At 59.7% G+C, this 111,423-nt stretch carries 111 protein-coding genes, 1 other RNA gene and 1 other annotated feature (1 of these 113 cut by a window edge); of the genes, 20 read left to right on the forward strand and 92 right to left on the reverse strand.

The annotated features are described in order from the left end of the window. The first annotated feature begins 196 nt into the window (after nt 1-196). Nucleotides 197-1,603 (forward strand): sodium-dependent transporter, encoded by a 1,407-nt coding sequence (locus H8Z83_RS02505; RefSeq protein WP_187013601.1) that lies wholly within the window; start codon nt 197-199, stop codon nt 1,601-1,603. 262 nt (nt 1,604-1,865) lie between these two features. Here the strand turns inward: H8Z83_RS02505 and H8Z83_RS02510 are convergent, their stop codons facing one another. The 25 genes from H8Z83_RS02510 to H8Z83_RS02630 all read right to left on the reverse strand — a co-directional run bounded on the left by H8Z83_RS02510 (nt 1,866) and on the right by H8Z83_RS02630 (nt 28,851). Next, nucleotides 1,866-3,209: a butyryl-CoA:acetate CoA-transferase gene (locus H8Z83_RS02510; protein ID WP_187013602.1), complete on the reverse strand. Its 1,344-nt coding sequence runs from the start codon at nt 3,207-3,209 to the stop codon at nt 1,866-1,868. A gap of 292 nt (nt 3,210-3,501) precedes the next feature. After that, a complete protein-coding gene (locus tag H8Z83_RS02515; protein WP_187013603.1) occupies nt 3,502-5,457 on the reverse strand; it encodes a bifunctional 4-hydroxy-3-methylbut-2-enyl diphosphate reductase/30S ribosomal protein S1 in 1,956 nt (651 codons plus the stop codon). Next, on the reverse strand, nt 5,448-6,107 hold the full coding sequence (locus tag H8Z83_RS02520; protein WP_187013604.1) for a lysophospholipid acyltransferase family protein: 660 nt from the start codon (nt 6,105-6,107) through the stop codon (nt 5,448-5,450). Before H8Z83_RS02520 ends, H8Z83_RS02515 begins: the two co-directional genes overlap by 10 nt. Next, entirely contained in the window at nt 6,104-6,781 is a 678-nt protein-coding gene (cmk, locus tag H8Z83_RS02525) for a (d)CMP kinase (RefSeq protein ID WP_243184701.1), read from the reverse strand. The genes H8Z83_RS02520 and cmk overlap by 4 nt, the downstream gene beginning before the upstream one ends. Before the next feature lie 16 nt (nt 6,782-6,797). Then, nucleotides 6,798-8,042: a BaiN/RdsA family NAD(P)/FAD-dependent oxidoreductase gene (locus tag H8Z83_RS02530; protein WP_243184702.1), complete on the reverse strand. Its 1,245-nt coding sequence runs from the start codon at nt 8,040-8,042 to the stop codon at nt 6,798-6,800. Next, on the reverse strand, nt 8,035-8,898 hold the full coding sequence (locus tag H8Z83_RS02535; RefSeq protein ID WP_187013607.1) for a MurR/RpiR family transcriptional regulator: 864 nt from the start codon (nt 8,896-8,898) through the stop codon (nt 8,035-8,037). The genes H8Z83_RS02530 and H8Z83_RS02535 overlap by 8 nt, the downstream gene beginning before the upstream one ends. A gap of 178 nt (nt 8,899-9,076) precedes the next feature. Further along, entirely contained in the window at nt 9,077-9,784 is a 708-nt protein-coding gene (locus H8Z83_RS02540) for a pseudouridine synthase (RefSeq protein WP_187013608.1), read from the reverse strand. Between the two features lie 29 nt (nt 9,785-9,813). Further along, nucleotides 9,814-10,908, reverse strand: coding sequence for a D-alanyl-D-alanine carboxypeptidase family protein (locus H8Z83_RS02545; RefSeq protein WP_187013609.1), 1,095 nt, complete (start codon nt 10,906-10,908; stop codon nt 9,814-9,816). 44 nt (nt 10,909-10,952) lie between these two features. Beyond that, the gene (gene ytfJ / locus H8Z83_RS02550) at nt 10,953-11,345 is read right to left on the reverse strand and encodes a GerW family sporulation protein (RefSeq protein ID WP_187013610.1); all 393 of its coding nucleotides are present in this window, start codon (nt 11,343-11,345) and stop codon (nt 10,953-10,955) included. Continuing rightward, nucleotides 11,314-11,988, reverse strand: a complete 675-nt coding sequence (locus tag H8Z83_RS02555; protein ID WP_187013611.1) for a hypothetical protein — start codon at nt 11,986-11,988, stop codon at nt 11,314-11,316. Before H8Z83_RS02555 ends, ytfJ begins: the two co-directional genes overlap by 32 nt. Before the next feature lie 24 nt (nt 11,989-12,012). After that, nucleotides 12,013-12,633 carry an SMC-Scp complex subunit ScpB gene (gene scpB / locus H8Z83_RS02560; protein ID WP_187013612.1) on the reverse strand — a complete coding sequence of 207 codons (621 nt, stop codon included), beginning with the start codon at nt 12,631-12,633 and terminating at the stop codon, nt 12,013-12,015. 17 nt (nt 12,634-12,650) lie between these two features. After that, entirely contained in the window at nt 12,651-13,436 is a 786-nt protein-coding gene (locus tag H8Z83_RS02565) for a segregation and condensation protein A (protein ID WP_187013613.1), read from the reverse strand. Between the two features lie 12 nt (nt 13,437-13,448). Next, a complete protein-coding gene (locus H8Z83_RS02570; protein ID WP_187013614.1) occupies nt 13,449-14,111 on the reverse strand; it encodes a site-2 protease family protein in 663 nt (220 codons plus the stop codon). Nucleotides 14,112-14,671: 560 nt separating this feature from the next. Next, nucleotides 14,672-15,043, reverse strand: a complete 372-nt coding sequence (locus tag H8Z83_RS02575; protein ID WP_187013615.1) for a helix-turn-helix transcriptional regulator — start codon at nt 15,041-15,043, stop codon at nt 14,672-14,674. A 140-nt stretch (nt 15,044-15,183) separates the two neighbouring features. After that, nucleotides 15,184-15,549 (reverse strand): ribosome silencing factor, encoded by a 366-nt coding sequence (gene rsfS / locus H8Z83_RS02580; RefSeq protein WP_337416808.1) that lies wholly within the window; start codon nt 15,547-15,549, stop codon nt 15,184-15,186. A gap of 25 nt (nt 15,550-15,574) precedes the next feature. Then, nucleotides 15,575-17,143: an LCP family protein gene (locus H8Z83_RS02585; RefSeq protein ID WP_187013616.1), complete on the reverse strand. Its 1,569-nt coding sequence runs from the start codon at nt 17,141-17,143 to the stop codon at nt 15,575-15,577. Between the two features lie 4 nt (nt 17,144-17,147). Next, a complete protein-coding gene (gene nadD / locus H8Z83_RS02590; RefSeq protein ID WP_187013617.1) occupies nt 17,148-18,344 on the reverse strand; it encodes a nicotinate (nicotinamide) nucleotide adenylyltransferase in 1,197 nt (398 codons plus the stop codon). 34 nt (nt 18,345-18,378) lie between these two features. Continuing rightward, nucleotides 18,379-18,708, reverse strand: a complete 330-nt coding sequence (yhbY, locus tag H8Z83_RS02595) for a ribosome assembly RNA-binding protein YhbY (RefSeq protein ID WP_187013618.1) — start codon at nt 18,706-18,708, stop codon at nt 18,379-18,381. 10 nt (nt 18,709-18,718) lie between these two features. Then, nucleotides 18,719-18,943 (reverse strand): hypothetical protein, encoded by a 225-nt coding sequence (locus H8Z83_RS02600; protein ID WP_187013619.1) that lies wholly within the window; start codon nt 18,941-18,943, stop codon nt 18,719-18,721. Between the two features lie 43 nt (nt 18,944-18,986). Then, entirely contained in the window at nt 18,987-19,577 is a 591-nt protein-coding gene (locus tag H8Z83_RS02605; RefSeq protein WP_187013620.1) for an XTP/dITP diphosphatase, read from the reverse strand. Next, entirely contained in the window at nt 19,577-20,299 is a 723-nt protein-coding gene (gene rph, locus H8Z83_RS02610; protein ID WP_187013621.1) for a ribonuclease PH, read from the reverse strand. Before rph ends, H8Z83_RS02605 begins: the two co-directional genes overlap by 1 nt. A gap of 56 nt (nt 20,300-20,355) precedes the next feature. Further along, nucleotides 20,356-21,228: a signal recognition particle-docking protein FtsY gene (gene ftsY, locus H8Z83_RS02615; protein ID WP_187013622.1), complete on the reverse strand. Its 873-nt coding sequence runs from the start codon at nt 21,226-21,228 to the stop codon at nt 20,356-20,358. A gap of 752 nt (nt 21,229-21,980) precedes the next feature. Then, complete coding sequence (smc, locus tag H8Z83_RS02620) at nt 21,981-25,547, reverse strand: chromosome segregation protein SMC (RefSeq protein WP_187013623.1); 3,567 nt, start codon at nt 25,545-25,547, stop codon at nt 21,981-21,983. Nucleotides 25,548-25,647: 100 nt separating this feature from the next. Then, nucleotides 25,648-26,346 carry a ClpP family protease gene (locus tag H8Z83_RS02625; protein ID WP_187013624.1) on the reverse strand — a complete coding sequence of 233 codons (699 nt, stop codon included), beginning with the start codon at nt 26,344-26,346 and terminating at the stop codon, nt 25,648-25,650. Between the two features lie 324 nt (nt 26,347-26,670). Further along, a complete protein-coding gene (locus tag H8Z83_RS02630) occupies nt 26,671-28,851 on the reverse strand; it encodes a 5'-nucleotidase C-terminal domain-containing protein (RefSeq protein ID WP_187013625.1) in 2,181 nt (726 codons plus the stop codon). Nucleotides 28,852-29,072: 221 nt separating this feature from the next. Between H8Z83_RS02630 and hydA the strand changes: the two genes are divergently transcribed. The 3 genes from hydA (at nt 29,073) to H8Z83_RS02645 (ending at nt 31,699) form a co-directional block, all read left to right on the forward strand. Continuing rightward, on the forward strand, nt 29,073-30,449 hold the full coding sequence (gene hydA / locus H8Z83_RS02635; protein ID WP_187013626.1) for a dihydropyrimidinase: 1,377 nt from the start codon (nt 29,073-29,075) through the stop codon (nt 30,447-30,449). Nucleotides 30,450-30,686: 237 nt separating this feature from the next. Beyond that, entirely contained in the window at nt 30,687-31,232 is a 546-nt protein-coding gene (gene nrdG / locus H8Z83_RS02640) for an anaerobic ribonucleoside-triphosphate reductase activating protein (protein ID WP_187013627.1), read from the forward strand. 17 nt (nt 31,233-31,249) lie between these two features. Then, nucleotides 31,250-31,699: a helix-turn-helix domain-containing protein gene (locus H8Z83_RS02645; RefSeq protein ID WP_187013628.1), complete on the forward strand. Its 450-nt coding sequence runs from the start codon at nt 31,250-31,252 to the stop codon at nt 31,697-31,699. Nucleotides 31,700-31,743: 44 nt separating this feature from the next. Here the strand turns inward: H8Z83_RS02645 and pyk are convergent, their stop codons facing one another. Continuing rightward, nucleotides 31,744-32,760: a pyruvate kinase gene (pyk, locus tag H8Z83_RS02650; RefSeq protein WP_243184705.1), complete on the reverse strand. Its 1,017-nt coding sequence runs from the start codon at nt 32,758-32,760 to the stop codon at nt 31,744-31,746. A 296-nt stretch (nt 32,761-33,056) separates the two neighbouring features. On the opposite strand from pyk, the gene H8Z83_RS02655 reads away from it, so the two are divergent. Then, complete coding sequence (locus H8Z83_RS02655; protein ID WP_187013629.1) at nt 33,057-34,091, forward strand: endonuclease/exonuclease/phosphatase family protein; 1,035 nt, start codon at nt 33,057-33,059, stop codon at nt 34,089-34,091. A 105-nt stretch (nt 34,092-34,196) separates the two neighbouring features. Here H8Z83_RS02655 and rplL read toward each other — a convergent pair whose 3' ends face one another. The 7 genes from rplL to rpmG all read right to left on the reverse strand — a co-directional run bounded on the left by rplL (nt 34,197) and on the right by rpmG (nt 37,982). After that, complete coding sequence (rplL, locus tag H8Z83_RS02660) at nt 34,197-34,568, reverse strand: 50S ribosomal protein L7/L12 (protein WP_187013630.1); 372 nt, start codon at nt 34,566-34,568, stop codon at nt 34,197-34,199. 50 nt (nt 34,569-34,618) lie between these two features. After that, a complete protein-coding gene (gene rplJ, locus H8Z83_RS02665; RefSeq protein WP_187013631.1) occupies nt 34,619-35,155 on the reverse strand; it encodes a 50S ribosomal protein L10 in 537 nt (178 codons plus the stop codon). Between the two features lie 58 nt (nt 35,156-35,213). Further along, nucleotides 35,214-35,345 (reverse strand) — a sequence feature (ribosomal protein L10 leader region). Between the two features lie 127 nt (nt 35,346-35,472). Then, nucleotides 35,473-36,165: a 50S ribosomal protein L1 gene (rplA, locus tag H8Z83_RS02670; protein WP_187013632.1), complete on the reverse strand. Its 693-nt coding sequence runs from the start codon at nt 36,163-36,165 to the stop codon at nt 35,473-35,475. Between the two features lie 358 nt (nt 36,166-36,523). Further along, nucleotides 36,524-36,949, reverse strand: a complete 426-nt coding sequence (gene rplK / locus H8Z83_RS02675; RefSeq protein WP_187013633.1) for a 50S ribosomal protein L11 — start codon at nt 36,947-36,949, stop codon at nt 36,524-36,526. 103 nt (nt 36,950-37,052) lie between these two features. Beyond that, entirely contained in the window at nt 37,053-37,577 is a 525-nt protein-coding gene (gene nusG / locus H8Z83_RS02680; RefSeq protein ID WP_187013634.1) for a transcription termination/antitermination protein NusG, read from the reverse strand. An 11-nt stretch (nt 37,578-37,588) separates the two neighbouring features. Next, on the reverse strand, nt 37,589-37,798 hold the full coding sequence (secE, locus tag H8Z83_RS02685; protein ID WP_187013635.1) for a preprotein translocase subunit SecE: 210 nt from the start codon (nt 37,796-37,798) through the stop codon (nt 37,589-37,591). A gap of 34 nt (nt 37,799-37,832) precedes the next feature. After that, a complete protein-coding gene (rpmG, locus tag H8Z83_RS02690; protein WP_187013636.1) occupies nt 37,833-37,982 on the reverse strand; it encodes a 50S ribosomal protein L33 in 150 nt (49 codons plus the stop codon). Between the two features lie 335 nt (nt 37,983-38,317). Between rpmG and serC the strand changes: the two genes are divergently transcribed. Then, nucleotides 38,318-39,406: a 3-phosphoserine/phosphohydroxythreonine transaminase gene (gene serC, locus H8Z83_RS02695; protein WP_187013637.1), complete on the forward strand. Its 1,089-nt coding sequence runs from the start codon at nt 38,318-38,320 to the stop codon at nt 39,404-39,406. Nucleotides 39,407-39,458: 52 nt separating this feature from the next. Here the strand turns inward: serC and H8Z83_RS02700 are convergent, their stop codons facing one another. From H8Z83_RS02700 to alaS, 8 genes are all read right to left on the reverse strand, one after another. Beyond that, complete coding sequence (locus H8Z83_RS02700) at nt 39,459-39,674, reverse strand: hypothetical protein (RefSeq protein ID WP_187013638.1); 216 nt, start codon at nt 39,672-39,674, stop codon at nt 39,459-39,461. Further along, on the reverse strand, nt 39,671-40,264 hold the full coding sequence (locus tag H8Z83_RS02705; RefSeq protein WP_187013639.1) for a ribonuclease M5: 594 nt from the start codon (nt 40,262-40,264) through the stop codon (nt 39,671-39,673). The genes H8Z83_RS02700 and H8Z83_RS02705 overlap by 4 nt, the downstream gene beginning before the upstream one ends. Then, the gene (gene holA / locus H8Z83_RS02710) at nt 40,261-41,316 is read right to left on the reverse strand and encodes a DNA polymerase III subunit delta (protein WP_187013640.1); all 1,056 of its coding nucleotides are present in this window, start codon (nt 41,314-41,316) and stop codon (nt 40,261-40,263) included. Before holA ends, H8Z83_RS02705 begins: the two co-directional genes overlap by 4 nt. A gap of 9 nt (nt 41,317-41,325) precedes the next feature. Continuing rightward, nucleotides 41,326-43,563, reverse strand: a complete 2,238-nt coding sequence (locus tag H8Z83_RS02715) for a DNA internalization-related competence protein ComEC/Rec2 (protein WP_187013641.1) — start codon at nt 43,561-43,563, stop codon at nt 41,326-41,328. After that, nucleotides 43,560-43,781, reverse strand: a complete 222-nt coding sequence (locus H8Z83_RS02720; RefSeq protein WP_187013642.1) for a helix-turn-helix domain-containing protein — start codon at nt 43,779-43,781, stop codon at nt 43,560-43,562. The genes H8Z83_RS02715 and H8Z83_RS02720 overlap by 4 nt, the downstream gene beginning before the upstream one ends. A gap of 227 nt (nt 43,782-44,008) precedes the next feature. After that, nucleotides 44,009-44,353 (reverse strand): histidine triad nucleotide-binding protein, encoded by a 345-nt coding sequence (locus H8Z83_RS02725; RefSeq protein ID WP_187013643.1) that lies wholly within the window; start codon nt 44,351-44,353, stop codon nt 44,009-44,011. 25 nt (nt 44,354-44,378) lie between these two features. Then, a complete protein-coding gene (locus H8Z83_RS02730) occupies nt 44,379-44,717 on the reverse strand; it encodes a cupin domain-containing protein (protein ID WP_187013644.1) in 339 nt (112 codons plus the stop codon). Between the two features lie 15 nt (nt 44,718-44,732). Next, entirely contained in the window at nt 44,733-47,399 is a 2,667-nt protein-coding gene (alaS, locus tag H8Z83_RS02735; RefSeq protein ID WP_187013645.1) for an alanine--tRNA ligase, read from the reverse strand. A 531-nt stretch (nt 47,400-47,930) separates the two neighbouring features. Here alaS and H8Z83_RS02740 point away from each other — a divergent pair. Beyond that, nucleotides 47,931-48,218, forward strand: coding sequence for a hypothetical protein (locus H8Z83_RS02740; RefSeq protein ID WP_187013646.1), 288 nt, complete (start codon nt 47,931-47,933; stop codon nt 48,216-48,218). Between the two features lie 12 nt (nt 48,219-48,230). Here the strand turns inward: H8Z83_RS02740 and H8Z83_RS02745 are convergent, their stop codons facing one another. After that, a complete protein-coding gene (locus H8Z83_RS02745; RefSeq protein WP_187013647.1) occupies nt 48,231-48,659 on the reverse strand; it encodes a hypothetical protein in 429 nt (142 codons plus the stop codon). 109 nt (nt 48,660-48,768) lie between these two features. Here H8Z83_RS02745 and H8Z83_RS02750 point away from each other — a divergent pair, with 109 nt between their 5' ends. Further along, complete coding sequence (locus H8Z83_RS02750) at nt 48,769-49,302, forward strand: DUF5662 family protein (RefSeq protein WP_187013648.1); 534 nt, start codon at nt 48,769-48,771, stop codon at nt 49,300-49,302. 247 nt (nt 49,303-49,549) lie between these two features. Here H8Z83_RS02750 and H8Z83_RS02755 read toward each other — a convergent pair whose 3' ends face one another. The 6 genes from H8Z83_RS02755 to H8Z83_RS02780 form a co-directional block, all read right to left on the reverse strand. Then, nucleotides 49,550-50,287 (reverse strand): YebC/PmpR family DNA-binding transcriptional regulator, encoded by a 738-nt coding sequence (locus H8Z83_RS02755; protein ID WP_187013649.1) that lies wholly within the window; start codon nt 50,285-50,287, stop codon nt 49,550-49,552. 5 nt (nt 50,288-50,292) lie between these two features. After that, complete coding sequence (locus H8Z83_RS02760; RefSeq protein ID WP_187013650.1) at nt 50,293-51,090, reverse strand: Nif3-like dinuclear metal center hexameric protein; 798 nt, start codon at nt 51,088-51,090, stop codon at nt 50,293-50,295. Further along, nucleotides 51,068-51,856 carry a tRNA (adenine(22)-N(1))-methyltransferase gene (locus tag H8Z83_RS02765; RefSeq protein WP_243184706.1) on the reverse strand — a complete coding sequence of 263 codons (789 nt, stop codon included), beginning with the start codon at nt 51,854-51,856 and terminating at the stop codon, nt 51,068-51,070. The genes H8Z83_RS02760 and H8Z83_RS02765 overlap by 23 nt, the downstream gene beginning before the upstream one ends. 182 nt (nt 51,857-52,038) lie before the next feature. Further along, a complete protein-coding gene (locus H8Z83_RS02770; protein ID WP_187013651.1) occupies nt 52,039-52,245 on the reverse strand; it encodes a DUF1858 domain-containing protein in 207 nt (68 codons plus the stop codon). A gap of 131 nt (nt 52,246-52,376) precedes the next feature. Continuing rightward, on the reverse strand, nt 52,377-53,402 hold the full coding sequence (gene queA, locus H8Z83_RS02775) for a tRNA preQ1(34) S-adenosylmethionine ribosyltransferase-isomerase QueA (protein ID WP_187013652.1): 1,026 nt from the start codon (nt 53,400-53,402) through the stop codon (nt 52,377-52,379). 8 nt (nt 53,403-53,410) lie between these two features. Beyond that, entirely contained in the window at nt 53,411-54,787 is a 1,377-nt protein-coding gene (locus H8Z83_RS02780; RefSeq protein ID WP_187013653.1) for a SpoIID/LytB domain-containing protein, read from the reverse strand. A 178-nt stretch (nt 54,788-54,965) separates the two neighbouring features. On the opposite strand from H8Z83_RS02780, the gene asd reads away from it, so the two are divergent. Continuing rightward, entirely contained in the window at nt 54,966-56,057 is a 1,092-nt protein-coding gene (gene asd / locus H8Z83_RS02785; protein WP_187013654.1) for an aspartate-semialdehyde dehydrogenase, read from the forward strand. Nucleotides 56,058-56,137: 80 nt separating this feature from the next. Continuing rightward, on the forward strand, nt 56,138-57,037 hold the full coding sequence (gene dapA / locus H8Z83_RS02790) for a 4-hydroxy-tetrahydrodipicolinate synthase (RefSeq protein WP_187013655.1): 900 nt from the start codon (nt 56,138-56,140) through the stop codon (nt 57,035-57,037). A gap of 487 nt (nt 57,038-57,524) precedes the next feature. Here the strand turns inward: dapA and tyrS are convergent, their stop codons facing one another. From tyrS to H8Z83_RS02825, 7 genes are all read right to left on the reverse strand, one after another. Beyond that, entirely contained in the window at nt 57,525-58,751 is a 1,227-nt protein-coding gene (gene tyrS / locus H8Z83_RS02795; protein ID WP_187013656.1) for a tyrosine--tRNA ligase, read from the reverse strand. A gap of 349 nt (nt 58,752-59,100) precedes the next feature. Then, nucleotides 59,101-59,601 (reverse strand): amidase domain-containing protein, encoded by a 501-nt coding sequence (locus H8Z83_RS02800; protein ID WP_187013657.1) that lies wholly within the window; start codon nt 59,599-59,601, stop codon nt 59,101-59,103. A 278-nt stretch (nt 59,602-59,879) separates the two neighbouring features. Further along, nucleotides 59,880-61,328, reverse strand: a complete 1,449-nt coding sequence (locus H8Z83_RS02805) for a DUF4179 domain-containing protein (protein WP_187013658.1) — start codon at nt 61,326-61,328, stop codon at nt 59,880-59,882. Next, nucleotides 61,325-61,804 carry a sigma-70 family RNA polymerase sigma factor gene (locus H8Z83_RS02810; RefSeq protein WP_187013659.1) on the reverse strand — a complete coding sequence of 160 codons (480 nt, stop codon included), beginning with the start codon at nt 61,802-61,804 and terminating at the stop codon, nt 61,325-61,327. The genes H8Z83_RS02805 and H8Z83_RS02810 overlap by 4 nt, the downstream gene beginning before the upstream one ends. A gap of 128 nt (nt 61,805-61,932) precedes the next feature. Further along, the gene (gene xerD, locus H8Z83_RS02815) at nt 61,933-62,814 is read right to left on the reverse strand and encodes a site-specific tyrosine recombinase XerD (protein ID WP_187013660.1); all 882 of its coding nucleotides are present in this window, start codon (nt 62,812-62,814) and stop codon (nt 61,933-61,935) included. Nucleotides 62,815-62,831: 17 nt separating this feature from the next. Further along, entirely contained in the window at nt 62,832-63,452 is a 621-nt protein-coding gene (locus tag H8Z83_RS02820) for a stage II sporulation protein M (protein ID WP_187013661.1), read from the reverse strand. Nucleotides 63,453-63,758: 306 nt separating this feature from the next. After that, on the reverse strand, nt 63,759-64,178 hold the full coding sequence (locus H8Z83_RS02825) for a hypothetical protein (protein ID WP_187013662.1): 420 nt from the start codon (nt 64,176-64,178) through the stop codon (nt 63,759-63,761). A gap of 283 nt (nt 64,179-64,461) precedes the next feature. On the opposite strand from H8Z83_RS02825, the gene H8Z83_RS02830 reads away from it, so the two are divergent. Further along, nucleotides 64,462-64,614 carry a hypothetical protein gene (locus tag H8Z83_RS02830; protein WP_187013931.1) on the forward strand — a complete coding sequence of 51 codons (153 nt, stop codon included), beginning with the start codon at nt 64,462-64,464 and terminating at the stop codon, nt 64,612-64,614. A gap of 149 nt (nt 64,615-64,763) precedes the next feature. Further along, nucleotides 64,764-66,287 carry a DUF3794 domain-containing protein gene (locus tag H8Z83_RS02835; protein ID WP_187013663.1) on the forward strand — a complete coding sequence of 508 codons (1,524 nt, stop codon included), beginning with the start codon at nt 64,764-64,766 and terminating at the stop codon, nt 66,285-66,287. Between the two features lie 191 nt (nt 66,288-66,478). On the opposite strand, the gene H8Z83_RS02840 is transcribed toward H8Z83_RS02835, so the two are convergent. The 27 genes from H8Z83_RS02840 to murD form a co-directional block, all read right to left on the reverse strand. Continuing rightward, nucleotides 66,479-67,516 carry an alcohol dehydrogenase gene (locus H8Z83_RS02840; protein ID WP_187013664.1) on the reverse strand — a complete coding sequence of 346 codons (1,038 nt, stop codon included), beginning with the start codon at nt 67,514-67,516 and terminating at the stop codon, nt 66,479-66,481. A 213-nt stretch (nt 67,517-67,729) separates the two neighbouring features. Then, entirely contained in the window at nt 67,730-68,641 is a 912-nt protein-coding gene (gene rsgA / locus H8Z83_RS02845) for a ribosome small subunit-dependent GTPase A (protein ID WP_243184707.1), read from the reverse strand. Then, nucleotides 68,622-70,601: a Stk1 family PASTA domain-containing Ser/Thr kinase gene (pknB, locus tag H8Z83_RS02850; protein WP_187013665.1), complete on the reverse strand. Its 1,980-nt coding sequence runs from the start codon at nt 70,599-70,601 to the stop codon at nt 68,622-68,624. Before pknB ends, rsgA begins: the two co-directional genes overlap by 20 nt. 15 nt (nt 70,602-70,616) lie before the next feature. Continuing rightward, nucleotides 70,617-71,345, reverse strand: a complete 729-nt coding sequence (locus tag H8Z83_RS02855) for a Stp1/IreP family PP2C-type Ser/Thr phosphatase (RefSeq protein ID WP_187013666.1) — start codon at nt 71,343-71,345, stop codon at nt 70,617-70,619. Continuing rightward, a complete protein-coding gene (gene rlmN, locus H8Z83_RS02860; protein WP_187013667.1) occupies nt 71,342-72,385 on the reverse strand; it encodes a dual-specificity RNA methyltransferase RlmN in 1,044 nt (347 codons plus the stop codon). Before rlmN ends, H8Z83_RS02855 begins: the two co-directional genes overlap by 4 nt. Before the next feature lie 10 nt (nt 72,386-72,395). Continuing rightward, complete coding sequence (gene rsmB / locus H8Z83_RS02865) at nt 72,396-73,715, reverse strand: 16S rRNA (cytosine(967)-C(5))-methyltransferase RsmB (RefSeq protein WP_187013668.1); 1,320 nt, start codon at nt 73,713-73,715, stop codon at nt 72,396-72,398. Next, nucleotides 73,715-74,452 (reverse strand): zinc metallopeptidase, encoded by a 738-nt coding sequence (locus H8Z83_RS02870; protein ID WP_187013669.1) that lies wholly within the window; start codon nt 74,450-74,452, stop codon nt 73,715-73,717. Before H8Z83_RS02870 ends, rsmB begins: the two co-directional genes overlap by 1 nt. Nucleotides 74,453-74,465: 13 nt before the next feature. After that, nucleotides 74,466-75,377, reverse strand: a complete 912-nt coding sequence (gene fmt / locus H8Z83_RS02875) for a methionyl-tRNA formyltransferase (protein WP_187013670.1) — start codon at nt 75,375-75,377, stop codon at nt 74,466-74,468. After that, the gene (def, locus tag H8Z83_RS02880) at nt 75,377-75,868 is read right to left on the reverse strand and encodes a peptide deformylase (protein WP_187013671.1); all 492 of its coding nucleotides are present in this window, start codon (nt 75,866-75,868) and stop codon (nt 75,377-75,379) included. The genes fmt and def overlap by 1 nt, the downstream gene beginning before the upstream one ends. Before the next feature lie 31 nt (nt 75,869-75,899). Beyond that, on the reverse strand, nt 75,900-78,359 hold the full coding sequence (gene priA / locus H8Z83_RS02885) for a replication restart helicase PriA (RefSeq protein ID WP_187013672.1): 2,460 nt from the start codon (nt 78,357-78,359) through the stop codon (nt 75,900-75,902). Nucleotides 78,360-78,388: 29 nt separating this feature from the next. Continuing rightward, a complete protein-coding gene (gene rpoZ / locus H8Z83_RS02890) occupies nt 78,389-78,607 on the reverse strand; it encodes a DNA-directed RNA polymerase subunit omega (RefSeq protein WP_187013673.1) in 219 nt (72 codons plus the stop codon). 67 nt (nt 78,608-78,674) lie between these two features. Next, complete coding sequence (gene gmk, locus H8Z83_RS02895; RefSeq protein ID WP_207731972.1) at nt 78,675-79,265, reverse strand: guanylate kinase; 591 nt, start codon at nt 79,263-79,265, stop codon at nt 78,675-78,677. Next, on the reverse strand, nt 79,262-79,507 hold the full coding sequence (locus H8Z83_RS02900) for a DUF370 domain-containing protein (protein WP_187013674.1): 246 nt from the start codon (nt 79,505-79,507) through the stop codon (nt 79,262-79,264). Before H8Z83_RS02900 ends, gmk begins: the two co-directional genes overlap by 4 nt. Before the next feature lie 3 nt (nt 79,508-79,510). Further along, the gene (locus tag H8Z83_RS02905; protein ID WP_187013675.1) at nt 79,511-80,389 is read right to left on the reverse strand and encodes a YicC/YloC family endoribonuclease; all 879 of its coding nucleotides are present in this window, start codon (nt 80,387-80,389) and stop codon (nt 79,511-79,513) included. Nucleotides 80,390-80,481: 92 nt separating this feature from the next. Beyond that, on the reverse strand, nt 80,482-81,108 hold the full coding sequence (locus tag H8Z83_RS02910; RefSeq protein ID WP_187013676.1) for a J domain-containing protein: 627 nt from the start codon (nt 81,106-81,108) through the stop codon (nt 80,482-80,484). Continuing rightward, on the reverse strand, nt 81,105-81,998 hold the full coding sequence (locus tag H8Z83_RS02915) for a DUF5685 family protein (protein ID WP_187013677.1): 894 nt from the start codon (nt 81,996-81,998) through the stop codon (nt 81,105-81,107). The genes H8Z83_RS02910 and H8Z83_RS02915 overlap by 4 nt, the downstream gene beginning before the upstream one ends. Continuing rightward, on the reverse strand, nt 81,998-82,408 hold the full coding sequence (locus H8Z83_RS02920; RefSeq protein WP_187013678.1) for a SoxR reducing system RseC family protein: 411 nt from the start codon (nt 82,406-82,408) through the stop codon (nt 81,998-82,000). Before H8Z83_RS02920 ends, H8Z83_RS02915 begins: the two co-directional genes overlap by 1 nt. Nucleotides 82,409-82,453: 45 nt before the next feature. Continuing rightward, on the reverse strand, nt 82,454-83,710 hold the full coding sequence (locus H8Z83_RS02925; protein WP_187013679.1) for a CdaR family protein: 1,257 nt from the start codon (nt 83,708-83,710) through the stop codon (nt 82,454-82,456). Beyond that, the gene (cdaA, locus tag H8Z83_RS02930) at nt 83,703-84,584 is read right to left on the reverse strand and encodes a diadenylate cyclase CdaA (RefSeq protein ID WP_187013680.1); all 882 of its coding nucleotides are present in this window, start codon (nt 84,582-84,584) and stop codon (nt 83,703-83,705) included. The genes H8Z83_RS02925 and cdaA overlap by 8 nt, the downstream gene beginning before the upstream one ends. Before the next feature lie 502 nt (nt 84,585-85,086). After that, on the reverse strand, nt 85,087-86,214 hold the full coding sequence (locus H8Z83_RS02935) for an aminotransferase class V-fold PLP-dependent enzyme (protein ID WP_187013681.1): 1,128 nt from the start codon (nt 86,212-86,214) through the stop codon (nt 85,087-85,089). After that, nucleotides 86,211-86,462, reverse strand: coding sequence for a putative Se/S carrier protein (locus H8Z83_RS02940; RefSeq protein ID WP_187013682.1), 252 nt, complete (start codon nt 86,460-86,462; stop codon nt 86,211-86,213). Before H8Z83_RS02940 ends, H8Z83_RS02935 begins: the two co-directional genes overlap by 4 nt. Before the next feature lie 126 nt (nt 86,463-86,588). Next, nucleotides 86,589-87,074, reverse strand: coding sequence for a 2-C-methyl-D-erythritol 2,4-cyclodiphosphate synthase (ispF, locus tag H8Z83_RS02945; protein WP_187013683.1), 486 nt, complete (start codon nt 87,072-87,074; stop codon nt 86,589-86,591). After that, entirely contained in the window at nt 87,074-87,802 is a 729-nt protein-coding gene (gene ispD, locus H8Z83_RS02950) for a 2-C-methyl-D-erythritol 4-phosphate cytidylyltransferase (protein ID WP_187013684.1), read from the reverse strand. The genes ispF and ispD overlap by 1 nt, the downstream gene beginning before the upstream one ends. Before the next feature lie 7 nt (nt 87,803-87,809). Continuing rightward, a complete protein-coding gene (locus H8Z83_RS02955; protein ID WP_187013685.1) occupies nt 87,810-88,043 on the reverse strand; it encodes a hypothetical protein in 234 nt (77 codons plus the stop codon). Next, entirely contained in the window at nt 88,040-90,037 is a 1,998-nt protein-coding gene (gene ligA, locus H8Z83_RS02960; RefSeq protein ID WP_187013686.1) for an NAD-dependent DNA ligase LigA, read from the reverse strand. The genes H8Z83_RS02955 and ligA overlap by 4 nt, the downstream gene beginning before the upstream one ends. A 12-nt stretch (nt 90,038-90,049) precedes the next feature. Next, entirely contained in the window at nt 90,050-90,754 is a 705-nt protein-coding gene (gene yunB / locus H8Z83_RS02965; protein WP_187013687.1) for a sporulation protein YunB, read from the reverse strand. A gap of 55 nt (nt 90,755-90,809) precedes the next feature. Then, the gene (gene murD, locus H8Z83_RS02970) at nt 90,810-92,180 is read right to left on the reverse strand and encodes a UDP-N-acetylmuramoyl-L-alanine--D-glutamate ligase (RefSeq protein ID WP_187013688.1); all 1,371 of its coding nucleotides are present in this window, start codon (nt 92,178-92,180) and stop codon (nt 90,810-90,812) included. Between the two features lie 253 nt (nt 92,181-92,433). Between murD and H8Z83_RS02975 the strand changes: the two genes are divergently transcribed. From H8Z83_RS02975 to glyA, 5 genes are all read left to right on the forward strand, one after another. Then, nucleotides 92,434-93,264, forward strand: coding sequence for a DegV family protein (locus H8Z83_RS02975; RefSeq protein WP_207731973.1), 831 nt, complete (start codon nt 92,434-92,436; stop codon nt 93,262-93,264). A 47-nt stretch (nt 93,265-93,311) separates the two neighbouring features. Further along, an RNA gene (gene rnpB, locus H8Z83_RS02980) (RNase P RNA component class A) lies at nt 93,312-93,833 on the forward strand. A gap of 127 nt (nt 93,834-93,960) precedes the next feature. Next, nucleotides 93,961-95,175: a DNA polymerase IV gene (dinB, locus tag H8Z83_RS02985; RefSeq protein ID WP_187013689.1), complete on the forward strand. Its 1,215-nt coding sequence runs from the start codon at nt 93,961-93,963 to the stop codon at nt 95,173-95,175. Then, nucleotides 95,172-95,759, forward strand: a complete 588-nt coding sequence (locus tag H8Z83_RS02990) for a 5-formyltetrahydrofolate cyclo-ligase (RefSeq protein ID WP_187013690.1) — start codon at nt 95,172-95,174, stop codon at nt 95,757-95,759. The genes dinB and H8Z83_RS02990 overlap by 4 nt, the downstream gene beginning before the upstream one ends. A 67-nt stretch (nt 95,760-95,826) precedes the next feature. Then, nucleotides 95,827-97,074 (forward strand): serine hydroxymethyltransferase, encoded by a 1,248-nt coding sequence (gene glyA / locus H8Z83_RS02995; RefSeq protein ID WP_301332342.1) that lies wholly within the window; start codon nt 95,827-95,829, stop codon nt 97,072-97,074. Between the two features lie 169 nt (nt 97,075-97,243). Here glyA and H8Z83_RS03000 read toward each other — a convergent pair whose 3' ends face one another. From H8Z83_RS03000 to trpS, 4 genes are read right to left on the reverse strand one after another with little or no spacing between them, the layout of a single operon-like run. Then, complete coding sequence (locus H8Z83_RS03000; RefSeq protein ID WP_187013691.1) at nt 97,244-97,987, reverse strand: hypothetical protein; 744 nt, start codon at nt 97,985-97,987, stop codon at nt 97,244-97,246. Nucleotides 97,988-98,009: 22 nt separating this feature from the next. Beyond that, nucleotides 98,010-99,155 carry a non-hydrolyzing UDP-N-acetylglucosamine 2-epimerase gene (gene wecB / locus H8Z83_RS03005; protein ID WP_187013692.1) on the reverse strand — a complete coding sequence of 382 codons (1,146 nt, stop codon included), beginning with the start codon at nt 99,153-99,155 and terminating at the stop codon, nt 98,010-98,012. Continuing rightward, on the reverse strand, nt 99,148-100,287 hold the full coding sequence (locus H8Z83_RS03010) for an MraY family glycosyltransferase (RefSeq protein WP_187013693.1): 1,140 nt from the start codon (nt 100,285-100,287) through the stop codon (nt 99,148-99,150). Before H8Z83_RS03010 ends, wecB begins: the two co-directional genes overlap by 8 nt. 13 nt (nt 100,288-100,300) lie before the next feature. Next, the gene (gene trpS, locus H8Z83_RS03015; protein WP_187013694.1) at nt 100,301-101,308 is read right to left on the reverse strand and encodes a tryptophan--tRNA ligase; all 1,008 of its coding nucleotides are present in this window, start codon (nt 101,306-101,308) and stop codon (nt 100,301-100,303) included. Between the two features lie 186 nt (nt 101,309-101,494). On the opposite strand from trpS, the gene gltX reads away from it, so the two are divergent. Together gltX and asnA are read left to right on the forward strand one after the other, a co-directional pair. After that, nucleotides 101,495-102,982: a glutamate--tRNA ligase gene (gltX, locus tag H8Z83_RS03020; protein ID WP_187013695.1), complete on the forward strand. Its 1,488-nt coding sequence runs from the start codon at nt 101,495-101,497 to the stop codon at nt 102,980-102,982. A 22-nt stretch (nt 102,983-103,004) separates the two neighbouring features. Continuing rightward, nucleotides 103,005-104,018 carry an aspartate--ammonia ligase gene (gene asnA, locus H8Z83_RS03025; protein ID WP_187013696.1) on the forward strand — a complete coding sequence of 338 codons (1,014 nt, stop codon included), beginning with the start codon at nt 103,005-103,007 and terminating at the stop codon, nt 104,016-104,018. 104 nt (nt 104,019-104,122) lie between these two features. Here asnA and H8Z83_RS03030 read toward each other — a convergent pair whose 3' ends face one another. Together H8Z83_RS03030 and H8Z83_RS03035 are read right to left on the reverse strand one after the other, a co-directional pair. Continuing rightward, on the reverse strand, nt 104,123-105,334 hold the full coding sequence (locus H8Z83_RS03030; RefSeq protein WP_187013697.1) for an FprA family A-type flavoprotein: 1,212 nt from the start codon (nt 105,332-105,334) through the stop codon (nt 104,123-104,125). 100 nt (nt 105,335-105,434) lie between these two features. Beyond that, the gene (locus tag H8Z83_RS03035; protein WP_187013698.1) at nt 105,435-105,926 is read right to left on the reverse strand and encodes a DUF4330 domain-containing protein; all 492 of its coding nucleotides are present in this window, start codon (nt 105,924-105,926) and stop codon (nt 105,435-105,437) included. Between the two features lie 109 nt (nt 105,927-106,035). Here H8Z83_RS03035 and csaB point away from each other — a divergent pair, with 109 nt between their 5' ends. Further along, nucleotides 106,036-108,261 (forward strand): polysaccharide pyruvyl transferase CsaB, encoded by a 2,226-nt coding sequence (csaB, locus tag H8Z83_RS03040; protein WP_187013699.1) that lies wholly within the window; start codon nt 106,036-106,038, stop codon nt 108,259-108,261. Nucleotides 108,262-108,319: 58 nt separating this feature from the next. Here csaB and H8Z83_RS03045 read toward each other — a convergent pair whose 3' ends face one another. From H8Z83_RS03045 to H8Z83_RS03060, 4 genes are all read right to left on the reverse strand, one after another. Then, nucleotides 108,320-108,514 carry a hypothetical protein gene (locus H8Z83_RS03045; protein WP_187013700.1) on the reverse strand — a complete coding sequence of 65 codons (195 nt, stop codon included), beginning with the start codon at nt 108,512-108,514 and terminating at the stop codon, nt 108,320-108,322. Nucleotides 108,515-108,654: 140 nt separating this feature from the next. Further along, nucleotides 108,655-109,935, reverse strand: coding sequence for a chloride channel protein (locus H8Z83_RS03050; RefSeq protein ID WP_366463693.1), 1,281 nt, complete (start codon nt 109,933-109,935; stop codon nt 108,655-108,657). A 13-nt stretch (nt 109,936-109,948) separates the two neighbouring features. Beyond that, complete coding sequence (locus tag H8Z83_RS03055; protein WP_243184708.1) at nt 109,949-110,803, reverse strand: hypothetical protein; 855 nt, start codon at nt 110,801-110,803, stop codon at nt 109,949-109,951. A gap of 124 nt (nt 110,804-110,927) precedes the next feature. Next, nucleotides 110,928-111,423: the 3' portion of a zinc metalloprotease gene (locus H8Z83_RS03060; RefSeq protein ID WP_187013701.1), read on the reverse strand. Its footprint extends 77 nt past the window's final position; 496 of the gene's 573 nt are visible here — the last part of the coding sequence; the start codon falls outside the window, past its right edge; the stop codon is at nt 110,928-110,930.

Here is a 111,423-nt window from a genome sequence, read left to right on the forward strand (position 1 = left end):
ACAACTTGTTTCCTTAAAATATCCATTGCCTTCTTCTTGATCGGACACACAGTTTATAGAGGTTGTTTTCTATCAGTATATATCATTTCAAGAAATTTTCCAAAAGAATATTTCCTGAAATGAAACTTCTGCTGTTTGCTTTTTTTCCGCAGCCTGATAGAATGTTCTCTTGTTGAAGACAAAAAGATAGAAATGAGTGTGCAAAACGAAAAACAAACACAGTGGTTTCAGCGGCTCTCTGGGCTTCGTTCTGGCGGCCGCAGGCAGTGCCGTAGGCGTCGGCAATATCTGGCGCTTCCCCTATCTCTGCGCCAAGGACGGCGGCGGCCTGTTCCTGTTGGTGTATCTGGTGCTGGTGCTGACCTTCGGCTTCACACTGCTGACCACGGACGTGGCCATCGGCCGCCGGACCAAGCAGAACGCACTGAACGCCTTCGGAACCCTGCATAAGAAGTGGCGTTTTCTGGGATATCTGACCTTCCTGGTTCCGACCCTCATCATGACCTACTACTCCGTCATCGGCGGTTGGATCGCCAAGTATTTCGCGGTCTATCTGGTCTCTGACGGAACCCAGGCGGCTCAGGATGGCTTCTTTACCTCCTTCATCACCTCTCAGGTCTCCCCGATCGTCTTTATGCTGCTGTTCCTGGCACTGACGGCGTGGGTGGTCTATTGCGGCGTGGAGAAGGGCATTGAGAAATATTCCCGGTATATCATGCCGGTCCTGCTGCTTCTCGTCATCGGGATCGCCGTGTTCTCTCTGACGCTGAGCCGCACGGATGACAGCGGCGTGACCCGCACCGGTCTTCAGGGCCTTGTGAAGCCTGACTTCACCGGCATGACACTTCGGAGCTTTTTGAACGCGGTGCTGGACGCCATGAGCCAGCTCTTCTTCTCCCTCAGCGTCAGCATGGGCATCATGATCACCTACGGCAGCTACGTGAAGGACGATGTGGATCTGAACAAGGCCAACGGCCAGATCGAGATCTTCGACACCGGCGTGGCTTTTCTGGCCGGCATCATGATCATTCCCTCCGTGTATGTGTTCCTGGGCGTGGACGGCATGGCCAGCAGACCCAGCCTGACCTTCATCAGCCTGCCCCGGGTGTTTGCCTCCATGGGCGGCGTGGGGCGCATCGTCGGCATCGTGTTCTTCCTGGCACTTGGCTTCGCGGCACTGACCAGCTGTGTATCCGTCATGGAAACGCTGGTGGCCAACTGCATGGAGATCTTCCACAAGAGCCGCAAGGAAATGTGCGCCATGGTGGGCGTCTATTCTCTGGTGACCGCCGTGACCATCTGCCTTGGCTACAACGTGTTCTACTTCGAGCTGACCCTGCCCAACGGCAGCGCCGCTCAGCTTCTGGACGTGATGGACTACATCAGCAACAGCTTCCTGATGCCCTTTATCAGTCTCCTCACCAGCATCCTGATCGGCTGGGTCATCGGCCCCAAGTGGGTCATCGACGAGGTGGAGAAAAACGGTGAGCATTTCGGCCGGGCCAAGCTGTATAGCGTGATGATGCGCTATGTGGTGCCCGTGGTCATGCTGATCCTGTTCCTGACCTCCACCGGCTTCTGGAACCTCCTGTTCCGGCATTGATCTAACTTCCATCAAACCAAAAAGCGGGAGCCGAAAGGCTCCCGCTTCAGCGTGTCGAAAAATTCTTTTCTCCCCGCTGAGCAAGTTTTCAGAACTTCATAAAAGTTCTGAAAACTTAGGATTTTAATGGCGCGGGACACCCTTCTTGGGTTTCCCGCGCACACCCTTCCTTACCGTCGCGGAAAATTTATCACTTTATCGACAGCCTCAAGCGGGAGCCGAAAGGCTCCCGCTTTTCTTATGATTCGGTTGATCCGGTAACTTACCGCTTGTTGGACTTTCTCCAGATGTGCATTGCCTCGGCAGACTTGATCAGCTCATCCCGGAAATCGGGGTGTGCAATGCCGATCAGGGCCTCGGAACGCTCCCAAGTGGACATGCCCTTCAGGTTCACCATGCCGTACTCAGTGACGATATAGTGTGCGCAGGACCGGGGATCGGTAACAATGGAGCCGTTGGTCAGGGTGGGAACGATCCGGCTCTTCACGGTACCGTCCTTGGCAGTCATGGTAGAGGACATGCAGATGAAGCTCTTGCCGCCCTTGGAGAGGTAAGCGCCCATCACGAAGTCCAGCTGGCCGCCGGTACCGGAAATGTGCTTGATGCCGGCAGACTCGGCGTTGACCTGACCGAAGAGGTCCATATCCACAGCGTTGTTGATGGAGATGAAGTTATCCAGCTTGGCGATGACCTGAACATCGTTGGTGTAATCCACAGGTGCGGCCATCACATCGGGGTTCTCCTTGATGTAGTCATACAGCTTCTGGGTGCCGGCAGCAAAGGCATAGACCTGACGGCCTCTGTCCACGTTCTTGTTGCGGCCGGTGATCTTGCCAGCCTTGGCAATATCCACGAAAGCGTCCACATACATCTCGGTGTGCACGCCCAGATCCTTCAGGTCGGACTCTGCGATCAGGGAGCCAACGGTATTGGGCATACCGCCGATGCCCAACTGCAGGCAGGCGCCGTTGGGGATCTCCTTCACGATCATCTCGGCAACCTTGCGGTCCACATCGGTGGGAGGAGCGCCGGCGCCCATAGCGGCCACGGCGGGGTTCTCGCCTTCCACGACCATGTCAACATCGCGGATGTTGATCTCGGTGCCGGTCAGGCCGTAGACCCAAGGCATATTCTGGTTGACTTCCACGATGATCTTCTTGGCATGCTCCAGCATATCGCCAATGTGGGAAGCAGAAACAGCGAAGCTGAAGTTGCCGTGGGCGTCCATGGGAGTCACCTGGATCATAGCCACATCCGTGGTGGCGTTGCCATCCCGATAGAAACGGGGCAGTTCAGAATAGCGCATGGGGCCGAAATAGCCCATGCCCTTGCCGATGATCTTGCGGTCCATGCCGCTGCAGTGCCAGGAGTTCCAGGTGAAGTGGTCACCGGCGTCATCCGCCTTGCACACCTCGGGCATCCACATGGTCACGCCGCCGTGGATCTTCACGTCAAACAGCTCGTCCTTCCGGGCAGCCAGAGCCTTGTCCAGAGCGACAGGCTGATTGCAGCACCAACCGTAATCCACCCAGTCACCGGACTTGACAATCTTCACCGCTTCCTCAGCGGTAGTCAGCTTCTGCTGATACAGTTCCTGAACATTCATCGTCTTTTACCTCCATATTTATTCTGCATATCCGCAAAGTTTTCCTTGTATCGTTAAAATCTTATCATATTCGGCCCGGCAATGCAAGCAAAACGTGAAAAAAATCACAATAATTCAAATCACGCGCCAATTAGCACGTTCACTCATAACAAAATACGCCCGCTCTCTCCTGTTCTCGCCGCACCTCAACCCCTTGCAGCCACAGGCTTTGAAGCAGCTGAGAACGCAAGAACGATGCGGAACGGCAAAAAAAGAAGCAGACCGGTCGGTCTGCTCCTTTTTTCAGTCGAAATTACTCCTCAACAGGAGCGTCCTCCTCGTCAGCGGCAGGAGCCAGCAGAGCGCGGATGGACAGGGAGATCTTCTGCTTCTCCTCGTCGATCGCAGTGATCTTAGCCTCAACGGTCTGGCCCTCGGAGAGAACGTCCTCGGGCTTCTCGATGCGGCGGTCAGCGATCTGAGAAATGTGGATCAGGCCGTCCACGCCGGGAACCACCTCAGCGAAAGCGCCGAAGGGCATCAGCTTAACGATACGAACCTCAGCGGTGTCGCCCACGCCGTACTTGTTCATGAACACCTGCCAGGGATCCACGCTGTGGTCCTTGGCGCCCAGGGAGATCTTGTGCTTCTCGGGGTCGAAGGAGATGACGTACACATCCATGGTGTCGCCAACCTTGCAGATCTCGGCGGGGTTCTTGATGCGGCTCCAGGACAGCTCGGAGATGTGGACCATGCCGTCCACGCCGCCGATGTCCACGAACACGCCGTAGCTGGTCATGGACTTCACGGTGCCGGTGTAGTGCTTGCCCACCTCGATGGTGCTCCACACGGCCTCCTGAGCGGCCTTGCGGGCCTCGTCAGTGACGCTGCGGATGGAGCCCACCACGCGGCGGCGGGCACGGTTGACCTCGGTAATGCGGAGCTGAACCTTCTGACCCTTCATGGCAGACAGATCAGCGCCGCGGGGCTGGCCGCTCTGAGAAGCGGGAACGAACACGCGGATGCCCTTGACGGAAACCACGATGCCGCCCTTGTTCTCCTCGGTGACAGTGCCTTCCAGCACGGTCTTCTCCTCAACGGCAGTCTCGATGTTCTCCCAGATCTTCACAGCGTCCAGACGCTTCTTGGACAGCTCGGCATAGCCTTCCACATCGTTGACGCGGACAACATAGGTCTCGACCTCGTCGCCCACCTTCACGATATCCTCGGGCTTCGCGCTGGGATCGTCGCTCAGCTCGCTGAGCTTGATGTAAGCATACTGCTTAGCGCCAACATCCACCTGAACCTCGGTGGGGGTGATGGCGGTGACAATGCCGGTTACCTTCTCTCCTGTATTTAAAGTTTTGAAAGACTGATTCAGCAGTTCCTCAAAGGACTCTTCCATGGTCTCGGTGCTCTTGATTTCTTCGCTCATCGTTGTTTTTACCTCCTTAATGATGCCCGCGGGTGTGGATGCGCCGGCCGTCAGCCCGGCAACACGGCAGCCTGCAAAATCTGTAGCGGAAAGCTCGTCCGCCCCTTCGATGGAAAGGACATGAGAACAGTTCTGCCGGCAGATCTCTGCCAGATGCTTCGTATTGGCGCTCTTACGGTCACCAACCACCACCATCACGTCTACCTGCGCAGCGATCTCCGCCGCTTCGTTCTGACGTTTACGCGTAGCATAACATATTGTATCAAAGATTTTTACGTTTGTACATTCTTTTTTTAGGATTTTGCAGGAACTTTCAAAAAGTTCACGAATACAGGTGGTCTGCGCCACGATGCTCACGGGCATTTCCGGCTGAAAATCGCCGTTTTTGACCCATTCCGCCACAGCCTCCGGCCCTTGGAACACCAGCGGATGAACGCACCAGCTGGCAAGTCCCATGACCTCCGGATGGTGCGGCTCTCCGATGATGACCACCTGCCGTCCCTCCTGCTCCGCCTGGGACACCAGCTCCTGAATGTGGACCACGTTGGGACAGGTGGCGTTCATGCAGCGGACGCCCCGGGCCGCCAATCCGTCCAGTACGCTTTTCAGTTCTCCGTGGGACCGGATCACCACCGTGTCCCCTGCCCCCAGTGCTTCAGGCCGGTCCGTTTTCCGGACGCCCCGGGCCGCTAAGTCATTGACCACATGGGTGTTGTGAATGAGATCTCCCAGCATCCAGCAGCCCTGCGTCTCCTCCGCTGTTTTCTGAGCCAGCTCCACAGCCCGCTTCACGCCGTAGCAAAAGCCGGCACTTTCCGCTAAGATCACTTGCACAGCGGCGCACCTCCCACCTGCTGTCCGCCCAGAGCGTAAATCTCCCGGAGAAGATCATCCGCGATCTTCTGCATTTCCTCGGCGGTCCCCCGGCGGCCGGTGTATACCGGCGTATAGGGCTGGCCGATGATGATGCGTGTCCGGCGGAAGGTCCGCTTTTCTCCGTCCACAAACACCGGCACTAAAATCGCGCCGGTACGGACACCGATCACCGCCGCGCCGCTGTGGGCGTGGGCCGGCAGGCCGTCCGCCTTGCCGATGCCGTTTCGGATGGTGGTGCCCTCCGGGAAGATCAGCAGATTTTGACCGCTCTGAATGGTCTGGATGGCGGTTTTCACCGCTTGAATGTCCGCACCGCCCCGGTTCACGGGGAATGCGCCCCCCACCCGGATGACCCATGCCAGAATGGGATTCCGGAACAGTTCCTCCTTGCCCATGACGCGAAGCCGGTAATCCATGGGCAGCGCCGTGGCCAGCACCAGAGGGTCCCAGTTGCTGGCGTGATTTGCCACCAGCAGTGCGCCGTGGCGAGGCAGGTTTTCCAAGCCCTGAACCGTGACCGGATGCAGCAGACGGCAGATCCACTTGGCAACCGTGAAGATCAGAGGAAAAAACGGTCCAAAGGGCTGCGTTGTACGGGTCTCGTTCATCGGCTCGTCCTCTCGCGGATGATCCGGAGGATCGCTTCCTCACTCTGCCGGAAGTCCAGCTCCGTGGTATCCAGCAAAACGGCATCCTCCGCCTGCTTCAAGGGTGCCGCTGCCCGGTGGGAATCGTTATAGTCCCGCTGGCGCATTTCCTCCAGCACCTTTTCGTAGCTTTCCGGCGTTCCCCGCTGCTCCAGTTCCCGGAAGCGGCGCATGGCCCGTTCCTCAACGGAGGCCGTCAGGAAGATCTTCACCGTGGCGTCCGGCAGGACCACGGTCCCGATATCCCGGCCATCCATTACCACGTTATTTTCACGAGCCAGCTTCCGCTGCATTTCCAGCAGGTGCGCCCGCACCGCCGGATGGGCGGAGACCGCAGAGGCGTACAGGGAGATCTCCGGCAGACGGATCTGATCCGTCACATCCGCACCGTTCAGTGTCATGTGCTGCAGGCCGTCCTCTCCGTAATGCAGACCGATCTCCAGCTCCGGCAGCAGCGCGGCAGCGGCCTCACCATCCTTGGGGTCCACGCCCTTGGAAAAGGCGGCGTAGCCGATGGTGCGGTAAATGGCGCCGGTATCTACATATAAATAGCCCAGAGTTTTGGAAACGCTTTTCGCCAGCGTGCTCTTTCCGGCACCGGAGGGGCCGTCAATGGCAATACTGATGGTTTTCAATGCTGTTCTCTCCTTCTTATTCCTTCTCATTCGCGGCAGACTGTCCCGCCAGACGACCGGTGGCCCAGGCGATCTGTAAATTGAAGCCGCCGGTATAGGCATCCGTGTCCAGCAGTTCTCCCGCGAAATACAGATTTTTTACAAGCTTGGACTCCATAGTTTTGGGGTCTACCTCCCCCACCTTCACCCCGCCGGAGGTGACGATGGCATCCTCCACAGGACACGGCCCGGAGACCTCCACAGGAAAATGCTTCAAAACCCGCAGCAGGCTTTGCCGCTGCTCCCGGGTCAGATCATGGACCTTCTGTCGTCCGGGAATACCGGACAGTTCAACGACCACCGGGATCAGCTTCTGGGGCAGCAGATCGTCTAAGCTGTTCTGGAAATCGTGGTTGGCATATTTGGCGAAATCCGCCAGCAGCCGCTTGTCCAGCTGCTGTTCATCCAGCGCGGGTTTCAGGTCGATCTCCAGCCGGTAGCGCTTTTTGGTAAAATGCCGCATATGGGCAGAGGCCGACAGCACCAGCGGACCGCTGACGCCGAAGTGCGTAAACAGCAGCTCGCCGAAATCCGTATAGATCTTCTTATCGTTTTCAAAGACCGTCAGGCTCACGTTCCGCAGACTCAAGCCCTGCAAGCGGACGCAGGGGATCCCCGCCGCGATGATCCCCTGCAAGGGCACCAGAGACCCTTGCAGCGGCGTGACGGTGTGCCCCGCCTCAGCCGCCATCCGGTGACCGTCTCCGGTGGAGCCGGTGGCCGGATAGCTGACGCCGCCGGTGGCCAGCACCACCGCCTGAGCGGAATAGCGTCCCCGCTCCCCAACAACGCCGCAGACCGCGCCGTCCTCGATTTTCAGGGCCGACGCCCGGTCCCGGAGGACCTGCACCTTCAGGGCCTTCAGCCGCCGTTCCAGTGCGGCACTGATGTCGAACGCGCTGTCGCTGACGGGAAACACCCGATTCCCCCGCTCAGTTTTCAGTTGGACGCCCAGCTTCTCAAAAAAGTTCATCGTATCAGCGCTATTGAAGCGGTTAAAAGCGCTGTAAAGGAATTTTCCATTACATGGAATATTGGCCAACAGCCCCTCAATATCGGTATTGTTGGTCACGTTGCACCGGCCCTTTCCGGTGATATTCAGTTTTTTTCCCAACCGTTCGTTGGGTTCCAGCAGAGTGACCTGCGCCCCCTGCTCCGCTGCCGAAAGGGCAGCCATCATTCCGGCGGCGCCGCCGCCGATGACCACGATCTTTTTATTCATCGTCCGCACCGCCGAATACATCGTACTGATCCCACAGCCGTTCCAGCGTGGTAAAGGTCTTCGTCACATCCGTGCCCATCTTGGTGGCGATCCCCACCAGCAGGGCATTGATGAGTGACATAGGCGCCGTCATGGAATCGATAAAGGACAGCATCTCGCTGGGAGCCAGCAGCGCCGCGCTGGACATCTGCGCCACCGGAGACTGCTTCTGATCCGTGATGGCGATGATCTCCGCTCCCCGGGACCGGGCAAAGCGGGCTGCGTTGATGGTATCCTTGGAGTACCGGGGGAAGCTGAACGCGATCATCACGTCCCCCTCTCCGCTGCGGAACAGCTGCTCAAAGATCTCACCGGCGGCGCTGGCCTGCACCAGCGTCACGTTTTCAAAGATCATCTGCATGTAAAAATACAGGTAGCCCGCCAGATGGGTAGAGGACCGCGCGCCTAAAATATAGATATGCCGGGCGTGGACGATCTTCTCCACAGCCGTCTGAAAGGTGTCCCGGTCCTCGTCCATGGAGATCTGCCGTAGATTTTCAATATCCGCCTGCAATACGCTGCTGAGCACGTCCCGGTCATAGATATTCTCCGCCGCCTGGATCCGTTGTGTCGAGGTCAGACGGTTCCGGGCCATCTCCTGTAATGCCTTCTGCATGGCGGGATAGCCGTCAAAGCCCAGCTCCGCGGCAAAGCGGACCACCGTGGATTCGCTGACCTCCGTCAGCTTTCCCAGCTTGCTGGCCGTCATGAACGCCGCCTGGTCATAATGGTCCAGGATATAGCGTCCAATTCGTTTTTGCCCCTTTGAAAAGGTGGAAAGGTTGTCCTCGATCGTATGTAACACACTTTTTGCCATGATTTTCTTCCTCCGGCGGCACACAACGCCGCGTTTGATTCCGGGGCCTATTCTACCATACTTTCCGCCGGATTGAAACTGATTTCTTCCCTTTTTCCCCTGCGTTTTTCATAAAAAATAGCCGCAATGCGGCTATTTCAAGGATGCGGCAAAACCTGATGCTTTCTTCGGAAAGCGGTCATTCCTCTTTCAGTCCGGCGATCTCCTCCGCCGTTAAGTACCGCCACTGCCCCAGCGGCAGCGCCCCAAGCTCCAGACAATGCTCCCGCACCCGCTGGAGCCGCAGGACCTCCAGCTCGCACTGTGCGCACATCCGCCGGATCTGGCGGTTCCGCCCCTCGTGGATGATCACGCTCAGCTCTGCCCGGTTTCCCTTCCGGCTCAGTTCACGCACTTCCGCGGGGCGGATAGGCAGCCCTACCACGTCCCGGACGCGGCTCAGCCGTTCTGCCGCGTGCTCCACAGGCCCGGACACCGTCACCCGGTACTCCTTGGACACCTCATGGCTGGGGTGCAGCAGCCGGTGGGTCAGGGCTCCGTCATTGGTCAGCAGAAGCAGCCCCTCCGAATCCCGATCCAGCCGGCCCACGGGATAGACCCTTGTGGAAACGCCGGTCAGCAGGTCCATCACCGTTTTCCGGCCCTGCTCGTCAGACACGGTGGTCACATAACCTCTGGGCTTATTCAGCATCAAGTACACTGCCTCCGGTTCCCGTCCCAGAGGAACGCCGTCCACCCGGATGTCATCCGTCTCCGGGTCGGCCTGCTGGCCCAACAGGGCGGTCTCTCCGTTGACGGTGACCCGCCCAGCGGTGATATACCCCTCTGCTGCCCGGCGGGAACAGACCCCGGCGGCAGACAGCAATTTTTGCAATCGTTCTTTCATTCTGATCCCTGATCCCGTCTTACGGCGGGTCATTCATCCTTCAATTCCAATTTCAGTCCGGCCAAAGCGGAGGACACCTTGGGCATCACTGTCCGTCCTGCCACCAGCGGCACCCGGCCAATCTCTGTTCCGTTCAGGCAGAACACCGCCGCCCCCACGGTTTTTCCGGCGGAGACCGGCGCCCGCAGCGGCTCGTCCAAGCAGATCCGCGTGGTCAGCCGTTCCGTTTCCGCCGCAGGGTAGCAAAAGCCCGCTCCCGCAATCAGCGGCACTGTGGGGCTGACGCCGCCGCTGACGGACGCCTGCGTCAAAGCCTGTCCCCGGACGGCACAGGTCCGGGCGGGGTAGGCGGAAAAGCCGTATTCATACAGCGCTTGATGGTCCGCCCAGTCATTTCCGTCCTGCAAGGTCACAGCAATGAGCCGCTGGCCATTTTTCTCCGCACAGCTCACCAGCGTCCGGCCCGCCGCCTTCGTATATCCCGTTTTCAGGCCCAGACAGCCATCTACATAATGCAGCAGCTTGTTGTGGTTCGTCATGGTCCGTCCCCCGATGGTGACAGACCGGGTGGAGGCGATCCGCATCAAGGTCTCGTTTTCCAGCGCAGCCCGGGCCAGCTTTGCCATGTCCCGTGCAGTGGAATAGTGCTGCTCGTCATCCAGACCGTTGGGGTTGGCGAAGGAGGAATGCTCCATCCCCAGTTCCCGGGCCTTTTCGTTCATCAGGGCTACAAAGCCCTTGACGCTGCCGCCCACATGCTGGGCCACCGCCACCGCCGCATCGTTTCCGGAGCACAGCAGCACCCCGTATAACAGCGTTTCCAGCGTCAGGGTCTCCCCCTCCGTAAGGTACATGGCGGAGCCTTCCGTATACGCCGCCTCCCGGCTGACCTTCACGCTGTCGTGGAGATCTCCCTCCTCGATGGCCACCAGTGCCGTCAGGATCTTGGTGGTGCTGGCGATGAGCATTTTCCGGTCCGCGTTCCGCTCATAGAGCACCCGGCCGCTGTCCGCGTCCATTAAAATTGCAGAGGCAGCAGAGGTCTCCACCGCCAAAATCCGACAAGGGAATATACTATACAGACACAGCGCCGCAAGGGTGCAGCAAAGAAACCGCCGGGTCAAAAGGCATCACGCTCCAAAGCTGAGATGTCTTTAGTATACCCAGATCAAACCGTTTCGTCCCCGTCTTTTTTATCGAAAAATTTTCCGATCTTGTCTACAATATCCGGTGCCATATCCACAATGCGGTCCACGGTGGACACCGGCGGCACCGCTACGGGCATCACGCGGGTGGTTCCGTCCTTGATAACCAGAAAGGCCACCGGGTCGATCTTCACACCGGCGCCGCCGCCACCGCCGAAATTGTTCTGGCCCGGCTTGCCGTAATCCCCGCCGCCGCTGCCGAAGCCGAAGCTGACTCTGGAAATGGGGATCAAGGTCACACCGTCCGGCGTGGTGATGGGCGCGCCTACAATATTGTTGGCGTCCACCATCTCCCGAACCTTCTCCATCGTGGAATTCATCACATCACGCAGCGGGCTTTTCTTTTCCATGTCCATTCGATTCATCCTTTCCGACTGGTGCTTGTTTTTTCTTCTTCATATAGGCCAGAAGCCACCGCAATCCGGGAATCGCCACGGTCATGCCGATCCGCAGCAACGTACCGATCCGGGCGGAAACCCCGATGCTTCCCAGGATTTTTGTCTCCTCCGCGGTAAAATCCACATCCAGGTGGATATGCGGCCGGGGGATCACCAGCAGCTGTTCCAGCACCGGCATCCCGGTCCAGACGGCCCCGTGCAGCTCGCCGTATAACTGCGCGGCGTCCGCAGGTTCCGCCTGTCCCCCTAAAATAACGGACACATCCAGCGGATCGATCCGCACGCCCCGGCGGGTACGGCGCAGCGCCTTTTTCAGCGGCGGCCACAGGGCCTTCCATGCGTCCCGGATGTCGCTGAGCGTGGGCTTCGGGAATGCCTTCTTCGGCTTCTCCTTCCTTTGCGTCTGCTTTTTCTGCGCTTCTTCCGGCTTTTTTTCATTTTTCGGCGGTTTTTTCTTTTCCGGAAGCACCTGAAATTTCAAAAAACCAAATCGGGCGCTGACCGTCAGCTCCTCGCCGAACCGGATCAACACGCCCACTCGCGTCAGACACAGCAGCAGGACCACAAACAACAGGATCCCCAAGATCCACCATCCGATCACAGCCGCTGCCCCCTCTCCAAGCTTTTACACGTCCTCAGGTTCCCCGGCGTCGGTCTGTGCCGGCGCTTCCGTGTCCCCCATGGGATCTACCACCTCACCGGCTTCGTTCAGCCGCATCTGCCCATCCTCGCCGATATCGTCCGGCAGCTCCGGCAGATCCTTCAGGCTGGACAGATGGAACGCCCGCAGGAACTGCTTGGTGGTGCGGTACTGACGAGGCCGCCCCGGTACCTGTAACCGGCCACATTCCTCGATCAGTCCCCGGTCCAGCAGCAGCCCCACGGTATAGGAGCTGTCCACGCCCCGGATCTGATCCACATAGGCCCGTGTGGTAGGCTGGTAGTAGGCGATGATGGTCAAAACCTCCAGTGCGGGCTGGCTGAGCTTGGCCGGCTTGCGGATCTCAAATGCCTTACGGATGGTCTCCGCGTAGTCCGGTGCGGAACAAAGCTGCCAGCTGTCATCGATTTTCAAAAGCCGGATGCCCCGGCGCTCGTAAGCGTAGTAGTCCATCAGTTTTTGAAGCAGCTGTTCCACCGTAGGCCGGTCAATATCCAGTGCCACGCAGATCCGATCCACCTGCACCGGTTCCCCGGAGGCGAACAGGATCGCCTCCAGCGCGGATTCAAGTTCCTTTCTATCCATGTCAGCCACGGTTCTCCTTAAAACGTCAGATTCTCAGGCACGTCATCGCGCTCCTGCCGGACGATACAGTCTGTCTCAGAGCCTGCCAGATGCAGTACACGCGCCTTGCACAGCTCCAGCACCGCCAAAAAGGTGGCAACCACCTCGCTGCGGCTCCGGCTGCCCCGGAACAACAGCAAAAAGCGGGTGATGCCGCCCTCCTTCAGCTTTTGCAGAATATCTCTCGCCTTGCTCTCCACGGGATACGGCTCATGCTGCACGATCTCCCGGAAGGCGGCTCGCGGGGGCGGCAGCTTCCGTTCCGCCCGGTTCTGGATCTCCGCCATGGCCAGCACCAGATCCGCCGGCTGATGGCTGTATTCAAACACCTTGCCCCGCTTCACCGGCTCCGGGTTCCGGGTCACGATGTTCCGGCCGAATTCTCCCATAGGCGCCAACCGCTGGGCCAGTGCCTTCACCCGGACGTAATTTTCGCTGCGCCGCCGTTCCTCCAAGGATTGAAGCAGCGCGTCCATCTCGCTTTTGGCCTCGTCGTCCTCAATGGACAGCAGCATCCGGGTCTTGAGATACACCAGATGGGACGCCATGATGACGAATTCGCTGGCCACCTCCAGATCCATCCGCTGCCGATCCTCCAGCCACGCGATATACTGGCCGCAGATCAACGAGATGGAAATATCCTGGATCTCCAACTTATTCTTCCCCAAAAGAAACAGGATCAGATCCAGCGGACCCTCAAAATCCTGCATCTCCTCAGACCGGGAGTGGACTACCTTTTCCAGTTTGAATACAGGACTTTCCAAAATCAGGACACCTCAAGCAAAAAAGATATGAAACAGCGCCTCGTACACGCCGTAGATCGCGTCTCCAAGAAAATTTCCGCCAAGGCCCAGCCAACTCAGCGCCAGCAGAACCAGAATACCGTACCGCTCGTAGCGCATCAGCTGACCGTAGGCGCTGTTGGGCAAAAACATCGCCAGTACCTTAGACCCGTCCAGCGGCGGAATGGGGATCAGGTTGAAAAGCCCCATACCAACGGACATGGGGGCCACCGTAAACAGGCACCACTCAAAGAAAACATTCATGCCCTCGCTGTACGGTGCGTACAGGTAGATCACCTTGCCGATTCCCAGAAAAAGGACCGCCAAAAGCAGATTGGACACCGGCCCCGCCAGCGCCGTGACCGCCATGCCCTGCTTGGGCTTGCGGAAATAATTGGGATTCACCGGCACGGGCTTGGCCCAGCCGAAGCCCACCGTAAACATCAGAGCCAGACCCAGCCAGTCGATGTGGTGCAGCGGATTCAGGGACAGCCGGTGCATGGACTTCGCCGTGGGGTCTCCCAGCGCCAGCGCCGCCAGCCCGTGACAGGTCTCGTGGACCGTCAGGCAGAGGAACACCGCCGCTACACGGAGCACCGCGTCAGTCAGCGAGGAAACATCCAGCGCCTGAAACAGATTTTGCAGATAATGCAGCATAAAACGCTCCAATGAAGTCAGATTCTCACCGTCTGGGCAGAATGCTCCAGATTCAAGTTATTATAGCAGTTTTTCCATAAAAATACAAGGGTCAAACCCCGGCAGCCCGGCGGATGCAAAAGAACGGCGGCCCTTGCGGGCCGCCGAGATTGTCAATAAAGTGGTAAATTCTCCGCGACGGAAAGGTAGGGCAGCCGTTAGCGGCTCTGCCGCTTTACGGATGCTGCATACCCCTTGCGGGTAAAGAGTGTGCGCGGGACTGCGCCCGCAGGCGCGTTTCGGAGCGCAACCGCCGAAGGCGGCTCTTGGCGCGTAGATAACCCAAGAGGGGGAAACGGGCGACGCGCCGCCAGTGACGGAGAAAGCGAGCCCGTTTCAAGGAAGGCTCCCGGTTTTCGGGCGCAACGCGCACGGAAACCGGTCAAACCGATACCGTATTCCCCCGCACCATTGTAATCAATTGTTTTAAGAGCTTTTATAAAGCTCTTAAAACTTGCTCAGCATATCAAAAAGATTTTGATATGCTGAGCGGCGGCCCTTGCGGGCCGCCGCTGTTCGATTCAGTTTTCTTCCGCGTCCGTCCGGTCCACCTGCCGCAGCAGCTCCTCCGCGGATACGCCGAACAGCTTCGCCAGCGCCAGCAGATTGGAGGTGCTGGGGTCCGCCGTTCCGGTCTCCCACTTGCTCACCGCCTGACGGCTGACACCCAAGGACTCCGCCACGAACTCCTGAGTCATCTTGCACCGGACCCGGTGCTCCTTCAAGACCTCCCCCAGCGAGCGGCGGGTCTCCGCCTTCTCCTTTCGGACCTCCCCGGAGCGGTTGTACTTCCGCAGGGCCTTGACGCCCTGCACGGCGGCGTAGATCACAAACGCGAAGATCGCCAGCCGCACCAGTGTGACCACCAGCAGTAAAATAAGTGATATTGACATATTGATATCCTCCTTTGCTCTCCGGTACCGCTTTCAGCACCATGGATCTGATGCCGTCATGCTACCAGACAAAGGCGGTTGCGGCCACCAAATATGGCGCAACTTTCCGTTGCGCGGCCTGTTTTCGCGCCTGAACAGGCTCAGTCCTGGGTCAGAACGCCGGTGAGGTCCAAGGGCTTGCCGTCGGCCCACAGGCGCTCCAGATCATAGAAGCTCCGGGCCTCGGCGCTGAACACATGGACGCAGATGCAGCCGTAATCCAACAGCACCCAGGTACCGTCCCGGTAGCCCTCCCGACGCAGGGGCTTCTCCCCCGCCTGCTCCTCCAGCAGCTTCTCCACAGAGCCGCACAGGGCGTTGATCTGGGTGTTGGAGCTGCCGGTGGCAATGACGAAATAATCCGCCAGGGTCGTAATGTCGGTGATCTCAATGGCGGAGATCTCCTTGCCCTTCTTCTCATCCAGGGCCTTGGCGGCCAGAATGGCCAGTTCCTTCGGTGTCATCATACTTTTAAAATCCTTTCTGAATGTCTTAGCCGCCCATCGGCAGCGGTTCTCCGGTCACAGGGTCCAATCCCTGATTCGCATCGGGCGTTGCAGGTTCCTCCGGCGGCACCACGATGATGCCGGGATCTTCCGGCTGGTCCGGTGTCTCCGGACTGCCGGTGCCCGTCTCTCCCCCGGTGGAGCCGGAGGGGTCTGTGGTCTCCGTCCCCGTCCCCGGCGTTTCCGGTGTGGCCGGGGTCTCCGGCGTGGGTTCAGACGGGGTCTCCGTTCCCGGCTTTGTCTCCTCCGGCGGTGACACGATCTCCCCGGTGTCCGGGTCGATCAGGTTGCCGTTTTCGTCGGTGATATAGTCCTTTTCCGGCTCATCCTTCTTGCCGCTGCCCATCAGAGTCGGCGGCACGGCGGCCTTGCTGTCCTCCACATGGCCGGTGGTGGAGCTGACGGAGCCGTCCTTATTGACGGACATGATGTCCAGATCCGACAGGGTGAATATCTCCTTGAAGGGGCTGAGCTGGTTATTCACAATGTCCAGCAGCTTGCCGGGAATAGGCACCACATATTCCAGATAGAAGTCCTTGCCAAGCTGCTTGCTGTATACCCGGCTGTATGCCGCAGCGCCCTTGTACGGCATAGTCATGAAGTTCACATCGTCCATGCTCAGGCCGCCGGAGAAGGCCCGCTTGCCGAACCAGAGGATATTCTGGAAGCTCAAGTCCGTCTCCACGGATTCCTCGAATACCTTGGCGATCTTGCCGATATTCAGCACGTTTTTCGGCTGCATCATCTCCTTGATGACCGCCTTCAGGAAGTTCTGCTGCAATTCCATACGGCCCGCATCACCGACGCCGCCCTTGTTATAGCCGTAGGGACTGTCCTTATCGTTCTTCCGCCAGCGGATGACCTGCATGGCGTCGTCGCCGCTCAAGTGCCGCAGGCCCGGTGCCTGCTCGATGACCAGATCCTGCGCCGAGTCGTGGTAGTCCATGGGATAGGGCACGTCGAAATCCACGCCGCCGATGGCGTCCACGATCTTGCCCACGGCCTCCCACTCCAAGATCACCTGATAATCCGGCTCAAAGCCAACCAGCTGGGAGATTTCTTTATAAAGAGCCTTGATGCCCTTCTCCCCGCCGCCGTTCATGTTGTAAACGGAGTTGATCTTCTTCACGTCCCAGTTGACATTTACCATGGTGTCCCGGGGAATGGACATGACGTTGGCCTTCTGGTTGGTCACATCGTAGCTCGCCAGCAGCATGGTGTCCGTGTTGCCGCCGCCCCCGGTGTCCCGGCCCAAGATCAGCACGGTGTAGTAATCCTTGCTCTTCCGTTCGCCGCTGACGCGGGGCTGTACGCCGTCGCCGTAGTCGATGCCGTCCCCCGCCTGGGTGCCGTCTGCGTTGGAGCCGTTTCCCTTTCCGGGCAGTTCCGGCTTGACGAACAAGCCGTCCAGTGCCACCACGGCTACCAGCACCACCGCCAATACGATGGCCACCGCCAGCAGCCACTTCTGTCCCTTTGTCAGTCGGCTGGGCTTCTTTGTTTTCTTCTGTTTGGATTCCTTCTGTTCTAAACGCTTTCCAACATTTTCTGCCATAGGTTTATCTCTTTCCTTTCAGCCAGTCGCGCGCCTCCATTGTAGCGTGGTGGACGGGATTTCCCATTTCCGTCATCTCGTCGATGGTCATTTCCAGTCCCATCAACATTCCTCGATCCAGATCCTCATACACACATGCCCGTAAATCGTTTACACCGGGGAAATCCCGGGAGGGCTCAATATAATCCGCCAGATAGATGATCTTTTCCAGCAGCGTCATGTCCGCGTGGCCGGTGGTGTGCCACCAGATCGCCCGGTAGATCTCATCGTCCACACCGAACACCTCCCGCGCGATGGCCGCGCCGGTCTTAGCGTGAAGCAGCTTCAGCGCCTTCTGCTCCAGCTCGTCCAGCTCGATGCCGTACTGACGGCACAGGGCCAGCTGCTCCGGCATATCCAGCTTCTTCGTGCAGTCGTGGAGCAGCGCCGCTACACGGGCCTTCTCCACATCCGCGCCGTAGCGGATCGCTAACCGGATGGCCTCCTGCTCCGTCCCCAGCACATGGGGGATGCGCTTGTACTTCAGATAGCTGAGGGCCACCGGACGCAGCTGAGAAAGCGTCAAGCTTTTCAGGTTTACATCCGCTCCGTACAAATGGTTTCGCAGAATATAGCCGTACACCGCCGGGGGCAGCAGGTTCTCCCCCGTCCCGGATGCCAGCCGCTCCCGCAGCTCCGTGGAGGAAATGTCGATGACGCCAGGGACCGTCAGGGTAAAGATCCGGGCCTCCGGGTAGAGACGGTACAGCTTGTCCCGCTGGGCGGAAAACTGCGGTTCCATGTCCGCCTTTGTCCGGCCGAAGGCGGCGATCCCCGCAAGGGATGCGATCTTCTCCGGCTCATGCCACGTTTCAAAGCTGAGGAACATATCTGTCCCCATCAGCAGCCACAATTCATCCTCCGGGAATTGCGCTTTCAGCTCCGCCAGCGTGTCGGAGGTAAAGCTCTTTCCCGCCCGGCGCACCTCCATATCCAGCGTTTCCACCTTGCTCCCAAGGCCCAGCTGCTCCCCCGCCATGCGGGTCATTTCCAGCCGCTGCTCCGCCGTGGCGCTGCCTGCGGGCAGATCCTTGTGGGGCGGGATGCTGGCGGGGATCAGCAGCAGCTTGTCCAGTTTCAGCGTGGCGATCACGGCCGCCGCCGCCGTCAGATGCCCCAGATGGGGCGGGTTGAAGGTTCCTCCGTAAATACCGATTTTCAAGAAAATTCCATCTCCTGTTTCAACGCAATTTTCCTTACGCCTGCCGCTTTTTTGACGGCTTCACCAGCTGGATACGCTTCTCTCTGGGCTTGCTGTGGCTCTCCCGGTACAGCACGAACTTGGTGCCGATCACCTGCACCACCTCGCTGCGGGTGGCCTTCGCCAGTTCCTGGGCCGCCAGGCGGGCGTCATACTCCATATTGTTCTCCAAAACCCGGCCCTTGATGAGCTCCCGGGCCTCCAGCGCGTCGTCGGTCTGCTTGACGAGGTTCTCCCCGATGCCATCCTTGCCAATGTGGATGATGGTGTCGATGGTGTTGGCCAGCCCTCGCAGCTGGGCTCTCTGTTTGCTTGTCAGTTCCATAAAATTCCTTTCATTGGGCCGCTCCCGCCCAGTATTTTTTTGCTTTTTCCAAATCTTCCTCCCGCAGCCATTCCTCGGAAAAGCCGCAGGCACAGCAGATATACCGGTCCACCGGAGCACTTTGAAATCCCCGTATCACAAAATTCTGCGTATTGTCCATGGTGCTCCTGACTCCGCCGGGGACCCGCACAACATCCGCTCCTCCGCACTTGGGGCACACACCTGTCTCTTTCATAAGGCAGTTCCTCCTTTTTGGAATGGTTCTGCTGTTTAGACGGTTATTTCTTCAAATAAGTTTCCAATTTCGCGGTAAATTCCCGGAGGGCTTTGCCCCGGTGGGAGATCTCCGCCTTTTCCTCTTGGGTCAGCTGTGCAAAGGTCTTTGCCTTGTCAGGCACGAAGAATACGGGGTCATAGCCGAAACCGCCCTCCCCCATGGGGGCAAAAGCGATGGTGCCGGGAGCCTGCCCCTCGGCGGTGATGGTGTCCCCATTGGGGAAGGCACAGGCAATGGCGCAGGTAAAATGAGCCGCCCGGGTGGTCTGCCCCCGCATAGTTTGCAGCAGCAGCATATACCGTCCCCTGTCATCCAGCCCCTCGCCGCCGTACCGGGCGGAGTACACACCGGGGCCGCCGTTGAGGGCGTCCACGCACAGGCCGGAATCGTCAGCGATGGCGGGCAGCTTCGCCAGCTCGCAAATGGCCTTGGCCTTCAGCATGGCATTCTCCGCGAAGGTGCTCCCGGTCTCCTCCACGTCCACAGTGATCCCCAGTTCCTTGGGACTTACTACCTCCACACCGAACTGGCCCAGAATGGCCCTCATTTCCCGGATCTTATTGGGATTATGGGTCGCTAATACAAATTTCATCACAGTGCTCCTCCCAGCGCTTCCTTCTGAATTTTCAGCAGTTCCCGGTTGCCCTTGGCGCACAGCCGTACCAGCTCCTGCTGCTCCGTCAGGGTGAAGGCACGGCCCTCGCCGGTGCCCTGCAATTCAATGATCTCGCCCAGTTCATTCATCACGCAGTTCAGGTCCACCTGAGCCCGGCTGTCCTCGCTGTACTGGAGGTCCAGCAGCACCTGCTCGTCCACGATGCCGGCAGACACGCCAGTGACAAAGTGGCGGATGGGCGTGGAGCCCAGATAGCCCTCCTCCACCAGCTTTCGGCAGGCAAGCGCCAGCGCCACAAAGCCGCCGGTGACAGAAGCGGTGCGGGTACCGCCGTCGCCCTGAAGCACGTCGCAGTCGATGTTGATGGTCCGCTCGCCCAGTGCCTTCATATCCACCGCTGCCCGCAGGCTGCGGCCCACCAGCCGCTGGATCTCAGCGCTGCGGGGGCTGAGCTTCAGCTTGGAGATGTCCCGCTTGCTGCGCTCCCGGTTGGCCCTGGGCAGCATGGAATACTCCGCCGTGACCCAGCCCTCGCCCTCTGCCACATGGGGCGGGGTCTTGTCCTCGATGCTGGCGCAGCAGAGCACCTTGGTGTCGCCGCACTCAATAAGGCAGCTCCCCTCCGGGAACTTCACAAAATCCGTGGTGATTTTAATGGGGCGCAGCTCATCATACGCCCGTCCATCCTGTCTGGTCATAGTCATTCCTCATTTCAAAATTTCTGCAAAGCCGGCTGGATCGCCGCTTTGCTTTGTCAGATGATGGCCTTCACATAGTCTTCGGCATCGAAAGGTTTCAGATCGTCGATGCCCTCGCCCACTCCCGCAAACTTCACAGGTACGCCCAGCTCCCGGGCGATGGCGATGACGATGCCGCCCTTGGCAGTACCGTCCAGCTTGGTCAGGACGATGCCCGTCAGTCCCGCCGTCTCTTTGAAGGTCCGGGCCTGGATCAGGCCGTTCTGGCCGGTGGTGGCGTCCAGCACCAGCAGCGTCTCCCGGTCGCATCCGGGACACTCCCGGTCGATGATCTTGGACAGCTTTGCCAGCTCCGCCATCAGATTTGCCTTGTTGTGGAGCCGTCCGGCGGTGTCGCACAGCACCACATCCACGTTCCGGGCCTTAGCAGCCTGAAGTGCGTCGAACAGTACGGCGCCGGGGTCCGCGCCCTCGTACTGCCGGACGATCTCGCATCCGGCCCGCTCTGCCCAGATCTCCAACTGGTCGGCGGCGGCGGCGCGGAAGGTATCGGCGGCGCACAGCATCACCCGTTTGCCCTGCTTTTTCAGGCTGGCGGCGATCTTTCCGATGGAGGTGGTCTTGCCCACACCGTTGACGCCGATGAAGATGCAGACGCTGGGCTTCGTGTCCAGCTTCATTGCGGTGTCTCCCACCTCCATCTCTGCCATCAGGATCTCCCGCAGGCCCTCCCGGACGGCCTCCTGGCTTTGCAGATGTTCTTTACGAACCTTGGTGCGCAGCTTCTCCACGGCGTCCGTGGCAGCGTCCACGCCAAGATCTGCCATGATGAGGGTCTCCTCCAGCTCCTCGAAGAAGGCCTCGTCCGCCTCGGTGAAGCCGGAGAATAAATTGCTGGTGATTTTTTTCAGCTTGTCAAAAAAGCCCATCGTAAACTCCTTTTTTCATGCGGTTTCCCGCATTTTTTGAACCTTCATTTCCTGCTCCTACGGAGGGATGTGGCGAACCGCCGCAGGGATGCAGCAAGGTGCCGCTTTGCGGCTCTGGAAGGCATGGTGATACCATGCAAGATTGAATCCCCATTTTCTTTTCCTCTTGCGGAAAAGAAAACGGCCATTCATGGTCAAAAGAAAAGACGCTGAGGGATGATTTGACACCTCTGTGTCAAATCACCCGAAACGGGGGCTGCCCGTCACGCACTGCCGACCAAATTTGGAAATCTCCTACCGGCTGCGCTATACTCAAATCTCAAATCAGTACGTCCCCGCACCAGAAAGTCCGCCGCATACCGGTGTTCCAAACAGGACACTCTCTGCCCCTCTTTCCGCTGCCGCTCGCATGTAGCACCAGGTAGTGCGTAGCGAAGCGGAACGCACGGGACTGTTGCAGAAAGCCTTTCAGGTTTGCAGCCCGGTAAATACCCTGCTTCCAAATGTGGGGAAGCACTCGGCTCTTTGCGGACTTTCAGCGCAGCCGGCAGAAGGTTTCCGGATTTTGGCGGCAGTCCGTACCGACTGCTCCTTCGTATGGGTGAGTTGGCCGCTTCGATGGTCAACTCATCCCTGACATTTTTTCTTTTCCACCATGCACGGCGCATTTTCTTTTTGATGTCTCAAAAAGAAAATGGGGGGTGCATCCTCTGTGGACCACAGTCTCTGCGGGAGCAGAAAAATTCCCGTACTTACTGAATCTTCAATTCCTTCGCCATATCGTTCAGATTGATGGTCAAGATCTTACTGACCCCCTGCTCCTGCATGGTGACGCCATACAGCACGTCGGCGGCCTCCATGGTGCCCCGGCGGTGGGTGATGACGATGAACTGGGTCTTATCCGCCAGCGTCCGCATATAACGGGCCGTGCGAACCACGTTGGCCTCGTCCAGCGCCGCCTCGATCTCGTCCATAATGCAGAACGGGGTGGGGTGCACCTTCAAAATGGCAAAATATAACGCAATGGCCACGAACGCCTTCTCGCCGCCGGAGAGCAGCGAAATGGTTTTCAGGGCCTTACCGGGGGGCTGGGCCTTGATCTCGATGCCGCAGTCCAGAATGTGCTCCGGGTCCTCCAGTTCCAGCTTGGCCTGACCGCCGCCGAACAGCTCCACGAAGGTCTGTTCAAAGCTTTCGCTGAGCAATTTGAACTGCTGGCCGAAAATGTCAGTCATCTGGGAGGTGATCTCCCCGATGATGCCGGTCAGCTCGCCCTTGGCCTTTTCCACATCGTTCCGCTGATCCGTCAAGTAAGTGTACCGGCCATTGACCCGCTCAAACTCGTCGATGGCGCCTACATTGATGGTGCCGAGGCCGTTGATCTCCCGTTTCAGCTCCGCTACCCGGCGGGACGCCTTGGGTACGCTTTCCAGCTCGATCCGCTGGGCCTGAGCGTCAGAATGGTTCAGCTCGTAGGTCTCCCACAGCTTGTCCAAGATCTGCTTTTCCTCCATGGCGGAGGTGGTTAGCTTCGTTTCCAGTCTGCTGGCGGCCCGTTCCAGATTCAGGAGCGTTTCGTTCATCTCCTGACCGGCGCGGCTCTTGGCGGTGCGTTCCGCCTCCAGTGCGATCTTTTCCTGACTGATCCCCGCCAGCCGCTCCGAGATCACGGCGCTCTGTGCCTTCAGCTGTGCCTGTTCCGCTCTCCGCTGGCCGATCTCGGTCTGAGCCGCCTCAATCTGCCGCTGATACTGGGCCAAGGCCGCTTCCTTCTGGCTTCGGTCACCGGACAGCTCCGCTGCCAGCGCTCGCAGATCGGCGGCACGGCGCAGCGCCCCCTCCCGGTTGGCGTCGATGGCGGCCAGCTCCGCCTTGTGGGCGGCGATAGCCTCAGACAGTTGCCCGGACTGGGCCAGCAGCTCGCTCTGCCCGGATAGGATGGCCTCCGCCTGTACGCGGCAGCTGGCTGCCTCACCTTCCCGGTCCGCCACGGTCTGCTCTGCCGCCGCGTTTCTGACCTCGTTTTCCTGAATACGGCCGTCGATGGCCTCGATTTCGCCGGTGAGATTTTCCACGCTCTCCCGCAAATTGGAAAGCAGCATATCAAACTGATTCTTCACGCCCTGCAGCCGCAGGACCTCGTCCTCGGCGGCGCGGCGCTGGGTCTCGGCGGTGGTCAGCTCGTACTGAGCTGCGTCCAGCTCCCGGCGGGAGGCTTCCTCCGCAGCCTTGGCCTCCTCCAATTTCCGGTGCATCTCCGATGCCCGGCCATTCAGCCGTTCCAGCTCCGCCGCGCGGCTCAGCACACCGGCGCTGCGGCTGGTAGAGCCGCCGGTCATGGAGCCGCCCCGGTTGATGACCTGTCCGTCCAGCGTCACGATGCGAAAGGCGTTGCGGTACTTCCGGGCCATGGCAATGCCGCAGTCCAGATCCTCCGCAATCACCGTTTTTCCCAGAAGGCTGTTAAAAATTTGCGTATACTTAGGGTCGAAGCGCACCAACCGGGACGCCACGCCCACAAAACCGAACTCGTTCTCCACGCCCCGCTCCCGAAGTTCCTCTCCCCGGATGGCGGTGAGGGGCAGGAAGGTGGCACGGCCGCCCTCCCGCTGCTTCAGGAAGGCGATGGCGCTCTTGGCGTCCTCCTCCCGGTCCACTACGATGTTCTGCAAACCGGCACCCAAAGCGATCTCTATGGCAAGGGAATACTTGCCGTCGGTCTTCATCAGACCCGCCACCGGGCCGTGGATGCCCCGGAGGTTGTTCTGGGCCTGACAGACCAGCTTGACAGCCTTGTTGAAGCCCTCGTAGTCCTTTTCCATTTCCGTCAGCAGACGGATGCGGTTATCCAGCGCGCCCACATCCATGGTGAGCTTCACTCTGGCTTCGGCAGCGGCGTCGGCCTTCTTCTTCCGCTCCTCCATCCGCAGGGTATGTCCGCTGATGATGTTGGCGGCAGCCTCCGCGTCCTCTTGTGCGTCCTCCAAGGCCCGGCGGTTAGCTTTTGCCTCCCGCCCCTGTTCCTCTAACTGACGCTCCGCGGTCTCCTTATCCGCCAGCGCCGCCATGCGGCGGGATCTGATCTGCTCCGTCTCCGCCCGGATGGCGGCGGCCTCCGCACGGGCGTCTGCGGCAGCGGCAATGGCGATGGCCTCTTTACCTCGGAAAGCCTCTGCCTCCGCGGCGGCGCCTCCCGCCTGCTCCGACGCAGCCTGAGCCTGAGCCAGCAGCTTGTCCAGTTCCGCATTCAGCGCGGCGGCCTGCTGCTCCAACTCTGTCGCTTGGGCGTCCTGTTCCGCTGCCTGGACCTCATAGCCCCCGGTGCGGCTCTCTGATTCCTCCAGTTCGCTTTTTGCTCGTTCAATATTCTCCGTCAGATGGCTGATGGTGCTTTCCAGCACCGCCACGGCGGAATCCTGCTCCGCTGTCCGGGCGTCCAGCTGGGCGGCTTCAGTCCGCAGACCCTCCGCCTCCATGTCCTTTTCCTGCATCCGCTGGCCAAACTGCTCGTTTTCCGCGAACAGTGCGTCCATGCGGGACCGGGCCTCGTCCCGTTCCTGTTCCGCGTTCCGCAGGTCGATCTCAATCTTCCGGGCGTTGGCCTTCAACGCGTCCAGATTTTCCAGCCACAGGGAGATCTCCAACAGGCGCATCTCGTCCCGGAGGACCAGATATTTTTTCGCTGTCTCCGCCTGCATCCGCAGCGGCTCTACCTGAAGCTCCAGCTCCGCGATCTTATCGTTGATCCGCACCAGATTTTCCTCTGTGCGTTCCAGCTTCCGCTCCGCTTCTTCCTTCCGGTGGCGGTACTTGGAAATACCTGCCGCCTCCTCGAAGATCTCCCGGCGGTCCGTGCTCTTGGTGGAGAGGATCTCATCCACCCGGCCCTGACCTACGATGGAATAGCCCTCCCGGCCCATGCCGGTGTCCATAAACAGCTCCGTCATGTCCTTCAGTCGGACGGACTGGCGGTTGATGTAATACTCGCTCTCTCCGCTGCGGTAATACCGCCGGGTGACGGCCACCTCAGACTCGTCCATAGATGGGAACAGATGACCGGTGTTGTCCAGCACCAGCGTCACCTGAGCAAAGCCCACCGGGGCGCGTTTTTCCGTGCCGCCGAAGATCACGTCCTCCATTTTGCCGCCCCGGAGGGCCTTGCTGGACTGCTCGCCCATGACCCAGCGGATGGCGTCAGAAATGTTGGACTTGCCGGAGCCGTTAGGCCCCACGATGGCCGTAATATCCTCACCGAAGTTCAGGACCGTCTTATCAGGGAAGGATTTGAAGCCCTGCACCTCCAGTGCTTTTAAGTACATCTATGTCTCACCTCGATCTACACCCATATACTTTGAACATACTTTAACTAAGATACTATACCAGAAAAGCGCACTTATTTCAATAGGAAAACGAGGGGTGTCACCCCCTCGTTTCGTTCATTTTCCGATAGAGCCAGTCCAATCCTTCCCGCAATCCGCCCAGCTGGTCGATGATCCCCAGATGCACCGCCTCCTCACCGTAGATCACGCTGCCCACATCCGCCGCCATGTCATCCTTTGCCAGCATGAGGGCCTGAAACTTCTCCGCCGAGATCCGGCTGTGTCCCGCCACAAAGGCCACGATCCGCTCCTGAAGCCGCTGAAAATAGTTGTAGGTCTGGGGCGCAGCGATGACCGTTCCGCTCATCCGCACGGGATGGATGGTCATGGCGGCGGAGGGCACCGCAAAGCTCCGCTGGGCCGCCACCGCCAATGGGACGCCAATGGAATGGCTGCCCCCTAAAACGATGGCCGCCGTGGGCTTGGTCAGTCCGGCGATCAGCTCCGCGATGGCCAGTCCCGCCTCCACATCACCGCCCACGGTGTTCAGCAGAAATAAAATACCGTCTACCTCCCGGCTCTCCTCCAGCTTCGCCAGCAGAGGCAGCATGTGCTCATACTGGGTGGTTTTCGTGCCGTTGGGCGCCGCCGTGTGCCCCTCGATCTGTCCGATGATGGCCAGCGTATAAACGGTTCCGTGGGCGGTTTTTGTCATGGCGGAGCCGAAATCTACTACGTTCTGGTTCACCTGACTCCCTTCCCGCTCCTCCGTCGCCTTTGTCTCCTTGTCCTTCTCCATTGCGATCCCTCACTTTCCCCGTTAGTCTCCGCAGGAAAGCGCCGGCCTATGCGCCGGAACGAAAAAGAGAGCCGCAGAGATAAAATCTCTGCGGCTCTGAGACTGTCGATAAAGTAGTAAGTTCTCCGCGACGGTAAGGAAGGGTGTGCGCGGGAAACCCAAGAGGGGTGTCCCGCGCCATTAAAATCCTAAGTTTTCAGAACTTTTATGAAGTTCTGAAAACTTGCTCAGCGGGGAGAAAAGAATTTTTCGACACGCTGAGAGCCGCAGAGATAAAATCTCTGCGGCTCTTTTGGAAATCAATGTGTGTTTTACGTCTGAAAATCAGGCAGCCTTGGGCATCATCTCGGCAGCAGGGATCACCTTCATGCAGAAGTTGGCCAGGAATTCTGCCACGTTGTAGCGAGGCGCCGCGGCGCGGGGCGTCAGGGTCTTTTCAGCCGCCAGAACGCCGGAGCCGACAGCCCACTGCATCGCGGGGATGGCATACTCGCCAACCTCACCCACGTCCTCGAAGGAGAGGATATTGGTATCCTCGCCCACAGACACATCATAACCCATGAACTGTGCGTAGCGATACAGGATGGTCAGGAACTGCTGACGGGAAATGGCCTGTGCCGGGGCAAAGGTCGTCTCGGTGATGCCGTTGGTCAGCTTGTTCTCGGCTGCCCAGGCGATGGCCTTGACGAAGGGAGAGGTAGCGGCCACATCGCCGAAGGGATTGGCGTTCTTGGGCTCGGGAGAGCCGTTCATCCGCCACAGCACCGTGACCATCTGGCCCCGGGTGATGGTGTTGTTGGGCATGAACATCGTATCCGTGACGCCCTTGAAGATATTGTTCTCATAGCAGTACTTCACCGCGCTGTAATAGGCGGCGGAAGGATCCACATCCGTAAAGGGCAGGCCCTTGATGATGGTGATGCGGTCACCGGCCTCGCCGTAATTCTCAGCGGACACAACGCCCTTCAGCTCGGTCTTAACATAATCCATCACGACCTCGTCCATGGGGATACCCAGATCGTAGTTGACGGAAGCGGTCTTGAAGGCGTAATAGGTATCGCCGCCGGCAGCCAGGAAGTCATTGGTAGCGATGGTGTAGACCGTTCTGAGGTTGAAGGCCTTGCCGCCAACGGACTGGATCGTAACACGGCGGATGGTCTTGGGTGCGTGGTAGGTGGAGCCTTCATACACATCGCCCGCGTCATAGGTCTTGGTGCCGTCAATGGTGTAGACGATGCCGCTGACCTGGGGGAAGCCGCCGATGGAATCCGGCGTGCAGTAGGTCGAAGCCTCCAGAGCCTCCAGCAGCTCCGCGCCGGTGACCTTCACGATGCTCAGTGTGTTGCCGAAGGGCAGCACGGTGTTGATGTCCTTCTTGGTAATATCGCCCTTCTTGATGGTGGCCCGGATGCCGCCGCCGTTGGTGACAGCCGCGTCCACCTTGGTGCCGTTCTTGCCTGCGCCCCAAACCAGCGCATCGGTGATGAGGTCACCCAGATTGGTCTCGTGGGTCCGGACATTGGCCTTCACGCCGTCCAGCTCCACCTTGGTCTTGGCGAACACGGTGCCGTAGTCGTCGTCAATTTCCTTCTGGATAGCGGCGGCTCTGGCAGCCACGTCCTTATCCTCGGCAGTCATGCCCTCGGTAGGAGCGCTCATAGCCGTGACCTTGCCCTTGGGGCTGATGGTCACAACGCCAACGCTGGCCAGCTTGGTGCCGGTGGACGTGAGGAGGGTGCCGTTGACCTTGCCGTCCTTGTCGGTCACTTCGGCAATGTCCTTCATGGTGGAGTGGGAGTGTCCGTCAATGAATACGTCGATACCGTCCACAACATTCAGCAGGTCCGTGGAGCGGTTGCCAATGGATTCCTTATCGATGCCCAGATGGCCCAGGCAGATGATGTAATCGCAGCCGTCCGCCTTCAGGGAGTCCACCTGCGCCTGTGCGCAGTCAAACATGGACTTGTCGCCCAGAATGGTCACGCCCTTGATCTTAGCGGGGTGTGCCTTGGTTGGGGTCTCAGGGGTCTCCAGACCGAACACGCCGATCTTGACGCCGGACGGCGTAGTGAAGATCTGGTTGGCGTTGAATGCCACCTTCCCCTGATAGAGCACGTTGGCTGCCACAATTGGGAACTTGGCTTCCTTGGAGAGATTCACCAGATTGTCATAGCCGTAGTCGAACTCGTGGTTGCCAAGGGTCGTGACGTCATACCCGGCCATGTTCATCAGTTCAACAGCCGTTTTACCCTGAGAAACGCTGACCGTGGGATCGCCCTGGCAGAAGTCGCCGGCGTCCATCAGCAGGACATAGGCGCCCTCAGCCTCATAGGCTTTCTTCAAGGCCGCCACCTTGGCATAGCCGGAAATAGCGCCGTGCACATCGTTGGTGTGCAGCACCACTACATAGCCGTCCATCTCGCCCTTGGTCTCGTCCGCAGAGACTGTGACCGTCAGGGAGAAGATCATAGCCAATGCCAGCAGCACAGACAGGAACTTCTTCATTCGCAAAGACCTCCTTTTTATTTAGGGCGGTACAATTTGCAAGCGAGTCCCGCCCTGCTATGTCCAAATTATACCATATCGACCTTTGGTTGCAACTACTATTTGTAAATTTTTGTGTTTTATCCGGTCAATTCTCCGTCAGCTCTCCCCCATTGTCCCTCTGGTTTTTTTCGGAAAACCGTGCTATACTGACGACAGAATCTAATCTGGAGGTGCTTTATATGCGTACGCTGTTCAAGGGCGGTACCGTCATCACCGGCCGGGGGCCCAAGCGGGCCGACGTGCTGGTGGAGGGTGAAAAGGTCAGGCAGGTGGGCCGTCTGATCCTCACTCCGGCAGACCGGACGGTGGATGTGGAGGGCTGTCTCCTGTTCCCCGGCTTTATTGACGCCCACACCCACTTTGATCTGGACGTCTGCAACACCACCACGGCGGACGATTTCACCACCGGCAGCCGTGCGGCTCTGAAGGGCGGCACTACCACCGTCATCGACTTCGCCTGTCCCAACAAGGGTGAAAGTCTGCAATACGGTCTGGATCTCTGGCATCAAAAAGCGGACGGCCGCACCTTCTGCGACTACGGCTTCCACATGACCATCGACGATTGGAACGAATCCATCCGGGCGGAGCTGCCGGAGATGTTCCGCCAGGGCGTGTCCTCCTTCAAGATGTATATGACTTACCCCGCCATGATGGTGGGGGACCGGGATATGTACTGGGCCTTGAAGGAGCTGCGTCACCTGGGCGGTATCTGCGGTGTCCACTGTGAGAACGCCGGCGTCATCGACGGTATGATCGCTGAGAAAAAGGCCGCCGGGCTGATGGGTCCCTCCAGTCATCCGGAGACCCGTCCTCCCTATCTGGAGGCTGAGGCCATCAGCCGCCTTCTGCGGATCGCCCAGGCGGCGGACTGCCCGGTGGTCATCGTCCACCTGACCAACGAGGAGGCTCTCAAGGAGGTGGAGCACGCCCGGAAGCGGGGCCAGAAGGTCTATGTGGAGACCTGTCCCCAGTACCTGCTGCTGGACGAGAGCGTTTATTACGCTCCCGACTACTCTCAGGCGGCCCGGTACATCTGCGCGCCCCCCATCCGGGAAAAGGCCAATCAGGAGGTTCTGTGGCGGGGCCTGCGCCGCGGCGAGATCCAGACGATCTCCACCGACCACTGCTCCTTCACGCTGGCACAGAAGGACGCGGGCCGGGAGGACTTCACCAAGATCCCCGGCGGTCTCCCCGGTGTGGAGACCCGAGGCGAGTTGATCTATTCCTACGGCGTGGCCGCCAAGAAGCTCTCTCTGGCCCAGATGTGCCGGGTGCTGAGTGAGAACCCCGCCAAGCTGTACGGTCTCTATCCCCGCAAGGGCGTTCTGGCCCCCGGCAGCGATGCCGACATCGTGGTCTACGATCCCGGTGACAGCCATGTGATCCGTGCGGAGGACTGCGTCGCCAACGTGGACTACAACCCCTACGAGGGCTTTGTCACCGCAGGCGGCATCCGGGAGGTCTGGCTCCGTGGCCGCAAGACCATGGAGAACGGCAAGGTGCTGGACACCGTCCCGGCAGGCATGTATCTGGCCCGTGGAAAATGCGATCTGTAACACCATTCCTGTGAAGGATTATCGCTTTATATCGTATTGAATTCAACAGTTTTCGTTTATTTTTGCAAAAAATCCCGCAGTTTGTCCCGTGTTTCCCACGATTGCATTTCTTTTTATTCTTTGCTATAATACGGCTGTTGAAGAGACTGCCAGACGGTTTTCTTTACTTGAAATTCAGCGGATCATCCAAAAGCAGGGGCGGTGGACCGCCCCTGTTTCACCGCGGGGAGGTATTGTATGCACTACGGTGAGATCAAAAACTGCGATATTGCCAATGGCGAGGGCGTCCGGGTCACGCTGTTCGTCTCCGGCTGCACCAACCACTGTGAGCACTGCTTTCAGCCCCAGACCTGGGACTTTGACTATGGTCAGCCCTTCACATCAGAAACAGAGCAGCAGCTTTTAGACCTGCTGGCCCCCTCTTACATTCAGGGACTGACCCTGCTGGGCGGCGAGCCCTTCGAACCGGAAAATCAACGGGTACTGGTCCCCTTTGTCCGCCGGGTGCGGGAAACCTACCCGCAAAAGACCGTGTGGGCCTTCTCCGGGTTCACACTGGAGGAGCTGCGGACCGAGGGCAGCCATCCCCGCTGCGAGGCGACGGACGAGCTGCTGTCCATGCTGGACGTGCTGGTGGACGGCCGCTTTGTGGAGGCCTTGAAGGACATCTCCCTGCGGTTCCGGGGCTCCAGCAATCAACGACTCATCGACATGAAAAAAACACTGGCATCAGGCGAGATCGTCCTGCTGCCGGATCTGGACCGGAAACCCGGTCAAGCATAAGGAGGAATCATCCCATCATGGTAACTATGGCACAGAGGATCGAAGCACTTCGGACGGAAAAGGGCCTCAGCCGCCCCGCGCTGGCGGCGGCGCTGGGACTGCCCCGCCTGTCCATCGAAAAGTTTGAGACCGGCCGCCAGACGCCCTCTCAGGAGCAGCAGCAAAAGCTGGCAGGGGCCTTCGGCGTGTCCCTCCCCTATCTCCGGGGCGAGACCGACGATCCCACCAGTATGGACAACTGGCTCAGCGGTGCCGTCCCCCAGGAGGACGTAGTGCTGCCCAAGGCCGTCCGGAAGGCAACAGCCGCTGTAGTGGCCCAGTCCGGCGACAGCAGCAAGAGCGACGGTGCCGTGTTCAGCGCCCTGCTGAAAAGCGACTCCTTCAAGGCGTTGGTGCGGGAGACCGTACTGGACGTCTTAAAATCCCCCGAAGGACAGGCCCTGTTGGCAAAAGCCGCCAAAAAGTAAAAAAACAGCCCCGAATCTGCCTGCAAACAGATTCGGGGCCGTTTTTATCCCTCTCGCAGAAATCGCTCTGCGGCTTGGACCGTATTGCTGAGATACCGGATGACCTCCACCGGCCACTTTCCCACCGCCGTTTCTCCGGTGACCATCACCGCAGCGGCGCCGTCTGCCACAGCGTTGAAAATATCGCTGACCTCCGCCCGGGTGGGCACCGGATTCTGCTCCATAGACGCCAGCATCTGCGTCACCACCATGAATGGCTTCCCTGCCTTGCGGCATTGGGCCTCGATCCGCTTCTGGGCCGCCGACAGCTCCCACAGGGGCATGGCATTCCCCAGATCCCCTCTGGCAATGACGATCTCATCCGCCGTTTCCAGAAATTCCGGGAGCCGTTCCAGCCCTGTCTGGTTTTCAATCTTGGCGAACAGCCGGATATTCGCTCCGCCGTTTTCATCCAACGCCTGCCGGACGGTTTCCAGATCCCGTCGGCTGCGCACAAAGGGCTGCATAACGCCGGTGACACCGCAGGACGCCGCAACGCGGATATTCTCCACATCGGATGCCGTCATCGTCGGCGGTTCCAGATCCGCTCCCGGCAGAGCCAGACTCTTTCTTCCCCGCAGAACGCCGCCCCGAAGGACCTCTGCCACCGCGCCGGTCTCAGTCTGCTCCGTGACCCGCAACAACAGCTTGCCGTCATCCAAAAGCACCTCCTGTCCGGGCAATAGCGCAGGAATCGCAATCTCCGGCAAGGGAATTCCCTTGCCGCCTAATTCAAATACTTCACCCTCATTCAGCGTCAGCGGCTCCGCCAATACGCCTACCCGCAGCTCCGGTCCCTGCATATCAATGAGCAGCTCCGCCTGCTTTCCGCAGCGCTGCGCCGCCTTATGCAGTGCATCCACCTGATCCGCCGCCTGAGCCAGCGTCACATGGGAGAGGTTCAGCCGGATGCCGGTCATCCCGGCCCGGAACATGGCTTCCAGCGTCTCCACGTCCGCACAGGCCGGTCCGATGGTCCCGTAGATCTGCCGTGCGGAGGGCTGTTCTTTCATTGCGGTCATAATGCCTCCTCAATGTTTTTTTCCAATATACCACATTCCGCCCCAAAAAGGAAGCCTTGGCAGCTCTATCCCCAAGTGGCTTGTGCATCTGTCTAAACTTGTCCGCTATTTTTGACTATTTCGGAGAATTTTCAGATTCTTCTTGACCTTCTCCGTGAATCTTGTTAATCTAATGTCGTAAACGTTTACACATGTTGCGTTTTTCGTCTGTGCTACCCTTTTATTTTGTGGTCCGCAGACTTGCTCCAAGCCCTTCCCTACCGTAAAATTTTGCAGGAAAAGGAGTTAATGAATACATGCAAGGTATCCCGCTGAATGAACGCAAGCGTCTGGGGGCGCTGTTAGATGACCGGCCGCAGACGGAGGTCATGGCCATGATCCCCCAGTTTTCCCAGGCGGAGACTGATAACTTTGTCGCGCCGCCCGCACAGATCCCGGAGGCCCTGGGCGTCCTGATGTTCAACATGGAACGGGGCGTGAACCTGCCGGAAATTCAGGAATTTCTGCGGGATTGCCCGGATATTCAGCCCTTTGACGTGATCCTGGCCAACGAGCTGGATGACGGCTGCGCCCGCTCCGGCAACAAGAACACCGCCCGTGAACTGGCACAGGCGTTTGGTTTGAACTACGCCTGGGGCCTTGAATTCATCGAGCTGGTGAATGATGAAAACGCCAAGGGCTTCCATGGCAACGCTGTTTTCTCCCGCTGGCCCATCCGCCGTGCCGGTGTGATCCGTCTGCCCGAGCAGTATAACTGGTACTTCGACCGCCAGAAGCGCATCGGCGGACGGCTGGCCGTCTTTGCGGAGCTGGACGTAGGCGGACAACCGGTGGGCGCTGTGTCCATCCACTTGGAAAACCGCACCCACGGCGAGGGCCGCAAGGCCCAGATGGCCGCCATTCTGGAGGCCGTCCGCAAGGAGCTGCCCGATATGCCCCTGATCTTAGGCGGCGATCTGAACACCAACACCTTCGATGGCCGGGCCAAGGAGGACATCGGCGCCATCGCGGCCGATCCCGCTCTGCGCCGCCGCTGCTTAGAGGATGTGGGCAGCTTTGAGCCTCTGCTGCCCCTGTGCGCTGCCGACGGCTACGAGATCGTTCCGAAGGAGCCCCGTCTCACCCGCCGCAAGCCCCTGCCCAACGGCGATTCCCTGCCCCTGCGTCTGGACTGGATCCTGCTGAAGGGCGTCACCGCGTCGGAAAGCCGGATGATCTCCACCGCCAAGGAGGATCTCACCTATGCCAAGCCTGGCTCCGCTCTGGAACGCTTTCAGGGGGCAGAGCTGTCGGACCACAATGCCGTCTGGGCCATGTGCCGCCTTCGCTGATTTTTTCTGCAAAAGTGAGCTTTTTCCCTCGAAAAACACGTTTCAAGCTGCAAAAAAGCTCCGTGTCCATGGACACGGAGCTTTTTATGTTACGGAAAGTCTTGCTTACTTCAGCTCGACCTTGCCGCCGGCCTCTTCGATCTGCTTCTTCAGAGCCTCGGCCTCGTCCTTGCTGACAGCTTCCTTCAGAGTGGAAGGAGCGCCCTCGACGGTAGCCTTAGCCTCAGCCAGGCCCTGGCCGGTGATCTCGCGGACAACCTTGATGACCTTGATCTTGGCAGCAGCGTCAAAGCCGGTCAGGACCACGTCGAAATCGGTCTTCTCCTCAGCAGCGGGAGCAGCAGCACCAGCAGCGGGAGCAGCCATAGCAGCGGCGGAAACGCCGAACTCTTCCTCCAGAGCGTGAACCAGCTCGGACAGTTCCAGAACAGTGAGACCCTTGATCTCTTCGATCATAGCGGTAACTTTCTCAGACATTGTATTTGCCTCCTAATAGTTATTTTTGTTTGTGTGGGATGTGCGCTGAATTATTCAGCGGCGGGAGCTTCGGCAGCAGCCTCTTCAGCAGGAGCGCCGTTCTTCTCGGCGATCTGCTTCAGGACAACAGCCAGACCGGTAATGGGAGCCAGCATGGTACCCAGAACCTGAGCCTGCAGGACAGGCAGAGCGGGAATAGAAGCCAGAGACTGAATGGTGGCCAGATCGACGGGCTTGCCGTCCATGAAGCCGCCCTTGATCTCGAACTTGCCGTCCAGCTTCTTGGCGTAATCGGCCATGACGCGGGCGGGAGCCACGGGATCATCAGCCAGAGCCAGAGAAGTGGTGCCGTTCAGCAGATCATCCAGATCGTTCAGGCCAGTGTTGTTGAAAGCAAAGCGCAGCAGGGTGTTCTTCACAACCGCATAATCCACGCCGCCCTCACGGCACTCCTTACGCAGAGCGGTGTCTTCCTCAACGGTAATACCCTTGTAGTCGACGATGACGCCTGCGGTAGCCTTCTGGATCTTCTCGGTCAGCTCGGCAACGATTGCCTGCTTCTCGGAAAGGACCTTTGCGTTAGGCATACTTGGTTTCACCTCCATGAGAATTTGCGGCGGACCTCCGTCCGCCCGGGTCAGAGGCGTTCAAAAAGGAACTGTCCTCATGCCGAAAGACATGAGGACAGAAAAGCATCATCAAAATGATTTTGCCATCCTCGGCAGGACTTACGGGGTCTCCCCCACCTGCTGTCTTTGGAACGCGACTGTTATTATATCAAACTTTGGCATAATGTCAAGCATTTTCCCAAAATTTAATATCATTTTCCGTTTTCGCAGAAGGAACATCTCCGTTCCCTCCGTTCAGCGGGATTGAATGAGGGATCTCTCCCCTCTTTCAGCTCTTAGACCAGCTTTGCAGTGTTCATCTTCACGCCGGGGCCCATGGTAGTGGCGGCGACGCAGCTCTTGATATACTGGCCCTTGGCGCTGGCGGGCTTGGCCTTCACAATGGCGCCCATCAGAGCGTTGTAGTTGTCCATCAGCTTCTCGGGGCCGAAGGAAACCTTACCGATGGGGCAGTGGATGATGTTGGTCTTGTCCAGACGATACTCGATCTTACCGGCCTTGGACTCCTGAACGGCCTTGGCCACATCGGGGGTCACGGTGCCGGCCTTGGGAGAGGGCATCAAACCCTTGGGGCCCAGCACCTTACCGAGACGGCCAACCACACCCATCATGTCGGGGCTGGCGATGACCACGTCGAAATCAAACCAGTTTTCCTTCTGGATCTTCTCCACCATGTCCATATCGCCCACATAGTCGGCGCCGGCCTCACGGGCAGCGTCAGCCTTGTCGCCCTTGGCGAACACCAGCACGCGGACAGTCTTGCCGGTGCCGTGGGGCAGCACGATGGCGCCGCGGACCTGCTGGTCAGCGTGACGGGAGTCAACGCCCAGCTTCACGTGGAGCTCGACGGTCTCGTCGAACTTGGCCTTGGCGGTCTTGCAGATGAGGTCCATGCCCTCAGCGGCTTCATACTGAGCGCTCTTATCGATCAGCTTGGCGCTCTCCTGATATTTCTTGCCTCTAAACAATGTTATTCCTCCTCATAGTGGTTCTTCGGAACTTAGTCCTCCCACTGTATCGAGCGGTCTTTGACCGCTCGGCTGTTGTGACCATCAATTGACACGGGCGAATACGGTTTTGGCGGGCAGAAATCCCCCCATGCTTCCGCAGAGCCCTTGGCAATACACCCTGTATTCCCTGCGGGCTTTTTGTCACCTGGACGCATTTCTGCTCCGGCAAAACTGCCCGCACCTGTCAGCGATGGATATTCGAGTGATTTTTGACTTTTGAGATGATGACGAGCTGACGCCCGTCAAGGCGGAAAGGGCAAAAAGCGCCGGAAAGACGCACTGACAGGCGTGTTTGCCCTTGTTAATTGATGGTCTGTTAGTCGCCGACCACAACGCCCATGGAACGGGCGGTACCGGCAACCATGCTCATAGCGGCCTCCAGGCTGCCGGCGTTCAGGTCGCGCATCTTCATCTCAGCGATCTTCTGAACGGAAGCCTTGGAAATAGTGGCGACCTTGTTCTTGTTGGGGACGCCGGAACCAGACTCGATGTTGCACTCCTTCTTGATCAGGACGGCCGCGGGGGGCGTCTTGGTGATGAAGGAGAAGGAACGGTCAGCGTACACGGTGATGACAACGGGAATGATGAGACCCATGTCATTCTTGGTGCGCTCGTTGAATTCCTTCGTGAAAGCAGCGATGTTCACGCCATGCTGGCCCAGAGCGGGGCCAACCGGGGGAGCGGGAGTCGCCTTGCCTGCGGGGATCTGCAGTTTTACATAACCAGTAATCTTCTGTGCCACGGAGTAGCACCTCCTAAATCATAGATGTGGTGGCGGACGATGTCCGTCTTTGGCGGGGCCGATGGTCCCTCCCACTGTTTGCCGGGAATCCCGGCGGGAAAAATCAGTTCAGGACTTCCACCTGATCCAGCTCCAGTTCCACGGGGGTCTCGCGACCGAACATGGAAACCATGACGCTGACCTGATTCTTTTCGGGTTCGATGTCTTCCACAACGCCAGTGAAGCTGGCCAAGGGGCCATCCACGATACGAACATGGTCGCCGACGTTGTAGCCCACGACGATCTCGTGCTTTTCCATGCCCATGGCAAGCACCTCTTCCTCCGTCAGGGGGATGGGCTTGTTGGCAGTACCGACAAAACCGGTGACGCCGCGGACATTCCGCACCAGATGCCAGGTGTCATCCGTCATGACCATTTTGATAAGCACATAACCGGGGAACACCTTGCGCTCGACTTCTTTCGCCTCGCCGGACTCGCTGACCTCTTTTACGGTCTCCACGGGGATCTCCATTCGCAGGATCATATCCTCCATGCCCCGTCCGTTGACGAATTTCTCAATGCTGGTCTTAACGGCGTTTTCATAACCGGAATAGGTATGGATCACATACCACTTCGCGTTTTCCGACATTGCGGCACTCCTTAACCCTGAAACAGGCTCAGGATCGCCTGGATCAAAGAGTAGGCCACGCCGTCAAAGATCCAGATGCACGCGCCGATGAGCAGGGAGCACAGCAGCACGGTACCGGTGTTCTTGACCACGGTCTTCTGATTGGGCCAGGTGACTTTTTTCAATTCGCTTTTCATTTCGCGGAACCAGGCTCCGCGGCTCTTCTTCGCTTCTTCTGCCATAATTCTACACGCCCTTTCTCAGTGTGATCCGCTTTTACTTGGTCTCGCTGTGGAGCGTGTGCTTCTTGCAGAACCGGCAATACTTGTTGAGCTCGAGCTTGTCCGGGGTATTCTTCTTGTTCTTCATCGTATTGTAGTTTCTCTGCTTGCACTCATTGCATCTCAAAGTGACTTTTACGCGCATTAACGGCACCTCCTTATTATTGGTATCGTTCCCGGCGTGCCGGGGATACCGACTGCCTCCCTGCGGTTTTGAAAGCGGCCTTCCTCTGTGCGTAAAGCGAAAAAACGCACAACAAAAAAGCCCTTTTTCACAGGTAATGTTGATTTTAACACAGAACCTTCCCGCCGTCAATCCTTTTTTGCGAAAAATTGTAGAAATACCGTTTTTTTCCTTTGCAGGCGTTTTTACCGGAGAGCCGCGGATTTTATCCGTCAGATTTTGCCGCTTTTTCCGTTGATTCCCGGCGGAATCCGCATTATAATGAGAGAAAATTTTCAGATTGCGAGGAAGCGCCCATGAGATATGACCGTGTTTATAATTTTTCCGCCGGACCTGCTATGATGCCGGAATCCGTTCTGGAGGAGATCGCCGCCGAAGTGCTGAACTATCACGGCAGTGGCATGAGCGTCATGGAGATGAGCCACCGCTCCCCTGTGTTCCAGGAGATCCTGTCTCAGGCAGAAGCCGATCTGCGGACGCTGATGCACATTCCTGATAACTATAAGGTGCTCTTCGTTCAGGGCGGCGGTACGGTGCAGTTTGCCATGGTTCCCATGAACCTGATGAAAAACGGCGTGGCCTGCTATGTGGAGACCGGCGCCTGGAGCAAAAAGGCCATTGCCGAAGCCAAGCGATACGGTGAAGTCAAGATCGTTGCCTCCTCCGCCGATAAGAACTTCTCCTATCTCCCCGACTGTTCCGCTCTGGACATCCCGGGCAACGCCGATTACGTCTACATCTGCGAAAATGAGACCATCAACGGCACCGCCTACCACACGCTGCCCGACACCAAGGGCAAGGTTCTGGTGGCGGACCAGTCCTCCCTGTTCCTCTCCCGCCCCTGCGACGTCAGCAAATACGGTCTGATCTGGGCCGGCGTCCAGAAGAACGTCGGCCCCGCCGGCATGGCCATTGTCATCATCCGGGAGGACCTGATCCGGGAGGATCTGCCGGAATTCGTCCCCACCTATCTCCGCTACAAGACCCACGCTGACGCCGACTCCCTTTATAATACTCCCAACTGCTGGTCCATCTACTGCTGCGGCAAGGTGTTCCAATACCTGCTGGCCAACGGCGGATTGGAGGCCATGGCACAGCGTAACGAAGAAAAGGCCGCCGTTCTGTACGATTTCCTGGACCGGAGCAAATTCTTCACTGCCGCTGTCCTGAAAGAGGACCGCTCCCTGATGAACGTCCCCTTCGTCTCCCCCTCCAAGGAGCAGGACGCCGAGGTGGCGGCCTCCGCCAAGGCCGCCGGGTTCGACAACCTGAAGGGCCACAAGAGCGTCGGCGGTCTCCGGGCTTCCATCTACAACGCCATGCCCAAGGAGGGCGTGGAGGCGCTGGTGGACTTCCTGAAAAAGTACGAGGCGGAGCATACCTGACCGAACCGAGAAAATATCGCCCGAAAGGATGCGGACTGTGAAAAAGGCCGTTTTAAAGATCCTCCTCACCTTTGCGATCCTGAGTGTGATCTGCTGCGCCTTTTGGCAGCTCAGATGGCTGACGTCCGCCAACGAAACTTCGATATTGTTCGCCATAACCGGTGGGGTCTTCGCCATCGACCTTGCTTGGTCTTTCCTCAAAAAGAACATACGGAACTGAACGCAAAACTTCCCGCCGAATTTTCGGCGGGAAGTTTTCTTCTCTCATTGGTCTTGCAGCAGTTCCGCCAGTTTCTCCCGGTCGGTCAGCAGGTTCAGCGCCTCCAGCATCCCGTTGGCGGTCAGGTGCTCCGGCAGATCCAGCCGTCGGAGCAGCGCCTGCCGCCGCTGACTGCTGTCTGCTCCTCCGGCCAGCCCCCATTCCATCAGGTCTGCCTTGGTGATGGGCGTTTTTTCCGCCGCCGGCTCCGCCGTTTCGTCTAAAAATGTGGCGCCCGCCCGGCGGAGGGCCTCTAAAATCACCTCCGGCTTCATCCCCTCTACTCCCAGCTTTCCCTCCTTGCCGGGGGCGCGCTTGCGCTTTTCCTTGCCGTGGATATCCGGGATGTATGCCTGCTTCACCTGCTCCTTGGGCAGCGCCCCCTTCAGGTAGTTGCGGATCACAAAACCAGCGCCGTCGCTGTCCGTCAGGACGATCAGTCCCCGCTCCGCCGCCAAGCGCCGGAGAAAGGCAACCTTCTCCTTGTCATTGAACACGGCGAAGCCGCCCAGCGTCACCACCGTGGCGTCCACCACCTGCGCCAGCGTATTCTTATCGTAGCGGCCCTCCACTACGATGACTTCCTTGATCTTTCTCATTTTCGGGCCGCTCCTAACCGGGCCAGCAGCAGCTTCAGTTCCTCCGCCGGGTCTACGCCCCGCTGGCTCTTCATCCGCAGATCCACCACCTGACACATTTTCACCGCGTCACCGCACCACTGGGCGCTGACCCGCTTGGCGGACTGTAACAGCAGCTTTGCCGGATAGTCCGAGCGCATCTCCCACAGCTCCATGAGCCAGTATTTGTCCTTGCCGCTGTCAATGGCCATCCGGGCGGTGTAGAGCCGCCGCAGCTGGCTCCCCAGCGCCGCCAGGATCACGATGGGCTCCTCCTGCATTTTCAGCAGGTCCCCCAAAATGGCGGCAGCCTTGTTGTAGTCGCTCTGGGACACCGCATCCGTCATTTTGAAGATCTCCGCCGACAGCACCGGGTCTGCCACCGCGTCAATGTCCCGCTGGGTGATGACTTCTCCCTTGGCGTAGGCCCCGATCTTGGCGATCTCCTGAGAAAGCCCCGTCATCAGTCCGCCGCAGAGGAAAATCAGATACTCCGCCGTCTGCCGGTCGATCTGCTTCCCCAGCGCCCGGAACCGCCGTGCGATCCACGCCGTCAGGTCCGAGGTGTCCTGCGCCTTGAACTCAATGGGCGTCACATGGGCGTCCATGGCCTTGCACAGCTTCTTCATAGTCTTGTTCTGCTTGTAGGCCACCGTATCGTACACAAACACGATGCAGCAGTATTCCGGCAGATCCTCCAGCAGGGCGATGAACCGCTCCCGCTGATCCTCGTTCAGCTTGTAGATGTCCCAGTCCGTCACCACGATCAGCGTCCGCTCCGCCATCATAGGCATAGCCTCCGCCATTTCCGTCAGGCTCTGGGCCGTCAGGTCCTTGCCTTCCAGAGCGTGATAGTTGAATTCCTCAAATCCGGCGGGGATCAGTCTTTTCCGGATCTCCCCCAGGTAATATTCCCGGAGATAGCTCTCCTCTCCGTAAAAGAGGTAGGCGTTCCCCAGAGGATTCCCTTCTTTCAGATCTGTTTTCAGTTTTTGATAGGCTTCGTTCTTCGCGGTTTTCTTTGCGTATGCCATGATGTGCTCCTAATCAAATGATAGATAGACCGTCCCGTGGCGGTCCGTCCGGTAAATATCGCAGCCTGCCCGGGCCAGCCGCCGCAGGGTATCCTCCGCTGGATGCCCGTAGGAATTGCTTCCCACGCTGATGATGACCGTCCCCGGTGTCACCGCGTCCAGTAGTTCCTTCGACGTGGAGTTCTTGGAGCCGTGATGTCCCGCCATGAGAACGTCCAGCTCCGGCAGCTCATACGTCTCGATCAGCTTCTTCTCCGTGGCCCGCTCCATGTCGCCGGTGATGAGAAAGCTATGCTCCCCCGCCGAAGCCAGCACAGTGAGCCCCAGTTCGTTGCTCCCACTGACGCCCAAGGGCGGAAAAATGGTCAATTCTCCGTTTCCAAAGGGCAGATGGGTCTCCTCGGTCACAGTCTCCACGTCCATGCCGTACCGCTCCGCCAGTTCCAGCAGCCGGTCCAGCGCCGCGCCGCCCTCCGCTTTCGGGATCGTCAGCGTCTCCGCGCCCACCCGGGCCAATAAATGCTCCACGCCGTTGATGTGGTCATCATCGAAATGGGTCAAAATCACCCGGTCCACCCGGCGGCAGCCCATAGTCAGCAGCTCGTCCGCCGTGTCGCATCCGGCGTCCCGCCAGTTGTTTCCGCTGCCGCAGTCCACTAAGGCGGTCTCCGTCCCGGATCTCAAAATGACGCTTTGTCCCTGTCCCACGTCCACCGCCGCGGCGTTCAGCCGGTGACAGAACCGGCTCTCCCCCGCCCGCACCGTCACCGCCAGCGTCAGGACGCTCAGCGCGGCGGCCACGGCAAATTTTCGCCGACCCTTGGGCTTTAGCAGCCACGCGGCAGCAAACAGGAGATACACGAACCCCATCCAGTATTTCAGATAGGGATTGCAGAAATACACGCCATGATACGGCAGCGCCGCCAGTGCGTGACACACGGCCAGAATATACTTGATCAGCAGCCGGGGTACAAGGCCGATCACAGTCCCCAGCGGCAGGTAGAAAAAGCTGAGAAGCACCGCCGCCAGCCCGCCGATGAACACGATGCCCACCGCCCACAGGCACAGCAGGTTGCTCAAAAGGGACACCGGGGCGAAACTGCCGAAATAGTAGGCGCTGATAGGCGCCGTCAGTGCCAGACACCCGAAGGTTGTCGAAATACTAACAGTTGTAAAGGTAAAGAGCCTGCCATGCTTTTTCTCTCCTGCCAGCCCCCGGTAGAGCTTGGGAGACAGCCACAACAGCCCCACCACCGCCCCAAAGGACAACTGCAAGCTGACGGACTTCGCCGCGAAGGGGTTGTCCAGTAAGATCAGGAACAGCGCCGCCATCAAAGCTGTTGGTGGGTCGCTCTCCCGGCGGAACAGGGGCGCCGCCGTCAGAAAGCTCAGCATCACGCAGGCCCGCACCACCGAGGGAGACCCGCCGGTGAGCACTGCGTAGAAGATCAGCGTGGGGATGGCTGCCACCGCTGTCAGACGCCGGCGGTGCTTTCCCGCAAGAAAGCCCACCATCGCCAACAGATATGCGCAGTGCATTCCGCTGACTGCCAGAATGTGATAGACCCCCGCCTCGGACAGATCCACGTCCGCTTGGGTGGACAGTTCCCCTTTCCGGCCCGTCAGCAGCGCCAGCAGAAAACCGGCGTCATCCCCAGAAAATAAGTCCCGGATGCGCACCTGCATGGCCCGGCCCAACCGGGCGGGCCACCACCGGGGCGCGTCCATCGTCCCGGCATGGAAGGCCACCGTCCCCCGGCTGTACGCCAGGAGAAACACGCCCTTGGAGTTGAATACCGTCACATCGTCGTCCCGGATGCGGGATGCGCTTTGCAGATACACCTCGTCGGTGAGGCACTGACCTGGAGAAAGCTGCAAAAGGGACGGATCGCCGTAGTAGGTCAGTTTCCCCGGCAGTCCCTCCGCCCGCACCGTCACCTTTGCGCCGAAGCGGGTCTCGGCGGGATACTCCGTCAGGGTCATGGTCAAGGCCTGCTGGGTGTCCGCCAAGGCCTCCATGGGTTCGCTGACCTGCCGGACATACAGCCAGTTCCACCCCAGCGCCAGCGCCGCGCCCACCAGACAGAGGATCGCCCGTTTCCGCCAACATTCCGGCAGAAGCAGCGCCCCAAAGCCCAATGCAAGGCACACCAAGCCACCGGACAGCAGCCAGCCGCCCGGCAGCAGATACTGCGCCAGAAAGATCCCTGCGGCAAACCCGCCGCAGAACAGCGCCAGCCGTCTCATTTGACAGGATACGGCTCCGGCCGGTCCGTCCGTCCCAGCAGGTAGTCCGTGCTGACGTGGTAATAGTCCGCCAGCTTATCCAGCACCCACGCCGGAGTTTCCCGTTCGCCGCTTTCGTAGCGCCGGTAAACGCTGCGGTGCATATTCAAATATTCCGCTATTGCTTTTTGAGATTTGTCATGATCTTCTCTCAAATCCCGCAAGCGTCTGATCTCCATAAGAATCACCCTATTGAATGTTACCAATTGGAAACATTCAAATCGGGTAATTGTTCCCATACGGAGCCAACTCAGAGTATACTACTTTCTCACACACTCCGCCAGTCTTTTGTCCAAATTAGAAAATTAAACGCAAGCGGAAGGTGCTCCCGCTCACCGCTTACACCACTCCATCGGAAACAAACAGTGCGGGGCGCATAAAGCGTCCCGCACCGTTTTTCGCTCAATCAGCCCGGAGGCCAGGTCATATCCCGTCCGGCCAGCACATGGAAGTGCAGGTGGGGCACGGACTGCTGGCCCGCCTCGCCGATGTTGGACACCACCCGGTATCCGGCCTCGTCAAAGCCCAACTCCTTGGACAGCTTGGCGATGACCTCAAAAATATGGGCCACCACAGCGCTGTTCTCCGCCGTTACAGCGGAAACGGACTGGATGTGGGCCTTGGGCACCACCAGAAAATGGGTAGGTGCCTGAGGGGCAATGTCGTTGAAGGCATAGCAAAGCTCGTCTTCATAGACCTTGCTGCTGGGGATCTCCCCGGCGATGATCTTACAGAACAGGCAATCGCTCATAGATAGGCTCCTTTCCGATCGGATGTTATCTCTTTTCGTGCTCCGGCACCACGGCGAAGGTCACCAGATCCTCCGTGCCATCGTTGACAAGGCTGTGGCTGTGACCTTTGGGGCAATAGTGGCAGGTGCCGGGAGCCACCGGCTCCCAGACCCCGTCATACAGCACCTTACCGGTGCCGGACAGAAAATACATGACTTCGCTGCTGGTTTCGTGGGTATGGAGGCCGATAGAAGCACCGGGGGCCAGCACGCTGCGCATGATCTTGTTGTCCATATCCTGAACAAGCTGCAAACGCGCCTCCCCCTCGCCTCCCTTCATGTGGGAAACAACGGAGGGCTCCAGTTCATCAAAACGAATCAGCATACACGTCTCTCCTTTTTACAGCTTGCCAGCCACGAAATCGTCCACAGCAGCCAGAGCATCGTCCACCTTGCTGACCTCCGTGCCGCCGCCCATGGCGCTGTCGGGCTTGCCGCCGCCCTTGCCGCCGCAGATGGGGGCGATGGCCTTGATGATATCGCCGGCCTTCACGCCCTTGGCCACGGCGTCCTTGCCGCAAACGGCCAGCAGTGTCACCTTACCGTCATTGACGGAGGCCAGAACGCCCACCACGCCGGGCTCCTTGTCCCGGAGGAAGTCGCCCTGCTTGCGCATGGCGGCAGCGTCCATACCATCCCGCTGAGCGGTGATGACCTTCAGCTCACCCACCGTCTTAGCGGAGGCCAGAAAGCTCCGTGCCTCGCCCAGAGAAGCCTGCTCCTTGAACTTTTCCAGCTCATGACGCAGATCCTTCATCTCGTTCATCTGCTGCTCCAGACGGTTCTCCAGCTCGCCGGGGTTGGTCTTGAACATCTGGGCGATGTGGAACAGCACCTGCTGATTGCGGTTGATGGTATCCAGCGTCAGCTGGCCCACGGTGGCCTCGATCCGGCGGACACCGGAGGCTACGGATGCCTCGCTCTTGATGCGGAAGGGACCCACCTTAGCGGTGTTATCCACATGGGTGCCGCCGCAGAATTCCATGGACACGCCGCCCATTTCCACCACGCGGACCACGTCGCTATACTTCTCGCCGAACATGGCCACAGCGCCCTTCTTCTTGGCCTCCTCGATGGGCAGCACCTCCGTTACCACAGGGATGCCTTCCAGGATGGCGTCATTGACCAGCTTATCCACCTGCGCCAGCTGCTCCGGCGTGATGGCCTCAAAGTGGGTGAAGTCGAACCGCAGACGGTCAGGCTCCACCAGAGAGCCGGCCTGATGCACATGGTCGCCCAGCACCTTCTTCAGGGCCGCGTCCAGCAGATGGGTAGCGCTGTGGGCACGGCGGACGCCCTTGCGGCGCTCGGCGTCAATGGAGGCCGTCACGGTCTCCCCCACCTTGAACGTGCCGGAAACCACCTTGCCGTAGTGCATGAACTTGCCGCCCTTGTTCTTCTGGACGTTGTTCACCTCGAACTTGGCACCGCCACAGGTGATGACGCCGTGGTCGGCCACCTGACCGCCCATTTCCGCGTAGAAGGGCGTCTTGTCCAGAACCACGATGCCGTCCACGCCGGTCATCAGCTCCTCAGCCAGCTCGTCCTCCACAACAAGGGCGACTACCTTGGCGTCCTCCACGGTATCGTGGTCATAGCCCACAAACTCAGTAGAGGGGATGTCCTTGCCGAACTCCACGCCGGCCCAGCCCAGATCGCCCAGCGCCTTCCGGGCCTCACGGGCGCGGGTCTTCTGCTCCTGCATCTCCTGATCGAAAGCGGAGCGGTCCAGCGTCATGCCGGCGTCCTCCACCATTTCGATGGTCAGGTCGATGGGGAAGCCGTAGGTATCGTACAGCTTGAAGGCGTCGGCGCCGGAGAAGGTGGTCTCCCCCTTTTCCTTGTGCTCAGCCAGCAGCTGATCGAAGATCTTCATGCCGCCGTCGATGGTCTTGGCGAAGTTCTCTTCCTCCACCCGGATCACCTTGGTGATATAGGCCTGCCGCTCCCGCAGCTCGGGATAGTGGCCCTCGTTTTCGTGAACAACGGTGTCCACTACCTCATACAGGAAGGGACGGTTCACACCCAGCAGCTTGCCGTGGCGGGCGGCCCGGCGCAACAGGCGGCGCAGCACATAGCCGCGGCCCTCGTTGGAAGGCAGCACGCCGTCGCAGATCATGAAGCTGGCAGAACGGATATGGTCGGTGATGACACGGAGGGACACGTCCTTCTCCTGGCTCTGGCCGTAGCTGGCGCCGGTGATCTCCGTGACCTTGTTGGTGATGTTCATAACGGTATCCACATCGAACAGGGAGTCCACGTCCTGGCACACCACGGCCAGACGCTCCAAACCCATGCCGGTGTCGATGTTCTTCTGCTTCAGCTCGGTGTAGTGGTCGTGGCCGTCGTTGTCGAACTGGGAGAACACCACGTTCCAGACCTCCATGTACCGGTCGCAGTCGCAGCCAACGGTGCAGCCGGGCTTGCCGCAGCCGTACTTCTCGCCCCGGTCATAGTAGATCTCGGAGCAGGGGCCGCAGGGGCCGGAGCCGTGCTCCCAGAAGTTGTCCGCCTTGCCGAACTTGAAGATCCGGTCCTCGGGAATACCGATCTCCTCGTGCCAGATGCGGAAGGCCTCATCGTCGGCGGGGGTGGTCTCGTTGCCGGCGAACACGGAGGGATACAAACGGTTGGGGTCCAGACCCACCCATTCGGGGCTGGTCAGGAATTCCCACGCCCAGTGGATGGCCTCGTTCTTGAAGTAATCGCCAAAGGAGAAGTTGCCCAGCATCTCAAAATAGGTGCCGTGGCGGGCAGTATGGCCGATGTTCTCAATATCGCCGGTACGGATGCACTTCTGGCAGGTGGTGACCCGGTGACGGGGCGGCTCCTGCTCGCCGGTGAAGTAGGGCTTCATGGGTGCCATGCCGGAGTTGATCAGCAGCAGAGAAGCATCGTTCTGGGGGATCAGGGAAAAGCTGGGCAGACGCAGATGGTCTTTGGTCTCAAAGAAGTGCAGGAACATTTCCCGCAGCTCGTTGAGACCATAGTACTTGGGTTGAGACATAATCATTTCCTCCATTTTTATGTAAATTTCTTGATTTTTGACTGTAAACCGGGTTTCCGGCCGGAACGGAGCCGTCGGCGGTGTTCCGCAGCGGCTTTCTTACCGAAAAATAAAATGCTCCGCCCCGGACATAGGGGCGAAGCATTGCTTCACGGTACCACCCTAATTATCCCCCATCCTTGGGGGCATCTTAGCCACCGGTAACGGCGTGACCCGTCCCGCTCACCGCGGGCCGCTCCGAAGCGGCTGCTTCCCGGCGTAGGTAAGGGACTTGCACCAAATCTCCCTCTCGCTGATCCGGTTTCGGAAAGCTGACTTCATCCAAGCGTTTTTAAAGATTGAATACAGAAGTCATTATACCGTTTTTCCGACTGTTGTCAAGTTTTTTCCCCATGTCCTGTCCCGGATTTTGAAGGTGCGGCGGCCCATCCCCGGATTTTCAATCATCTTGAAGCAACCGGAGAAATCTGGTATCCTTTATTATATAGGATAGAATCAACAAAAATCGGAACTGACGGAGGTGTGATAACCATGACCCTATCCACTGCGGCCGCGCTGGCAAAGCTGTTCGGGCAATACCTGCTCCAGCCGATCCCCTTCACGCTGACCTTCCTGCTCCCGCTCCTGTTCCGCTTGATCGCCCGCAAATACATCTGGCTCACTCTCCCCTTGACCGCACTGGCGGAGGTGCTCCTGAATTGGGACAGCTTTTGTTATTACGAGGCCCGCGGCCTCGCCCTCCTGTTCACACTGACGCAGCTTGCAGCCATGGCGGTTTTCGTGCGGATCTTACAGGCCGCCGCCAAAAACTCCCGGTAAACGCCCCGCTTCTCACAGAGGATAGGGCGAGCCGGTCCACAGCAGCCGGGTCCCCACACCGGGCAGCAGCCGCTCCGCCCCCTCTACCCCCGGCAGGGGAAATTCCTGTGGCTCCAATACGCCGCCGCACAGCAGCGGCAGCGTCCGCTGGACGCACAGCACCGGCTCCCGCAGGCTGGACAGGGTGATGCTGTCCCGTGGGGACAGGCCGTAGGTCACCACTGTTCCCGCCCGGAGATCGCTTCTGGGGCAGTCCCCCGGCAGCAGCAAGATCCCCGCTGTCACCGCCGCAGGCTCCGGCAGCAGCGCACAGCCCATCGGCGTCAGCGTCAGCAGATCCCACCGCTTTTGGCAGACTGCCATGGCGTTCCGCAGATGGCAAATCTCTGCGGGCAACAGAAATTCCCACACATCGGGACACAAAAAAAATCCTCCGTCCATCAAACCACCTCGCCCATAGTTTGAACAGCGGGAAAAATTTCATACAGGTCCTCGTTTTTTCTGTTGGAATATGATATAGTATTTTTATTCTGTTCATGAGGTGAAGCGTGTGGATTTCTGGCGGCATCTGAAAACGGTCCAGCGCCATCGGCATCTGGTGCGGCAGTACTGTTTCCGTCTGGGGCTATACTGGCAGGGCTTGACCCACGATCTGTCCAAGTTCTCTCCGGTGGAGTTCTGGGCCGGCGTCAAATATTTTCAGGGAGACCGCAGCCCCAATGACGCCCAGCGCCGGGACAAGGGATACAGCGCCTCGTGGATGCACCACAAGGGCCGCAACCGCCACCATTTTGAATACTGGACCGATTACGGCGTCAGCGGTGAGGGCATCATCGGCGTGGAGATGCCGAAAAAATATGTAGCGGAGATGTTCTGCGACCGGTTGGCTGCCAGTAAGGTCTACCGGGGGCAGGATTTCCAGCCGGGAGACCCCTACCAGTTTTTCCAGTATGGCAAAAAGAAGCGGCTGCTCATGCATCCGGCCACCTCGGAACTGCTGGAGACCATCCTGATCGTCCTCCGGGATCAGGGAGAGGACGCCGCCTTCGACTATGTGCGGCGGGAGGTCTTGGGGAAGAAGTAGGTTTTTTCATACCGGAATTATGTGAACTCCCGAAAAGCGTTGCATTAGTAACAACGCTATCCCTTGTTACATAAAGATTTGCCGAAATAGAAAAGCGGTGGTGTTCCGAATGGAACACCACCGCTTTATGTCAACCGTTTTTTAATTTATGCAACATCTTTCCAGAGGTCATCGGAGGGACATTCCCCCTCCCCTGTTCCTCTATCGGGCAGAAAGGAAACGCCCGTCCGGTCACAGAAAGATTCCGTTATTCGTTCTCCCAGTTATGCCAGACGTTCTGGACATCATCATTGTCCTCCAACATATCAATGAGCTTCTGCATATTCTTCAGGTCGCTCTCCTCGGTGAGAGAGATGTAGTTCTGGGGCACCATGGCGATGTCGGCGGAGAGGAAGGTGTAGCCCTTGTCCTCCAGTGCCTTGACCACAGTGTTGAAGTCATCGGGCTCGCAGCGGACTTCCATCACCATGCCGTCAGCTTCGAAGTCGGCAGCACCGGCCTCCAGCGCGTCCATCATCACGGTATCCTCGTCCAGCTCCTGATCCTCATTGTCAATGACGATCACACCCTTCCGGTCAAAGCTCCAGGACACGCAGCCCTGCGCGCCCAGATTGCCGTTGCACTTATCAAAGGCGTGACGAACCTCGGGAGCGGTACGCTGACGGTTGTCGGTCAGAGCGTCCACGATGACGGCCACACCGCCGGGACCGTAGCCCTCATAGGTGACAGCCTCAAAGTTCTCGGTGCTTCCGGCACCCAGCGCCTTATCAATGGTGCGCTTGATGTTGTCATTGGGCATGTTGACGGCCTTGGCCTTGGCGATCACGGTAGCCAGGCGGGAGTTGTTGGCAGGGTCGCCGGAACCGCCGCCTTCCTTGACGGCAACAATGATCTCCTTGGCGATCTTGGTGAATGCGGCGGAACGCTTGGCGTCAGCAGCGCCCTTGGTCTTTTGAATGTTATGCCATTTAGAATGTCCGGACATAGTAGTTATTCTCCTTCAACAAAATATTGGATGACTTCCTTGTGAGAAGTCGATTTTATGATTATAAGCTGGGGAAATTCCTTCTCCAGATAGGCGACGATTTTCGCGCAGACCGGGTCCTCCGTGGGGAAATGCCCCGCGTCGATGAGGTTGATGCCCTTGGGAGCGGCGTCTAAAAACTGGTGATACGTCAGATCCGACGTGACAAAGGTGTCGCAGCCTGCCGCGATCACCGCGTCGATCTCGTCGCCGCAGGCGCCGCCGCCCACCGCTATATATTCTACCGGCCGGTCCCCGGCATAGCGTACGCCGTTGGCGTGTAACGCCTTGCATACCTCACCCGCAAAGTCAGATAGCTTTACAGGGTTTCGCAGCCGTCCCACACGGCAGAGACCGGTCTCATCCCCCGGCATAGGCCCAGGGTCCTCGATTCGCAGTGCCTCGGCCAGTGCGTCGTTGACGCCGCCGGGGGCAATATCCAGATTTGTGTGCATGGAGATCACAGAAATATCCGCTTTCACCAATCTCCGCAGCAGACGGCCCAGATAGCGGTCGGGCCGCAGAGTCTGCATCTCCGCCTGATGCCAGCGGACGTTCATCAGCGGATGGTGGGACACGATGAGCTGGCAGCCCAGCTTTTCCGCTTCGGAGACCACATTCTCCGTCACGTCCAGCGCCACCAGCACCCGCTGGACCTCCTGATCGGGGCTGCCTTCCAGATGCCCCACGTTGTCCCAATCGAACGCAAGATCCTTGGGGGCCAGCTGGAATAACGCCTGTTCAATTTGTGCGACGGTTGGCATGGCGCCACTCCTCTCTTGCCCGTAATAACGCGGTCAAAATCTCCCGCAGTTCCTCCGTCCGCGCTTGCAGCCGGGTGGAGCGTTTCGCTCCCGCCAGTGCCATCTGCGTGCGGACGATTTTTTCAACGATGTATCGATCCGCCAGCGGATCGTGGGCCAGCCCTATGCCGCCCCAGACCTGACTGAGGGACAGTTCCATTTTCCCCGCCTTGGCCTCCATCACAGTGTACAGGGTTCCCCGGTCGCGGACCAGTGCTTCCCGCGTGATGGCAAAACCGTTTTTCGCCAGATATTGCCGCACCATTTCCTCATGGGACTGGGGCTGCAGCAGCAGCGTGTGCTGCCCTTCCGCCGTCCACGGTGCGGCCTTCAGGATCGAGAGGATCGTCTCCCCTCCCATCCCCGCAATGGTAACGGTGTCCACCTCAGAGGGGCGGATCCCGGCAAGGCCATTGCAGAGTCGGTATTCAATGTTGTCCGTACCGTAGAGCGATCCGGTCACCTTGGCCCGCTCCAACGGGCCGGGCCGCAGATCGCTGGCCACTGCTCCCCGGATCTTTCCCTGAAGCCGCAGCCATGTAGGGAGATAGCCGTGATCGGTGCCAACGTCGGCCAGATACGCGCCCTCAGGCACCCACCCGGCAATCAGCCGCAGTCGGGGCGGCAATTCCAGCGCCCGCATGGTCTCTCCCCTTTCCGGTGGTTTTGTCCGTTCGTTCCGGGCATGGTTCAGGACGCATACGGTATCCCGTATGCGTCCCCGCAAGAACTTCGTTCCTGCGGGGTTGGTTTTTCATGTGAAAAACCGTTTGATTGAAATCGTGCAGAAAACCCCTCCTGGGTTTTCCGCACACACCTTTCCTTCCCGTCGATGAACGCTTTCCGTTCGTTCCAGGCATGGTTCAGGACGCATACGGTATCCCGTATGCGTCCTGTCGAGTGGTGCAATTACTGAGCCTTGTTGGCTTCCTCGTTCACCAGAGCCAGCAGCTTGTCCACGTCGATGCCGTGGACCATGCAGGCCTCCTCCACGGTCTCACCGCGGGATGAGGGACAGCCCAGGCAATGCATACCGATGGACAGGAAAATGGGCGCAGTCTGAGGTGCAACGTCCAGAATATCACCGATGATGGTGTCCTTCGTAATATTGATCATTGGAATGATCCTCCTGTTTTGAAAAATGAGCACTAATATTATACTCAATTTTTTCTGTGATTTCAATAGATAATCGAAGAAAAGCCGTATAAACCGGGAAAATCATTTGGAAATTTTGCAAAAATCAGCGATCAGCGCAGGAACATGGCATCGCCGAAGCTGAAAAAGCGGTATTTTTCCCGGACGGCTTCCTCATAAGCGGCCAGAACATGCTCCCGTCCGGCAAAGGCGGACACCAGCATGATGAGGGTGCTCTCCGGCAGGTGGAAGTTGGTCACAAGGCCGTCCATCACCTTGAAGCGGTAGCCGGGGTAGATATAGATGTTGGTCCAGCCGGCCTTGGCCTCCATGTGGCCGTCCTCCGCCGCCCAGGATTCCAGCGTCCGGCAGGAGGTGGTGCCCACGCAGATGCAGCGCCCGCCGTTGGCTTTGGTACGGTTGATGAGGTCCGCCGTCTCCTGTGAGATCACGCAGTATTCACTGTGCATCTCGTGGTCGGTGATCTCGTCCTCCTTCACGGGGCGGAAGGTGCCAAGACCCACATGGAGCGTCACATAGCCGATGTTCACGCCCTTGGCCTTGATCTGCTCCAGCAGCTCCGGAGTGAAGTGCAGTCCCGCCGTGGGGGCCGCCGCGCTGCCCAGCACCTTGGAGTACACCGTCTGATACCGCTCCTGATCCTGAAGCTCCTCCTTGATGTAGGGCGGCAGGGGCATTTTACCCAGATGCTCCAAAACCTCCAGGAAAATTCCCTCGTAATCAAAGCGCACCAGACGGTTGCCGTCCGGCAGGACCTTTGTGACCTCTGCCGTCAGCTCGCCGTTGCCGAAGGAGAGTTTGGCTCCCTCCCGCATATGCCGTCCCGGGCGCACCAGACATTCCCACGTCTTTTCTCCCCGGTCGATGAGCAGCAGCACCTCACAGGCGCCGCCTCCCGGCAGACGCTGACCCAGCAGACGGGCGGGCAGCACCCGGGAATCGTTCAGGATCAGGCAGTCACCGGGGTTCAGGAAATCCGGCAGCTCGTAGAAATGGTGATGCTCCCAGGCGCCGGTGTTCCGGTCCAGAGTCATGAGCCGGGAACCGTCCCGCCGCTCCAGCGGCGTCTGGGCGATCAGTTCCTCCGGGAGCTGGTAGTTAAAATCGCTTGTTTTCATGTTCAACCTCACTTGATGGTAATATCTGTATAGTAGAATTTCAGAATTTCGTCATAGGTATACCCCAGCTCCGCCATGGCCTTGGCACCGTACTGGCTCATGCCGAGATTGTGGCCGCTGCCGCTGCCGGTGATGGTAAAGGTGCCGTCCTTGGAAAACGCAGGCGTTTGGCCTTCGCCTACCGTAGATATTCCGGAGGCGGACAGCACAGATGCGCTGCCGTCCAGTCTGACGGTCTTTCCGCCGCCGCTGAGGACGCTGATCCCTTCCAAGGAGCGGATCACCGTATTGCTGTCGTTGATATAAATGCCGCCGGAGGACGCGCCGGCTCCGTTGATGGTGAACCGCTGGCTCTTGACGGATTTATTATAGGTGCTGGAATAGAAAATCGTGCGGCAGGTCTCCCCTTTTACCGTCACGCTGTCCCGGCTGCCCTCAAAGGTCACCTTGCTGACGTTGCCCATCGGCGTGAACTCCGCCACATAGACGTTTTTCACAGTGCCGATGCTGTACCCCTTCTGCTCTAAGATCCACGTCAGTTCATCGGCGGTGTAGGTAACAGTCCAGTTGTAATTGGGAATGTTGGTCTTGGCCTCATAGGGGTCCTTCTTCCCCACCAAGTAGGGAATGCTGCTCCAGACATTGGCGGCGTCCTCCGTGGCCCCGCCGTTGGACGCGCAGTAGACCACCGTATCCGCAGGCTTGCCGCCGTAATAGATCATCTCGCCCGCCGTGTTGTCCACCGCCGCGTCCGTCATATCGGTTGCCCGGTTGCGGCCATAGTACACCTGACAGTCGGTGCCGGCGCAGACGTCAAAGCCCAAAGAGGGATGCCGGGTCTTTACGGCATAGGTCCGGGCGCAGACCGCCTGCGCTTCCAGAGCCGCCAGCGGCCAGTCTTTGTCCATCTCGTAGGGCACGACGCCCTTGACATAGTCTTCAATATCCACCACGTTGATAACCGTCAAAGTGCCGTCGGCGTTTGGGCGGTACTCAAAGCCGCCGGGGTACTTATAGCCCTTGCACCAAGTCTCCGTGTGCCGTCCCATGGGGCGGATGCCGAGACAGTAGCCGTTGTCCCGGAATTGGAACAAGACCTCCCCGCTGCGGGTCTCCGTCACCGTCACGCCGTTTCCGGAGCCGGAAGCCTGCATGGTGATGGTGGTCTCGTCGGTCTCGTCCAGATAGACGAACTCCCGGTCCTCGTCATAGTAGCCGAACTCGTATCCGGACCCCGCGGCGTTTTCCAGATTGGCGGCTTCCAGAGCCGTGTCGCCCCAGCGGATGCCCACCTTCAGGGTGTCATTGACCACAGCGGACGCCGAAACGGCAGTCAGGCTGAACAAAGTGATGATAAACAGAAAGGACAACACACGTTTTTTCATAAAACCTCCCAATGGCGAATACCTTGACGATAGAGGATCTGTCTGCTATTATATAGACAAATGTCCGCGGTACAAAAACACATCTCATGGACGTACATATCTTAATTATTATAATACACATTGGCCCCGGATTCAACCGGTATCGACGATTTCCCGGGACCCGAAGGAGGAATCTGCTATGAAACGGTATCAGGTCGGCATCATCGGCGGTACGGGTATGGTGGGCCAGCGGTTTGTGACCCTGTTGGAAAACCATCCCTGGTTCCAGCTCACCGCCATCGCTGCCAGCGCCAGAAGCGCGGGAAAGTCCTACTGGGAGGCCGTCTGTGACCGCTGGGCTCTGGATATTCCCTGCCCCGAAGCCGCAAAGTCCCTGACGGTGCTGGACGCTGAGGCGGACGCGGAGAAGCTGGCCGGTATGGTGGATTTCTGTTTCTGCGCCGTGGATATGCCAAAGGACGCCATCCGGGCGCTGGAGGAAACCTACGCCAAGCTGGAATGTCCCATCGTTTCTAACAACTCCGCCCACCGCTGGACAGAGGATGTGCCCATGGTGGTGCCGGAGATCAACGCCGAGCATCTGGCGATCATCGAGGCCCAGCGAAAGCGGCTGGGCACCAAGCGGGGGTTCATTGCCGTCAAGAGCAACTGCTCCCTCCAGAGCTATGTCCCCGCCCTTCATCCCCTGATGAAATACGGTCTGGAACGTGCGCTGGTGTGTACCTATCAGGCCATCTCCGGCGCGGGGAAAACCTTCCAGCGCTGGCCTGAGATGGTGGATAACTGCATCCCTTACATCGGCGGCGAGGAGGAAAAGAGCGAGCAGGAGCCGCTGAAGCTGTGGGGCCGGGTGGAAAACGGCAGGATCGTCAAGGCGGAGGGGCCCGCCATCACCGCCCAGTGCTTCCGGGTAGCCTGTCAGGACGGCCACATGGCCGCAGTGTTCATGAAATTCAAGGACGGCTGCAAGCCCTCCATGGAGCAGATCAAAGTGGATTGGGCCGCATTCCGGGGCCCAGCGCAGGAATTGCAGTTACCCTCCGCCCCCAAGCAATTTCTCCACTATTTTGAGGAACCGGACCGCCCCCAGACCCGTCTGGACCGGATGCTGGAGCGGGGCATGGCGGTGTCTCTGGGCCGTCTGCGGGAGGATACCCAGTATGACTACAAATTTGTCGGGCTGAGCCACAATACCCTTCGTGGGGCCGCCGGGGGTGCTGTTCTGTTGGCAGAATTGCTGTGCGCAAATGGCTATATTCAGCAGGTGTAAAGGTAAACAACTTAATTGCACAAAAGCGGATGCCAAAGCAGGCATCCGCTTTTTCATGTTGAAAAGGGAGGTATTTTGTTGTGAAGGAGATTCTCTTTACAGGTTCTGGTGTGGCCATTGTGACGCCGTTTCACGCCGGGGCGGTGAATTTTCCCGCCTTTGGGCGGCTCATTGACCGGCAGATCGACGGCGGCACCGACGCCATCATCGTCTGCGGCACCACCGGAGAGGCGGCCACCATGACCCAGAAGGAGCGCATGGAGACCATCGCCTATTGCGTGGACCGGGTGGCGGGGCGCGTGCCGGTGATCGCCGGTACCGGCGCCAACGATACTCAGGTAGCCCGGGAAAACGCCCTGGCTGCGGAGCGCCTCGGCGTGGACGGTCTGCTGATCGTCACCCCCTACTACAACAAGGCAACCCAGCAAGGTCTGCTGCGGCACTACAAGGTCATTGCGGATTCCGTGGGCACTCCCATCATCCTCTACAACGTCCCCTCCCGCACCGGGGTCAACATCCAGCCGGAGACCTATGCGGAGCTGGCCCAACACCCCAACATCGCAGGTGTCAAGGAGGCCAGCGGGAATTTCAGCCAAATCCAAAAAACCCGGAACCTCTGCCCTGCCGATTTTGCCATCTGGTCCGGCAATGACGATGAGACCGCCGCCATCTGTATGCTGGGCGGTTCCGGGGTCATTTCCGTGGTGGCCAACGTCCTCCCCGCAGAAATGCACCGGCTGACGGCCCTCTGCCTTGCCAATGACTTCTCCGCGGCGGGCAGACTGCAATTAAAGCTGAAGCCCCTGTGCGACGCGCTGTTCTGCGAGGTGAATCCCATTCCGGTAAAAACCGCCCTGAACCTCATGGGTCTGGAGGCCGGGGAGCTGCGGCTCCCTCTCTGCCCCCCCACCGACGCCAGCGTGGAGCGGCTGAAGCTGGCCCTTTCATCGTGGGATCTGCTGCCGGAGCAGACCTCCTGAGCTTCTTTTCCCGGGAAAAGTGCCGCTGTTCTTGCGAACAGCGGCACTCAGCGTGTCGAAAAATTTTCTCCCCGCTGAGGCCATTTTCAGAGCTTTTACAAAGCACTGAAAATATTGATTTCAATGGCGCAGGGAAACAGGCGAAGCGCCGCCGGTGGCGGATCAAGCAAGCCTGTTTCGAGGAAGGCTCCCAATCAGCGAATATGAAGTATCCACTGATTGGCTTGAGCCGACGGTGTATCCCTTCTTGAGTGATCTCCGCACTAAGAGCCGCCTTCGGCGGTTGCACTCCGGAACGCGCCTGCGGGCGCAGTCCAGCGCACACCCTTTACCCGCAAGGGGTATGCGGCATCCGTAAAGCGGCGCAGCCGCTAACGGCTGCCCTACCTTACCGTTGCGGAAATTTATCTCTTTATCGACAGCCTCAGTGCCGCTGTTCTCATGAACAGCGGCACTTTTAAAAGAATTTACAGCTTTTTCGTCAGCATCAGGCGGTATAGGCTCTGTGGAAGACCTTCTTGCCCTTCTTGATGACCACGCCGTCTCCGGCGAACTGCGCCTGATCGAAGGTCACATCGATGGACGCCACCTTCTGATCATTGACAGCCACGCCGCCCTGCTGAATCAGCCGGCGGGCCTCGCCGTTGGAGGCGCACAGGCCGCAGGCCACCAGCAGCTCGATGGCACCGATCTTACCATCGGTAAACCGGGCCTCCGGCAGCTGGGTAGCGGGCATATTTTCGCTGCTGCCGCTGCCGCCGAACAGGGCGCGGGCGGCCTCCTGAGCCTTGTTGGCCTCCTCCTCGCCGTGGACCAGCTTGGTCAGCTCGTAGGCCAGGATCTCCTTGGCCTGATTGAGCTGGCTGCCCTCCCAGGCGTCCATAGCGTCGATCTGCTCCAGGGGCAGGAAGGTCAGCATGCGGATGCACTTGAGCACGTCGGCATCGCCCACGTTCCGCCAATACTGGTAGAAGTCGAAGGGAGTGGTCTTGTTGGGGTCCAGCCACACCGCGCCGCTGGCGGTCTTGCCCATCTTCTTGCCCTCGCTGTTGAGCAGCAGGGTGATGGTCATGGCGTGGGCGTCCTTGCCCAGCTTGCGGCGGATCAGCTCCGTGCCGCCCAGCATGTTGCTCCACTGGTCATCACCGCCGAACTGCATATTGCAGCCGTAGTGCTGGAAGAGGTAGTAGAAGTCATAGCTCTGCATGATCATGTAGTTGAACTCCAGGAAGCTGAGGCCCTTTTCCATGCGCTGCTTGTAGCACTCGGCCCGGAGCATATTGTTGACGCTGAAGCAGGCACCCACATCCCGCAGCAGATCGATATAGTTCAGCTTCAGCAGCCAGTCGGCGTTGTTGACCATGATGGCCTTGTCCTCGCCGAAGTCGATGAAACGCTCCATCTGGCGCTTGAAGCAGTCGCAGTTGTGCTGGATGGTCTCCGGGGTCATCATGTTCCGCATATCGGTGCGGCCGGAGGGGTCGCCGATGTAGCCGGTGCCGCCGCCCACCAGCACGACGGGGCGGTTGCCCGCCATCTGCAGGCGCTTCATCAGGCACAGGGCCATGAAGTGACCCACGTGCAGGCTGTCCGCCGTGGGGTCAAAGCCGATGTAGAAGGTTGCCTTGCCGGTGTTGACCATTTCCCGGATCTCCGGCTCGTTGGTCACCTGCGCGATCAGGCCACGGGCCTGCAGTTCTTCGTAAATACCCATATTGTTGTTCTCCTTTTCCATGTTTGATTCGGACAGAGATAAAATAAAGCCCCCTGTCCTTTCGGACAGAGGGCGTAAATACGCGGTACCACCTCTGGTTCGCCGCCCCCTCACGGAACGCGGCCTCACGCCGTGCCATCACACGGCAGCGCGGTAACGGGCGCACCCGGAGCACGCCTACTGAGCCGAAGGGCCGTTTGGGTGCCAGCTCCACGGTGTAGTTCGGCGGCTGTTCTCTCCCCTTTCCACCATACAGGGGCTCTCTTGGCAGAACCGATCCGCTTACTTCTCCGCATCATCACTGTAACGGGCTTCATTGTATCGGATTTCCCGGGAAATGTCAACCCATTTATGGGTGCCAGACGCCGAAAATCTTCAAAAAGCGAATATCCTGATACGAATAGGTACTGAGGGGCCGGTTATCCGCATCGTAGCTGTGGGCGGCCACCAGCACGTTTTCCGGTGTCACCGGCCAACCCACCGACACTACCACCGGCGTATGGCGGAAGTTTTCTCCGTCAAAAGAGAGCTGGATCAGGTCGCCGGGGCGCAGATCCCCCAGCTCACAGGGGCGGGCCGCCGGGCCTTCGGTTTTTTCCTCCCGGACGAGGAAGTTATAGAGGTAGGGCACGCCGGTCCACGCCGGGGCCTTCTGGTCCGGGTCGATATAGTACCAGCCGAAGGTGGGCGTGAAGTTCATCACGCCGCTGCCGGCATAAATGCACTGGGAGGCGAAGTTGGTGCAGTCGCCCCCTAAATGCTCGTAGTCATAAAAGACGGGATTCCGGCCGTAGGCCCAGCGGTGGGCGTACAGCACGGCGGCCCGCCGGTCATAGAGCGCGAAACGCATAGACGGACTCCCCTTTCCCGCCAGTCTATGCGGAGAACGGAAAAGCGTGCGTGGAAAACCACGCACGCTTGAGACTGTCGATAAAGTAGTAAATTCTCCGCGACGGTAAGAAAGGGTGTGCGCGGGAAACCCAAGAGGGGTGTCCCGCGCCATTAAAATCCTAAGTTTTCAGAACTTTTATGAAGTTCTGAAAACTTGCTCAGCGGGGAGAAAAGACTTTTTCGACACGCTGAAGCGTGCGTGGAAAACCACGCACGCTTGGCTTGTTTGATTTCCGTTTATTTGATGACCACTTGAGCGGTGCTGTCGGTGATCCGGGTCCAGCAGGGCTCCAGCCACACGCGGTCCGCCGTGCAGTCCTTCAGGCCGAAGGTCTCAAAGTACCGTCCTTCCTCTTTCGCGGCTTTTTCGGCGGCCTCGTAAGATTCCAGCTCCGCGCCGGAGATCTCGCCCAAGATCATGGGGGAACTGGATGCACCCCGCTGATTGATGTCATGGGCCGTGCCGTCCTCGTCATAAAAACGGTTTTTCCAGATCTGGTAATGCATCGTTTTCTCCCAGCGATACCCAGCGCTGAAGGACACCACCCAGCCGGCATCCCGCTTCTCCGCCCATTCCAGACGGACGCCCTGGGGCGGGTTCTCGATCATGCCCTTTGCCAGATCTACCTTCACCCGCTCCTGTCCCTTGTCGATCCAGGAAGCCCCGGTGACATGGAGGGTCAGGTGTTCCCCTGTGGAGAAATAGGGACTGTCCAGCCAGACGGAATCCGTGGAGGGATCGTCCGGGTTTCCGGTGGCGGAAATGCCGTTGACAATGCCGTTGAACCGCTCTCCCCGCTCGTTTTCCAGATAGAAGTTCAACTCCGTCAGCCATGCGGTGTTGGCGGGGTCATAGTCAAAGTTCAGCCGCAGGTGGGTGGGATAGATTTCCGCCTCCGTCAGCGTTACGGATTGGCCGTCCAACAGGAAGGTCTCTCCTACATCAATGACCGTCCCCTGCTCCGTGTAGGTGGGGTCGAAGCGCAGCTCAAAGGTAAAGGTAGCCAAAATCTCCCGCTGCTCCTTCGGGTTATCGGACAGCAGCTCGTCGCCGTAGTCGGCCACGTTGGACCGCGCCGGGGGTGTTTGGTTCTCATAGAGATGCTTGTTGTCATAAACGCCGAAGGTCATGGTCAGGCAGTCCGGTACATCCCGGTTCATAAAGTCGATCCGGAAGTCGATCAGGTCGCCGTTTTCAATGCCATAGCTGCTGAGAGATGTGCTGTATCCCTCCTGCTCCCCCGGCACCGTCAGCGTTGGGTGGTCTAAATCCAGATGGGCGTAATCGTCAGACTGGATGGAGAAGAATACGTCCACCTGCTTCCGGTCTACGATCAGGTACTCCACCCGGGCCGTGATGCCGTTTTGCGATTGGGACAGCCGGAGGGGCTGCGCATAGTCATTCTCCACGGCGGCGGACAGGCTGGGAGACCAGCTTACCGCCTTGGCCAGATCCGCCAGAAGAGGGATCCGTCCGCAGGCCCGGGCGAAGGGCGTCGACAGGTTCACCAGCAGCACAAATGCCGCGAAGCAGGCCGCCAGACCGCCCAGAGAAGTACCGAAAAATCGCCGTTTTTTCTGTAAAGTATTTTCCCTGTTCAGTGCTTTATTTACCGTATTATTTAGTTCTTCCGGGGTCTGTTCCAGCTCCGCCAACAGGGCGGCGTACTCGTCCATGCGGTTCATACCTGTCCCTCCTCTCCCAGTTCCAATTTCAGCAGGGCCAGCGCCCGTTTCTGGCGGGTGGCCGCAGTCCCCTGCGGAATGTTCAGTGCGGCGGCGGTCTCCGCTTGGGTGTACCCGGAGAAAAACCGCAGGATCACTACGCTGCTCAGCTCCTCCGGCAATCGGCGGATAGCCTCCTTCAGCGGCAGATGCTCGTAATCGTCCGGCCCGGCGGTATCCGGAAGCGCGTCCGCCCCGCCGGGATGGAACCGCCTCCGGCGGCGCAGCTCGTCCTGACAGGTGTTGATCAGGATCCGGGTGATCCAGGTCTCAAAAAGCGCCGGTGTTTGCAGCTGCTTCAGCCTCCGCAGCGCCCGGTATACCGTCTCATCCACCGCCTCAAGTGCGTCGGCCTCACTGCCCAGATAGAGATACGCCGTGCGGTACAGCCGGGTTTTGATGGCTTCTGTCCGGTCGGCAAATTCCTGCTGATCCATAGAGACCGCCTCCTCTCTGCTCTCTTTTGTCTATTAGACGGAGATGTGCCCCGTTTTGTTCTCACGAAGCGAAATATTTTTAGAAAAAACCGGCGGGGCTTCTGCCCTGCCGGTTGTTACGCTTGCGCTTATGCTCTCGGGTGCGCCTTCTGGTAGACGTCCTTGAGCTGATTCTTGATGACGTGGGTGTAGATCTGGGTGGAGGAAATATCCGCGTGGCCCAGCATCTCCTGAATGGCCCGGAGGTCCGCGCCGTTTTCCAGCAAATGCACCGCAAAGGAATGGCGCAGAGTGTGGGGGGTGATGTCCTTCTGGATGCCCGCCTTCTCCTGATAGTGCTTGATGATTTTCCAGAAACCCTGACGGCTCATACGCTCGCCGTTCATGTTCACGAACAGGGCCGTTTCCTCCGTGTCCGCGATCAGCTGGGGCCGGACGCCCTTGATATAATCCTGAAGCGCCTTCACCGCGCCGTGATACAGGGGGATGATCCGCTCCTTTTTGCCGTTGGAGCAGCGGATAAAGCCCGCCGGCAGGTTCAGGTCCCCAATGTCCAGTGCGATCAGTTCGCTGACCCGGATGCCGGTGGCGTACAGCAGCTCCAGCATGGCATGATCCCGGAAGCCCTTGGCGTCCACGCACTCCGGCTGTTCCAGAAATAGCTCCACCTCTTTGGCTGTGAGGATCTCCGGGTATTTCCGCTCCACCTTGGCGGCGGCCACCCCCTGTGCCGGGTTCTTTTTCAACTCCCCGGCAGCCACCATATAGCTGTAAAAGGACTTGACGGACGCCAGAAACCTGGTGACGGAGGCGGCGGACTTCCCGTGGCTCAGCATCCAGTCCATGTAGTCCTGGACTGCCGCGCTGTCCGCCTCCCGCAGGTCTATGTCGCAGTAATTATGTAAATACTCAGCGAATTGGGTCGTATCCCGGAGGTAGGAACTGACGGTGTTCCGGGAGGAATGCTTTTCATCGGACAAATACGCACCAAAACGGGCAATATCATCCATTTCCGTCAACTCCCTTCCTAAAAAAATCGTTCCAGCAGCGCGCGGAGCAGAAACGGCGACAGCCGCAGTTCTATCCACGCGCCCAGACACAAAATCAAACACACAATACCGAAGCCCAGCCAACAACCACGGCCGCAGGCGGAAAACGCGGCGCACCGTCTCCCCCGGGACAGTCCACGCAGTGCGGCGGCCCGGCCCATCGCAGGCGCCGCCAGCAGAAAAAAGCAAGGCACCGTGACCAGACAGCGAAAGCCGAAAAAGGCCAGCGCCAGCAGCAGGCCCCGCCCGCCGAAGGAAGCCGTCAGGCACCCCGCCGCATAGGCCGGAAAAAAGCCCGCAGCAGCCGCCAGCAGCGGCAGCAACAGGATTCCCGCAGAGCAGACGCCGCATAGGAACGCCAAAACCGGTCCTTGCAGATAGAGCAGCGTCAGAGAACAAACCACGGAAATTCCAAGGTCCTGACTCTGCGCCAAGGCCAGATAATCCGTCAGGTACGTGGTCAGTTCCCGTTCCACATCCCCGGAGATCCGTCCGGCGCAGACAACACCCGCGCCGATCCCGAGAAAAAAGAAAACCGCCAGCAGCAGGCTGTGCAGCCGGCTGGGGTCTGTCCATCGTTCCGCACGATTCCATTTCAAACCGCATCACCTCACCCCAGCCTATGAAAGTGGGACAAGATTTATGTTGCGGTTGACGTAAAACTTTTCTCATTCAAATATAATTCAAATGGCGCCGTTTCGCAAGGTGTTTCCAGAAAATACCTGTTTTTCGGCGTTTATGCTAAAATATTATGTAAACTGTATTATGTAAACCTCGTAAATCACAGCATAAAACAGCACCTTTTCTCTCATTTTACGCAAGATGTAGTGTCTATCCCCCGCAGAATCTTCCCATATCTGACCACACCGAAAAAAAGGAGCGCCGCCCCACCGGACGGCGCTTTTTCAAACGGAACGCAGCTTTTTGTGAGATTTCACCAATCGCTTGTTGGACCGCTTCCCCACCTTTCCGCAGAGCAGCGCCGCCAGCAGCCCGCCCAGCAGGATCAGAGCCAGCAGGATCAGCCCCCGGACCGCGATCCCCTCGCCCCAGCCGCCGAAGCAAAGCAAGATCAGAAGCAGGGCGAAGGCCCCCGCATTCAGCAGACTCCCGCCCGGACCCAGTCTCCCCTTCCCTGCCGGAAGTCCCCCGGCGAAGGCCGCGCAGAAGGCCAGCGCCCCCAGCGCCTGCGGGACCCTGTCCTCCCCCACGATCCCCTTCACCGCCAGCAGCGTCACCAGCAGGACACCCAAGCCGTCCACAGCCGCCGTCAGCAGCAAGCACAAAGCGATCTGCTTTCCCGCCGGTTTCTTTTTTCCGGACATCCGATCCCCTCCCCCAAGCATTTCTTCTGGAACAGCTTATGCCATCAGCGGCCATTTTTATGACAGGACACACACCATATTTAAAACCGCATCGGTCCGGATTTCAGGTGCAGCTGCAAGCCGACCTGCGGCCGATCGCAAAGCTCCCCATCGAGGTCACACTCATTTGGTCCCCGGAGCGGTGAAAAAGCACATGCATCCGCATCCGATTTCGGAAGAAAACCGGAACCGGGGACAGGGGTGCGGTCATATATTGGGCTGTAAGGAAAGGAGGCGGAGCCGGGTGTTTCGGGGAGGACGGAACTGCATCATTGGAATATTCGCCATCGCCATGGGGGCAGGCATCCTCATCGCGGCCATTTTTCCAACGGGACTGTTGATGTTCCTGGTGGCAACATTGCTGATCGCCAGCGGCTGTGCCTGCTGGAAGCGGTAGAAAGGAGAGGGGTATGAATATCGTAGTGTGGAAGGCGCCCAAGGCCATGCGGGGACTACTGCGGAAGCTGTTCAGAATCCAGGCATAAGGGGTCCCCGCCGCTCATAAACTGCACTGAAGTACACTGAGCGGAAAGGAAGGATACCCACATGGAACTGGAATTAAAAAAGGAGTGTCTGGATACATACGAGTTAGGAGAGCCGCAGACGCTGACGCAGGAGGAGACCGCGGAGACCATCGTTCCGGATTACTGCCCGGACATCGCCCGGATCATTTCGGCGGAGGGCGTGGTCTGCCTTCACGGCGGCACAGAGCAGGACGGCGTCACCGGCACCGTCCGGGTGACGGTCCTCTACACGCCGGAGAATGAGTCCGGCGTCCGGGCACTGGAATTCGCCATGCCCTTTTCGGCGCAAGGGGAAGGGTTGGCCGGGTGCGCCCATGTAGTGGTGGAGACGGAGATCGAGTTGCTGGAAAGCCGGATGCTGAATCCCCGGAAGATCTTCACCCGCTGCAAGCTGGTGACCCATCTGGCCGGCTGCCGGAAGGTATGCCTGACCATCTCCTCCGACGCGGAGACGGACCCGGCGCTGCTGGTGGAAAAGCGGTGCTGCGGGCAGACGGTGTCTTTGCTGCGGCAGGTGGCGGAAAAGGATCTGACTTTTTCGGAGACCATGTCCCTGTCGCTGGGCCGGGAGGGTGCGGCGGAGCTGCTCCACTGCCGGGCCAACGGCATCATGACGGAGACTAAGGCCATTGGCAACAAGCTGATCTTCAAGGGGGTCTTTTTGGTTTCCGCACTGTACCGCACCATCGGCGGACAGCTGGCCTCCGCCAGCGCGGAACTGCCCTTTTCACAGATCATGGAGACGGATAGCACAGAGGAAAATACCCAGGTGTCCATGCGCCTGCGGATCACCGGGACGGACATTCAGATCGACGGCTCCGATGACGAGGGCCGCCAACTGTCCGTGACGGTCTACTATCACACCATGGCCTTTCTGCGGGAGACACGGGAGGTCACGCTGCTGACGGACCTCTACTCCACCGCCTACGAGATCCGCTATGAGCCGAGTCAACTGGATCTGTGCAGCCTGTACGAGTCCGTGACCCGGCGTCAGACCGTCCGGGAGGTGCTGGAGATCGGCGTGGCGGCGGAGGCAGTGCTGTCCCTGTGCGCCGACTGCGGGGCGGTGTCCGTCAGCCGGGAGGGAGAAATTACTCAGCTGCGGACGGCGGTGACGGTCCGGGCGCTGTATCTGGACGAGGGGGGCGCCTGTTTGTCGGCAGAGCGCTGCATCGACGTCTGCTGCCCCATGGAGCTGCCAAAGGACTGTACCGTGTCCGCCCGTGCCTTCTGTGGGGAGGAAATTCAGGGAACTTTGGGAGACCGTGGCATCGAGGTCCGATTCCCGGTTGATTTTCAGGTGGAGGTCTGCGGCCGGTGCCGCAAGCTGTGCGTAGCCTCCGCCGTGCTGGACGAAAGTACGCCCAAGGACCTGTCCAACGCGCCATCCCTGATTTTGCGCTGCGTGGGCAGGCAGGAATCCGCATGGGAGGTGGCAAAGCGCTACAACACCACCATCGCGGACATTTTAGCAGCAAATCAGTTGGAACAGGAATCTGAGATCCCCTGCGAACGGCTGCTGCTGATTCCGAAAAAGAGGGCGTAAGAAATCGAAGCCAATCCCAAACAGAAGTCCGCAAAAAGTCCGGTACGTGTCTCTTTCAAAAAAGAATCGTGCAGCCCCCTCGTTTTGGCCGCCAACGCAAAAAGGCTTGCTGTCGATTGACAGCAAGCCTTTTTAGTCTCTGTATCGGATCGCAACAGGGCGACAGTTGGGCCAGTGGTTCCCGCATGGGATCATGAGCACTCCACCGCGACCTTGATCACGTTGTCTCGCCGGTTTTCAAAGAGCTCGTAGGCCTCTTCGATCCTGCTGAGGGGATAGGTGTGGGTGATGAGCGGCTCGGTGTCCAGTTTCCCCTCCGCGATGAGACGCAGCGTTTCCTCGCAGTTGCAGCCGTCCACGCCGCCGGTCTTGAAGGTGAGGTTCTTGCCGTACATATCCGGCAGCGGCAGAACCTGGGCCTTGTCATACAGTGCCACCACCGTCACGATGGCGTTGGGTCTCGCGCACTCCCAGGCCAGACGGAAGGTAGATTCCGCGCCGGCCACCTCCAACACCACGTCCGCGCCGCCGTGGTCGCTGTTTGTGCGTACAAAATTCAGGCACTCGTCCGGCGAGACCGTCAGCACCTCCGGATAATGCTTATTGATGAAGCGGACTCGGCTCTCATCCTTTTCGCAGACAATGATGCGCTTCGGCTGTTTCAGCATCACGCAGAGCAGCGTGCAAATTCCGGTGGGGCCCGCTCCGAGGATCAACACGGTGTCCTCCGCTGTGATCTCAGAAATACGAGCCGCCCAGAAGCCGGTGGCGAGGACATCCCCCACCAGCAAAGCCTGCCGATCGGTGACGCCGTCTGGAATTTTGTTCAGGCCCTGATCGGCGAAGGGTACCCGCACGTATTCCGTCTGGCCGCCGTCAATGCGGCAGCCCAAGGCCCAGCCGCCGTTTTCATCGGTACAGTTGTTCACAAAGCCCTTCTTACAGAAAAAGCACTCACCGCAGAAGGTCTCCACATTCACCGTCACCCGGTCCCCCGGCTTGACATGGGTCACGGCGCTGCCCACCGATTCCACAACGCCCACCATCTCATGTCCCACCGTGATACCGGGAACGGCCCGGGGAACGCTGCCATGCTTGATGTGCAGATCGCTGGAGCAGATGCTGGCCAGCGTCACCTTCACAATGGCGTCCCGCTCATGCAGCAGCACCGGCTTCGGCTTTTCCAGCAATGCAAATTTTCCCTTTTCAACGTATGTGTAAGCCTGCATTTCCTGATCCTTCCATTCATTTCAGTTGATTGATATATCTTACCACAGCATACCGTTTTCCGCAAGGAGAAGCAGGCCCGATGAGAACGCAGCGGCTTATGCAGCGCTCTGATTGCGAGCCGGAGTACTCCCGAACTGCCATTTCGACGCAGAAAAGCGCCCCGCTTGTGAGACTGGCATATCTCACAAACGGGGCGCAAATATGGGGCGTACTTATTTTCGCTTTTCCTGCCATTCCCGCAGAGGTTTCAGTTCCTCGAACAGGCGCAGATAACTCTGATACCGGCTGGGCTGGATCTTCCCCGCTTCCAGAGCTTCCCGCACGGCGCAGCCCTTTTCCTTGGTATGGCTGCAATCCAAAAACTGGCACTCCCCCAAATAGGGAGCGAACTCCCGGAAGGTCTCCGGCAGGCGGTGTTTCAGTTCCAGATTCAGTTCCTCCGTTTCAAAAGAGGAAAATCCCGGTGAATCCATGATCTCCGCCCCGCAGCTCAGACGGAACAGCTCCACATGGCGGGTGGTATGGCGTCCCCGGCCCAGCGCCGTGCTGATCTCCCCGGTCTTTAGCTGGAACGCCGGGTCCAGCGCGTTCAGAATGCTGGATTTCCCTACGCCGGAGTTGCCTGTAAAGGCAGATAGCTTACCAGTGATCAAGGGGATCAGTTCCTCCAGACCCTCTCCGGTCTCCGCGCTGATCCGCAGTGTCGGGAACCCGGCGGCGGTATAGATGCGGTACAGTTCCTCTGCCGGGTCCAGATCGCACTTATTCAGCAGCACCATCACCTCGCAGCCCTTCAGGGCAGCGATGGCCGCAATGCGGTCGATGAGAAAGGGGTCTGTTTTGGGGATGGCGGCGGAGCCGATCACAACCAACTGGTCGATATTCGCCACCGCCGGCCGCTCAAAGGCGTTTTTCCGGGGGAGGATAGACTCCACGAACCCCTCGCCGTTTCCCAGCTCCCGGACCGTCACCCGGTCCCCCACCAGAGGGGACAGGCCCTCCTTCCGGAATTTTCCCCGGGCACGGCAGGTCAGCACCTCCGCGCCGGTATCCACATAGTAAAAGCCGCTGAGGGCTTTTTGAATCCGTCCCTCTGCCATCGTATCAACCAAAGCTCCGCTCATAGGATTGCTTCTGATCCAGCACGCCGTCAAAGTAGACCTTCACCATTTTCCGGCCCGTGCCGTAAAGGGTGGTGCTCACGGCTCCGTCCGCCTCGTAGACGGTCTCGCTGTACTGGGGATTCGGCTCGTCGCCCACATAGATCTCTACCTTGACAATGTCCTTTCCGTTCTGGGGAATGTCCACCGTGATGGGCAGGGCGCTGCTGGCCAGTCCCGCGCTGACCCGGAACTTGATGGTCGTCCACTCCGGCACGGTCTCGCCGCTGGCCGGACTCTGCCAGACAATGGTGCCGCCGGGCTTGTCGCTGTCCACTACCTCCACATCTGCGGCGTCGCAGGTCAGCTTGTAGCTTTCCAGCTGGGACAACACGCTGTCAATGCTCATTCCCACAAAGGGCAGGACCGTTACCGGTTTGATGTCCGGGCCCTTGCTGAGGATCAACTTTACGGTATCGCCCTTTTTCAGGATCTCGCCCTGAGCCGGCTCCGTCTTGATGACGTACCCCTCCGTGATCTCCTCGGAGAACTGCTTCAATTCCTCCGGGGCCTCCACGGTCAGCTCCAGATTGTATTCCTTGTTCAGCTTTTCCAGCAGGATACGGGCGTCCTGCTCGGATTTGTTTTCCAGATCCGGCACCTCGCCGGTCTCCTCACCGGCGCTGACCCACACCTGGATCACCAGCTGGCTGCCCTTCCGGGTCTCCCCCTTCTTGGGGTCCTGCCGGAGGATGTGGCCCTCCGGCACGTCGGTGCTGAACTCAGAGCCGGCCTTCTGGATCTCAAAAACACCTTCGATCCGGGGATCGTCCTCCGCTTCCTCGATGGTCATGTTATACAGATCCGGCACCTGATACTGGTCCACCACCGCCGGGGCAAAGGAGCCGAGGATGGTCTTGAACAGCACGATCACCACGGCTACCGCCGCCACCGTCACGGCACTCACCAGCACACCCCGCTTGCCGCTACCGGTGCGGCGGGGCTCCTCGTCCTCGTCCCGTTCCCGGCGGGGATAATTCCGCTCCGGCTGATGGACGGGGATGGTCACCGTATGGCTGGGCATGGTGCGGATGGTCCGGGTAGGCTCGTCATTCTCCTCCGGGCGCAGGTCCGAAAGGTCGAATTTCATCTCCACCTCCGGATTCTTCCGGAAGGCCTCCAGATCCGCGATCATGGCGTCCGCCGACTGATAGCGGTGCTCCAGATCCGGGGCCATGGCCTTCATGCAGATCAGTTCCAACTGCTCGGGAATATCGGGATTGATCTCCCGCGGAGCCAGCGGAATGGAGCTGAGGTGCTGGATGGCCACAGAAACGGCGGACTCTCCTTCAAAGGGCAGCCGTCCGGTGAGCATCTCATAAAGCACCACGCCGGAGGAATAGATGTCGCTGCGGGCGTCCGGCCGGTCGCCCCGTGCCTGCTCCGGAGAAATATAGTGGACGGAGCCAAGGGCTTCCTGCGTCAGGGTCTGGGCGGAATCCGCCAGACAGGCGATGCCGAAATCGGCCACCTTCACGCTGCCGTCCCGCAGGACCATGATGTTCTGGGGCTTGATGTCCCGGTGGATGATGCCACGGCTGTGGGCGTGGCTGAGGCCCCGCATGATCTGGGTGATGAAGTGCAGAGACTCCCGCCAGTTCAGCTGGCCCCGCTTTTCCATATACTGCTTGAGGGTGATGCCGTCGATCAGCTCCATGACGATATATTCCATATCGCCGCCCCGGGACACATCGTACACCGATACGATGTTGGGGTGAGACAGCTGGGCAACAGCCTGCGACTCCGCGTTGAACCGGCGGCGGAACTCCTCGTTCTGCGCCAGATCGCTTTTCAGAATTTTGATCGCCACCAGACGGTTGAGGCGATGGCACTTTGCCTTGTAGACGATCGCCATGCCGCCTGTGCCGATGCGCTCCAGGATCTCATAGCGGTTGTCCAGCATTTTTCCAATGTATTGATCCATACGTCTCCCCCCTTCTTACAGCTTCTGCATCAGGACTGCCGTCACGTTGTCCGGCGCGCCCTGACTTTTGGAAATATGCAGCAGCCGATCCAGACAGGTGTCCAGATCGCCGCCGTGGACGATCTCAAAGAGCATTTCCTGATCGGTGACGGTGTTCACCAGTCCGTCGGTGCACAGCAGGATAAAGTCCCCCTGCTCCATAGGGCGGATATACCCGTCGCAGGCAGCGTTGGTATCCCGGCCCAGAGCGCGGGTGATGAGGTTCCGCCCCGGATGGCGGCGGGCCTCATCGGCGGTGATGTCGCCGTGGTCCACCATGGTCTCCACCAGAGAGTGATCCTTGGTGATGCGGGTGATCCCCGCCTCCGTGATGTAATAGGCCCGGCTGTCGCCCACGTTGGTGATCACCGCGCCGTTCTCATAGGCCACAGCGGCAACCAGAGTGGTACCCATATTGGCAAGCGCCGCCTCCGCCTCTGCCCGCTCCGCCACAGCCCGGTTGGCCATGGCCACCGCGTAGGCAGAAGCCTCCCGGAGCTGCTCCGGGGTCATATCCGGTTTCAGGGCCTTCTCCATCTCCGCCGCGTAAGTCTCCGACGCCAGCGTACTGGCAAGCCGGCCGCCGGCGGCACCGCCCATACCATCGCACACCACACAGATGTCACCGTTCCGGGCGATCCGGTAAGTATCCTGATTTTCCTTTCGCACAAGGCCAGTATCCGTAACGGCCCAGGTTTTTATCATGATTCAGCCGCTCCTTTTTTCCGTTCTTCCATTTCCTTCCGCCGCAGCTGGCCGCAGGAGGCGTCAATATCTCCTCCGAGGCTCCGCCGTACCGTGGCGGTCAGGCCGTGAGATTCCAGCCGCTTCTGAAACGCCGCCACCCGGCGGGAGGGCTTCAGGGGACTCTCCGCCACATCGTTCAGCGGGATCAGGTTCACATGCCCCGGCATCCCCTTCAGCTTTTTGGCGATGAGATCCGCCTGCCAGTCGTGGTCATTGACACCGTCGATCATGGCGTATTCAAAGGAGATCCGCCGCCCGGTCTTTTTGAAGTACCGGTGGCAGGCGTCAAACAGCTTTTCCACGTCATAGGCCCGGTTCACCGGCATGATTTTGGATCGTGTCTCACTGTCCGGCGCGTGGAGGGAAACCGACAGCGTCAGCTGTAATTCCAGGTCCGACAGTCGGTCAATGCCGGGGATCACGCCGCAGGTGGACAGAGAGATGTGCCGCATACCGATGTTCAGCCCGTCGGGATGGTTCACCAGTTCCAGAAACCGCAGCACGTTGTCCAGATTGTCCAGCGGCTCGCCGATGCCCATCAAAACGATATTGGAAATGGGCAGGCCGGAGTCCTTCTGGGCGAAGATCACCTGATCCAGAATTTCAGACGGTGTCAAATCTCTTACCTTGCCAGCAATGGTAGACGCGCAAAAAGCGCACCCCATCCGGCAGCCCACCTGAGAGGAAACACAGACAGTATTTCCGTGGTGGTACTGCATGACCACCGTCTCGATGCAGTTGCCGTCCAGCAGCTGCCACAGGTACTTCACGGTGCCGTCCAGCTTGGAGACCTGTTTACGGGCCACGGAGGGCGCCGTGATATAACACCGCTTCTTCAGAGTTTCCCGCAGGGACTTGGAGAGATTGGTCATCTCGTCAAAGGAGGTGACGCCCTTATGGAGCCAGGTAAAGACCTGCTTGCCCCGGAAGGCCGGTTCCCCCATCGCCTTCAGGGTCGCCGTCATTTCCTCCAGGGTCTGGGATTTCAAATCGATCATATCGTCCTCGTTATTTCCGCTTCATGCGGCAGATGTAAAAGCCGTCGGTACCGTGGCGCTGGGGCCAGAGGGTCAGCTGCCCCTCCGCCTCCCCTACCGGCGCCGGCAGGGTGAAGCCGTCCCGGCAGAAATCGCTGTGCTCCGTCAGGAAGGCGTCCGTCACCTGCTCGTTTTCCTCCGGCAGAATGGTGCAGGTGGAATACACCAGCACGCCGCCGGGGGCCACATACCGGGCGGCGTTGTCCAGCAGCGCCGTCTGGATCACCGGCAGGATGAAGAGGTCGTCCGCCTTTTTGTAGCGGACGTCCGGCTTCTTCCGGATGATGCCCAGACCGGAGCAGGGAGCATCCACCAGCACCGTGTCAAACCGCTCCGCCCATTCCGGGCGGAACACCCGGCCGTCTCCGGCGGAGGTGGTAATAGAGGTCAGGTCCAGCCGGGCCGCGCCCTCCTGAATTCGTTTCAGCTTGTTTTCGTGGAGGTCGCAGGAGACGATTTCCCCTTTGTCCTCCATGGCAAAGGCGGCGCTGAAGGACTTGCCGCCAGGGGCGGCGCAGAGATCCAGCACCTTTTGCCCCGGCTGCACGCCGGCGATCAGGGACACCAGCCGGGCGGCGGGGTCTTGCACCAGCAGTTTACCCTCCCGGAAGGGGGCCAGTGTGGTCAGGTCTCCGGCTCCGGTCAGTTCCAGGCAACCGGGCACCCAAGGGTGGGGGGTTGCTTTCACGCCCCAGCCTTCCAGTTCCTTTATCAGGCTTTCCGCGTTGGTTTTCAGGGGGTTGACCTGTACCGTCAAAGGCGGGGTATCGTTATTCGCCGCCAGGAATGCTTCTGTCTCCTCCCGGCCTAAAATCGACAGCAGCCGCTTCACCAGCCATTTGGGATGACTGTACCGGATGGAGAGGTATTTTGCCTCGTCCCGCTCCGGGATGGGCGGCAGCGCCGTCTTATTTTGAGCGATCTTGCGGAGCACCGCGTTCACAAGGCCGGACGCCTGCCCTCTGCCGGAGATCTTCGCCAACTCCACGGAGGTGTTCACCGCCGCGCTGTCCGGCACCCGATCTAAATATAAGATTTGATATGCACCCAGACGCAGGATCTCCAGCAGCGGCGGCTGAAGATGATCCGGCTTCTGGGAGCAGTACGCGCTGAGGTAGAAATCCAACAACTGCTGGTTCTGGACCACGCCGTAAACCAATCGGCTGCACAGCGCCGCCTCCGGGCCCACCAGACCGTCTCGGCCTAACTGAGCTTTCAGAGCGGCGTCCGCCCAGGCATGGTTATTCCGACAGGACATCAGGACCCGCAGGGCCGTTTCCCGGGCGCCCATCAGTTGTCCCTCCGTCCGCGGTTATTGCGGCCCACAAAGATGAGCACATAGCGCAGCAGCTGCAAGGCGGACATCAACAGCGCAGCCACATAGGTCAGCGCAGCCGCCTTCAGCACCTTCCGTGCGCCGGGAAGCTCATCGTCATACAAAAGCTGTTCGTTTTCCAGCGTCTGCAAGGCCCGGTGGGAGGCGTTGAACTCCACCGGCAGGGTAATAAGCTGAAAAATCGTGGTCAGGGAGAACAGCAAAATGCCCACCAAAAACAAGGACTGGCTGTACAGGACCATGCCCACCAGCAGCAGGATGAAAGAAAACTTGGAGCCGATCTGGGTGGCGGGGATAATGGCCGTCCGCAGCCGCACCGGGCCGTAGTTTTCCGCGTACTGCACGGCGTGACCGGCCTCGTGGGCCGCCACGCCCACCGCCGCGATGGAGGTGGAGTTGTAGACGTTTTCCGACAGGGAAATGCTGTTGTCACGGGGATCGTAGTGATCCGTCAGGCTGCCGGAGCAGGGCCGGATGGCCACGTTGTAGACGCCGTGGGCCCGCAGCACCGCCTCCGCCGCCTGCGCGCCGGTGAGACGCCGCCGGTTGGCGACGCCGCTGTACCGCTTGAAGTTTCCGCTGACCTGCGCCTGCGCCCACAGGGACAGCAGGAGCACCGGGATCAGCAGAATGCAGTAGATATTATTCGCTAAAAAATCGCCGTAACCGCCGTAATAACCGTAATAAGGCATGGCGTTCCTCCAATCAGATATTCATGGGATGGCCCAGCAGATAGGCCGCCGCGCTCATGCGCTTGCCGCCCTCCGCCTGAAGCTCCGTGATCCAAAGGCTCTGCCCGTCGCCGCAGGCCACCTCGATGCCCTTCTTTCCGGCGGAAAGCAGCGTACCGGGCGTCTTGTCCGTAGCCGTGCCAACGGCTGTTTTGTAAATTTTGAACCGCTGGCCCGCCAGTTCCGCCGTGGCGCAGGGCCAGGGGATCAGTCCCCGCACCTGATTGCGGATGGCCGCCACAGGCTTCGTCCAGTCAATAGGAGACAGCTCACGGGACAGCATGGGCGCAAAGGTGGCCTGTGTGCTGTCCTGCGGGGTCCGGGGGGCCGTCCCCGCCGCCAACAGGGGAAGGGCCTCCGCCAGCGCCTCCGCGCCGACCTTTGCCAACCGGTCCCACAGAGAGGGCAGATCCTCCTCCGGGTCGATGGGCGTTTTCGCCGTGAGGATCACATCACCGGCATCCAGTTCCTCTGCCATATACATGATGGAAACGCCGGTCTCCGCGTCGCCGTTGAGCATGGCCCAGTTGATAGGGGCAGAACCCCGGTATTTGGGCAGCAGAGACGCATGGACATTCACGCAGCCAAGGGGCGGCACGTCCAGAATGTCCTTGGGCAGGATGCGGCCATAGGCCACCACCACGATCAGCTCCGGGGCCAGAGATCTCACCAGTTCCAGGGCCGTGCCGTCCCGCAGCTTGGTCGGCTGGTACACAGTCAGGCCCTGTGACAAGGCATATTCCTTCACGGGGGAAAAGGTCACTTTGTTCCGGTTCCGGGGCTTATCCGGCTGGGTGAACACGCCGCAGATCTCGTGGCCGTCCTCCACCAGCCGTTTCAGAGACACCGCCGCGAAATCCGGCGTGCCCATAAACAGGATGCGCATTATTCCTCGTCCTCCAGATATTCCTTCAGTTCCTCGTCGGTGAGGAAGTGGTCGATGTGCTCCACGAACAGGTGGCCGTCCAGATGCTCGATCTCATGGCAGAAGGCCCGGGCTGTCAGGCCCTCGGCCTCCGCCTCGAACCAGTCGCCGTCCCGGTCCTGCGCCCGGACCCGCACCCGGTTGGGCCGGGTGACGATGCCCCACTTGCCGGGGACGCTGAGGCAGCCCTCCAGCCCGGTCTGTTCGCCGCTCTGGGCGATGATCTCCGGGTTGATGAGCTCTAAATATTCCTCCGCTTCCTCGTCCAGCACCAGACAGACCCGGCGCAAGATCCCCACCTGGGGTGCCGCCAGTCCCGCGCCGTTGGCGTCTGCCAGCGTCTCCGCCATATCGTCCAGCAGGTCATGCAGCCGCCGGTCAAATTTTGTCACCGGGCGGCAGACCTTTGTCAGACACTCGTCGCCCTGTTCTACGATCTTTCGTAATGCCATGAATGGCACCTCCTTGATTTGATCACGGCGGTCAGTCCGCCGCGTTATGGTCCACAAACAGATTCATGCCCCGGTTGGCGCTGTCTTTGGCGAAGTCTTTTTGCAGCCATGCCAGCATTTCCCGGGTGGCCTTGTCATTCTTTCCCACCAGTGTGCAGCGGTAGCGGAACCGGTTATTCACCTTCACCACCGGCGCGGGGGCGGGGCCTAAGACCTCCGGCTCTCCGGCGGCCAACTCCGGCCGCCTGCAAAGCTGCCGCAGCGTCTCCCGGACGGACACGGCGGCCCGGAGCACCCGGCCCTCCTCCGTTCCGGAAACGGTGACAGTGAAAAGGTCCGCAAAGGGAGGATACCGCCGCAGCCGGCGCATCCGGATCTCGCTTTCGTAAAAAGCGTCATAATCCTGCCGGGCGGCGCACCGGATCACATCGTTCCCCGGCGTGTAGGTCTGGATCACGGCCCGGCCGGTTTTCCCGCCCCGGCCCGCACGGCCTACCACCTGGGTCAGCAGGCTGAAGGTACGCTCCGCCGCCCGGTAATTGTCCACATACAGGGAAATATCCGCGGAGAGAACGCCCACCAGCGTTACGTTTTCAAAATCCAGTCCCTTCGCCACCATCTGCGTCCCCAGCAGAATGGGGACACGCTCCCGCTCAAAGGTCTGCAGGATCTCCTCATGGCCCCCGGCGGTGGTATCGGCGTCCATCCGCAGGATGCCCGCCTCCGGGAACAGCTCCCGCAGTTCTTCCTCCACCTTCTGGGTGCCGGCGCCAACATGCTTCATCCAGCCGCCGCATTCCGGGCAGGTGTCCGCCGCCGGCTCGGAGTGTCCGCAGTAGTGGCACATCAGCCGCCCGTTGGCGGAATGATAGGTCATGGCGGTGCTGCACCGGGGACACTGGGGCACATAGCCGCACTCGCCGCACAGCAGCATCCGGCTGCTGCCCCGGCGGTTCAGAAACAGGATACTCTGCTCCCCCGCCGCCAGATTTTTTTCCAGCTCCTGCCGCAGTGGGGTGCTGATCAGGCCCGGGTTGCCGTTCAGGATCTCCTGCCGCAGATCCGCAATGAGGACCTCCGGCAAGGCGTTTTCGTTGTAGCGCCGCCGCAGCAGCGCCTTTTGATAGTTTCCCTGCTCCGCCGCCCAAGCGGTCTCCACCGTAGGCGTAGCGGAACCGAACACCAGCGCCGCCTTCTCCCGGACGCAGAGGTATTTGGCGACCTCCCGGGCATCGTACCGGGGTACGTTTTCCGACTGATAGCTTCCCTCCTGCTCCTCGTCCATGATGATGAGGCCCAGATTTTTCAGGGGCGCGAACAGAGCGGAGCGGGTCCCCAGCACCACGTCCACCTCTCCCCGGCGGATGCGTTTCCACTGGTCATAGCGCTCCGTCATTTTCAGGGAGCTGTGGAGCATGGCCACCCGGCTGCCGAAGTAGGAGCTGAATTTCCGCATCATCTGCGGCGTCAGCACGATCTCCGGCACCAGCACCATAGCGGTTTTTCCCAACGCCAGCGTTTCCTGCACCAAGCGCAGGTAGACCTGCGTCTTACCGCTGCCGGTAACACCGTGCAGCAGCGTAACCGACGGCTTTGCCGCCTGTACCCGGCCTAAAATCTCTTCAAAGGCCCGCTGCTGTTCTTCGTTCAAAACGATCTCCGGCCCCGGCTCCACATCGTCCAAGGACGGCACCCGCAGTTCTTCTTCCTCGGAAAAGGCGATCAGTCCCGCCTTCTCCATGGTCTTCAGCGTTCGGGCGGAGGCCCCGGTATAGTAGCTGACCTCCGCTGCCGGGGTCCGTCCCGCCGTGGCTAAGAAGTTCACTACCTCGTACCGCGCCGGGGCGGAGCGGCGCTTTGGCTCCGTCAGAGCGTAGGCGTCCTCCGTGTTGACCGCCAGCTCCACCATCCGGTGGGACTTATCGGCGATCTTGCGCTTGGCATCCGTCTCGCAGGCGAGGATCTCCGCCTTTTTCATGGCCTTGAGGGGCTTTTCCGCCCCGTCGCCCAAGGCGTCCCGCAGGACGCGGATATCCGCCTTGCCGCCCTGCTTTTCCAGCAGATCCAACACCTGCCACGCGCCGGGGATGCCCACGGCGGCGGAGCGGGCGGTCTCCGGCTCCATAGCCAGTGACCAAATCTCCCGCAGACCGTACCACAGTCCGGCGGGGAGAATGGTTTTCACCGCCTCGAACACTGTGCAGAAATACCGGCCCCGCATCCACAGCGCCAGGTCGATACCGGCCTTATCCAGCACCGGCTCCGGGTCCAAAACCTGCCGGATGGCCTTGCTCCCCGGCAGCTTCGGCTCCTGAACACGGGCCAGGATCAGGCCCTCGCTCTCCTTATTGCCCCGGCCAAAGGGCACCATGACCCGAACGCCGGGGACGGCCGCCGCTGCCAGCGCGTCCGGCACCAGATAGCTATACGGCTTATCAATGGAATAGGGCGCGGCGCTGACCGCAACCTTTACCATGTCCGCGGTCTCCATGCCTCGCCCTCCTCCAATGCTGTGTTCGATCAGTTATCGACAGAAATGGTCAGATCCATACCGCTGGCGTCGATCTTGCCGTCCGCCACCTCATGGATGGCCAGCGTCACAGGCTTCTCTTCCAGCTGGATGCCGGCCTCCTCGGCGTCATCGGCGATCTGGCGGGCGCGAAGGGCCACCACGTTCACCAGCATATAGCGGTTGGGGATGTGGCTTTTCAGCTTGTTCATAGCAGGATACAGCATCATAATAGTTTACTTCCAATCTGCCGTTGTGCGGCTTTAATTTTTTATTATATCAGGGAACAAACGGCGGTCACTCCGCCAGAACAGACATACGCTCCTTGGGCTTGCAGTGCTCGGCGGTGATGATGGCGTCCAGCTCCCGGACGGCATCCTCCACCGTATCGTTGATGACAAAATAATCGTAGGTATGGGCAGTCTGGAACTCCACCTTGGCCCGGAGCAGACGCTTCTGCACTTTCTCCGGATCGTCGGTGCCGCGGTCCTTCAGACGGCGTTCCAGTTCCTTCCAGCTGGGCGGGGCGATGAAGATCTTCACCGTGTCGGGCCGCTTGCTGGTGACCTGTAAGGCGCCTTGCACCTCAATGTCCAGGATCACATCCTGCCCCTTATCCATGGCCTCATCCACGAACCGCTTGGGGGTGCCGTAGAAGTTACCCACATATTCGGCGTATTCCAGAAACTGGTCCATGGCGATCCACTTGCGGAAGGACTCCGCATCCATAAAATGATAATGGATGCCGTCCAGTTCACCGGGCCGGGGGTCTCTGGTGGTGGCGGATACTGAAAAATACAGGTTCTTCCGCTTCTCCAGCAGAGCGCTGAGCACCGTGCTCTTGCCTACGCCGGATGGGCCGGAAATAATAAACGTTTTTCCTCTCATGATCCCTCTCCCTCTTGCTCCTTCGGGCTGAACCGCTCCGGCGGCAGCGCCGATAAAATCACGTGATCGCTGTCCATGATGAAAATGGACGCGGTCTTGCGGCCGTAGGTGGCGTCAATGAGCATACCGCGCTCCCGGGTCTCCTGCACCATTCGCTTGATAGGCGCGGAATCCGGGCTGACGATGGCCACCAGCCGCTCCTGAGATACCAGATTTCCAAAACCGATGTTGATCAGCTTCATGGCTTACTCCACGTTCTGAACCTGTTCTCGCATCTTCTCCACCTCTGCCTTGAGGCCAACCACCACCTGAGCGATGGCCACGTCGCAGCACTTGGAGCCGATGGTGTTGGACTCCCGGTTGACCTCCTGAATCAGGAAGTCCATCTTCCGGCCCATAGGCTCATCGGATTCCAGCATGGTCCGCAGCTGGGCCACATGGCTCCGCAGGCGGACGGTCTCCTCGTCCACGGCCACCTTATCGGCGTAGATGGCAGCCTCCTGCAGGATCCGCTGAGGATCGATGGTGGTGCACTGAAGCACTTCCTCCATCCGGGCCGTCAGCTTGGCGCGGTACTCCGTCACAGTCTCCGGGGAACGCTGCTCCACCTGAGACGTATAGTTCTCAATATAGGTCAGACGGTTGCCGATGTCCTCCGCCAGCTTCCGGCCCTCCACGGCCCGCATGGCATTGTAGGCTTCCAGCGCCTGCTCTGCCACGGCGCACAGGTCGGCGGACACCGTTTCCAGATCCTCGTCCTCCTTCGTCACCGTCAGGACGTCCGGGAACCGGGAAAGCTGCTCCGGCGTCACCTTGGACTCCGTGCCGCAGACCTCAGACAGCTCTGCCAGTGCAGCGGCATACTGGGCCGCCAGTTCCCGGTTCACCGTGACCTTGGCCACGTCTGCGGCGGAGGCGTCCACCGTGATGAACACATCCACCTTGCCCCGGGAAATTGCCTTTTGCACGCACTGCTTCACGGCATCCTCCGCAAAGCTGTACATCCGGGGCATCTTCACGGTGCAGTCCAGATACCGGTTGTTGACGGAGCGGACCTCCACGGTGATATCCCGCTTGTTCCGCACCTCTCTCGCCCGACCGTAGCCGGTCATGCTTTTGATCATGCTGATTCCTCCTATTTTACGGGGAAACGCCTTCCGCAAACGGTCATTCTTCCCTGTCAGAGCACGTTTCCGCCGGTTTTACACGTTATTTATCAGCAGTAGCAGCAGATTGGCACACTGCCGCTGCAAAGTGACCACAGGCAGCACATAGGCAGGCACAGATTACTGCCGCACAGTTCCGTCCCAAAGGTGGTTCCACCCGGCGTGTAAGCCTGTCGGGGGCCGTTTTCCATATAGTCCAGCGCCCGCTGATATTCCAGATTGCCGGGGTCCATCTGGCAGGCGGTCTCATAATAGCGCTTGGCTTCGTCCATCCAGCCCCGGCGGGCACATACAACGCCCTTCAGGAAATTCCACTCGGCATTGTGGTTGCTGTAATTGGTGAGCAGCGCCTCCGCCCGGCCAAGATCTCCCAGCTGGATGGCATAGCGCACCTGCTGAAACACACTGTCCCCGCCGGAGTAGCTCTGGCCGCCGTACCCGCCATAGGCGTTCTGGCGATAGCCGCCGGCGGGACTGTCTCCCCGTCCGCTGCGCTCCTTGGTGATCTGCTCGTAAGCGGCGTTGATATCCTTCATCTTCTCTTGCGCCAGATCAGCCAGAGGGCTGTCATGGTAATTGTCCGGATGATATTTCCGGGCCAGATTCCGGTAAGCCTTTTTGATTTCCTCATCGGTGGCGGTCCGGGGAACTCCCAGAACTTCGTATGGATCGTTCATTCGGTTTCCTCAATCTCTCTGATATTCTTTCTGCTGGGGCGATGGAAGCTGCCGTCCAGCACGGCTTTTCCCACCTGAAACAGCCCTCCGTAAAAGGTGGACTGCAGGACCGGCGTCCACACGCCGAAATCCCACAGCTCAAAGGCTGCGGCCATCTGGTGGATGGAATGGTCCAGGGTCGTGGCAAAGTCCCTGCGGCTCTCCGGCGTCCATGTGCCGTCTGTCAGTCCGTACCGCAGAGCTACCGGATTATAATTGCCGCTCTCCGCATCTTTTTTCAAATCGTCTGCCCCGTCGATCAGATAGATCCAGCGGCCCAGATGATACAAAAGCTGCTCCATGATCCGCTTCCGGACGGGGTCTGTCAACTCCTCCGCCGCGCTGGAAAGCAATACGGCAAAGCTGTCGGCAGCCTTGTCCATAGACGGGTCCTTTGCCTGCTCCAATGCGCTCAGGAGCTGAAGCTGGCGGCGCACCGCCTGATCGAATTCCGGCCGCAAGGCCGCCGCCCGTTTGTAAGCGGATTCCAGCAGGCGGGCGCCTGCCCGGTATTTCAGGCCGGAGGCCCAAGCGTGATCCTCCACGCCGTCCCGCAGCTGCCAGTAGGCTAAGATCACGCTCTCGTCCGCCGCCAGCTCCATAGCAGCGGTAGGCTCTAAAAATGGCCGCTTTTTTATTGGACTGGTATAGCACCGCCCGGCTCCCTGCGCCCCTGCCGTCCCATCGGACAGCAGGATGGCAAGATAGGTAAAATCGTAGTTCAGGATGAAGCGGGCAGCTTGTCCGTACCGCCGGGACAGGGTGTGGCACAGTCCGCAGTACATGGCGCGGAACCGGTCCAGTTCCTCCTCCGGCAGATCCCGGATGGAGGGCCGCACATATCCGAACATCAGAACACCCGCACGATGGTAAAGGACAGCCCGCCCCGGGCCTTCACCCGGCGGTCATACCAGATGGCCAGCAAAATTCCCAGCACCGCTCCGGCCACCGCCGCGGTATACTGCACAGCCACGCTGGTGTTGCAGGCCAGCATGATCAGGTATCCCGCCAAAAACAGGATCACCGGGATCAGGTAAACAAAGCTGACGATCTTGAGCATTTTCTTCGTGTCGCTCTCCACCACCACCTTCTGACCCGGCCGGGCGCCGACGGTGTTCAGCGCCTTGACGTAAACGGAAACGCCGCTGACGCCGCAGCCCGCGCACTCCTCGCAGTCATGGCCGCAGGCGGACTTCCGGGGAACGGAGATCTCTGCGTGGGTATCGTCCAAAATTCTTTCAACTGTTGCAATCTGTGTCATGGTATCGCTCCTAATTTTCTGTCAAATGCTGTGGGCCGCGCCGGTTCAGGATTCGGGAATACGGACCTGAATCTGATAGGTCCCGGAAACGCCGATGGTCTTTCCGTCTCCCACCCGGACCTGAGCCGGGATCATATAGGTGCCGGAGGCCACCGCGTAATCGCTGAGATCCGCCACCACCGCCACATCTTCACCGGTGATGCCCTCCATCTCCGCCGCTGTGCCGAATATCCGCACGGAGAGTTCCTGTGTCAGAAGTTCCACGTTCCGGCTGGCCGAGGCGTTTTCCACCCGGATGTTGTGAGTGGTCACATCCGCCACCGTCTTATCCGGATAGCCGATCTCCAGTGTGGCCCGGGTCACGCCGCTGAGGTTCTCGCAGCCGTCCGGCACCAGAATGGCGTAGCTGTGGCTGGTGCTTTCTGTGGTCACGCTGAGCAGATCAAAGCTGTCCAGCACAATGGAATCCATATCGTTCAGAACAGAGGCGTCACCGGAAACCACAACGCTCTCCGGCTTGATGGCCCAGATCATGTCCTCCAGCTGTGCGCCGGGAGCTTCCTTGAAGTCCACCGTCAGCTTCAGCTCCTTGGTGACGTACACCGGCAGAGTCGCCTGGATCTGACCCGCCTCGGCATGGATGCCGGAGAGGTTCAGCACCTGGCCGTCCTCATCATAGAACTGATAATCCAGATCCGCCGTGACGGTCTCCTTGGTATTCTTTCCGATGTCAAAAATCACCTTGGCATAGCTGACCTTGGCAATTTCCTCTTCCTGGCCCCGGACGGCGATGCTGGTCTGAGAAAGCTGGACCTTACCGGCGGAATAGCCCTCCGCCACATTGCCGGTGAGCTCGCAGCGCAGCTCCACTTCCTTATGGCTCAGTTCGCAGATATTGACCGTGGCCATATAGAGGCTCTGCTCCTCTACCGAGGTATTGCCGGAGTTGAATTTCCGGTCCGTATAGGTCAGATCCGGCTTCACGCTCTGGACGCCGGCCTCCGTGATACTGGCCAGATTGGCCGTTACCCGGATCTTGGAACGATCCAGTTGAACAATGTGCCGCCGGTTTCCCTTAAAGATGATGTCGATGGTGGTGCTGGTACCGCTGTCCTCGCCTTCCGCCAGCATCAGCCCATTGTCTGCCAGTGCGTCCTGATTGATATACTCAATGGGGATCCCCGTAACGGTCTGGGTCACCACCCGGCCGTTGAATTCGTCCACATAGTACCAGATACCGGCGGCGATCACGATGGATAGGACCAGATACAGGATATTCCGCGGATTCTGTGTCTTACGCATCTTCCTCGCCTCCATTCTTTTTGCTCCGCAGGAGGTTCAGCAGGTTGAACTTCAGACGGTCCTCGCTGTCTTCCTCCCGGGGAAGCAATTCGTTCCGCAGGAGATTTTCCAGCGTCTCCGGCTTGAGATGCCGCTTGAGCATTCCGCCGATGGCCACGGAAATGGAGCCGGTCTCCTCGGAGACGATGACCACCACGGCGTCGGAGTTTTCACTCATACCGATACCGGCCCGATGGCGCATACCCAAGTCGCGGGAGAGGTTCACGTTCTTGCTCAGGGGCAGCATACAGCCAGCGCCCAGCACCCGCCCGTGGCGCACGATCACCGCGCCGTCATGCATGGGGGCCTTGACGAAGAAAATGTTTTTCAGCAGCTCGGCGGACACTGCCGCGTCCAGCACCGTGCCGCTGCGGACCATATCGTCCAGCAGGATCTCCCGCTCAAAGACGATGAGGGCGCCGGTGCGGCTCTGGGACATTTCCGTGCATGCCAGCACCGTCTGTCCGATGGCCTGTTCCATCGTGCTGGCGGATTCCTCATGGATGAAGAAGGCCACCAGACGGCGGCTGCCCACCTGCTCCAGTACCCGGCGGATCTCCGGCTGGAACAGAATGATGAGGGCCAGCAGGCCCAGATTGACCATGCGGGTCATGATGTAATTGATCCCGTTCAGATGCAGGGCAGAGGACAGCACCAGCGCCGCCAAAAAGATCAGCAGTCCCTTTACCAGACTGGCCGCCTTGGTGCTCTGCACCAGTGTGAAAATTTTATAGAGGACAAATGCCATGATGGCAATATCCAATATATCTGAAATCCGAATGGTCAGCAGATACCGGACGACCCAGCCGCTGACCTGCGCGAACGTTACATTCATCGCTCCAACTCACCTCTCTGCGGGTTATAGGCATTCATTTTTATATTATAGAGAAGCGGACTGTAAAATTCAAGGAAAACCGTTAAAAATTCATGGTCCGTTCAGAATTATTTTCCGGTTTTCATGGATATCTCCCTCCGTTTCCGCTTCAGAACAGGAAAAACCCGGAGCACTGCTCCGGGCTTGAGACTGTCGATAAAGTGGTAAATTCTCCGCGACGGTAAGGTAGGGCAGCCGTTAGCGGCTCCGCCGCTTTACGGATGCTGCATACCCCTTGCGGGTGAAAGGTGTGCGCGGGAAACCCAAGAGAGGGAAACGGGCGATGCGCCGCCAGCGGCAGAGAAAGCGAGCCCGTTTCGAGGAAGGCCCCGATTTCCGGGCGCAAAGCGCACGGAAACCGGCTGGGCCGACGGTGTATTCCTGCCCCGCGCGGGGGAGAAAAGGCTTTTTCGACACGCTGAAGCCCGGAGCTGTGCTCCAGGCTTTCAGTTTGTCTTGGGTCTTATCTCCGGAGAATATCTCCCACGGCCTCCGCCAGCCGGTCCGCCTCCTGAGGCGTGTTGAAGGCGGAAAAGCTGACCCGGACCGTGCCAGTGTCCAGCGTCCCGGCGGTGCGGTGGGCCAGCGGCGCGCAATGCAGCCCCGCCCGCACCGCGATCCCCCGCCGCGCCAGCGCTTCGCCCACGGTCTCCACGTCCCGCCCCGGCACCCGGAAGGACACCACTCCCGCCTGGGCCAGACAGCCGGGATGGGCGAACACCTCTACCCCGGGCAGCCGGCGCAGACTCTCCGCCGTCCGGCAGGTCAGGGCATGTTCATGGCGCAAAATGGCCTGTGTCCCCTGTCGGCGGACAAAGCGAATGCCCGCCAGCAGGCCTGCAATCCCTGGCATATTGTGGGTCCCGGCCTCTATGCGGTCCGGCAGGAAGTCCGGCATCTCCTGACTGAGAGAAATACTCCCCGTGCCGCCCTCCAGCAGCGGTCTCGGGATCTGACCGTCCCCGCACAAGAGCACGCCGGTGCCCTGTGGGCCGTACAGCCCCTTGTGTCCCGGCATGGCAATATACGCCGCCCCAAGGCTTTTCATATTGATCGGCAGGATACCGGCAGACTGGGAGGCGTCCACGATCAGCGGCACGCCACGGCTGCGGCAAAGCGCCGCCACCTTTTCAACGGGCTGGACAAAGCCGAACACATTGGACACATGATTGCAGATCACAACGTCCACGCCGGGCGCGATCAACTCATCAAAGGCCCGGATCGCTGCCTCCTGATCGAACAGCGGTCCGCCTGCTGCGGACACCTTGGCTTTTAGGGCCGTCAGCGGTCGGGTGACGGCGTTGTGCTCATATCCGGAGATCACCACCCGTCCGCCGGGGGGCACCAAACTTTTGATGGCAATGTTCAGGGCATGAGTGGCGTTCAGTGTAAAGGCCACGCCCTCCGGGCCGTCAAGGCCAAACAGCTCCGCCAGCTCCGTGCGGCACCGGAAGGCGGTGTCCGCAGCCCGCATAGCCAGCGGATGCCCGCCCCGCCCCGGCGAACTCATAGAGGCCAGCGCCTCCGTCATGGCCCGCCCCACCGCAGGCGGCTTTTGGAAGGTGGTGGCCGCGCTGTCCAGATAGATCATAGGCCCATCTCCTGAATATCCCCGCCCCGCTGCACATAGATCCGCAGGGGGCCAAGTCCCTCCCGCCGCAGGATCGGCAGGGCCGCTCCCAGATCGTAGGGCGAGATCCGCACCACATAGGCGCAGCCCAGATCCGTCAGGTCACGGGGCGCCCGAAAGAGCTGGCTGCGGATCCCTGCACGGTTCAGCGCTCTTTGCATCCGCTGCGCATACGTCACGGAGCGGGCAAGGATCAGATCATATTCCACACTTGTTCCTCCTTCTCTTCGCTCTTTCTGCGACGCGAGCATACCGGCCTTACGTCCGGTATGGCAGCGTAGAAAAAAGGAGACGTACCGAATGTACGTCTCCTTGTAATATATGCACTGTAACGGTCATTTGACCGTCTCGATCAAAGCCACGGCATGGGCCGCCATCCCGGAGCCGTCCCCTGTGAAGCCGAGGCCCTCCTCCGTGGTGGCCTTCACGTTCACCCGCTCCGGGTCGATGTGCAGCGCCATTGCTATGTTTTCCGCCATCTGCTGCCGGTAGGGGCCTACCTTCGGAGCCTGCGCCAGCAGCGTGGCGTCGATATTCACCACGGCGCAGTCTTTTTCCGCCAGCAGCCGTCCTACCTCCGCCAGCAGCTTCAGACTGGAAATACCGGCGTAGGCCGGGTCCGTATCCGGGAACAGCTTGCCGATGTCCCCCAGCCGGGCAGCCCCCGTCAGAGCGTCCATCACGGCGTGGACCAGTACATCCGCGTCAGAATGGCCTAAAAGTCCCTTTTCGTAGGGGATCTCCACGCCGCCTAAGATGAGTTTGCGGCCCTCCGTCAGCCGGTGGACATCATATCCGTGTCCAATTCGCAGGTCTGTCATCAGCGTCCCTCCCGTTCCGCTAAAATAGCCTCCGCGATCACCAGATCCACTGGGGTGGTGATCTTCAGATTTTCCTCGTCGCCGTCGATGAGATAGACCACCTTCCCAAGCCGCTCCACAGCGGAGCAGTCATCGGTGACGGGCACCTCGTTTTCCAGCGCCGACTGCAAGGCCGCCTTCAGCAGATCCGTCTCAAACACCTGGGGTGTCTGCACCGCCCGGAGGGTACTGCGGTCCGGGGTACCGGTCACAGCGCCGTCCTCGGCCACGGTCTTGATGGTGTCCTTCACCGGCACCGCCGGGGCCGCCGCGCCGCACTTGGCCGCCGCCTCCACCGTGCGGTCGATGAGCGCCGGCGTTACCAGCGGGCGGGCGCCGTCCTGCACCGCCAGCAGCTTCGCCTCCGGGGAGGCTTCCAATGCCGCCAGCAGCACGGAATGGCACCGGCTCTCACCGCCCCGCACCACCTTGCTGCATTTTGTAATGCCGTAGGTCTTGCACAGGGTCGAGATGTCCACCAGTGCGTCCTCCCGGGCGGCAATGACGATCTCATCGATAGCGGCTGCCCGCTGTAACGCTGTCAGGGTCCGCATCAGGACAGGAACATTGTCCAGAAATTCCATCAGCTTGTCTGTGCCGCCCATACGGCTGGAGCTGCCTGCCGCCGCCACCAGCGCCGTGCAGAATGGCCGGTTGGCCTCCCTTATTTTCCGAAACAGGGAACGCATGATCCCCTCACCCCTTTTTGTCTATGTTTTTCCTGACCAGCCACATAGCCGCCAGCAGTACGGCAGCCAGAACCGCCGTAATGATCCCCTGAATTTCTAAATCCACATACCAGGGTGCCGACTGCATAGCGTACAGATCCGGACGGACCTTAAAATCAAAGTACAGGTAGATACATCTCCCTAAAAATACACCGATGCTGCATCCAAGAAAGAGCTTCAGTGTCGCGTACAGCCGCTTCATTTCAGCAGCTCCGCGAACTCGTCCTCCGTCAGCACGGGGACGCCCAACTGCTGGGCCTTTGTCAGCTTGCTGCCCGCAGCCTCGCCCGCCACCACATAGGTGGTCTTTTTCGACACGGAGCCGCTGGCCTTGCCCCCCCGGAGGACGATCTCGTTCTCCGCCGTTTTCCGGTCGAACCGGGTCAGGGAGCCGGTGAGCACAAAGGTCATGCCGGCAAAGCGGTCATCCACCTTCTGAACGGTGCTGTCCATATTGACCCCAGCGGCCTTCAGCCTTGCGATCAGGTCCTTGGCCTGAGGCTGGTTCAAATAGTCCACAATGCACTTGGCCGTGATCTCGCCCACATCCGGGATCTCCGTCAGCTCCTCTGTCGGAGCGGCGGTCAGGGCATCCAGAGTCCCAAAGTGCCGGGCCAGCACAGCGGCGGCCTTCTCCCCCACCTGACGGATGCCCAAGCCGTAGATCAGCTTGCTGAGGTCATTGGCTTTGGATTTTTCAATGGCCCGGATCAGATTCTCCGCCGACTTCGCCCCCATGCGGTCCAGCTGGGCCACATCCTGTGCATGGAGGTCATAGAGATCCGCCACGTTGGCGATGAGTCCGTTTTCCACCAGCTGGGCCACCACCGCCGGGCCAAGGCCCTCAATGTCCATGGCGTCCCGGCTGGCAAAGTGGGTGATGTTCCGCTGAAGCTGGGCGGGACACTCCGCGCCGGTGCAGCGGAGGGCCGCGCCGTCCTCGTCCCGGACCACCGGCGCGCCGCAGACCGGGCACACCTCCGGCAGGGTGTAGGGCCTCGTCCCCTCCGGGCGCTTTGTCAGATCCACGGACAAAATCTCCGGGATGATCTCTCCCGCCTTCTGCACCAGCACCGTATCTCCGATGCGGATGTCCTTCTCCGTGATGAAATCCTGATTGTGGAGGGTAGCACTGGTCACGGTGGTGCCCGCCAGACGCACCGGGGTCAGTACCGCCTTGGGCGTCAGGACGCCGGTGCGCCCCACCTGCACCACGATGTCCGTCACCGTGGCGTATTTCTTCTCCGGGGGATACTTATAGGCCACGGCCCACTTGGGGAATTTGGCCGTGGAGCCGAGGATCGTGCGGTCCGACAGGCTGTTCACCTTCACCACCGCGCCGTCAATATCAAAGGGATAGTCCATCCGCTCGTCGTTGATCCGGAAGATCTCCGTCTGGATCTCCGATGTGCCGCGGAGGGTCTTGTGGGGGATGACCTTGAACCGCTGGGAGGCCAGATAGTCAAGGGTCTCCGCGTGGGAGGTGAATTCCCGGCCCTCCGCCAACTGCAAATTGAACACGGCGATGTCCAGCTGCCGCTGGGCGCAGATCTTGGAATCCAGCTGCCGCAAAGACCCGGCGGCGGCGTTCCGGGGGTTGGCCATCAGAGGCTTGCCCTCCAGCTCCCGCTTGGCGTTGATGCTCTCAAACACGGACCGGGCCATGTAGACCTCGCCGCGGACGATGAGCCGAGGCAGCTTTTCCGGCAATGTCATGGGAATGGAACGGACGGTGCGGAGGTTTTCCGTCACGTCCTCGCCCACCCGGCCGTCTCCCCGTGTAGCGCCCCGGACAAACACGCCGTCCCGGTATTCCAGGGCCACGGACAAGCCGTCCACCTTGGGCTCCACGGAATATTCCGCCATGGGGCCGAGGGCCTCCTCCATCTTCTCGCAGAAGGCGGCTACCTCCCCCTCGTTGAACACATCCTGAAGGCTTTCCAAGGGCACCTCATGGGTGTAGGGCTGGAAGGAATCCAGAATTTTGCCGCCTACCCGCTGGGTGGGGGAATCCGGTGTGATCTCCTCCGGGTGCTCCGCCTCCAGTTCCTCCAGGCGGCGGTTCAGACGGTCATATTCATAGTCCGGGATCACCGGGGCGTCTAAAACATAATAAAGATACCCCTGTTCCGTAAGATAGGCCCGCAGAAAGGCCAGTTCGTCCTTGTAATCGGCAAACTCCGTGCGAAATTCCATGGAGCGTCCTCCTTAGTCTTTGTTGAGTATGTAATCCTTGGCGTCGCCGGCATAGGCGTCCGGGTCCGTCGCAAAATAGGTATAGGTCCCCGGCACCTCCCCCACGATCACCGTTTCCGCCACGGTGATCTCGTTGGTCACCTGCGTCACGGTGGAATATCCCGGAAGAAGGATGCTGACGTACACGTCGATTCGCAGGACGATCCTGTGCTTGGTCTGGTTGATCCCGGCGGACTCGAACTGGTTTTCAAACCGGGCCGACGAGGACCCCACCGACTCCATCCGCACGGAGATCCGAGGCCCCCGGCCCGCCAGCAGGGGCGAGCCCGTCAGGCTGCCCACCGGGATGGACAGTTCCCGGGCAGATACCTGATCAATGCGGCTGAGGATCAGGTCCAGAATCTGGGATTGCAGCCGATTGAAGGCCGCCATGTTGCTGCGGACCATGGTAATGCGGCCCTCGTTGTCCTTTTCGTAGCTCACCAGCTGTTCATAGGCGATCTGACCGCTGTCGATGGCCTCGTTCACCGCCTGATAGACGATGCGGTTCACGGCGTTGGATACCCGCGTGGTGGCAAGGCTCCCCAGCAGAGGCCGCATCTGTGCCCCCGCGTACAGGGCAAATGCCAACAGCCCGGATATGGCCAACAGCAGCAGCGCCCGCCGGATCTGGGGGCCATCCGGCCCCCGGTGATAGTAGAAAAATCCGGGACCCACAGCCCCACCTCCTCCGCTTTCGGCTCTTATCAGCTTATGCGGAAGGGCTTATTCATTATTTCAGTTCGTTGACGATAGCCTTGAACACCTGGCCCCGCTCCATGAAGTTGGCAAAGCGGTCAAAAGAGGTGCTGGCCGGGGAGAGAATCACCACATCCCCCGGCTGGGAGCGGGCGTCGGCAATGGCCACCGCCTCGTGGTAGTCCGCCACGTCGAGGATCTCCAAGCCGTGATAATTTTCCGCCTGCTCCACGGCCTCCCGGATCACCCCCGCCGTTTTGCCGCACAGCAGCAGCAGCTTGACGTGATCGTTCACCACAGGGCCGAGGGGGGCGTAGCTGATGCCCTTATCCTTGCCGCCGGCAATGAGGATCACCTGCTCTGGGAAGGAATTCAGGCCCGCGATGGTACGGCTGGGGCTGGACGCGATGGAATCGTTGTACCAGCGGACGCCCTTCCGGGTGCGGATCAGCTCGATCCGGTGCTCCACGCCGCCGAAGGTTTTCGCGATCTCCCGCATGGTCTCATAGCTGACCATCCCCCGCACGGCGGCGAAGGCCGCCATGTAGTTTTCAATATTGTGGACGCCGGGCAGCAGAATGTCTTTTGTCTCCATGATGGGCATCACAGCGCCGTTTACGGCTTCATAAATCACGCCGTTCTCGCAGAACACGCCGTTTTCCACCCGCTGCTTCCGGGAGAACCAACGGACCTCGCCCACCGCTTTCGCGGCCTGACGCACCGTGTCATCGTTGTCGGCGTTGAACACAGCAATATCGCCGGCATTCTGGTGTGTAAAGATGTTTGCCTTTGCATCCACATACTCCTGATAGTCCTTGTGGACATCCAGATGGTTAGGCGCCAGATTGGTGGTCACTGCGATATGGGGGCTTGTTTGCATGGTCATCAGCTGGAAGGAACTGAGCTCCAGCACCGCCATATCCTCCGGTGCGATCTCCGGGGTGTCGCACAGCAGCGGATGGCCGATATTGCCGCCCACATGGACGATCTTCCCCTCCGCCGCCAGCAGCTTGGAGATAATGGTGGTGGTCGTCGTCTTGCCGTCGGAACCGGTCACCGCCAGAATGGGACAGGGGCAGACTGCAAAGAATGCCTCCATCTCCGAGGTGATGACGCTGCCGCCGGCCACAGCCGCCGCCAGCTCCGGCACATCCGGCCGCAGACCGGGGGTACGGAAGATCACATCCTCATGGAGGTCCGCCAGATATCCGCTCCCCAGACGCAGCTTGCAGCCCTGAGCCGTCAAAGCCTGCCCCAGTTCTCCCAGATCCTCTTTTTTATCCCGGGCGGTGACGTCGATCCCCCGCTCCAGGAGTTTTTCGATCAGGGGACGGTTGGATACGCCCACGCCGATCACACCTACCGTCTTTCCCTTCAGGGAGGACAGATATTCTTCAAAGGTCATAAAAACGCTCCTTTATAAAAGCCGTCTATCATCGCGGCTTTCGCCCGGTTATCATACCACACGCCGCAAAAAAATTCAATGTAAGGGATCTTTTTTTCTGTTTCTCACCGGGCCGCTCCCTCCCTTTGACCTTTTTCGATGTTCTTTCACTTGACAAGCGTCCGTTTTGCAGATACAATGAAATGTAGTATTGAAAACTATTTTTGCCGATCCACTGTCAACATCCTGTGGGTCGAGGTAGGAGTGTGTCATCATGTTGAATCTTGTCAGCGACAGCAGCTGTGATCTGATCTCCGGGGAACTCAATTCCCCTTACGCCCGTCTGACAGTAGCGCCCATGTGCCTGCACGTCGGCGGTCAGGACTATCTGGATACGCCGGAGCTGGATATTCCGGCATTGCTGAGCAAGCTGGCCCATCACCGTTCCTCTTCCGCCTGCCCCTCCCCCGCCGCCTATGCCGAGGCCTTCGAGCAGGGCGAGGAAACCGTCTGCGTGACCATCTCCTCTCAGCTTTCCGGCTCCTATAACGCCGCCATGGCCGCGAGAGATCTGGTTCTGGCGGAGCACCCGGAAAAAAAGATCTTTGTGCTGGATTCCCGTGCCACCTCCGGCGCTATGATCCTGCTGCTGCGCAAGGCCGCCGAGCTGGCGGAACAGGGCCTGCCCTTTGAGGATCTGTGCGCGGAGCTTCAGGTCTGTCAGAAGAATACCCGTCTCTGCTTCACGCTGGAGCATTTTGACAATCTGGTGAATAACGGACGGATGCCGCCTCTGGCCGGCACCCTGCTCCAGACGCTGGGCATCCGCATTGTCGCGGAAGCCACGGCCGAGGGTACGATCCGCGTGGCAAAAAAGGCCCGTGGCGAGGCCCACACCGCCAGAGCCATCGCCCAGCTCATGAGCGATGCCAAGGACTGCACCGGCAGCCATGTGATCATCACCCACTGTCAGAATCCCGAAGGTGCCGATCGGCTGCGGAACGCGATTCTGGACCGTCTGCCGGTAAAGGCTGTGGAGATCCTACCCTGCCGGGGTCTCACCAGCTTCTACGCCATGGACAAGGGACTGATCCTCTCTTATTGATCGACTTCCCATTGACTTTTCCCGCTGTTTTGCGTACAATAGACCCGCGAGGAAAACAGACAGTCGCGCGGAAGGGGCGAAAGGCCCTTCCGTGAGGAAAGTCCGGGCTCCACAGGGCAAGGATAACGGGTAACGCCCGCCGAAGGCGACTTCAGGAAAAGTGCAACAGAGATATACCGCCGCCAAGGCTGCGCCATGTTGGTAAGAAGCCGGTGTTGATGAACGCTCCCCCAGCGGGAACCGCAGGGGTGTTGTGTGAAGAGGGACGAAGGGTCCCTCTTCGCGATTACAATCATCCGCCGCAGCGACCGATTCCGTCAGGAATCGGCTTACCGCCAGGGCGTAGCCCTGGCGGTAAGGGTGGAAAGGCGAGGTAAGAGCTCACCCGATGGTGCGTCAAAGCACCCATCGCTGTAAACTCTATCCGGAGCAACACCGGTATGGGAGCAGGGACTTCGGGTCCCAAGGCTGGCCCGGCCGCTCCCGGGGTGGCTTGAGCGTACCGGCAACGGTACGTCGAGATAGATGACTGTCAAATACAGAACCCGGCTTATAGTTTTGCTCGCGTATATACAAAAGGAACAGCGGAAATCCGCTGTTCCTTTTTCTCTTTGCAATTCCGAACAAATGTGCTATACTCAGCATGATGTAAGGACATTCTTATTTTCATCACAACTGCCCGGAAAGGAGGCGCACATGGACCGGGTCATTTTTCACTGCGATCTGAACTGTTTTTACGCCTCCGTGGAGCTGCTCTCTCATCCGGAACTGCGGGAGGTGCCGGTGGCCGTGGCCGGTGATCCCGCCTCCCGGCACGGAATTATTTTAGCGAAAAACGAGCCTGCCAAGCAGTGCGGGGTCAAAACCGCCGAGACCATCTGGCAGGCCAAGAAGAAATGCCCCAATCTGGTACTGCTTCCTGCCCATCACAGGCTGTATCGGGAATATTCCAATAAGGTCAATGCCATTTATGACGAATATACCGATTTAGCGGAGTCCTTCGGCATCGACGAAAGCTGGCTGGACGTGACCAACACCCTCCATCTGTTCGGCGGGGACGCCAAGGCGCTGGCGAATGCCATCCGGCAGCGGGTGAAACGGGAGCTGGGATTGACCCTGTCTGTCGGCGTCAGCTTCAACAAGGTCTTTGCCAAGCTGGGCAGCGATTATAAAAAGCCGGACGCCACCACCGTTATTTCCCGGGAAAACTGGCGCTCCATCGTCTGGCCACTGCCGGTGGGAGACCTGCTGTATGTAGGCGGCGCGGCTCAAAAGCTGCTGGGACAATACGGCGTCAAAACCATCGGCCAGCTGGCCGCCTGCAAGAAGGAAACACTGGAGACCCTCATGGGCAAGATGGGCACCCAGCTTTATGAATACGCCAACGGGTTGGACAGCGCTCCTGTCCGGGCCAGACTGGACGCGGAGCCGGTGAAGTCCGTGGGCAACGGCACCACCTTCCCCCAAAACCTCACCACCTGTATTCAGGTGCGCTCAGGCATCGCCGTTCTGGCGGACTCCGTGGCCACCCGGCTGCGGCGGGAGGGGCTGTACGCCGGGGGCATCCAGGTCACCGTCCGGGACCCGGCCTTCCATGACCGCTCCCGGCAAAAGCAGCTTCCCGCCCCCACCCATCTCATCCGGGATCTGACCAACGCTGCCATGGCTTTGACGGAGGAGCTGTGGACACCCCCGGCCCCCATCCGGGCGCTGACCGTCACCGCCATCCACCTGTCCTCTGACGGGGAAGCCTACGAGCAGGCCGATCTGTTCGACCCCACCGCCGGGCAGCGGAACGCCCGGCAGGAAAAATTGGAGTCCGCTATGGACGCCATCCGGAAAAAATACGGCGGAGGCGCCATCGTCTACGGAGCCGCCCGCCCAGAGAAAGAGGAGGACCCCCTGCCATGACCCGTCAGGAAGAAAAACAGCAGCTTCGCGCCATTGTTCGCCGCTTAGAGGCGGCTTTGGCCCCGGAATACAAGGCCAAAAGCGCCCGCTCCATCGCGCATCGCCTGTTGGCCATGCCGGAATATCAGGAAGCCCAGACGGTTTTCTGCTTCGTGGGCACAGATCGGGAGATCGATACGCGGCCGATTTTAGAGGATGCCCTCGCCGCTGGAAAGACCCTCTGCGTCCCCCTGTGCACCGAGCCGGGCCACATGGAGTCCCGCCAGATCACGGACCTGAATCAGCTTGTCCCCGGCCGCTACGGGCTTTTGGAACCAACGGCAGACACGCCGGTCATTCCTGTGGACGCCATCGACTTCGCCGTGCTGCCCTGCGTCACCTGCAACTATCTGGGACAACGGCTGGGCCACGGCGGCGGATATTATGACCGGTTCCTCTCCCAGTACCGGGGCGGCACGGTACTGCTGTGCCGGGAACTGCTGATCCGGCAGGAGATCCCCGTGGAACCCCATGACTATCCCGTTCCCTGGGTCCTGACGGAGCGGGGTCTGTATGAGGATGGAATTCCCGCCCCCCTCGGATAATAGGTCTTGCGTTTTCAGCTTTCATCAGGTACAATATGTAGTATCTTTTTACAAGGAGGGGCTTTACATGATCGTTCAGGATACCATGCAGTATCTTTCTCAGTTAGACCCGGAGGTGGGCGCGTCCGTTCAGGAGGAATTTGCCCGCCAGCAGCGCAACATTGAACTGATCGCTTCCGAAAACATCGTCAGTCCTGCGGTGATGGTGGCTATGGGGACCTGCCTTACCAACAAATATGCCGAGGGCTATCCCGGCCACCGCTATTACGGCGGCTGCTTCGCGGTGGACGTTACGGAGGAGCTGGCCCGCCAGCGGGCCTGCCAGTTGTTCGGCTGCAAGTATGCTAATGTTCAGCCCCACTCCGGTGCCAACGCCAATCTGGCGGCCTTCTTCGCGCTGGCGCAGCCGGGGGACACCATTCTGGGCATGAATCTGGCCCATGGCGGCCACCTGAGCCACGGCAGCCCCGTCAATATCTCCGGCAAGTATTTCCATATCGTGCCCTACGGTCTGGGCGAGGATGAGACCATCGACTATGACGCGCTGCTGGAGACCGCCAAGGCCTGCAAGCCCAAGATCATCATTGCCGGTGCCTCCGCCTATCCCCGGGTCATCGACTTCGCCAAGTTCCGGGAGGTGGCCGATGCCGTGGGCGCTTATCTCATGGTGGACATGGCCCACATCGCCGGTCTGGTGGCGGCTGGGCTTCACCCCTCCCCTATTCCCTATGCGGACGTGGTGACCACCACTACCCACAAGACCCTTCGCGGTCCCCGGGGCGGCCTGATCCTCTGCAACGATGAGGCCATCTACAAGAAGATCAATTCCGCCGTGTTCCCCGGCACTCAGGGCGGCCCGCTGGAACACATCATCGCCGCCAAGGCTGTCTGCTTTGGGGAGGCGCTGAAGCCGGAATTCAAGGCTTACGCGGAGCAGATCGTGAAAAACGCCAAGGTCTTGGCGGAGGAACTGGTAAAAGAAGGGTTCCGTCTCGTCTCCGGCGGCACGGACAACCACCTCTGCCTTGTGGACGTGCGGAATTTCCACATCACCGGCAAGGAGTTTGAGCGGCGACTGGACGAGGTTCAGATCACCGTCAACAAAAACGCCATTCCCAACGACCCGGAGAAGCCCTTTGTCACCAGCGGCGTCCGGGTGGGTACTCCCGCCGTCACCTCCCGTGGCTTCAAGGAGCCTGAGATGGTGCAGATCGCCCACTGGATGGGCCAGACGGCCCGGGACTTCGACACCTGCCGGGAGCAGGTCCGCAGCGAGGTGGATGCCCTCTGCCGCCAGTTCCCCATCTACCAGTAAGCCAGGCGGATCAGCGGTCTTTTTTCAGCATAACCCCGTTTATTTCTGTAAAGCATTTTCGCCTTCCATAGATTGTAAAACCAGCCGTGCCGCATTTGGCATGGCTGGTTTTGTTTCACTGTTTTCAAAAAAGCACCCACGGATGCGAAATATCCGTGGGTGCCGTTGTTTACCTGTGAAGCAGGTCTGTGCCGTCCGGCAGGGTGAAGGTCTCCGCCGGAGGAGCCGTCTGGTCTGCCTCCAGCGCCGCCATCCGGTAAACGGTCTCGCCCTTTTGCAGACGTTCCGCCACCACCAGCAGGCCCGTGTCCACACTGACCCAGTACCGCTGGACGTAGCCCCATGCGTCCTCCGCCGTTTCCGCGTAGATGCAGCGCACATCGGACACCACCCGGTAGTCCGCCTGAACAATGTGATCCTGCGGTAATGCCAGCACATCCTCATACGTTGGAATCGTTTCCTCCGCGTCGGCGGAGATGGCCCCGGCGGGGCCGGTATATACCTCCGACTCCCCATTATACCAGATAAAGGTAGTCTCGCCGTCGGTAATGCTGTGGCGAACCTGGCCGTCCGCCAGGGTCCGATCCACGCGGGTCCACGGGGCACTGACCGCCGTAGACAGCTCGATGGTGCCGCTGCCGCCGGTCCAGAGATACTCCACTGTGACCGTGCGGCTGTATGCCTCCGGCCGGTGCAGCGTCTCAATGGCGGCCTGCACCGTTTCCGGCGTCACCTCCACCACTGTCAGGGCGCCGCCCTCCGCAGGCAGGTCTCCGCCGCCCTCGGCACTGGTATTGGTGTCCGGCAGAACCACCCGGGAGGAACGGCGCAGGTTGCTCACCAGCATCAGCAGCACCACCAGCACCACCAAGATCACAATGCCCCATGTCACCAGCTTCTGTGTCCGCTTCATGCCGTCCCTCCTCTCCTCTCATTTACGCAAGGTCCTCCGCCGGCTGCTCCCGGCGGCCAAAGTACCACAAAATGTCATCCACGATCCGGCGGCAGGCCTGTCCGTCTCCGTAGGGGTTCACGGCATGGGCCATTTTCTCGTAGGCGGACTTGTCCCGGATCAGCCGCTCCGCCATGGTCACGATGTCATCCTGCACCACGCCGCAGAGCTTCACCGTCCCGGCGGCCACTGCCTCGGGACGCTCTGTCTCCCGGCGCATCACCAGCACCGGCTTGCCCAGCGCGGGGGCCTCCTCCTGAAGTCCGCCGGAGTCCGTCAGCACCAGGTAAGACCGGGCCATGAGGTTGTGCATCTCGTCGGCAGGCAGCGGATCGATGAGGTGCACCCGGGGCGCGCCCCGGAGATAGATGTCCACCGCTTCCCGCACCACCGGGCTGAGATGGACGGGATACACCAGCTCCACCTCCGGATTCTCCTCCGCGATCTGCCGCAGCGCCAGCATAATGTTCTTCATAGGCTCACCGTAATTCTCCCGGCGGTGGCAGGTGACGAGGACGATCTTTTTCTCCCCGTATGGCAGGTGATTCAATTCGTCCGTGGAAAATTTGTAATCCTCCCGGACGGTGGTTTTCAGTGCGTCGATCACCGTATTGCCGGTGACGAACAGCCCCTCGGTGATATTCTCCCGCAGGAGGTTATTCTTGTTGTTCACCGTAGGGCAGAAATAAAGATCCGCAATGGAGGAAACCAGCTTGCGGTTCATTTCCTCCGGGAAGGGCGAATACTTGTCATAGGTTCTGAGACCGGCCTCCACATGGCCCACCTTCACCTGATGGTAGAAGGCGGACAGCGCCCCGGCAAAGGTGGTGGAGGTGTCTCCGTGGACAAGGATCATATCCGGCTTCAGGGTGTCAATGGCCTCGTCCATACCAGTAAGGCACTTGCTGGTGATGGTGGACAAGGTCTGCCGGGGGGTCATGATGTCCAGATCCCAGTCGGGCTTTACCTCAAAAACCTCCAGCACACTGTCCAGCATCTGCCGGTGCTGGGCGGTCACGCAGCAAAGGCTCTCGATCTCCGGCCGGGAGGCCAGTTCCTTCACCAGCGGGCACATTTTAATGGCTTCCGGCCGGGTGCCGAAAACGCTCATGATCCGCAGCTTATTCATGGCTGCCGTCCTCCTTCTGCTTGTCTTTTTCCTCGTGATGGCCCAACTCTGTCAGTTCTTCCAGTTCCTCGTGGAGTTCCTCCTTCACTTCCTTGGGGAACACCACCCGGGCGGCCACAACCGCCACAACGCACAGAGCGATCAGCAGCAGCATGGCCTTCGCCTCGCCGCCGGTGGTCAGCACCACGGCGGACAGGCCCAGAATACCGGAAATGACGTACAGCGTTGCCACCGCCTGCTTCTGGTTCAGACCCATGTCAATGAGCCGGTGATGGATGTGGCCCCGGTCCGCGTGCATGGGGCTCTGGCCGTGGGCCATCCGGCGGATCATGGCGAAGGCTGTGTCGAAAATGGGCAGACCCAGGATCAAAAACGGCACGGCAAAGGAGATCACCGCGTAGAATTTGAAAAGGCCCTGAATGGACATGGTGGACAGAATGAAACCCAGAAATGTAGCGCCGGTGTCGCCCATAAACATCTTCGCGGGGTTCAGGTTATAGGGCAGGAAGCCCACGCAGGCACCCACCAGCGCCGCCATCACCACGGCCACCTGAGCCTCGGAGCAGATCAGGGCGATGACCAGCACCGTGGCGGCGGAGATGGCCGACACGCCGTTGGCCAGACCGTCCAGTCCGTCGATGAGGTTCACGGCGTTGGTGATCCCCACGATCCACAGCACCGTGATGGGGACGGACAGCCAGTTCAGCACCCAATAGGCATTGGGAGAAAAGATGTTGGGGTTGGATAACGCCTGAATGGACACGCCGTTCAGGGCCGGGATCAGCGCCGCCACGATCTGGATCACGAATTTCAGCTTGGCGGGCAGGGCCATGATGTCATCCACCACGCCCAGCACCACGATGATGACCGCGCCCAGCAGGATGCTCTGCATCTGGGGGTTCAGTCGGATATCCACGAACAGCAGGATGCTGGCCATAAAGCCGGCGAAGATCGCCAGACCGCCCAGCCGGGGGATGGGCTTGTGGTGCATCCGCCGCTCGTCCTTGGGCACATCGATCGCACCCACCTTGTAAGCAAAGCTCTTGACCACCGGTGTCATCAGAAAGCTGACCACCAGAGCCGTCAGCAATGCCAGCGCCACCGGCGCCATCAGCTGATTGTCAAATCTCATGTTTCCTCCGCCGTTACCGGGCCAGAAAGCCCACTTTTTTGTAGACCTTGGACAGGGTGCGGTTGGCTACATAGGCAGCCTTCTCCGCACCGGCGCGGTACACGCTCTCCAGATAGGCCTTGTCAGCCAGCAGGCGTTCCGTCTCCTCCCGGATGGGGCGCAGCAGCTCCACCACGGACTCGCCCACGGCGGTCTTGAAGCTGCCGTAGCCCTGACCGGCAAATTCCGCCTCAATAGCCGCGTAATCCCTACCGGTGGCCACAGAGTAGATCTGCATCAGGTTGGAGACGCCGGGCTTGTTCTCCGGGTCAAAGCGGACGCAGGCGTCGGAATCGGTCATGGCCTTCTTGAACTTCCGCAGGATATCCTCCGGCTTTTCCAGCATATACACGCAGCCGTTCTGATCCTTGTCGGACTTGCTCATTTTGCTGGTGGGGGTGGTCAGGCTCATGATCCGGGCGCCCACCTTGGGGATGTAGGGGTCCGGCAGCTTGAAGGTATCGCCGTAAAGGCCGTTGAACCGGGTGGCAATGTCCCGGCAGATCTCAACGTGCTGCTTCTGGTCGCCGCCCACGGGCACCAGATCCGCCTGATACAGCAGAATATCCGCCGCCATCAGAGCCGGATAGGTAAACAGGCCCGCGTTGATGTTGTCCGCGTTCTTGGCGGACTTATCCTTGAACTGGGTCATGCGGCTCAACTCGCCGAACATGGTGTAGCAGTCCAGCACCCAGCCCAACTGGGCGTGGGCCGGAACATGGGACTGGACGAACAGCACGTTTTTCTCCGGGTCCAGACCGCTGGCGATATAGGCCGCCAACTGGACCAGGGTGTGCCGCCGCAGCTCCGCCGGGACCTGCCGCACGGTGATGGTGTGCATGTCGGCCATCATATAGTAGCAGTCATACTCATCCGCCAGCGCCGCCCAGTTGCGGATGGCGCCCAGATAGGACCCCAGCGTCAGGTCGCCGGAGGGCTGGATGCCGCTTAAAATTCTTTTTTTCTGAACTTCGTTCTCCATAATAGTACCTCGCTTTTCTATATTTCAGCCGGAAACCGGCAGACGTATCTGTACAGGGCATATTTTAACTGATACAGTATACCACTCCCCCTTAAAAATTGCAATCCGAACTCTTGACTTTCCTGTCTGAAATAGGGATAATGTATTTTGTGTAATTACGTATATTTTGACATGGAGGTATCATTCATGGCTTTGGATAAGACATTTTTTGAAGGTTTGGAAGCCCGCATCCCCAAGGGGAAGGTCCGTACCCGGTTCGCCCCCTCCCCCACCGGCTATATGCACGTGGGCAACCTGCGCACCGCGCTGTACACCTGGCTCATCGCCCGCCACGCCGACGGCACCTTCATTCTCCGGATCGAGGATACGGATCAGGGCCGTCTGGTGGAGGGTGCGACGGACGTGATCTACCGCACCATGAAGGAGTGCCATCTGGATCACGATGAAGGCCCGGACGTGGGCGGCCCCACCGGCCCCTATATCCAGTCCCAGCGCCGGGACCTGTATCTGCCCTACGCCCAGCTCCTGGTGGAAAAGGGCGCAGCCTACTACTGCTTCTGCGAGAAGGCGGAATCCGAGGAGGACTCCGGCGAGTTTGACCGGGCGGACGATCCCTGCCGGAATCTGAGTGAGGAAGAAGTGGCCGCTAATCTGGCTGCCGGCAAGCCCTACGTGATCCGTCAGCGGATCCCCCACGAGGGCACCACCACCTTCCATGATGTGTCCTTCGGTGACATCACCGTGGAGAACAAGACTCTGGACGATCAGGTGCTGCTGAAGCGGGACGGCCTGCCCACCTACAACTTCGCCAACGTGGTGGACGATCACCTCATGGGCATCACCCACGTGGTCCGGGGCAGCGAGTACCTGTCCTCCGCGCCCAAGTACAATCTGCTGTACGAGGCCTTCGGCTGGGAGGTCCCCACCTACGTCCACTGCTCCCCCGTCATGCGGGACCAGCACAACAAGATGTCCAAGCGCCACGGCGATCCCTCCTACGAGGATCTGAAGGCTCAGGGCTTCCTGACGGACGCCATTCTGAACTATGTGGCGCTGCTGGGCTGGGCGCCCAAGGGCGAATTCGCCGAGCAGGAGATCTTCTCTCTGGACGAGCTGGTGAAGGTATTCGACATCGCCGGTATCTCCAAGTCCCCCGCTATTTTCGACATCGAGAAGCTGACCTATTTCAACGCCACCTATCTCCGGGCCATGGAGCCTGCCGCCTTTGCAGAGGTTGCGGAGCCTTACATCCGTCAGGCGGTGAAGAACCCCGCTATCGACGCCGCCGGGATCGCCGCGCTGCTGCAGGCCCGGTGCGAAAAGCTGACGGACATTCCCGAAAAGGTCGATTTCTTCGACGCATTGCCCGATTATGACGTTGAGTTCTTCACTAACAAGAAGTCCAAGACCAACGCCGAGGTCTCCAAGGCTATGCTGGAGGCCGCCATCCCCGCTCTGGAAGCCATTTCCGACTGGACTGTGGACGCGATCCACGATACCCTCATTGATCTGGCTGCCAAGCTGGAGGTCAAGAACGCCACGCTGATGTGGCCTGTCCGCATTGCCGCAGCCGGCAAGCTGGTGACGCCCGGCGGCGCCGTGGAGATCTGCCACCTGCTGGGCAAGGATGAGACCCTGCGCCGTCTGCGTCTGGGTCTGGACAAGCTGAACTAACCGAGAAAGAAGGAGCCTTTTTATGAGCACTCTTGTGATCCCCCAGGGCTACAAGGCCCCCCTGCCCAACTACGAGCTGCAGCGGGCCATCGCCTTTATCAAAGAATCCTTTCAGACCAATCTTTCCAATGCCCTGAACCTGCGCCGGGTGTCCGCCCCCCTGTTTGTCGCTTCCGATTCCGGTCTGAACGACAACCTGAACGGCACGGAACGTCCCGTCCGGTTCGACATCCCCGGCGTCGGGGGCAAGGACGCCGAGGTGGTCCACTCTCTGGCCAAGTGGAAACGTCTGGCCCTGAAGCGCTACGGCTTCCACGAGGGCAAGGGCCTGTACACCGATATGAATGCCATCCGCCGGGATGAGGATGATCTGGACAACATCCACTCCGTCTATGTGGACCAGTGGGACTGGGAGAAGATCATCTCCCGGGAGGACCGGAACGAGGCGTATCTGAAGGCCACCGTCCGGGCCATCGTCGCCGCCGTGTGTGAGACCAGCGAAGCATTGAACGTGGCCTTCCCCAGCCTGCGGATCAAGCTGGACCGGGAGGTGTACTTCGTCACCACCCAGGAGCTGGAGGACCGCTGGCCGGACAAGACCCCCAAGGAGCGGGAGCACGCCATCTGCGCCGAGCACCACACCGTGTTCCTCATGCAGATCGGCGGCAAGCTGAGATCCGGCGAAAAGCATGACGGCCGTGCCCCCGACTATGACGACTGGGCCCTCAACGGCGACATTCTCATGTGGAACCCCATTCTGGAGCGGTCCTTTGAGATCTCCTCCATGGGCATCCGGGTGGATGAGGAATCCATGGCCCGCCAGTTGAAGCTGGCCGGGTGCGAGGAGCGGGCGGAGCTGCCCTTCCACAAGATGCTGCTGAACGGCGAGCTGCCCCAGACCATCGGCGGCGGCATCGGCCAGAGCCGCCTCTGCATGCTGATGATCGGCAACTGCCACATCGGCGAGGTCCAGGCCAGCATCTGGGACGCCGAGACCATGAAACAATGTGAGGAAGCAGGGATTATCCTGCTGTAAATCCGCAAAACCAGTCCCGCGGCAAAAATGCTGCGGGACTGGTTGATGCCCTGATTCCAAAATGAACCCCCGTCTCCGTGAGAAGCGGAGACGGGGGTTTTCACTTATTCTTCGGCTGCGATGTCGGCAGCGATCAGGTCGGCCAGATCCTCCAGCTTCCGGTACTGCTCCTCCTTCACGGCGGAACGGATGGTGATGGGCGGTGCGATCTGCTCCATGCCCTTCATCTCCTCCAGGTGCTTGGCCATGAGCCGGGCGGCGGCAGGGCCCCAACTGCCGTTTTCAATGAGGGCCACGGTGCGGTTCTGGAGTGCGTGGGCCTTCAGTTCCAGTAGCAGCGTCTCCATGGGGGTGTAGATGCCGCCGTTGTAGGTGGCGCTGGCAAACACCAGATGGCTGCACTGGAACGCGGCGCTGACCTGCTCGGATACGTCGGTGTGGGACACGTCGAAGATCCGCACGTGCCGCACGCCCTTTTCCGCCAGACGGGAGGTCAGGATCTCGCAGGCGTTTTCCGTGTGGCCGTAGATGGAGCCGCAGAAAATAGCGGCTGTCCACGCCTCCGGCGTGTAGGTGCTCCAGCGCTTGTACTTCTCAAGGAACCAGCCGATGTTCTCCCGCCAGATGGGACCGTGGAGGGGGCAGAGGTACTGAATATCCAGTCCCGCCGCCTTTTTCAGCACGTTCTGCACCGGCGTGCCGTATTTGCCCACGATGTTGGTGTAATACCGACGGGCGTCGTCCAGCCATTCCTGCTCGAAATTCACCTCGTCGGCGAAGATGTTGCCGTCCATAGCGCCGAAAGTGCCGAAGGCGTCGGCGCTGAACAGGGCCTTCTCCGTGGTATCATAGGTCATCATGACCTCCGGCCAGTGGACCAGCGGGGCCATGACAAAGGTCAGCTCGTGGCGGCCCAGGGACAGGGTATCCCCCTCCTTCACCGCCTGGAAGCGGCCCTCCACCTCCATGGGGAAGAACTGCTTGATCATGGGCAGGGTCTTGGCGTTGCCGATGACGGTGGCCTCCGGGTAGCGGCTCAGGACCGTTCCCAGCGTGGCGGCGTGATCCGGCTCCATGTGGTTGACGATCACATAATTCAGAGGCTTGCCCTGCAGGGCGTGTTCCAGATTCTCAAAGAACCGCTCCGCGATGGCCTGATCCACCGTATCCAGCAGGGCCGTCTTTTCATCCTGGATCAGATAGGCGTTGTAGGAGACGCCCCGGGGGATGGGATATACATTTTCAAACAGGGCCAGCCGGCGGTCCGAGCCGCCCAGCCAAATCAGATCAGATGTGATTTTCTTCGTGCAATACATAGCTGAAATTCTCCTTTTGATTTATATTTCCGCTGGGTAAATGACTTGTCGAACAAAAAGACACACGGACTGGAAGCCGTGTGCCCTTCGGAAAGGGCCGTCAGTCGCCCCAGATGACATTGGTAATGGTACCGTCAGAAAATTCGATATACTCGCTCTTGAGGATATAATCGGTCTTGCCGATGCGGACCTCCTGATCGCCCACCTTGGTGGTCATGACCTCGGCGGTAGGGGTGGTGGTGGTCACGGTGAAGATCAACGTCACATGGTCCGGGTCCGTGACCCAGTTCCCATTGGCATCCAGCACCTGATAGGTCTCCTTCTCCACGGCCTCGATCTGGCCGCCCACCAGCGCGCCGGAGGCCATCAGCGGAGACGGCAGATGGGCCTGACAGTTCTCATACAGCTCCGGGGCCACGCCCTCCACCTTCACCTGATAGGTGACTTTTGTCTGGGGCCGCTCATAGTTGATGCTGTCGCCGTTTTTTCCGATAAATTTCCAGGCCGCCAGCGCCAGCACCGCCACGATCAGCACAATGGCGATGAGGTCGATGATATTCAGCTTTCCGATGCGTTTTGCTTTCTGTTCCATGATTTCCTCCGTAACGGGCTTGGCCCGATTTTTCCTTGGTAGACATTTCGCGTTCTCTATTGTATAATATTTTTCGCTATTTCACAAGGATTTTTTTGGAGGCGCTTTTATGAAGGTCATCCATCTCATCAGCGGCGGCGATTCCGGCGGGGCCAAGACCCATGTGCTGAGTCTGCTGCAAAATCTGAACAAAACCATCACCGCCCAGCTTGTCTGCTTCCGGGACGGCCCCTTTGCCGAGGAGGCCCGGGCCATGGGCATCCCCACCATGATCTGCGGCGGGAACAACATTCCCCACCTGCGGCGGGAGCTGGCGGCCTACATCCAGCAGGGAGGGTATCAGCTGATCCACTGTCACGGCAGCCGGGCCAACATGATCGGCGCACTGCTGCGGAAGCCCACAGGCCTGCCTGTGGTGTCCACCGTCCACAGCGACTACAAGCTGGACTACATGGGCCGCCCCTTCGCCCGGCTCACCTTCGGGGCCATCAATGCCTGGGCGCTCCGGCATCTGGACTACCGCATCGGTGTGTCCGACGCCATGGTGGACCTGCTCATCGACCGGGGCTTCCCCCCCGACCGGTTCTACGCCATCTACAACGGCATCGACTTCACCCCTGCGCCGTCTCAGGGGGAGCGGCTGGCCTATCTCCGGGGACTGGGTGCCGACGTGGAGAAAAACAGTGTGGTGGTGGGCATCGCCGCCCGGCTGAACCCCGTCAAGGATATGTCCACCCTGGTCCGGGGCTTTGCCGAGGGCCACAAGACCTGTTCCCGGCTGCGGCTGGTCATTGCCGGTGACGGCGAGGAGCGGCAGAAGCTGGGGGACCTGGCCCGGGAACTGGGCGTGGAAAAGGAGGTCACCTTCGCCGGCTGGATCAGCGGCGGTATGGATCGGTTCTATTCCGCGCTGGATGTCAACGCCCTGACCTCCCTCTCCGAGACCTTCCCCTACGCCCTGACGGAGGGTGCCCGGTTCCATCTGGCCACGGTGGCCACCGCCGTGGGCGGCATCCCCTATCTCATCGATCAGGATGTAAACGGATACCTCTTTACCCCCGGCGACTGGCAGACGTTAGGGCGCTATCTGGCCGCGCTGGGCAACGGGGACGCTCTGCGTCGGGAGATGGGCGAGAAGCTCTATGAAAAAGCCTCCGCCAAGTTCTCCATCCAAAGCACTGTGGACACCCAGCTACACATTTATGAGGAAATCATCCGCCGCCACAACCGTCCCAAACGGGACCGGGACGGCGTGGTGATCTGCGGTGCTTACGGTCGGGGCAACGCCGGTGACGATGCCATTTTGGAGGCCATTTTGCAGGAGATGCGCTCCATCGACCCGGATATGCCTATTACCGTTCTCACCAAGGACCCCAAGGCCACCCGCCTGACCTACCGGGTGCGGACGGCGGGACGGATGGACGTGGGCACCTGGAAAAAGGCCATGCGCCACGCGGGGCTGTATATCAACGGCGGCGGCAGCCTCATTCAGGACGTCACCTCCCGTCGGTCCCTGTGGTTCTATCTCCATAACATTCAGGCCGCCCACAAGGCGGGCTGCAAGGTACAGATGTACGGCTGCGGCATCGGTCCTGTTCTCCGGGAACAGCACCGGAAGCTGGCGGCCAGCGTGCTGAACGCCAGCGTGGACGTCATCACCCTCCGGGAGCCGGACTCCCTGAAGGAATTGCAGTCCATGGGCGTGACAAAACCGGAGATCCTCCTGACGGCGGACCCGGCCCTGACCCTCCCCGCCGCCAGCGAGGACGAGATCGACAGCGTTCTGCTGCGGGCGGGCATCCCGACCCACGGGAAGTACCTGTGCTTCGCTCTGCGGAATTGGAAGGGCTTTGAGGACAAGGCCCCCCTGTTCGCGCAGGCGGCGAAATACGCCTATGAGACCTACGGTCTGACGCCGGTGTTCGCCGCCGTGGAAAAGCATCTGGACCCGGTTGCCGGCCGGCTGGCCGCGGCAGGACTGGACATCCCCCACTATTTTCTGGATGATGCGGGCAGCGCCGGGACCATCATCGGCGCGCTTTCCCGGATGCAGGCCGTGGTGTCCATGCGGCTCCACGCGCTGATCTTCGCCGCCGGACAGGGCATCCCTCTGGCGGGCGTGGTGTATGACCCCAAGGTCTCCGCTTTCCTGCGGTATATCGGTCAGGAGAACTTCTTGGATCTGGACGCTTTGACGGCGGATGCCCTCAAGGCCATGATTGACCGCATGGTCAGCTCCCCTATCTCCCCGGAGGAACAGGCTGCTGCCGTGCAGAAGCTGCGGCAGATCGAACAGGTCAACGTGGACACGGCCCGCCGCCTACTTGGGAAATAAACTTTGCCTGTAAAGCAGTTTTATATCACACACTATGCAACACAAGGATGGCCAGACCTTACGAGGTCTGGCCATCCTTCTGCTTTCCATACAGAGTCTGCTGGACGGTGATGGTGGTCAATGTGCCGGTAAGCTGCACCAGCACCGCCGTCAGCAGCGCCAGCTCATCCTCGCTCAGATTCTGGGCGATGGCAACGGCAAGGGTGTTCACCGCTGTGGTAAAGGCCAGCGGATCAAAGTCCTCCTTTGTCATTCCACCACCCCCTTCCTCTATCCTATGAGGAACGGGGCCGTTTCAGTCCGCATTTGCGGGCGGGCCGTTGTTCATCCATCATGCAAAAAACCTCCCACGGTGTCCCTTCATTTATGGGGAAACCGTGGGAGGTACTTGTTTTATTCGGTTTTCTCGCCGGCGTGGTAGGCGTTGGTATGGACGTTGATGAACTGGGCCTTCAGCTTGGAATAGAGGATGGTCTGGCTGGAATACAGCCCCTGATACCCGGAGAGCATATAGCTCAGGCAGCAGGCCAGGGCAAAATACAGCATTCCCTCCGCGCCGAACAGCTCCACCGCCAGCAGCGTGGACGCCACCGGGCAGTTGGTCACGCCGCAGAAAACAGCAGCCAGACCTACCGCGGCGCCGAAGCCCACCGGCAGACCCAGCAGCGGGGACACTGCGCAGCCGAAGGTCGCGCCCACGAAGAAGGAGGGTACCACCTCGCCGCCCTTGAAGCCCGCTGCCAGCGTGACCGCCGTGAAAACCAGCTTCAGCAGGAAGGCCCAGGGCACCGCCACGGTCTCCTGCTCGATGGCCCGGGTCACGATGTCCATGCCCGCGCCGTTATAGTCCGTGCCGAATATCCACGTCAGGGCGATGACGGCGAAGCCGCCGCAGATCACCCGCAGCCACGGGTTTTTGATCCGCTTCATCAGGTGTCCCGCGCCGTGCATCAGTTTGCAGAACAGGATGGACACCAGCGCGCACAGCACACCCAGCGCCGCCACCCGGACGAACATCCCTACCGACTGATCCGGCACCGCCACGGTGAAGCGGGTAGGCTCCACCCCCAGACGGACGGACACGCCGTAGGCCACCAGCGCCGCCAGCAGGCTGGGATACAGCGCCACATGGTAGAGCACGCCGATGCTGATGACCATGATGGCAAACACCGTGGCCGCCAGCGGCGTTCCGAACAGGGCGGAGAAAAATGCCGCCATGCCCGCCAGCGTAGCCACCCGGAGATCTCGGTCATCCAGCCGGAAGGTGCGGCCCATACACTGGCCGATGGTGCCGCCCATCTGAAGGGCTGCACCCTCCCGTCCCGCGCTGCCGCCGCACAGGTGGGTCAAAACCGTACCGAAAAAGATGGCCGGCAGCAGCAAGATAGGCAGCCGCTTTCCTTCATGGACCGCGTCGATGATATCGTCGGTACCCAAGCCGTCCGTCTCCGTCAGCTTGTAAAAGCTCACGATCACAAAGCCCGCCAACGGTAGGAGATACAGCACCCAGGGGTGCGTTCCTCGGAAAGCCGTTACCTCATGGACGCCGAAGTGGAACATGGTCCCGATCAATCCGCAGACCACGCCGATGGCGGACGCAGCCATGGTCCATTTTGCAAGCGTCCACCCGTAAAGGCACCACCGCCGCAGAGCGGTTTTCGTTCTTTTGTTCACTGTATGTGCTCCCTCACTTTACCGCCGCTTTTTCTGCCAACACACTGTTGAAGGGCTCTTCCAGACTTTCCGGGTGCTTGAGATTTCGGAACAACTCCGCGAAAAAGCGGGAATACTCAATGCCGGTGGCGATCCGCTCGTCCATGACAACGCTCATAGGCATGATCTTCTTCCGGACGCCCTCCGGAGCCAGCGGGTCGGGGACGGGCCGCCCCATGCAGACGAACACGCTGGTAGTGCCAAACTCGTAGCAGTGGTGGAAAATGCAGGGCGTATTGATGGAGGCCAGATTCGTCACAAACAGGCTGGTATGGAAGGGGCTCAGTTCAATGATAGACTTGGGCAGCAAATTATGCCGGTCCAGAAAGCCCGCCAGACCAAAAACCGCCCGGGCCAGACCCGGCACGCCGAATACGAATTTCGCAAACCGGTCGGTGTCGTTATTGTGCTGAATGTTCTGGTTCTTCTCGATGGTAGAGCGGATCTTCTCCGTCACGGTGAACACCGTGTCCTCCGGTTCCAGATACACCTTCAGAGAGGTCTCGTCCGGCGTGCCGTCCGCTCGCGTCTTCAGGATCACAAAGCTGAAGCAGAAGTGATTCCGTTTGTAGATCCGCCGGTTCATCACGAAATAGTTGATCTTTGGATTTTTCAGCACCGCGCGGTAATAGGCGGACACCAGCAGGCTCATGTGGGTCACGGTGCGCCCCTCCCGCCGCTTTGCCCGGATATAGTCCCGGATCGCGTCCTCATCCAGATATTCCTCCGCCCAGTTCTGGGCATCATACCGCTTTGGCATGACATAGGGAAGCGCCTGCATGATGGCAGTCAGATCCCGTACTCTCGTTCCGTCTGGTCGCATAGCCATTCCTCGTGCTTTCTCCCCGTCAGCTCCAGGGTAAACGTGTCCGCTGACGGTATGGTGTCTTTATTATAGTTAAGAATCTGCAAATTTTCAAGTTAAACCGCAAAATGTGACCGACGGCTCCTCCTTACCGGTCATCCCGCCAGCCTGCCCCGGCCGTCAGCAGCCCCACTATGGCAGGGAGCAGCCAGAGGCTTCCCTCCGTGCGCCACACCAACCACGCCGTCCCGGACGCCGCCGCCAGCGCCGTGGAAATGCCCACCCACCGGCAGCCCCATTCCGCCGTTCCGGGACCGGCCAGCCACGCCAGCAGGAGATACAGCGCCCGTCCGCCGTCCAGCGGGCGGACAGGCAGCAGATTGAAGGCGCACAGCACCCCGTTGGCCCCCGCCGCCGTGGTGCACCCCATCCTGCCGAGGACCGCAGCCGCCAGCAGATTCGCCAACGGCCCCGCCAGAGCCGATGCCAACTCCTGCCCGTAGCCCATGGCCCCCCGGACCTCGATCACCGCTCCCAACATGCCGACCCGCAGCCGTCGAGCCTCCCCGCCGCAGAGCCTTAAAGCCAGCAGATGCCCGAACTCGTGCCACGCTGCCGCCCCCAGCACCGTCAGCGCCATCTGC

The sequence above is a fragment of the Dysosmobacter segnis genome (assembly GCF_014297285.1).
Classification (GTDB): Bacteria; Bacillota; Clostridia; order Oscillospirales; family Oscillospiraceae; genus Oscillibacter; species Oscillibacter segnis.

What these genes read in the sequence shown, in the direction of transcription:
- H8Z83_RS02510 (WP_187013602.1), bottom strand. Translation starts at nt 3,209, where the DNA reads ATGAATGTTCAGGAACTGTATCAGCAGAAGCTGACTACCGCTGAGGAA.
- H8Z83_RS02520 (WP_187013604.1), bottom strand. Translation starts at nt 6,107, where the DNA reads ATGAACGAGACCCGTACAACGCAGCCCTTTGGACCGTTTTTTCCTCTG.
- H8Z83_RS02530 (WP_243184702.1), bottom strand. Translation starts at nt 8,042, where the DNA reads ATGAATAAAAAGATCGTGGTCATCGGCGGCGGCGCCGCCGGAATGATG.
- H8Z83_RS02535 (WP_187013607.1), bottom strand. Translation starts at nt 8,898, where the DNA reads ATGGCAAAAAGTGTGTTACATACGATCGAGGACAACCTTTCCACCTTT.
- H8Z83_RS02540 (WP_187013608.1), bottom strand. Translation starts at nt 9,784, where the DNA reads ATGAAAGAACGATTGCAAAAATTGCTGTCTGCCGCCGGGGTCTGTTCC.
- ytfJ (WP_187013610.1), bottom strand. Translation starts at nt 11,345, where the DNA reads ATGGACATGGAAAAGAAAAGCCCGCTGCGTGATGTGATGAATTCCACG.
- scpB (WP_187013612.1), bottom strand. Translation starts at nt 12,633, where the DNA reads ATGGATAGAAAGGAACTTGAATCCGCGCTGGAGGCGATCCTGTTCGCC.
- H8Z83_RS02570 (WP_187013614.1), bottom strand. Translation starts at nt 14,111, where the DNA reads ATGCTGCATTATCTGCAAAATCTGTTTCAGGCGCTGGATGTTTCCTCG.
- H8Z83_RS02575 (WP_187013615.1), bottom strand. Translation starts at nt 15,043, where the DNA reads ATGTCAATATCACTTATTTTACTGCTGGTGGTCACACTGGTGCGGCTG.
- rsfS (WP_337416808.1), bottom strand. Translation starts at nt 15,549, where the DNA reads ATGATGACACCGAAGGAACTGGCCATTCTGGCCGCCAAGGCCCTGGAT.
- H8Z83_RS02585 (WP_187013616.1), bottom strand. Translation starts at nt 17,143, where the DNA reads ATGGCAGAAAATGTTGGAAAGCGTTTAGAACAGAAGGAATCCAAACAG.
- yhbY (WP_187013618.1), bottom strand. Translation starts at nt 18,708, where the DNA reads ATGGAACTGACAAGCAAACAGAGAGCCCAGCTGCGAGGGCTGGCCAAC.
- H8Z83_RS02600 (WP_187013619.1), bottom strand. Translation starts at nt 18,943, where the DNA reads ATGAAAGAGACAGGTGTGTGCCCCAAGTGCGGAGGAGCGGATGTTGTG.
- H8Z83_RS02605 (WP_187013620.1), bottom strand. Translation starts at nt 19,577, where the DNA reads ATGAAATTTGTATTAGCGACCCATAATCCCAATAAGATCCGGGAAATG.
- rph (WP_187013621.1), bottom strand. Translation starts at nt 20,299, where the DNA reads ATGACCAGACAGGATGGACGGGCGTATGATGAGCTGCGCCCCATTAAA.
- ftsY (WP_187013622.1), bottom strand. Translation starts at nt 21,228, where the DNA reads ATGGGCTTTTTTGACAAGCTGAAAAAAATCACCAGCAATTTATTCTCC.
- smc (WP_187013623.1), bottom strand. Translation starts at nt 25,547, where the DNA reads ATGTACTTAAAAGCACTGGAGGTGCAGGGCTTCAAATCCTTCCCTGAT.
- H8Z83_RS02625 (WP_187013624.1), bottom strand. Translation starts at nt 26,346, where the DNA reads ATGGAGAAGGACAAGGAGACAAAGGCGACGGAGGAGCGGGAAGGGAGT.
- H8Z83_RS02630 (WP_187013625.1), bottom strand. Translation starts at nt 28,851, where the DNA reads ATGAAGAAGTTCCTGTCTGTGCTGCTGGCATTGGCTATGATCTTCTCC.
- hydA (WP_187013626.1), top strand. Translation starts at nt 29,073, where the DNA reads ATGCGTACGCTGTTCAAGGGCGGTACCGTCATCACCGGCCGGGGGCCC.
- nrdG (WP_187013627.1), top strand. Translation starts at nt 30,687, where the DNA reads ATGCACTACGGTGAGATCAAAAACTGCGATATTGCCAATGGCGAGGGC.
- H8Z83_RS02645 (WP_187013628.1), top strand. Translation starts at nt 31,250, where the DNA reads ATGGTAACTATGGCACAGAGGATCGAAGCACTTCGGACGGAAAAGGGC.
- pyk (WP_243184705.1), bottom strand. Translation starts at nt 32,760, where the DNA reads ATGACCGCAATGAAAGAACAGCCCTCCGCACGGCAGATCTACGGGACC.
- H8Z83_RS02655 (WP_187013629.1), top strand. Translation starts at nt 33,057, where the DNA reads ATGCAAGGTATCCCGCTGAATGAACGCAAGCGTCTGGGGGCGCTGTTA.
- rplL (WP_187013630.1), bottom strand. Translation starts at nt 34,568, where the DNA reads ATGTCTGAGAAAGTTACCGCTATGATCGAAGAGATCAAGGGTCTCACT.
- rplJ (WP_187013631.1), bottom strand. Translation starts at nt 35,155, where the DNA reads ATGCCTAACGCAAAGGTCCTTTCCGAGAAGCAGGCAATCGTTGCCGAG.
- nusG (WP_187013634.1), bottom strand. Translation starts at nt 37,577, where the DNA reads ATGTCGGAAAACGCGAAGTGGTATGTGATCCATACCTATTCCGGTTAT.
- secE (WP_187013635.1), bottom strand. Translation starts at nt 37,798, where the DNA reads ATGGCAGAAGAAGCGAAGAAGAGCCGCGGAGCCTGGTTCCGCGAAATG.
- rpmG (WP_187013636.1), bottom strand. Translation starts at nt 37,982, where the DNA reads ATGCGCGTAAAAGTCACTTTGAGATGCAATGAGTGCAAGCAGAGAAAC.
- serC (WP_187013637.1), top strand. Translation starts at nt 38,318, where the DNA reads ATGAGATATGACCGTGTTTATAATTTTTCCGCCGGACCTGCTATGATG.
- H8Z83_RS02700 (WP_187013638.1), bottom strand. Translation starts at nt 39,674, where the DNA reads ATGAGAGAAGAAAACTTCCCGCCGAAAATTCGGCGGGAAGTTTTGCGT.
- H8Z83_RS02705 (WP_187013639.1), bottom strand. Translation starts at nt 40,264, where the DNA reads ATGAGAAAGATCAAGGAAGTCATCGTAGTGGAGGGCCGCTACGATAAG.
- holA (WP_187013640.1), bottom strand. Translation starts at nt 41,316, where the DNA reads ATGGCATACGCAAAGAAAACCGCGAAGAACGAAGCCTATCAAAAACTG.
- H8Z83_RS02715 (WP_187013641.1), bottom strand. Translation starts at nt 43,563, where the DNA reads ATGAGACGGCTGGCGCTGTTCTGCGGCGGGTTTGCCGCAGGGATCTTT.
- H8Z83_RS02720 (WP_187013642.1), bottom strand. Translation starts at nt 43,781, where the DNA reads ATGGAGATCAGACGCTTGCGGGATTTGAGAGAAGATCATGACAAATCT.
- H8Z83_RS02725 (WP_187013643.1), bottom strand. Translation starts at nt 44,353, where the DNA reads ATGAGCGATTGCCTGTTCTGTAAGATCATCGCCGGGGAGATCCCCAGC.
- H8Z83_RS02730 (WP_187013644.1), bottom strand. Translation starts at nt 44,717, where the DNA reads ATGCTGATTCGTTTTGATGAACTGGAGCCCTCCGTTGTTTCCCACATG.
- alaS (WP_187013645.1), bottom strand. Translation starts at nt 47,399, where the DNA reads ATGTCTCAACCCAAGTACTATGGTCTCAACGAGCTGCGGGAAATGTTC.
- H8Z83_RS02740 (WP_187013646.1), top strand. Translation starts at nt 47,931, where the DNA reads ATGACCCTATCCACTGCGGCCGCGCTGGCAAAGCTGTTCGGGCAATAC.
- H8Z83_RS02745 (WP_187013647.1), bottom strand. Translation starts at nt 48,659, where the DNA reads ATGGACGGAGGATTTTTTTTGTGTCCCGATGTGTGGGAATTTCTGTTG.
- H8Z83_RS02755 (WP_187013649.1), bottom strand. Translation starts at nt 50,287, where the DNA reads ATGTCCGGACATTCTAAATGGCATAACATTCAAAAGACCAAGGGCGCT.
- H8Z83_RS02760 (WP_187013650.1), bottom strand. Translation starts at nt 51,090, where the DNA reads ATGCCAACCGTCGCACAAATTGAACAGGCGTTATTCCAGCTGGCCCCC.
- H8Z83_RS02770 (WP_187013651.1), bottom strand. Translation starts at nt 52,245, where the DNA reads ATGATCAATATTACGAAGGACACCATCATCGGTGATATTCTGGACGTT.
- queA (WP_187013652.1), bottom strand. Translation starts at nt 53,402, where the DNA reads ATGAAAACAAGCGATTTTAACTACCAGCTCCCGGAGGAACTGATCGCC.
- H8Z83_RS02780 (WP_187013653.1), bottom strand. Translation starts at nt 54,787, where the DNA reads ATGAAAAAACGTGTGTTGTCCTTTCTGTTTATCATCACTTTGTTCAGC.
- asd (WP_187013654.1), top strand. Translation starts at nt 54,966, where the DNA reads ATGAAACGGTATCAGGTCGGCATCATCGGCGGTACGGGTATGGTGGGC.
- tyrS (WP_187013656.1), bottom strand. Translation starts at nt 58,751, where the DNA reads ATGGGTATTTACGAAGAACTGCAGGCCCGTGGCCTGATCGCGCAGGTG.
- H8Z83_RS02800 (WP_187013657.1), bottom strand. Translation starts at nt 59,601, where the DNA reads ATGCGTTTCGCGCTCTATGACCGGCGGGCCGCCGTGCTGTACGCCCAC.
- H8Z83_RS02805 (WP_187013658.1), bottom strand. Translation starts at nt 61,328, where the DNA reads ATGAACCGCATGGACGAGTACGCCGCCCTGTTGGCGGAGCTGGAACAG.
- H8Z83_RS02810 (WP_187013659.1), bottom strand. Translation starts at nt 61,804, where the DNA reads ATGGATCAGCAGGAATTTGCCGACCGGACAGAAGCCATCAAAACCCGG.
- xerD (WP_187013660.1), bottom strand. Translation starts at nt 62,814, where the DNA reads ATGGATGATATTGCCCGTTTTGGTGCGTATTTGTCCGATGAAAAGCAT.
- H8Z83_RS02825 (WP_187013662.1), bottom strand. Translation starts at nt 64,178, where the DNA reads ATGTCCGGAAAAAAGAAACCGGCGGGAAAGCAGATCGCTTTGTGCTTG.
- H8Z83_RS02835 (WP_187013663.1), top strand. Translation starts at nt 64,764, where the DNA reads ATGGAACTGGAATTAAAAAAGGAGTGTCTGGATACATACGAGTTAGGA.
- H8Z83_RS02840 (WP_187013664.1), bottom strand. Translation starts at nt 67,516, where the DNA reads ATGCAGGCTTACACATACGTTGAAAAGGGAAAATTTGCATTGCTGGAA.
- rsgA (WP_243184707.1), bottom strand. Translation starts at nt 68,641, where the DNA reads ATGAGCGGAGCTTTGGTTGATACGATGGCAGAGGGACGGATTCAAAAA.
- pknB (WP_187013665.1), bottom strand. Translation starts at nt 70,601, where the DNA reads ATGGATCAATACATTGGAAAAATGCTGGACAACCGCTATGAGATCCTG.
- H8Z83_RS02855 (WP_187013666.1), bottom strand. Translation starts at nt 71,345, where the DNA reads ATGATAAAAACCTGGGCCGTTACGGATACTGGCCTTGTGCGAAAGGAA.
- rlmN (WP_187013667.1), bottom strand. Translation starts at nt 72,385, where the DNA reads ATGATCGATTTGAAATCCCAGACCCTGGAGGAAATGACGGCGACCCTG.
- rsmB (WP_187013668.1), bottom strand. Translation starts at nt 73,715, where the DNA reads ATGGGCGCCCGGGAAACGGCCCTGCGGGTCCTGATGTCCTGTCGGAAT.
- H8Z83_RS02870 (WP_187013669.1), bottom strand. Translation starts at nt 74,452, where the DNA reads ATGCCTTATTACGGTTATTACGGCGGTTACGGCGATTTTTTAGCGAAT.
- fmt (WP_187013670.1), bottom strand. Translation starts at nt 75,377, where the DNA reads ATGCGCATCCTGTTTATGGGCACGCCGGATTTCGCGGCGGTGTCTCTG.
- def (WP_187013671.1), bottom strand. Translation starts at nt 75,868, where the DNA reads ATGGCATTACGAAAGATCGTAGAACAGGGCGACGAGTGTCTGACAAAG.
- priA (WP_187013672.1), bottom strand. Translation starts at nt 78,359, where the DNA reads ATGGAGACCGCGGACATGGTAAAGGTTGCGGTCAGCGCCGCGCCCTAT.
- rpoZ (WP_187013673.1), bottom strand. Translation starts at nt 78,607, where the DNA reads ATGATGCTGTATCCTGCTATGAACAAGCTGAAAAGCCACATCCCCAAC.
- gmk (WP_207731972.1), bottom strand. Translation starts at nt 79,265, where the DNA reads ATGAGAGGAAAAACGTTTATTATTTCCGGCCCATCCGGCGTAGGCAAG.
- H8Z83_RS02900 (WP_187013674.1), bottom strand. Translation starts at nt 79,507, where the DNA reads ATGAAGCTGATCAACATCGGTTTTGGAAATCTGGTATCTCAGGAGCGG.
- H8Z83_RS02905 (WP_187013675.1), bottom strand. Translation starts at nt 80,389, where the DNA reads ATGATCAAAAGCATGACCGGCTACGGTCGGGCGAGAGAGGTGCGGAAC.
- H8Z83_RS02910 (WP_187013676.1), bottom strand. Translation starts at nt 81,108, where the DNA reads ATGAACGATCCATACGAAGTTCTGGGAGTTCCCCGGACCGCCACCGAT.
- H8Z83_RS02915 (WP_187013677.1), bottom strand. Translation starts at nt 81,998, where the DNA reads ATGTTCGGATATGTGCGGCCCTCCATCCGGGATCTGCCGGAGGAGGAA.
- H8Z83_RS02920 (WP_187013678.1), bottom strand. Translation starts at nt 82,408, where the DNA reads ATGACACAGATTGCAACAGTTGAAAGAATTTTGGACGATACCCACGCA.
- H8Z83_RS02925 (WP_187013679.1), bottom strand. Translation starts at nt 83,710, where the DNA reads ATGCGTAAGACACAGAATCCGCGGAATATCCTGTATCTGGTCCTATCC.
- cdaA (WP_187013680.1), bottom strand. Translation starts at nt 84,584, where the DNA reads ATGAATGTAACGTTCGCGCAGGTCAGCGGCTGGGTCGTCCGGTATCTG.
- H8Z83_RS02935 (WP_187013681.1), bottom strand. Translation starts at nt 86,214, where the DNA reads ATGATCTATCTGGACAGCGCGGCCACCACCTTCCAAAAGCCGCCTGCG.
- ispF (WP_187013683.1), bottom strand. Translation starts at nt 87,074, where the DNA reads ATGACAGACCTGCGAATTGGACACGGATATGATGTCCACCGGCTGACG.
- ispD (WP_187013684.1), bottom strand. Translation starts at nt 87,802, where the DNA reads ATGCGTTCCCTGTTTCGGAAAATAAGGGAGGCCAACCGGCCATTCTGC.
- H8Z83_RS02955 (WP_187013685.1), bottom strand. Translation starts at nt 88,043, where the DNA reads ATGAAGCGGCTGTACGCGACACTGAAGCTCTTTCTTGGATGCAGCATC.
- ligA (WP_187013686.1), bottom strand. Translation starts at nt 90,037, where the DNA reads ATGGAATTTCGCACGGAGTTTGCCGATTACAAGGACGAACTGGCCTTT.
- murD (WP_187013688.1), bottom strand. Translation starts at nt 92,180, where the DNA reads ATGACCTTTGAAGAATATCTGTCCTCCCTGAAGGGAAAGACGGTAGGT.
- H8Z83_RS02975 (WP_207731973.1), top strand. Translation starts at nt 92,434, where the DNA reads ATGTTGAATCTTGTCAGCGACAGCAGCTGTGATCTGATCTCCGGGGAA.
- dinB (WP_187013689.1), top strand. Translation starts at nt 93,961, where the DNA reads ATGGACCGGGTCATTTTTCACTGCGATCTGAACTGTTTTTACGCCTCC.
- H8Z83_RS02990 (WP_187013690.1), top strand. Translation starts at nt 95,172, where the DNA reads ATGACCCGTCAGGAAGAAAAACAGCAGCTTCGCGCCATTGTTCGCCGC.
- glyA (WP_301332342.1), top strand. Translation starts at nt 95,827, where the DNA reads ATGATCGTTCAGGATACCATGCAGTATCTTTCTCAGTTAGACCCGGAG.
- H8Z83_RS03000 (WP_187013691.1), bottom strand. Translation starts at nt 97,987, where the DNA reads ATGAAGCGGACACAGAAGCTGGTGACATGGGGCATTGTGATCTTGGTG.
- wecB (WP_187013692.1), bottom strand. Translation starts at nt 99,155, where the DNA reads ATGAATAAGCTGCGGATCATGAGCGTTTTCGGCACCCGGCCGGAAGCC.
- H8Z83_RS03010 (WP_187013693.1), bottom strand. Translation starts at nt 100,287, where the DNA reads ATGAGATTTGACAATCAGCTGATGGCGCCGGTGGCGCTGGCATTGCTG.
- trpS (WP_187013694.1), bottom strand. Translation starts at nt 101,308, where the DNA reads ATGGAGAACGAAGTTCAGAAAAAAAGAATTTTAAGCGGCATCCAGCCC.
- gltX (WP_187013695.1), top strand. Translation starts at nt 101,495, where the DNA reads ATGGCTTTGGATAAGACATTTTTTGAAGGTTTGGAAGCCCGCATCCCC.
- asnA (WP_187013696.1), top strand. Translation starts at nt 103,005, where the DNA reads ATGAGCACTCTTGTGATCCCCCAGGGCTACAAGGCCCCCCTGCCCAAC.
- H8Z83_RS03030 (WP_187013697.1), bottom strand. Translation starts at nt 105,334, where the DNA reads ATGTATTGCACGAAGAAAATCACATCTGATCTGATTTGGCTGGGCGGC.
- H8Z83_RS03035 (WP_187013698.1), bottom strand. Translation starts at nt 105,926, where the DNA reads ATGGAACAGAAAGCAAAACGCATCGGAAAGCTGAATATCATCGACCTC.
- csaB (WP_187013699.1), top strand. Translation starts at nt 106,036, where the DNA reads ATGAAGGTCATCCATCTCATCAGCGGCGGCGATTCCGGCGGGGCCAAG.
- H8Z83_RS03045 (WP_187013700.1), bottom strand. Translation starts at nt 108,514, where the DNA reads ATGACAAAGGAGGACTTTGATCCGCTGGCCTTTACCACAGCGGTGAAC.
- H8Z83_RS03055 (WP_243184708.1), bottom strand. Translation starts at nt 110,803, where the DNA reads ATGGCTATGCGACCAGACGGAACGAGAGTACGGGATCTGACTGCCATC.